The following is a 114,626-nucleotide window of genomic DNA, read 5'->3' as shown; positions in this document are numbered from 1 at the left end:
ACCGGAGGGTGGGAATCTTGACCTGCGCCGGGCGGAAGCTTGCTCCAGCACCGGGGAACAACGGGACGTCGATCCGTGCGTGGGTGTGGATTTCCTGCACGGTGTCCTTGGTGTGCTGTGCGATCTCCGCCAGGGTGGTGACCCACATGCCGTCCAGGTCCTTGACCCGCTCCATCAATTGCTCCAAGGCGACGGCACGGGACGGCCTGCCGGAGATGAACGGGTGGTTGGTCAGGACGAAGCAGCTTCCCTGTGAATGATGTGCCTGGGCCTCGAGCGTCCACATTTCCAAAGCCTTGGCCGGGCTCTCGATCACCCCGCTGCCCGTGACTCCGGGGTAGAACCCGTACTGCTCCCAGTCATCAAGCGCCCAGTCCACTGGGATCTCCACAATGTCCCGGGAGTCGCCCTCGGCGACGGCCATGCGGTAGGGGGCATCGCCGTCGAGCAGGCTTGAATCGTAAAGGAAGCCCCGGTCCGCCAGCAGTGCTGGGGACTGCCAGTTCAGCTCCCACCACGGTGCCCGGTAACCAACCGGCCGGATTCCTGCCACGTTGGCCAGTGCTTCGAGGCCGCGGTCCAAATAGCTCGCTTCAGTCGCGGCGTCGATCCCCTGCATGGGCTCGTGAAGGTATCCGTGGTGCGCGATCTCATGCCCGCCATCGGCGATCCTGCGTACTACGTCCGGGTAGCTCTCCGCCGTGAAGCCGGGAATGAAGAACGTTGCCTTGATGTCCTGTCGGTCCAAGAGTTGAAGTAAGCGCGGCACGGCGATTTTGGGGCCGTATGACTGGTGGCTCATGAGGGACATCCGGCGGGTGCTGGAAGGATCATGGGCGATGGTGCAGGACTCGGCGTCGACGTCGAAAGTGAAGGACGCTGCGGCCCGGTAGCCCTCGGGCCATGTGATCGGGTGGAGCGAATCAGCGAAAGCGGGCTGGATCATGCTGTAGTCCTTTCGGGAACTGCGGGAGTGACTGGCTGTGTCACTGACACGTGGTTTGAGTCCGCCAGAAGGTACTTCTTGTGGGCCCGTGGCCCGAGGAGTGCGTAGCTCACCGCGCTGGTCAGTCCGCCCGCCAGCCAGGAGAGGTCCCAGCCGCCCAGGGCTACGGCGATGGGACCCTGCATGGCGGGTACCAGGCCGTACATGAACAACCAGGTGGAGAAGATGCCCACCAGCAGCGAGACGATTCCGGCCCAGTTGATGACGGGCAAACGGTGTGTTCCTACGGGATCGAAGAGGCGGTCAACCTTGGCCGGCCAACGCTTCTCAAGCCAGAAGTAGTGCACCAGCATGACCCCGCCCCAAGCGGCCACCCAGGCGACTAGGCCGATCAGCCAGGCATCGAGAACCGCTGCGAAGTCCTCCTGGAAGATGAAGAACACCACGGCGATGAGTGAGAAGACGCCGACGAACAGGTTCAGCTTGCGGCGGCTGATCTTGATATCCAGGGCCTGCGTGGCCACGGAGAAGGTGTAGATGTTCAGGATGTTGGTGGCGATGGGACCATGCAGGACCATGAGGAGGACCGGGAGGGCCAGGACGCCGAAGTTCTGGACAATGAGTTTTCCGGGGTCGATTTCGCCGCTGTTGGTGGCCAGGCTTGCTCCGAGGACGCCGAGCCACACCACAGGGATGAACTGGCCGAGGACCGAAGCGAGATAAACCCTGCGCTTGGGAACCGACGTGCTGACGAAACGGGAATAGTCCGCAGCGTAGGTGAACCAGGTGATGCCCCAGCCGATGCCAATCGCCGTCATCACTGCGCTCATGGCGGCGATGCGCTCGGAACCTTCAAGGATGTTGCCGGCCGGGCCTGCATAGCCCCAGTCGATCTTCATGCCGAACCACGCCACGCATGACATGACGGCCAGGATGATGATGGTGGGCGGAACCGTCCACTTTTCGAAGGCTGCAATAGCCTTGTAGCCGAACCAGGCGATGGCTACCTGGGCCGCCATGATGGCCGTGGCGACGCCGATCTTCCAGGCGTAGTTCTTGGCCTCCGGGTCAACCCAGCCAAGGGTGCCGAAGAGCGCCATGACCAGATCCAGGATGATCCAGGTGTTGACGGCGCACCAGCCGATCACCAGCAGGGCTTGGATGGCGGCGGGGAGGTAGTTGCCCCGGCGGCCGAACGCTGCGCGGGCCAACACCATTCCGGTGGCGCCGGTCTTCTGGCCAAGGAGGACAAAGCAGCCGAACAGCAGCATGCCGATCAGGTTTCCCAGGACCAGGACGATCACGGTGTCAGCGAAGCCAAGGCCAAGGTGGATGCCGAGGGCGCCGAGCACCCAGTTGATAGGTGCGAGGTTGGCGCCTGCCCAGATCCAGAACTGTCCGGAAACTTTGCGGGTGCGGTCTGATTCCGGAATGGGTTGAAGCCAGGCTTCGCTGTCGTGGCCCGGCGCCGTTGCCGGTCCTGACAGCGTTGAGCCCGGCTGGGAAGAGCCTGTTTGCGCTGAACTCGAACGCGAAGAAGAGAGGTTGTCTTGCATGGGGAGAGCCTCCGTGTATGAAAGGGACCCTTTCAGCGTATGTGCCCCGGATCACAGCAACAAGATACGATGTGTCTAAGCAAATAGATCGCAACCGTACGGAGTGTCATGTCCATAGCCCTGGGCTCGGCTTTGAAGTCTCAGAGCCTCAAATCCGCAGAACCCCGCTTCCTCAACAACGTCCCTGAGGCGTTGAGCCGTGCCGTCCGTTGGGTCCACTCCAGTGAAGTCCTGGACATCGCTCCGCTCCTCAGCGGCGGTGAGCTGTTACTCAGTGGCGGCCAAGCCCTGGCCGGCGTCACAGCCGAACGGCAAGCCGACTACGTCCGTGAGCTGGCAGCCCGGGGCATTGCTGCCTTGGCCCTCGAAACTGGTCCAGCCCTGCCCGAAGTTCCTGCACGCATGCTGGAGATCGCCGAGGCGGCAGGATTGCCCGTGATCGAGCTGCGCCACGTGGTTCCGTTTGTGGCAGTCATGCAGGAGATCAATTCGCTCCTGGTCAGCGAATCCGTGGAGCACCTTCAGCGCGGCGACCAAGCCAGCCACGCCATGGCAGCCGAGCTTGCCCACGGCGGCGGGCTCGATCAACTCCTGGCGGTGCTGTCCGAAAAAACGGGGGCAAGTGCGCGGCTGCTCTCACCATCGGGCGTCACCCTCAGTTCTGCAGGCTCGTTCGAAGTCGCCGGCAGCGTCACCATCGTGGACGTACCGGTCCGCGGCGTCCTTGCCGCGCGGCTTGAACTGCACATGCCCGACGACGGCGACGGCGGCCTCGCGCGGGTGGCCGGCGAACGTTCCGTGGACATTCTGGGCTTGGCACTGTTGCAGCGTATGCCGCCGGGGCTGAAGGAATTGGCGGGCATCGAACTCATGCGTGCCATTAATTCGGGAGGCCAACACTGGCAACTTCAGCAACTGGGTCCGGCATCGGGGTTCCCTGCTCAGGGCGCGGTGGCCGCAGTGGTGATTCGATCAACCGGCGCCGGGCATTTGCGTCCGGCGGTGGACGCGTTGCTCCGGCTCTCTGTGCCGCATAGTGCGAGCTACGCCGATAACGCTGAGCTGATTGCACTCGCTGCTTTGGGGGAGGGGGCCGCCACCAGGCGTGCGCTGGTGGAAGCCTTGCGAGGGCTGGAAGTACCCACCGGATCCTTGGTGGCTGTGGGGCCGTTGGGCAACGGGATTGCTGAGGCGCCCTGGTCCTTGGCGGAGGCCCGCCGGGCCTTTGATCTGGCCTCGCCAGGCAAAGGCGTTGTGGATGCCGACACCTTGGCCGTGGAGCTCCTGGCTCAGGAAACACTTGACCCGGCCACACGTGAAGGGTTCGTCCAGCGGCAGCTGGGTGCCGTCGTCGAGCATGATCGTCTGAAGAAGTCCCAACTCATGAGGACGCTGAGCGTGTGGCTGGATACGGGCTGCAACACGGCCCAGGCCGCCCGCGAGCTGCACTTGGAAAGGCAGTCCCTGCATCACCGGCTGCAACGGATCTTCGAGCTGTGCGGCGGTGACCCACGCGGGAACGGCCGGCTGGCTGCGCTGCATCTGGCAACCCGGCTGGCTCGGGTGTAACCCCGGTCTAACGCGAAATCGCGGGTCCGCTGCGAATTCGCCCGTCAGCAACAGCGAATTCACAGCCGACCCGCGATCTCGGCGGGGCAAGCGCTACTTCAACACGATCGTCCTGTTCCCATTCAGGATGATCCGCCCCTCACAGTGCCAGCGAACGGCGTTGCTGAGGGCCTTGCATTCGGTGTCCCGACCGGCGGCTACGAGATCGTCCGGTCCGAACGTGTGGTCCACTTCCACTACCTGCTGGGCGATGATGGGTCCTTCATCCAACTCGCCGTTGACGTAGTGGGCGGTGGCACCCACAGTTTTCACACCACGCGCGTACGCCTGGTGGTAGGGCTTGGCACCCTTGAAGCTCGGCAGGAACGAGTGGTGGATGTTGATGGCGCGGCCATCGAGCTTCCGGGCGAGGTCGTCGCTGAGGACCTGCATGTAGCGGGCCAGGACAATGAGTTCCACGTCCAGTTCATCGATGATCTCCAGCAACCGCCCCTCGGCCGCGGGCTTGGTGGCAGCCGTGACGGGGACGTGGAAGAACGGGATCCCGTGCCACTCCGCCAAGCCCTGATGGTCGGTGTGGTTGGACACTACGCCCACTACGTCGATGGGCAGCTCGCCGATCCGTGCCCGGAACAAGAGGTCGTTCAGGCAGTGCCCGAACTTGGAGACCATGATCAGCACGCGTCGCTTGTATCCCTGACGCTCAAGCTGCCAGTTCATGCTGTACTTATCGCCCACAGGGGCAAAAGCGTTCCGCAGCTGATCAACAGTGGAGTCATCGCCGTCGGACGCGAAATGCACGCGCATGAAGAAGTGGCCCTCTGCGCGGTCGCCGAACTGCTTGTTGTCGATGATGTCGCAGCCGTGGTCCAGCAGGAATCCGGACACGGCATGCACGATCCCGGGACCTTCGGGGCAGTCCAGGGTGAGAACGTGTTCCACCGTGGTCTCCGCGGAGGAGGCGGCAGTGGTTTCGGTTTGGATGGCAGTCATGGCTAGCACTCCACTACGTTGACGGCGAGGCCCCCACGGGAGGTCTCTTTGTACTTGGATTTCATGTCCGCGCCTGTCTCGCGCATGGTTTTGATGGCCTTGTCCAGGGACACTTTGTGGCTGCCATCGCCGTGCAAGGCAAGGCGGGCCGCGTTGATGGCTTTGACGCTGGCGATCGCATTGCGTTCGATGCAGGGGATCTGCACCAGCCCGCCCACGGGATCGCAGGTAAGGCCCAGGTTGTGTTCGATGCCCACTTCGGCGGCATTTTCCACTTGCTCGGGCGTCCCGCCAAGGACTTCGCAGAGGCCGGCCGCCGCCATGGAGCAGGCGGAACCCACTTCACCCTGACAGCCCACCTCGGCACCGGAGATGGACGCGTTGATTTTGAACAGGATTCCGACGGCGGCCGCCGCCAGCAGGAACCGCACGACACCGTCGTCGTTGGCTCCTGGAACAAACTTGGTGTAATAGTGCAACACTGCCGGGACAATGCCGGCAGCGCCATTGGTGGGCGCGGTGACGATCCTGCCGCCCGCAGCGTTTTCCTCATTCACTGCCAAGGCGAAGAGGTTGACCCATTCCATGGCGAGGAGCGGGTCCGCTGAGGCACTACCGTTCAGGTCCGCGTCGGTTTCGGAAAGCTTTTTGAACAACGACGGCGCCCGTCGCCTGACGCTCAAACCTCCCGGCAGGATTCCCTCGGCAGAGCAGCCGTTGTCAACGCACTCCTGCATGACAGCCCAAATGCCCAGCAGCCGTTCGCGGAGTTCCTCTTCGGAACGCCACACGAGTTCATTGGCCAACATGACGTCCGAGATGGACATGCCTTCGCGCTCGCAGATCGCCAGGAGTTGGTCCGCCGTGGTGAAGGGGTAGGGGAGAACGGTGTCATCGGCTACCACTTTGTCGGTGCCGGTTGCGTCCCCGTCCACCACGAAGCCGCCACCGATGGAGTAGTAGCTGCGTTCCCGGAGCACGCCGCCCGTGTGGTCCAACGCGCGGAACGTCATGCCGTTGGGGTGTGCAGGCAGCGACTTGCGGCGGTGCAGGACCACGTCCTCGTCCCAGTTGAAGTCCACCCGGTGGTTGCCGCCCAGACGCAGTTCCGCCTCGAGTGCCGCCGCCGCGACCTGGTCGTCGGCCGTATGGGTGTTCACGGTTTCGGGGGAGTGGCCTTGCAGCCCCAGCACCACGGCTTTGTCTGAGCCGTGGCCCCGGCCGGTGGCGCCCAGGGAGCCGAAAAGCTCAGCCTGGACGCGCACCGTGGCCGGAAGCTGGCCGGACGATTCGAGACCGTCCGTGAACTGCTTTGCCGCGCGCATGGGGCCAACCGTGTGTGAAGACGACGGCCCGATGCCAACAGAAAACAGGTCAAGCACACTCAGTGCCATCAGGGGACCTCAGGGGAGGCGTATTCCCTCATGGCGTCCAGCAGCCAGCGGCCCAGGAAGTCGGCAAACGAGGCCCGGGGAAAGATCCGGTAGGAGTCCTCGGAAGTCTTCCACAGCATCACCGGGATGTGTGCAAGTTCCGTGGAAACGGCCGTGCCCGGCTTGAAGACACGCGGGTGCAAGTCCAGCGCGCAGGTCTTTTCCAACACTGCCCGGGCGTGGCTGCCGGAGAGCTCGAACGTGGTTCGGTTGGCGGACAGGTCCACCACCTGGCCGGCGTCGTTGCCCAGTGCGGTGGTCAGATCGCTGACCAGGGATCCGCCCAGTGAATCGTGGGCTTCCTCCGGTGCAACCACCAGGAACTCGGTGGGGCCGAGCCACAGGGTGTTGACGGAATCCGTCCCCGTCACTTCACCGCAAGCGGCAGGCAAGCCGCCGGTCACGGACGCAACGCGGGCGCCGGCGTTGGACGTCCGGTCAACCCGGATGCCCACCATGGCCTGGTACGGGATCTCGGTGAGTGTCACTATGCCCGGAACTGAGCCGGACGTGAACGCCTCAGCCAGGTGCTGGGCCGGGCTGCGCCGTGCCCCACGAACACTGTTCACGGTTTCTGCGGGGGTTGCTGTTTCAGCCATCTTTGCGGGTCCCTTCAGCATCGAAAAGTACGGTTTCGCCAACAACCACGTTCACCAATTGGTCTCCCAGCGAGGCCACCAAGGTCTCGCCGATGCGGTTGCGGCCGTTCTGGATAAGTGCCAGGCCGAAGGAACGGCCCAGCGCGGCGCTGCGGTAGCTGGAGGTCACGAAGCCCTCCATGGGGACGGGTCCGTTGGCCGGGTTGACGGGGATGCCCTTCTCCACCAGCTGCGTGCCTTCCGGCAACCGCAGCGAGTGGTCTACGGGAAGAACGCTCACCAGGTGCTTGCGGTCTTCGCGGCTTGCGTCCTGCCGGAGGTAGGAGCGCTTGCCGATGAAGTCCTTGGCCTTGGAAACGATCCAGTCCATGCCCGCGTCCTGCGGGGTGACCGTACCGTCGGTGTCCTGCCCCACGATCGGGTAGCCCTTCTCGGCGCGGAGCACGTGCATGGTCTCCGTACCGTAGGGGGTGATGTTGAACTCGGCACCCGCGGCAGCAACAGCTTCCCAGGTGTTGAGTCCGTACCAGGACGGGATGTTGATTTCGTAGGCGAGTTCGCCGGAGAAGGAGATGCGGCAAACGCGTGCCTGGACTCCGGACGCCAACGTGGTTTCGCGGAAGGTCATGAACGGGAAGTTTTCTGCCTCCAAGCCACCGTTTTCGGCCAGCTGCGGAGCAACCTTGGCGATTACTGCACGGGACTTCGGGCCAACTACGGCGATGGTGCTCCACTGTTCCGTAACGGACGTGCAGACCACGTCAAGCTCCGGCCACTCCGTTTGGTGCCACTCCTCCAGCCAGTCCAGTACCTTGGCTGCGCCGCCGGTGGTGGTGGTCATGAAGTAGCGGTCATCATCCAGGCGCAGGGTCACGCCGTCGTCGAAGATCATGCCGTCCAGGGTGCACATCACGCCGTAGCGTGCGGATCCCGGTGCGAGCTTCTTGAACGCGTTGGTGTAGACGCGGTTCAGGAATTCACCCGCGTCCTTGCCGCGGATCTCGATCTTGCCCAGCGTGGTGGCGTCCATGAAGCCCACGGAATCGCGGACGGCGGCGCATTCACGCAGGACTGCCGTGTCCATGTCCTCACTGCCCTGCGGGTAGTACCAGGGGCGCTTCCACTGTCCAACATCTTCGAACAGTGCGCCTTGGGCCACGTGCCACGGGTGGATGGAGGTGACTCGTGCGGGGTCGAACAACTCGCCGCGCTGGCGGCCTGCCAGGGCTGCGAAGGCGACAGGGGTGAACGGTGCACGGTACGCCGTGGTTCCGATCTCGCCGACGCCGGGGATGCTCTCTGCGCCACCGAACTTCAGTGCTGCGGCGATGACACCGATCGCGTTGACGCCGGACGTCTTGCCCTGATCGTTGGCCGTGCTGATGGAGGTGTACCGCTTCACGTGCTCCACGGACCGCATGCCCGCACCGGTGGAGCGGAGGACATCGGCCACGGACTGGTCGCGCTGGAAGTCCACAAAGTGGTGGTGCCACTCGCCGGGCTCGCCGGTCTGGCCGGGAACCAGCCAGAGCTGACGGCTCGGTGCACTTGCCACGGGAGCCTGCAGTTCCATCGGGGTTGTTGCGGATTCGAACCCGGCAGCGATGGATGCTGCTGCTCCGGCCGAGATACCTTCTGCCAGGCAGTCCTGGAGTTCGTAGCTGCCCCGGCCTGCGCCCACCACCTGCTGGTCCCTTACGGGAGCGGTGGGGATGAACGCTGCGAGCTCGTCATCCCAACGCAGTTTGCCTTGACGCTGGCTGTGGAGGTGAACCACCGGGCTCCAACCGCCAGAAACTGCAAGAAGATCGGCAGCCAGCTCTTCGACGCCCGAGGTGAGTTCGCCGTCGTCGTTAATACTGCGGACGGTGACCCCGTTCAGGCGGCCATTCTCGTCCGCGGACGTGTCAGCGACTGCACTGCCGATGAGGACCCGGGTACCGGACTCGACGGCGGCGGCGGCCTTCGCGCTGATCTGCGGACGGGCATCGACGACGGCGGCAACCGCCACGCCTGCCGCCTTCAGATCCGCGGCAAGAGCGTAAGCGGAATCGTTGGTGGTGCTGATGACCACGCGCGATCCGGCGGCCACGGCGTAACGGTTCAGGTAAGTGCGGGCTGCCGAGGCGAGCATGATGCCCGGGCGGTCGTTGTTTTCGAAGACCAGCGGACGCTCGTGGGCGCCCGGAGCCAGGACAACCTGCTTGGCACGGATGTGCCAAATACGCTGGCGGGAGACACCCGAGGCTGCCGGGACGCTCAGGTGGTCCGTGCGGTTCTGGGCTGCAATGAAGTAGTTGGAGTCGTAGGAGCCGAATGCGGTGGTGCGGTTCAGCACCGTGCATTCAGCGGCAGAAACCAGCTCGGCCTCCACGTCCGCAACCCACTCCAGGGCCGGCTTGCCCTCGATTTCTTCCGCCAGATCCGGGGCTGTGGAACCGGAGAGCAGTGAGCCGCCGAGCTCGGGCTGGTCGTCGATGAGGATGACGCGGGCGCCGGTGCGGACAGCTTCGCGGGCCGCTGCCAGGCCGGCGATGCCGCCGCCGACAACCAGTACATCCGTGTGGACGTACTTCTTGTCGTACTCGGCCTTGTCCTCGTTCGGGTCAAGCTTGCCCAGACCGGACAGGAGCTCAACGTTCATGCCGTCCACCAAGGAAACTGCGGTGGCGGGAAGCATGGACTCGGCAACGTGGCCCGGGAAGCGGGGAGCGATCTTGACCAAGGCGTTGGACTCTTCTACGCCGGCTGCCATGATGCCGCGGGGGCGGTCCTCATAAAGGGAGTTGCCGGCGTTGATGTGGCCATTGGCCAGCAGTGCCGAAGCGATGGTGTCCCCCGGGTGGCCGGTGAATTCCTGGCCGTCCACGGTGAAGCGCCAGGAGATGCTGCGATCGATGCGTCCGCCGGTGGCGAGGCGTGCGTTCTTGCTGGTCACTTCTAGACTCCTTCCGAAGAGATGGGGGTGGTAGCTGTGGGGGAGGCGGCGCCGGGGGAGAGGCCCGGTTCGCCGGCTTGGCCGAACTCACCGGCCTGGGTGAACTCGCCCGGCTGTTCCGGTGCTTTCTTTGGACTCGTCACCTTGATGTCCGGCCGGGGCTGGCCCATGCCGTAGATGGAGTGAATCTCGTAGCTCACGGTGTCGCGGAGCATGTTGAACCACTGGCGGCAGCCTGTGCTGTGGACCCAGCGTTCTGCGAAAGTTCCCTTGGTGTTCTCGCGGTAGAACAGGTATTCAGCCCATTCGCGGTCCGTGAGGTCGTTGGGGCTCTCCGGGTAGGCGACGTGTGCTTGGCCGCCGTAGTGGAATTCGGTTTCGTCGCGTGGCCCGCAGTTGGGGCATGAAATGAGGAGCATGTCTTTTCCTGTCCTGGCTAGTGGGCTACGGCTGCGGCGCCGTGTTCGTCGATCAAGGCGCCGGTCTCGAAGCGTTCCAGCGCGAAGGGCTTGTTCAGCTGGTGCGGAGCGCCGGTGGCGATGGTGTGCGCGAAAGTCAGGCCCGCCGCCGGAGTGCCCTTGAAGCCGCCGGTTCCCCAGCCACAGTTGACGAACATGTTCTCCACCGGGGAGAGGCCAACAATCGGGGAAGCATCCAAGGTGGTGTCCACAATGCCGCCCCAGGTCCGGAGCACGTGGGCCCTGGCGAAGATCGGGAAGAGCTCCACGGCTGCTGCCATCTGCTCCTCGATCACGTGGAACGAGCCGCGCTGGCCGTAGCCGTTGTAGGAGTCCACACCGGCGCCCATCACCAGTTCGCCCTTGTGGGCTTGGGACACGTACACGTGGACGTGGTTGGACATGACCACGGTGGGGTGGACCGGCTCGTGGAGTTCAGACACCAGCGCCTGGAGCGGGTGGCTCTGGATCGGCAGGCGGAAGCCCGCCATTTCCGCCAGGACCGAGCTGTGGCCTGCGGCGCAGAGGCCCACCTTTTCGGTGTTGATGGTGCCGCGCGTGGTCTGGACACCGGTGACCTTGTTGCCGTCCTTGATGAAGCCGGTAACTTCGCAGTTCTGGATGATGTCCACACCGAGTTCATCGCACTTGCGGGCAAAGGCCCACGCCACATGGTCGTGCTTGGCGATGCCTGCACGCGGCTGGTACGTGGCACCCATGACGGGGTAGCGGATGTTGTCGCTGATGTTCAGGATGGGGCAGAGTTCCTTGACCTGCTGCGGGTCCAGCCATTCGGCGTCTACACCGTTGAGGCGGTTGGCACCCACCCGGCGAACGCTTTCGCGAACATCGCCCAAGGTGTGGGCCAGGTTCATGACACCGCGCTGGCTGAAGAGGAAGTCGTACTCCAGCTCTTCCGGGAGGATTTCCCAGAGCTTGAGGGCGTGCTCGTAGATGGCTGCGCTCTCGTCCCAAAGGTAATTGGAACGGATGATGGTGGTGTTGCGGGCCATGTTGCCACCGGCCAGCCAGCCCTTTTCAAGGATGGCGATATTCGTCATCCCGTGGTTCTTCGCCAGGAAGTATGCGGTGGCCAGGCCATGCCCGCCGCCGCCCACAATCACGGCGTCGTAGCTTTTCTTCGGGTCCGGGTTGCGCCAGAGGAAGTCCGGGTGTTCGGGGAGGTGGTCTGCACTCACTTGGCTGCTCCAATCAGTTCTGCTTCGGTTACGGCGCCATTGCCGTTGTGGTTTAGGTGCGGGTAGAGGGGGAACTTGTTCGCCAGGGCGGTCACGCGGTTGCGGAGTTCGACGGCGGTGGTCTCGTCCAGGGTGACGTCACCTTCGGCGGTGGCTGCTTCGGCGCCTGCCTGGGTGCCTGCTTGGGTGCCGCTGTTCGCTGCGGCGATCAACGCCGTCGCAATGATGTCCGAAACTTCGGTGAAGTCCTCGGCGCCGAAGCCGCGGGCGGCTAGGGCTGGGGTGCCGATGCGCAGGCCGGACGACACCATGGGTGGGCGGGGGTCGAACGGGACGGCGTTGCGGTTGACGGTGATGCCGATCCGGTGCAGCGTGTCCTCGGCCTGCTGGCCGTTGAGGACCGAGTGGCGGAGGTCGGCGAGGACAAGATGGACATCGGTTCCGCCGCTGACAACGGAGATGCCGGCTGCGGCAACGTCGTCCTGCAGGAGGCGCTGGGCCAGGATCTTGGAACCCTCAAGGACGCGGAGCTGGCGTTCCTGAAACTCGGGCTCGGAGGCCATCTTGAAGGCAACGGCCTTGGCTGCGATGACGTGTTCCAGCGGACCACCCTGCTGGCCGGGGAAGACTGCCGAGTTAACCTTCTTGGCGATGTCGGCGTCGTTGGTCAGGATCACGCCACCGCGCGGACCGCCGAGGGTCTTGTGGGTGGTGCTGGTGACAATGTGGGCGTGCGGCACGGGGCTGGGGTGCAGGCCTGCTGCGACGAGGCCGGCAAAGTGGGCCATGTCCACCATGAGGTAGGCGCCCACCAGGTCAGCGATGCGGCGGAACTCAGCGAAGTCCAGCTGGCGGGAATACGCCGACCAGCCGGCGACGATCAGCTGCGGCTTGCTCTCCAGAGCCAGGCGCTCCACTTCAGCCATATCTACGGTGTGGGTGTCCTCGCGGACTCCGTACGGAACAACCTTGTACAACTTGCCGGAGAAGTTGATGCGCATGCCGTGGGTCAGGTGGCCGCCGTGGGCGAGGTTCAGGCCCATGATGGTGTCGCCCGGGGTGATCAGTGCGTGCATGGCCGAGGCGTTGGCCTGGGCGCCGGAGTGGGGCTGGACGTTGGCGAACTCTGCGCCGAACAGGGCTTTCAAGCGGTCAATGGCGAGCTGTTCAATCACATCAACGTGTTCGCAGCCGCCGTAGTAGCGCTTGCCGGGATAGCCCTCGGCGTATTTGTTGGTCAGCACCGAGCCCTGGGCTTCCATGACGGCCGTAGGAGCGAAGTTCTCAGAGGCGATCATTTCCAGCGTGGACTGCTGGCGGATGAGTTCCTGGGCGATCGCCTGATCGACCTCCGGGTCCGCCTGTGCAAGCGGGCGGATCAGCGGTTCAACCATGGTGTTCTCCTTCAAAAGCTTGTCTAGTGGCCGACTGTTAGGCAACTGATATATTAGAACTATTGCCATAGTATGTTGAAGATCACATGGTCGTCAACAGGTCCGGGAAACTCATCCGTGGGACCGTGGTTGTGACAACGGGAGAGAGCAATGAGCGCAGCACTGGAAGCACTGGAGTCAGCTCCGCAGGGCACGTCCCTAGCAGAGAACGCCTACCTGCTGCTGCGCGACAGGCTCATCATGCTGGACGTCAAACCCGGCGACCCCATCAACGACGGACAAATCGCCGCCGAACTGGGAATCGGGCGCACTCCTGTCCGTGAAGCCATCAAGCGCCTCGAAAGCGACCACCTCGTGGTGTCCTACCCCCGGCGCGGCACGTTCGCCACCGGCGTGGACATCACCCAGCTCGCCGAGGTCTCCGAAATCCGCGAACTGCTGGAACCGCTCGCCTCCAGGAAAGCTGCCCGGATGGCCAGCCCCGCCATGCGTTCCGAGCTCCGCGCCGTCGCCGCCGCGATCCGGGATCTTGAAGGTCAGGACAATTCCTCCCAGGACCTCATGCGCTACGACATCCAGGTCCACAGGCTGATCTACAAAGCTTCGGCCAATGCCCACCTGGAAGACGTCCTCATTCGCTACGACAACCTCGCCACCCGCATCTGGTGCCACATGCTCGAGAAGATGCCCTCCGTTTCCGGCCACATCTCCGAGCACGTCGACCTCCTCACGGCCATTGCCGACGGCGACGAAGACCGTGCCGCAGAGCTCGCCCTGCACCACGTAGTCAGCTTCGAAGAGACCATCCGCAAGGTCCTCTAGCTTTCCCGCCCTGCCGTGCTCCCGCCTTCCGGCGGCGGGCTCATCCTCTGCGCGCTAGGTCGTCACTCCCTTAGACGCGCGCTGCCGGATAACCCCACCCCCTCCCGATCCTCTCTCACGTCCCGCGGGTTTTTTGCCGTCGCTCTCTCACATCCCGCGGTTTTGAGCTGATCGCTCTCTCACATCCCGCGGTTTTGAGCTGATCGCTCTCTCACGTCCCGCGGGTTTTTTTTGCGGTCGTCAAGTTTTTGAGACAGGTCTCGTTGTTGTTTTTGGTTAGGCGGCCAGGGGTTGCTGGGCGCGGGTTTGGTAGTTGGTGTGGGCTTTGGCTGGTGGTATGCCGCCGGCTCGGCGGTTGGGCCGGCGGCGGTTGTACCAGCCCTCGATGTATTCCATGACACCGGTTCGGGCGGCGAGTCGGGAGCCGTAGCGTTGGTGGTGGTAGAACTCGGTTTTGAGGTGGGAGAAGAAGTTCTCCGCGACGGCGTTGTCCCAGCAGACCCCGACTTTCCCCATGGACTGCGTCACCGAGTTATCGCCGCACCATTTCTGGAATTCATCCGAGGTGTATTGGGTGCCCCGGTCCGAATGGAACACCACCGAGGCCCCGGTCAGGTGGCCGTGGTTGCGGGCCATTTGCAGCGCCGCGGTGCACAGGCTCGCGCGCATGTGCCCGGCCATGGACCAGCCGATGACCATGCCGGAGAAAAGATCGATCACCGTAGCCAGGTAGAGCCAGCCCTCACCCGTGCGCAGGTAGGTGATGTCACCGACCAGGCGGGTTCCGGGCACTGTTGAGGTGAAGTCCCGCTTGCCCTCTGCATCGAGCATGTGGTTCTCGATGTGGGCTGTTTTGGCCTGCGGATCCTGGACGGTAGTTGCCTTCCAGGCCTGGGTGCGGACGGCCCGCAGCCCGTGCTCACGCATGATCGCCCCGACAGTGGGGGCCGAGACCCGCACTCCCTTCTCGTTCAAAAGCAGGGTCAGTTGGTCCCGGCCGGCACGGCCCTTCTCCTCCTTATACAGCTCGGTAACCGCGGCGGCGAGATCCTGATGCCGTACTGCCCGCGGGGATGGCCCGGCCGGGTTGCGCCATCGGTAGAACGAGGCCCTGGAAACCTTCAACGCCCGGCATAGCCAGGCCACGGAATGGTTGGCCTTCTCCGCTTCGATGAACTCGTAGAAGTCCTCTACTTTTGCTTCGCGGCAAAGAAGGCGCTGACTTTTCCCAAGAACTCGACCTCGGCCTTCAATCTCTCGTTCTCAGCCAAGGCCTTCCGGTGTTCATCCCAGGACACCGGGCCCGGGTCCACAGGCTCTAGAGCAGGACCGTCCTGATGTTTTCCCCGGTGCCGATGAAGCCAGTTCCCCAACGTGCTCTCCTTCACCCCGAGCTCGTCAGCGACTTGCTTCACTGAACGATCCGAGGACAACACCAGCTGCACAGCTTCCTCACGGAAAGCCGCATCATATTTTCTTCTAGGACCAGTCATTCTGAAGTCGATCTCCCATCAACCTGTCTCAGAAAACCATACGGCCGCATTTGGCGTCGCTCTCTCACGTCCAGCGGTTTTGAGGGGGTCGTTCTCTCACGTCTTGCGGGTTTTTTGGCGTCGTTCTCTCACGTCCCACTGGGAGTTGCTGGATGCAATCTCCAGTGGGCCTATGGGGCCGACTTGCCCGAGGTCGCAAGCCTCGCCGCCCGGCCCGCGGGAACGTGCACAGCGGCCAGGAACAAAAAGGCTCGACGTCGATGTGGACTTGAGTGCGGACGACGCCTCCTCTTCGCCCTAATGAGAGAGCGATCGGGTTTTGGGGGTGGGATGTGAGAGAGCGATCGGGTTTGGGGGGTGGGATGTGAGAGAGCGATTGGGTTTTGGGGGTGGGATGTGAGAGAGCGATCGAGTTTGGGGGGGTGGGATGTGAGAGAACGATCGGGTTTTGGGGGTGGGATGTGAGAGAGCGTCGTTAGGGGCAACTGCGTTGGGTTAGATGCAACAAACGCCTTTTGCGCCATCAGCCCACTCCAGTCAGCGGTTTAGTCCGGCAGACCTGATTGAGCTGATGCGCATCCGTCACAACTAACCCTTGACCGTGGCGCCGCTCACACATATTCTGGTGCAACAGCGTTGCGCTGAATGCAACCCAAATCAATTTTGGTGGACACATGAGCAATGAATCATCTGTGGCAGCCGCTCCAGGCAGCCCCTCCCACATCTCCCACGCACCAGGTTCCCAACCGGAAGTCAGCAAGGACACTCGACGGCGAGTGGTCACCGCAAGCTTCATCGGGAACTTTGTTGAGTGGTTCGACTACGCCGTGTACGGATACCTGGCCGGCGTCATCTCTACTGTTTTCTTCCCCGAGTCAGACCGCCAGACGGCCCTGCTCGCAACCTTCGGCGTGTTTGCCATCAGCTTCTTCGTCCGGCCCTTGGGTGGTTTCATCTGGGGCCACATCGGGGACAAGCTGGGCCGCAAGCAAGCGCTGAGCCTGTCAATCGTCCTGATGTCCGTGGCGACGTTCTGCATCGCACTCATCCCCGGCTACGCCACGATCGGCGTGATGGCGCCCATCCTGCTCCTCCTGGTAAGAGTCGTCCAAGGCTTCTCCGCAGCCGGCGAGTACGCCGGGGCGTCTGCCTTCCTGGTGGAGTATGCGCCGGCGAATCGGCGCGGACTGTATGCCGCCGTCGTGCCCGCCAGTACTGCAGCGGGTCTGCTGCTGGGGTCCTTGCTGGCAGCCCTGCTGAGTTCAGTCCTGACCGCGGAGCAGCTCAACGAATGGGGTTGGCGATTGCCGTTCCTGTTGGCTGCGCCCATGGGATTGATCGGCCGGTATATCCGGACCAAGCTCGAGGACACGCCGGCTTTCCGGGAGCTCGCTGCCAAGGACAATGCGGTCAAAGCCCCTGCCTTCGCCATGTTCAGGACGTACCGGAAGCAACTCATCATTGCCACCGGCGCGGTGTTGCTGAACGCTGTGGGCTTCTACGTGATCCTCAGCTATATGCCCACTTACCTGTCGGAAGAGCTGGGCTTTGGCGCAACGGAATCGTTCCTGGCCACCACCATCGCCCTGGCCAGTTACATCGGCTTCATCTTCCTAACCGGCATGGCGTCGGACAGGTTCGGCCGCAAGCGGATGCTCATCACGGCATCAGTGCTTTTCATGCTGCTAACGGTGCCGGCTTTCATGCTCCTGGATACCCGCAATTTCCTGGTGATCGTGCTGGTGCAGATACTCCTGGGCGGAATGCTGACCCTCAACGACGGAACCTTGCCGAGCTTCCTGGCCGAGCTCTTTCCCACGAAGGTCCGGTACACCGGATTCGCCGTCAGCTTCAATCTCTCCAATGCCCTGTTCGGCGGCACCGCGCCGTTCATGGCCACCCTTCTTATCGGCATGACCCACAACCAGCTGGCCCCCGGTTGGTACCTCGTGGCTGCCGCTCTGGTTTCCCTCATCGCAGTCCTGTTCGCCACCGAGACTTTCAAAAAGCCTCTGCTGCAGGACTAGTACAACCCACCCATTGAAAGGAACAACCATGACCATCACCCAGAACGAGGCCGTCAACGATGTGGCCAAGCTCGAGCGCACCAAGGTCCTCAACAACGGCGAAAAAGTATCGCTGACCTTCTCCGACGCCGAGTTCGAGCGTCGCCTCTCCGGCCTCCGCCGCATCATGGCCGAGAAAGACCTCGACGCCGTCATCCTCACCAGCTACCACTCCATCAAGTACTACTCCGACTTCCTCTTCACCTACTTTGGCCGCTCCTACGGCATGGTGGTCACCAAGGATGACACGGTCACCATCACGGCAAATATCGACGCCGGGATGCCTTGGCGCCGCAGCTACGGCGAGAACCTTGTGTACACGGACTGGCGCCGGGACAACTACATCCACGCCATCCAGGAAGTCCTGCGGACCCGCGGCATCAACCCGCGCCGCATCGGCGTCGAAGATGACTCGCTGCCGCTGGACAACCGCAACAAGATCCAGGCCGCGTTCTCCGGAGCGACGCTAGTTGACGTTGCGCAGGCAGCGATGCGTCAGCGCATGATCAAGTCCACCGAGGAGATCGCGGTCATCAAGCACGGTGCGCGCATTGGTGACTTGGGTGGCGAGGCCATCCGCAACGCCATCACCGCCGGGATCACCGAGTACGAGGTGGCTCTGATCGGTACCGAGGCCATGGTTCACGAGATTGCCCGGACCTTCCCGGACTCTGAAATCCGAGACACCTGGGTGTGGTTCCAGTCCGGCATCAACACAGATGGTGCACATAACTGGGCCACCACCCGCAAGATCCAGGAACACGACATCCTGTCCCTGAACTGTTTCCCCATGACCAGCGGCTACTACACGGCACTGGAGCGCACCCTGTTCTACGGCGAACCGGACGCCCGCTCTCTGGAACTGTGGAACATCAACGTTGAGGTCCACAAGCGTGGTCTGGAGCTCATCAAGCCCGGTGCTGTGTGCAAGGACATCGCGGCAGAGCTCAACGAGATCTACGTCAGCCACGGCTTGTTGGCCAACCGGACCTTTGGCTACGGCCACTCCTTCGGTGTGTTGAGCCACTACTACGGACGCGAGGCAGGCCTTGAACTCCGCGAGGACATTGACACCGTCCTGGAGCCGGGCATGGTGGTGTCCATGGAGCCGATGATCACGGTGATGGACGGCCAGCCGGGTGCTGGCGGCTACCGCGAGCACGACATCCTGGTGGTGGGCGAAGACGGCGCGGAGAACATCACTAAGTTCCCGTTCGGCCCCGAGTACAACATCATCGGAGCCTAGTGACCCGGCCGGTGGACACAGCGTGGTGTCCACCGGCCGAATCCGGTGGGGCGTCCGCCGTCGAAATATCTCCAGCGAAATATAGTGAACCCATGACTCCCACCGAATCCAGCGACACTCTTGAGAACAGCAACAGCACTGGTGACAGCAAAAACACCTCGGTGATCGTCAACGCCATCGCCGTCTTGAGGAGCTTCACTGCTGACGAGCCGCTCCTGGGAGTCACCGAAATCGCCGGCCGCATTGGCCTGCATAAGAGCACCGTCTCCCGGATCCTCGCGACGCTGGAACAGGAGAATCTTGTAGAGCGCGACGTCGATTCGCGCAGGTTCCGCTTGGGGCTGGGCATGATCGCCATGGCGGGCCCCCTCCTGGCGGAACTCGAAGAGCGTCGCGTTGCCTACCCTGTGCTGCGCGAACTTACTGAGCGGACGGGGGAGACCAGCGCGCTGATGGTGTGGAACGGCAACGAGTCCATGTGTGTGGAACAGATCCCCAGCCGTCACCAGGTCAAGCATCTCGCTCCGTTGGGTGCCCGCTACAACGAGGCCCTGAGTTCATCCGTGCAGGTCTTCCTTGCTTCGGAGAACGAGGACCGGGTGCGCCAGTTGCTGCGCAGCGGATCGATCACGCTGACCGGCGTGGACGAGGACGCGGTGGAGGCTTATTTGCTTCGCCTGAAGGAATCGATGGAGCGTGGGTGGGCAGTGAACTTCGGTGAGACATCCATCGAAGAAGTGGGCGTGGCCTCACCCGTGTACGACCACCGCGGCAACATGGTGGCCTCCGTCCTGATCCCGGCCCCGAAGTTCCGTGTTTCGCAGGACACCCTCAACAGTCTCGGCGAAGCCTGCGCCGCAGCAGCGGCTAAGGTGACCACGCGGTTGGGTGGCCGCGCCCCGCGATAGGCCGGGGGCACATAGCTTGCCCAAAGGATGAATCTGCTGGCCAGCGGGTGGAGATTGACTGCAGGGAGCACTGATTGGCGATGTAGCGTCCCGGTGCGTAGATAGTCTGGCTGGCATGGAACGAACACTGAAAGTTGTCCGGCATTGGGGCGCCCCCGCGGCGGCTGCCATCTTCTTTGTGCTGTGGTGTGTGGGAGAAGCGGGCCGCATGGGACCGTGGCCGGGCCTGTATTGGCCTGGTGCCATTCCTCTGCTCATGATGACGGCCGTGATCGGTCTCGCGAAGCGGAAACCTTACTTTTCGCTCGGACTAACCGGCGTCCTGCTGCTGGGACAGCTGGTGCACATCGTGCCGGCGATGGCCGCCAACCACTGGGCCATCTATTTGGGATCGTTCATCGCGCTGGGCCTCATTATGTGGACGGGGTCCAAAACCCAGAGAATCGTAGCTGCCAGTTCCAATCTGCTTTTCATCCTCGTTATGACTTACATGATGATTTCTGCGCGCTACGGTGACGGAGTTGGATGGTTCAAGCCATTGTACGTAGGGGATAGCGTTGCACTCAGGGACTATGTGCCGGTGCTGTTTCCCCTGCTCCTGGTGGTAGCGGCTGCGTGCGGAACGCTTGGCCTCCTGGTATCCCTTTATGAAGATCGCCAGTTGCTGTCCAAGGCGCAGATTGTTACCGAAGCAAGCCTGAAAGAAACGGAAATCGAACTGGTCATTGAGCAGGAACGTACTCGGATCGCCCGCGATCTGCATGATGTACTGGCTCATTCGTTGGCAGTCATTACGGCCCAGGCTGACGGCACGCGGTATCTGAGCAAAGGCCAGCCGAAGCCTGTCCTGGACGCGTTGGAGAACATCGCCGTATCCGCCAGGCACGCACTGGTTGATGCGCAACGCGTCATCGAAGGCGTGAGGGACGATGGCATGGTTGCCCCACAACCTCTGATCAGCGACGTCGGACCGCTGATGGAGCGCATGCGTCAGGGCAGCCTTGAGATTGAGCACAGTGAGAGTGGTGTACCCGTTGAACTAGGAGCTGGTCAGCAGCTGGCAGTGTTCAGGATCGTCCAGGAATGCCTCACGAATGCCCTGAAACATGGTGGGCGGGGAACCGCTGTGCGCGTGCATTTCGATTGGAGCGGCCCAGGGCTGACACTGCATGCTTCCTCCGCGCTGCCGGCGTCCGTTCCGTTGGGGGAAACGGACGCCGGACATGCCAAGGAACGCTACGGACGAGGCATTCCTGGAATGCGGGAGCGTGCGCATCTGGCAGGTGGTTGGCTGACAGCGGGCCCGGATGGCGAGCAGTTTCGGGTAACTGCTTTTCTCCCATATGGAACCGGGAGCCTGCAAGTCACCTCCCAACCATCGGAGGCATTGACGGACCTAGGCGAGCGGGCGTCAGCAGCCGGAGCCGCTGCTAATGACTGAGGCTTCTGCGCCCATTTCCGTAGCGTTGGTGGACGATCAACCGTTGTTCCGAGCGGGCATCCGGATGCTTGTTGAAAGTCAGTCGGACATGCTGCTTGCGTGGGAGGCGGAGGATGGCATCCAAGCTGTTGCGCTCGCGGCAGAGCAGCCGCCGGACGTCGTGCTGATGGATCTTCGGATGCCTGTCATGGATGGTGTGACTGCCACCAAGCACATTTGGGACGCGGCCTCGCGTGGCGGTTTGGTCAAGCCGAAGATCATCGCCTTGACCACATTCAATCGCGACCAGGCTGTGGTGGAAGCCGTGCAGGCGGGAGCAAGCGGGTATCTGCTCAAAAGTGCCGAGCCGGAGTTCCTGTTGGCGGCAGTCAGGACTGTTCACTCGGGGTACTCGGTCATCGCGCCCGGATCGGTGCACGACCTGTTTCAGCACGCGGCCCGGGCGGTCCCGGCCGAGGGTCCGGATCTTTCGGTTCTGGAACCGTTGTCTGCTCGGGAACGGGACGTCTTTCTGCTGGCGCCAAGGGTTTGAGCAACAGTGCAATGGCTGAGAGCTTGTTCGTGTCCGAGGCTACCGTCAAGACGCATCTGCGCAGCGTCCTAACAAAGCTGGGTGTCGGGACGCGTCTTCAACTCGTGTCCTTCGCGTACGAGCACCGGCTGCTCGGATAGTTGGGTGGCCGCGCCCCGCGGTAGCCGGGACCTGTCGTCGAGACCCAAAAACTCTCGCCGAGTTGGCATTTGATGACAATCCGGGGCGCCAACATTGTCATTAAGTGGCATCTCGGCGGAAGCCGGGAGGGCACAAAAAACGGCGGCCGTCCCGCTTAAGGGGACTGCCGCCGTCGTTATTCTGCAAGACGTGCGGAAGGGGCTACATCTTCCGTCGCGCTGTGGTTGTTTCGTCCATGGCGTCCCTACCGAGCCAGGCTCCCAGACCGATCATGGCAACGCCGAGGATCAGGTGCAGCCAGTTGTCAGCGGTGTTGAAGGGGACAAAGTTGGCGCCTGTTTCCTGGTTGATGACCAGGCCATAGATCCAAAGAACGATGTACACGGCGCCGCCGCCCAAGAGGAACAGGCGGGCCATGCGTGCGTTCCTTGCCATGGCCAAGCCGGCCACGCCAAACAGCAGATGAACGATGTTGTGGAGTACGGACACTTGGAAGACTCCAAGCAGCATGGCGCCGGATTCATGTCCCGCAAAGGTCATGGCGCCGAAATTGGTGGTGATCCCGGGGATGAAGCCCAGGACGCCAACCAGCAGAAATACAATGCCAACGCCCATGGCGGTGTTGCGTAGCGTCAACCCCATCATGTGGTGGTGTTCGGCGGGGTGCGAAGCGGTGGTCATCAAGTCCTCCCTTTCACGCTGTTACCCGGCTCTTCTCATGGAGAGCCGACCTGCGGCAAGGGCTGTGGCAAAAACCTTGCCGACGCCGCCATAATACTCCTGAAATGCCTCCGATAGCAGGGGATGTGCCCAGTTCAGCGGCGGTTAGCATGGAATTATGAGCCAAGCTCCCAACGGACGCGTGCACACGATTTTCCACGACACCCGCGATCTCACTCCTTTCCGCGAGGGCTACGTCCGCACCTCCGTGCGGGGGCTCGCTGACGGCGTGAATGATGTGCTCTCCGGTGTCCTGAGCGGCCGCGATCATGCACGGTTGACTGTAGCCGGCAACGTCCCGCGGCTGAGGATGTTGTCCTCCAAGACGGCGAAGGCCATGCACGAGGCCGTTTTCACCTCCACGGAGCCGGATCGGCTTCTGGCCTTCGGCCGTATGTATCCCGGATGGGCGGGCCTGTGTCATGTGATGGCCGGTTTGCTCGCGTACAAACATGGCGGGTTTTTGAGGGCGTCCGAGCTTCTGCAACGCGGTTTAACAACAAGGATCGACGACGACGCCAGCCAGTTCTCGGCAATGTACCTTGGGCAGGTGGTCACCAAGGTTGAGGTGGCCGAACGGATTGAGGTTCCGGTCCTGTTCAGTGAGGAGTCCGTGTTTTTGGCGCTGTCCCATTGCCTTCGGGAAATGGGGATGACCGAGGCGGCGTTGGAAGCAGTGGTGACGTTGCCGCCGTCGTTGCCTTCGGCGTTGGCGCGCTGCACAGCGGCGTACTCGTTGGAACGGCACCGTGATGTGGTCCTGTGGACTGAGGGTTTGCTGAACACGGACGACCTCTCGGCGGCGCTTTTGCTGATCCGGGCGCGGTCGCAACGGGCCAGGGGTGACTTCGAGTCGGCTCAGGTGGCCCTCAAAGAAGTGCTCCGGCGTCGTAAGACCAATTTGGCGCTGAAGAATGATGCGTTGACTGACAGGGCCCTGCTCGCTCTTGACCAGGGCCGGCGGACGTTGACTCCGTGGTCCAAACGGCCGGCCCCGCCTGCGGAGCTGGAGACTTTGGAAGTGATCCGGAAGGATGCCGAGATGCGGCGTCTATGGGAGAACGACTTCAGGCAGCTGGGCGGCGAATAACAACCATTGTGCCTTCCCTGGGAAAGGCGTAATCTCTTAATCAATCAAACGGTTGATCAATTATTCAGTTGATCAAAGAGTTGATGATGAGAGGTTGATGCGGCAGTGGAGCAAGAAGCTCTGGACAGGGCCTTCATGGCTTTGGCGGATCCGGTGAGGCGGGCCATGGTGGCACGCCTGTCCCGGGGAGACGCCACCGTCAACGAGCTCGCTGAACCGTTCGCCATCACCAAGCAGGCGGTTTCCAAACATATACAAGTCCTGGAGCACGCAGGATTGGTAACCCGCTCACGCGACGCCCAGCGCAGGCCTGTCCACTTGGATGCTGCCGCCTTGGAGCGGCTGACCGCATGGATTGACCAGTACCGGCTGATCGCCGAGTCGCGCTTCCGGCAGCTGGACGAGCTGCTGGGTGCCGGTGACTCTCACCAACAACAAGAAAACAAACCAGCAAAGAAGAAAGAGGAACTGAAATGAGCAATCCAACAACAATCACCGCTGACCCTGGCGTCCCGTTCGTTGACACGGTCCGTGAATTCGATGCCCCGGTCAGTGCGGTCTTCAAAGCCCACGTTGATCCGGATCTCTTGGCTAAGTGGCTGGGCCCGCGCAGTACTCAAACGAAAATTACCGAGTACAACGCCACCACTGGCGGCAGCTGGCGCTACGAGAGCGGCGACGATAACGGAATGGCCGGATTCCGCGGCGTTTTCCACACGGTCGAACCCGACGCTTTGATCATCCAGACCGTCGAGTTCGAGGGCGCGCCCAACCAAGTGGTCATCAGCACCACCACTTTCGAAGATATCGATGGCAGGACGCGGATGTCCGCGCACGAGGTCTACCCCTCGGTTGAAGCACGGGACATGGCTTTGGCTACCGGGATGGACTACGGCGTGATCGAAGGATACGAGCGCCTGGATGAGCTGCTTGCGGCCTAGCGGCGTGCCGGCTATATCTGCGGTAGAAGCGGAAGGAGTTGCTCGGACAACAGCACTGTCCCCAGCCCGATCATGATGATTCCGCTGATCAGGGTCACAACGCGGGCGGCGCCGGGCCGGGAAGCCAGCAGTGTCCTGGAGGTCAATGCGACGGCGGTGTACACCATCCCGGCCAGGATCACGAAGGTCAGGCCCAGCAAGCCGGACTGGACCGGAACCGGCAGTGCCGCCTCGGGGCTGACGAACTGTGGCACCAGCGCCACGAAGAAGAGCAGGCCTTTGGGATTTATACCGCTGGTGCCCATGCCCTGAAGGAAGGTGCGGAGCTGGTTTCCGGACTGCACGACGCCGCCTTCCGCACTGAAGCTCGCGCCTCGCCACGAGCGGATGGTAGCCACGCCGAGCCACAGCAAGTAGGCAGCTCCCGCGATGGTCAGCCACCCCAGTAGTCCTGGGACTCCCGCCAAGAGGGCTGCCAACCCTGCCGTCATTAGCGCGGTGTGGACGACGTATCCGCTGCACAGGCCGGCGACGGCGGGGACGAAGCTGCGTTGCTTGAGGCCGGCCGAAATCGAGTAAGCCCAGTCGACGCCGGGCGTGCACGCCAAGCTGACGGCGACGATCATGAAGGCCATAAACAGCTGCGGGTTCACGTTTTCTCTCCAGGGCTAGGTGGTAGGAAAACTCTAGGGAAAAACCGACCATAAGTGTTCCTCTTTTTAGCCCACTGCCCGTCGTTCCCGGTAAGATTATTGCGTGATTGACGGGATCGATAGAAGTATTTTGCGCCACCTCCAAGATGACGGCCGGATGACTGCCACAGCCCTTGCTTCGAAGGTGGGTTTGACGGTGGCTCCCTGCCACCGGCGGCTCCGCGATTTGGAATCCTCAGGGGTGATCCGCGGCTACCGTGCAGACATCGACCCTGCCGCAGTGGGCCTGGGTTTCGAAGCGATTGTTTTTGTGACCCTCAAGCAGGTGGAACGCACCATCATGGCGGAGTTTGAAGAGCGCGTCACCGCCAGTCCCAACATCGTGGAGGCGCAGCGGCTCTTCGGGTCGCCTGACTATCTGCTGAAGGTCATTGCCGCGGACCTCCCCGCGTATCAGCGGTTCTACGACGACGAACTGGCGGCCCTTCCCGCGGTTGAACGGCTGACCTCAACGCTGGTGATGAAGAACCTGAAAACCAACATCGGACCCCCGGTCTAAGGCCCTACTCCGCGAGCAAGCCAGTGGTCCGGTAGGGGATCACTTCCCGGAGGAACATGCTGGTTGACGTGCGCACTATGCCAGGGCACAGGCGAATCTCTTCCGATACCCGGTAGAGATCGTCCGGACTCTTGGCAACCACCCTGATGATGAGGTCGGTGTCGCCGGCCGGGGCGTGGCATTCCAGGACTTCCGGGATCTCCCGCAGTGCAGCGATGGCCTCATTCAGGTGACTTTGATCGAGTTCGGCGCTGACGGCGGCAGCCACGCCACGCCCCAAAGCCGAGGGCAGGACGCGGCTGCTGTTGGGGCGGAGGGCGCCGGACGCCGTCATTCGTTCCAGGCGCGACTGAACCGTTCCGCGAGCGAGGTGCAGCTTCTGGGCCAGCACCATGATGGGCACGCGTGGATCCTCGTCCAAAGCAGCGAGGATCCGGCGGTCCGTGGCGTCGAGTTCCTGCAATGTGACCACTCCCTGACTAAGTTTTCACGTAAGACTGGTCAGATCGACTAATCGTTCTGATGTCCGTTGCACCAACTGTATGTCTTCTGCTCAAATGATGACAACGAAGCAGGACGAGGCTACCGCCAAAACCCGCAGGCACCAGGACCCCGGAACACCACCCGGAGCCCTGCACAGGTTTCCCGCAAGGAAGCAGCCGCTGATTGACTCTTGTTCACAGCATTGTCATTCTGCACCCGCCCCTTCACCCGGGCGTCACAGCAAGAGCCCCTGAGCTACCGGATCGTTGCGGTAGCTGAGGGGCTCTTGTGGTTGGCTTGGATCATGACTTCCGCTGGCCGCTTCGCCCCGAGCCCCTCCGGCGAACTGCACGTCGGCAACCTTCGCACCGCAATTCTCGCCTGGCTATTCGCCAAGTCCAGCGGCCGGGATTTCCTGCTGCGCGTCGAGGATCTGGACCGCGCCCGCTCCGGTGCCGAGGCTGAGCAGCTCCGCGACCTGCAGGCCGTCGGCGTCAGGTGGGACGCCGCCGTCGTGCGCCAGACCGAGCGCGCGGAACTGTACGAAGCCGCGATTGCGCGCCTCACGGCTGACGGCCGCACCTACGAGTGCTTCTGCACGCGGCGGGAGATCCAGGAAGCTCCGTCCGCACCGCACGCCCCGCAGGGCGCTTATCCGGGGACGTGCCGGCGACTTTCGCACGCCGAACGCGAGATCCGGCATGCGACGCGTCCGGCATCCATCCGCCTGCGGTCCGACGTTACAGAGTGGGCTGTTGAGGACCAGTTGCACGGCACCTACCTGGGAGTGGTGGATGACTTTGTGCTTCGCCGGAACGACGGCGTCACCGCCTACAACCTCGCGGTAGTTGTTGACGATGCTGCCCAAGGAATTGACCAGGTGGTGCGCGGCGATGACCTCCTCCCGTCCACCCCGCGGCAGGCCTACCTGGCGACGCTGCTGGGGCTGCAGGTCCCTGAATACGCCCACGTTCCGCTGGTGGTGAATCACGACGGCGTCAGGCTGGCAAAGCGCGACGGTGCCGTGACGCTGGGCGACCTCGCCGCCGTCGGAATTCCCGTCCAACGCGTGCGTGACCTGATCCTTGGGTCCCTGGATTTGCCTGCCGGAAGCGTCCAGGATGCGCTCCAGCACTTCACCCCGCAAAATGTGCCAAAAACGCCTTGGGTGTGGAAAACTCCCCAGGCCTGAATCGGCCGCCGCGTAGGCTGTCTGAATGCAGTCACAGCTGATCGCCCCAGGTTTCGAACCCGTCGCCGAGCTCTTTGGCCGTTTTCTCGAGCAGGATCCTGACTATTCTGCGCAAGTGGCGGCGTACCATCGCGGCGTCAAGGTGCTGGACCTCAGCGGCGGCCCGCACATCCGCCCTGATTCCGTCACGGGCGTCTTCTCGTGTTCCAAAGGCATGGCCGGCCTGGTCATCGCGTTGCTCGTCCAGGACGGCCAGTTGGATCTTGAAGCCGAAGTGGTCAAGTACTGGCCCGAGTTCGGCGCTGAGGGCAAGTCCTCAGTGACGGTGGCGCAGCTACTTTCGCATCAGGCCGGGCTCCTTGGAGTGGAAGGTGGCCTGACCCTCCACGAGGTCAACAACTCAGAGCTCGCAGCCGCCAAGCTCGCACAGCTGCCGCCCCTGTGGAAGCCCGGCGCGGCATTCGGATATCACGCGCTGACCATTGGCATCTTCATGGAAGAGCTGTGCTGGCGCATCACCGGTTCCACGCTGCAGCAGGTTTTCGAGCAGCGCATCCGCGCAGTCACGGGCGCGCATTTCTACCTTGGCCTCCCGGAGTCCCAGGAAGCCCGCTTTGCACCTTTCCGTTGGGCGGCCGACCCGTCGTGGCCATGGGTGGACCCGGCCAGTCACTTCGGCCTGGCTGCCAACTCGGCAGTCGGTGACATCCTGGACCTGCCCAACATCCGTGAAGTCAGGGCGGCGGGGCTGAGCTCGGCGGCCGGCGTGGCCAGCGCGGAAGGCATGGCGAGGATCTATGCTGCGGCGCTGACCGGGCTGGAAGGCGAAGCCGCCACGCCACCTCTCCTGACAGAGGAAACCATCCGGACAGTCTCCGCTGAACAGGTCTTCGGGATCGACCGCGTGTTTGGCGAGACGGGCTGCTTCGGCACCGTTTTCATGAAATCCCATACGCGGATGCCGTTCGGCAGCTACCGTGCGTTCGGGCACGACGGCGCCAGCGCATCTTTGGGGTTCGCGGACCCTGTGTATGAACTCGGCTTTGGGTACGTGCCGCAGACGGCCGAGCCCGGGGGAGTGGGCTGCCGCAACTTCCTCCTGAGCTCGGCGGTGCGGGAAGTGATTGCCGGGATCGCGGCTTAGTGGACTTGCGAGGCTTAGTTGACTTGCGCGGCCGGGACTCCGGCCGTCATTCCTGCCCATAAAGTGTCCGTGGTGGCAATGACCACGTCTTCCACTGAATTTCCGTCCAACTGCCCGCCAGCCGCGAGAAGGGCTGTGCCATGGAGGCTGACGAAGCACACCATAGCCAGTGTCTCGGGGTTGCCGGGAGCCAGGACGCCGGCCTCCTGCGCTTCAGCGATCATGGCCTGGGCGAGGTGTATGCCTTGGGCGCCGGTGCTTCGAAGTTCATCGCTGGAATCGGGGTGGTGCTTGGTGGAGTACATCACCGTCAGCAGTGCGGGGTGCTCAACGGCGAAGTCGACGTACGCCTTCCCAACGCTGACGAAACGTCCCCGGAGGTTTTCATAGGACTGGGCGGCATCCCGAATGCGGCGGTTCATCGACTCAAAGCCGGCCATGGCCACGGCGTCGATCAGGGCCTGCTTGTCGCGGAAGTGTTTGGCCGGGGCTCCGTGGCTGACGTTCACGTCGCGGGCCAGCTGCCGCAGGGAGAGTCCGTCCACGCCAGCTTCTTCGATGGTTTCCATGGCACGCTCCAAAAGTGCTTCCCGGAGTTTGCCGTGGTGGTAGGGCTGGTCAGTCATGGGTCAAGTCTAGGCCAATGTAGTCATTGACAACAATGTAGACACTGCCTACCATGTAGACAGCGACTACATTAGTCTTCGACTCAACCGACGGGATCCAGCCATGACCATGACCTACGCAGGTACCACCGCACTCATCACCGGTGCCAGCTCCGGACTCGGCGCCGAATTCGCCGGGCAATTTGCTGCCCGGGGTTCCAACCTCGTCCTGGTGGCCAGGCGCGCAGACCGTCTTGAGGAGTTGGCCCAGGACCTGCGCTCCCGGCACGGTGTCACCGTTACTGTGCTCCCCATGGACCTCGGCCGGGCAGGAGTTGGACGCGAGCTCCTCGGCGAACTGTCCGGCCGCGGAATCACCGTGGACACGTTGATCAACAACGCGGGTTTCGGTACCCATGGTCCGTTGGTGGAGGAGGACCCGGACACCATTGCGTCCGAGATCTCCTTGAATGTGGCCGCCCTCGTGGACATTACCCGTGCCTTCCTGCCCGGACTGCTCGCCTCGGGGAAGGGTGCCCTGTTGAATGTTGCAAGCACGGCCGCTTTCCAGCCCATTCCCGGCATGGCCGTTTACGGCGCCACCAAGGCCTTCGTCCTGAGCTTCACCGAAGCCGTTGCCCACGAAACCAAGAGCTCCGGACTCAACGTTCTGGCCCTTTGCCCCGGAGCGACGCGCACCGAGTTCTTCGACGTGCTGGGCGGCGAGTCGGCGGCGGTTGGCAAGATGCAGACCTCGGCCCAAGTTGTGGGAACTGCGCTCAAGGCCCTCGATCGCAAGGACACGCCCGGCAGCGTGGTTTCGGGCTTGGCTAACCGCGTTGCGGCAGGTTTCGCTCAGCGTTTGCCCAGGGCCATCACCGTTGCCATTGCAGCCCGCGCAGTTCAAGACTGGTAGAGCGGGCAGAGCCGGTAGGCCGGGTAGCTCGGTGTTTCGGGGCCCGAACAGCGGATAGCCTGAAGGGAAGGACCGATCCCCGTCGGTCCCTCTTCAAGCCGGAGGCCAGCATGACCGAACCACGCTTTACCGTAGAGACAGCCCAGGTTTTGGCCGAGGTGGCTCACAACCGGCAGAAGGACAAACTCAAACGGCCGTATCGGGAGCACGTTCTGGCCGTGGGCGACGCGCTCGCCGACTTCGATGAAGATATCCAGATCGCCGGATACCTTCATGACATCGCCGAAGACACCCCTATCACCCGGCAGGCCCTGCTCGAAATGGGGGTGTCCGAGCGTGCGGTAGACATCATCGAACGTGTCACCCGCCGCTTCCACGAGGACCCGGATGATTACGACGCCGGTATCCGTTTCGTAGCGGAGGACCACGACGCAACGTTGGTGAAGATCGCGGACAACGCCCACAACTCCCTGCCCGAGAGGGTCAAAGCGCTTGCGGAAAAGTGGCCGGACAAGCCTCCGGTAACCCGCTACGCCGATGCCCGCCCTGTGCTGTACACGGCCGTTCCTCGCGAAGAGGTCCGGATGATTCTGGAGCGCATCAACCCGTACTTGCTGCGGGAACTGGACGAGATCGTCCCCGAGTAACCCCAATCCACCCGTTGTGGGGCCTACTCTGCATGCTTTCGAGTCGATATTGCGTGCAGAGCGGGCCTCGCAACGCACCGGAATGCCCTAGCCAGCGGCGGATTCGAGCCGACGGAGTGCTGCCGCCCTGCCTTTGTGCCCACGCCGTTCGTCGTACCCAATGGACAGGCCCAGCACCAGCATCATTGCCAGCATGCAGATGGGCACGGATGCACCGGCCGCGGCCAGGGCAATACTGGACGCCAGACCCAGGACCACCAGCGCGGAACTCCAGATGAGGTCGCGATCCGGACCCAGCATGATGCAGTAAAGGGTGGTGAGTGAGGCCTTGAAGAGGATCACCGGGATGGCGATGGAGGCCACGGCAGCAGCCGCCGGGATGTGTGTCTCGTGATCAATGAAGTACGCAGCGACGTGGAGTCCCGCGCCTGTAGCCGCAATGGCTGCGAAGACCGGCATGTGCCCATAGCCAAACACCCATGAGCGATGCCGCTGGACGTGAAGTGCAGGGCCTGAGGGCAGGATGAAGTAGATCCACCACATGGCGAAGGCCAGCCCGGTTCCACTCAAGCCCACCAAGGCGGCGTCCATGGACCAACTGTGTGTGGCAACGATTGCCCGCAGGGTTTCAATAGCGCCAATCAAACATTCACCCAGGGCGATGATGGCAAGCAGGCCGTATCTTTCAGCAATGTGGTGAGCATGCCAGGGCGTACGGATCTTGCGTTCTGCGAAGTACGGGGTCGCCATCTCCAGGACAAACAAAGGGGCCGCCAGGAGGAACGTGGTGAGCACATCCGTCTCAATCACCAAGGCGATGACCCAGCCAACTTGCACGATTGCCAGGTACTTCGCGTAACGGAGGCATGTCTCGCGGCGTTCCGGGTCTTGGCGGGCAGCGCGCAGCCACTGGAAGATCAAAGCTACGCGCATGATGATGTAACCGATGAGGATGGCCACGTTGTTGACATGATCCCCTTCCACAATCGAGTGGAACATCGGCTCAATGCCCATGGCCAGGATGAGGACGCCAACCATCTGAATCATGGTGACCACCCTGAACACCCAGTCATCGGTGTCGTAGGCGCTGGCGAACCACGTGAAGTTGATCCAAGCCCAGATCACCGCGAACATAGCGAAGCTAAAGCCCAAAAGGCCCGCCCCGAAATGCGCTTCGGCCACCGCGTGCGCGAACTGGCTGCCGGCAACACCGAAGGCAATAACAAAGGTCAGGTCGAAGAACAGCTCAAGCGGGGTGGCGGTGCGGTGTTTTTCGTGGGGATCGCGGCCGCCCATGCGGGAGAGCGCATGGCGAAGGGGATTCGAGGACATGGCTCAAAGATTACCGCCACCCATGGGCCCCTCGCCGAGATCGCTGGAATGCGTCCAGATCGCCGGATAGACCCGGCGATCTCACACCATTCCGGCGGCCCGGCAGCGTTCCGGCGATCTCGCCGGCAGAAACCTACACCCGCCCCAGCACGTCGATGTCTTCCAGGAAGTCCTGATGCACCTCGGGGCTCACGGTGGTCCGGGTATCCGCAATCGCGTCGAGGTAGTCCTGCGTCTCGGGTCCCTTGCGCCCGGTGGACCCGGCCCCGGACGCAAGGCCGGCTGAACCGCCCGAGGCAGCATCGTCGTCGTACACTGCTTTTTCCAAAGCCCGCTGGGAGGCGCTGCGCGCAGCGAACTCGATGTCCGCCGGTGAGAAGCCTTCGGTTCGGTCCACCAGCTGGGCAATATCGACTGAGTCCACCACGGCTGCGGGGATGAACCGCTGCCACATGGCCTCGCGGGCATGGACGTCCGGGAGCCCGATGGGAATGACGTAATCGAACCGACCGTGGCGCAGGAACGCGGTGTCCAGGGCGCGGATGAAGTTGGTAGCGCACACCAGCAGCCGGCCGGGTTGTTCGCGGAAAGCCGGGATGATTTTGAGGAGTTCGTTGGTGACGCCCTGCAATGGCGACGGCGGATCGCCGGCGCGCTGCGACGCGATCTCCTCCACTTCGTCGATGAACACCACGGCGTGTTCCAGTTCGGCAATTTCCAGGAACGTCTCGCGCAGAGCACCGGCCAGGCCCTTGGGATCGGAGGCGAGGCGAGACGGGAACACCTCCACAAACGGCCACTCAAGCCGGGACGCAATGGCTTTTGCGAACGTGGTTTTGCCGGTGCCTGGAGGACCGAAAAGTACCACGGCCCGGGGCGGAACAACGCCGTATTCATCGGCCAGATCAGCCTCAGCCAATGGCAGAACCAGTCGGCGTTCAAGGAGTTCCTTCTCGCGGCGCATGCCGGCCACGTTCTCCCAGAGATCCCGGGCAAGGATGCGCCCGCCCAAGAGCCCCAATGCCCCGAGTTCCTGCCGCTGCACGGGGATGGTCCGCTCGAAGTAGCGCAGGTTCTTCTTCACCACAAAGCCGCGGCCCAGGAATGCTTCCACCCGCGTTTCCGTTTCCGGCATCAGCGCGGAGAGTTTGTTGAGCCCGTGCGGGGCCATGCGGTTCTCGACGGCGGACAGCAGCGAGGTGCCGATCCCGCGTCCGCGGAACTCCGTCAGCGTTGCCAGGAAAACGATCCAGCCTTGGTCGTGGGCGGCGCGTCCGACGGCGGCTCCCACCACCTGCTCACCCTGCACCGCCACCACGGCATGGTCCTTTTCACAGGACGCCAGAACCTCGGACAGTGCGTATACGGGTTCCACGCCGTCGGCTTTGAGTGACTCCCAGAGGTGCAGGATGCCGTCCAAATCGGACGAGTGGAAGTCCCTGATGCGCCAGTTGCTCATGGCTGTATCTCCTGAGTCTGCTAAGTGAGTCGCCGTTGATCTCTTGGAGTTGAGCATAGGCGAATCACCGCTGCCGGAGGTTGCGGGCCCGTTGCGTTACGAAGCAACGCGCGACGGCGGCCTGTCGGCGCGCGCGTTCGCTCCGGCGTCGTACCTCCCACCTAAGATGACTGAACCGGCCGCAGCCGCAGGCCCTGCATGCCGCCGTCGACCGCCAGTGAGGTTCCCGACGTCGATCCGGACAGCGGGCTCGCCAGGTAAGCGACGGCACCGGCCACCTCAGCAGGGTCCACCATCCGGCCATGCGGTTGGCGGGCATTGAGGGCGGCGCGCTCGCCGGCGGGGTCAGCGGCTGAATCGAGCAACCGGCCAACCCACGGGGTGTCTACTGTGCCGGGGTTCACGCAGTTCACGCGGATGCCCTCCCGAACGTGATCCGCGGCCATGGCGAGCGTCAGCGCCAAGACGGCGCCCTTCGACGCCGAGTACAGGGCACGCTGCGGGAGTCCGGCCGTCGCGGCGATGGAACAGGTGTTCACGATCGCAGCCGCCGGGGATTTGCGCAGGTACGGGAGTGCTGCCCGGCTGACGCGCGCTATGCCCACCACGTTGACGTTAAGGACTCGCAGCCATTCGTCGTCATCGTTGGCCGAGATGTCACCTTGCGCGCCGATGCCGGCGTTGTTGATCACGATGTCCAGGCGGCCGAACTGCTGTACAACGCGCTCGACGGCGGCACGCACCGAGCCGTCGTCGGCGACGTTGCACTGCACTCCACAGTGCGGGCTGGTTTCGGGGGCCAGGTCCAGGACCGCCACCTGCGCGCCCCCTGCCGCCAGGCGGTCCGCGATGGCTGCCCCGATGCCCGAGGCGCCGCCGGTTACGAGTGCTGTGAGGCCTTCGAAGTCGTTGCCCACCGAGGTTGCCACGGCGTTAGGCGTAGATGTGGGCGGTCGCACCGGACTGCGCGCCGGCCTGCGCACGGAAATACTCCTGGCGCTGGCGTCCAAGTCCTTCAATTTCCAGTTCCACCGCGTCGCCGGGCTGGATGAAGGGGAAACGGCCGGACAGTGCCACACCCTCCGGCGTGCCCGTGATGATCACGTCGCCCGGCTCCAGGACCATGTACTGGCTGAGGTGGTGCACGATCGTTGCGGGGTGGAAGATCATGTCCGAGGTACTGGAATCCTGGCGGGCCTCACCGTTGACCAGGGTCTGCAGGCGGAGGTTGCCGGCATCGATGTCCGAGGCTGGAACCAGCCACGGGCCCAGGGGAGTGGAGCCGGGAAGGGATTTGCCTTTGGTCCACTGTCCTGCGGCGCCGGGGATTTGGTAGTCGCGCTCCGAGAGGTCGTTGGCCACGGCGTAGCCGGCGATGCATGCCTCGGCGTCAGATAGGGAGGAAAGGTATGACGCTTCCTTGCCGATCACGATTGCCAGTTCCACTTCCCAGTCGTACTTTTCCGACGACGGTGGGATGGGGGCGGCGTCGAACGGCCCGGCGATGGTATTGGTGGGCTTGAGGAAAACTACGGGAACCTCGGGCGGCGTAGCACCGGATTCGGCAGCATGAGCAGTGTAATTGAGGCCGATGGCGACGACGGCGCCCGGGCGGGCAATGGGTGCACCGATGCGCAGGCCCTCCGCTGAGATCTGGGGAAGTTCCCCTTTCTCCAGGGCTTCGCGGGTGCGTTCGATGCCGTCCGAGGCGAGGAAACCGCCGTCGATGTCTTGGGTCAGGGCCGTTAGGCTGAAGTACTTTTCAACACCGGCGGCGTCCTGGGCGATGACGGCCGGTTGTTCGTTTCCGGCCGTACCCAGCCTGGCGAATTTCAAGGTCATGGCTTCCTCCGTGCGTTCGGGACTAACATCCGAACTCTAGTGTGGTGTTGTTACCCATAATACGGAAATGTGACCCATTGACAAGGTATACATCCGATGTTTAGTGTCGGGTAAAGATAGAGCAACGCACCTCAGGAGCCGTATGAGCACCATCACCGCAGTGGAAACGTTCGATGTCCGCTTCCCAACATCCTTGGAACTGGACGGTTCCGATGCCATGAATCCGGACCCGGACTATTCAGCGGCGTACCTCATCATCCGCACGGATGCCGGGGATGGGCACGAGGGCCACGGGTTTGTGTTCACGATTGGGCGCGGGAACGAGGTTGAAACGGCGGCGCTTGATGCCCTCCGCGGGCACATCCTCGGCCGGTCCGTTGAGGAACTGCTCGCTGACATGGGCGCCACCTGGAAACTGTTGGCCCATGATTCCCAACTCAGGTGGCTGGGGCCGGAGAAGGGCGTTATGCACATGGCTATCGGTGCGGTGGTCAATGCTCTGTGGGACCTGAAAGCCAAACGTGCAGGTCTGCCCCTGTGGGAGTTGCTCGCAGGTATGACGCCCGAAGAACTCGTAGCGCTCGTGGACTTCCGGTACCTCACGGACGCGCTCACTCCGGACGAAGCCCTGAGCATACTTCGCGCCGCCGAACCCGGACGCGAAGCCCGCAAAGCGGCACTTCGCGCTGAGGGTTACCCCGCATACACCACGACGCCGGGTTGGCTGGGTTACAGCGACGAGAAACTGACGCGGCTGGCCAAGGAAGCCGTGGCTGACGGATTCGCCCAGATCAAGTTGAAGGTGGGCGCCTGCTTGGAGGACGACATCCGCCGCGTGAGGACTGCGCGCGCTGCTGTGGGCCCCGACATCAAGATCGCAGTGGACGCCAACCAGCGCTGGGACGTCCAGGAAGCCATCGACTGGATGGCCCACCTCGCTCCCTACGACATCGCCTGGATTGAGGAGCCCACCAGCCCGGACGACATCCTGGGCCACGCTGCAATCTCCCGTGGAGTTACGCCCATCCCCGTCGCCACCGGTGAACATGTCCAGAACCGCGTGGTGTTCAAACAGATGCTTCAGGCAGGTTCACTTCAAGTCCTGCAGATTGACGCCGCCAGGGTAGCGGGCGTGAACGAGAACATCGCGATACTACTTCTTGCTGCCAAGTTCGGTGTGCCGGTATGTCCGCACGCCGGCGGGGTTGGCCTTTGCGAAGCCGTGCAGCACCTGTCCATGTTCGACTTCGTAGCTGTCTCCGGTACCAGGGAGAACAGGACCATCGAGTTCGTGGACCACCTCCATGAACACTTCATCACTCCCGTGGTGGTCCACGACGGCGCCTACTGGCCGCCCGCTGGGCCGGGTGCAGGAAACGAAATGCTCCGTGAAACACTGGCCACCTACAGTTTTCCGAACGGCCCCATCTGGAAGGAATCCCGTTGATTCAGCACGCACCTTGGTTTGAAGAGGCACGCTTTGGGATGTTCGTGCACTGGGGCATCTACGCCCTGCCTGCCCGGCACGAGTGGGTGATGAACCAGGAAGAAATCACCGTGGAGGAGTACTCGAAGTATTTCCAACGCTTCGACCCGGACCTCTACGATCCCAGGGAATGGGCCCGCGCCGCCCGGAATGCGGGGATGAAGTACGTGGTCCTCACCACCAAGCACCATGACGGCTTCTGCCTGTGGGACTCAGCCTTGACTGATTACAAAGCCACCAACACGCCCGCCGGCCGTGACCTGATCACACCGTATGTGGAAGCACTCAAGGCCGAGGGGCTGAAGGTCGGCTTCTACCACTCGCTCGTTGACTGGCACCACCCCGACTTCACCGTTGACGGGGTACACCCGCAACGCAACGCTGCCGACGTCGAAAGCTTGAACGCCGGACGCGACATGGCCCGTTACCGCGAGTACCTGCACGGTCAGGTGCGTGAGCTCCTGAGCAACTACGGAACCATCGACTACCTGTTCTTCGACTTCTCCTACACAGGTGGACATGAAGAGGAATTCTGGGGCGGCAAGGGGCGAAAGGATTGGGATTCTGAGGCGTTGCTCGCCATGGTGCGGGAGCTGCAACCCGGCATTATTGTCAACGACCGGCTGGAAATCCCGGGAGACTTCGTCACGCCGGAACAGTACCAGCCCGCCGGCCCCATGATGCTCGACGGCGAACCGGTCACCTGGGAGGCATGCCAGACACTGAACGGAAGCTGGGGCTACGACAGGGACAACCTGAACTATAAATCCGTGGACCTGCTCATCCGCATGCTGGTAGACGGTGTTTCCAAGGGCGGCAACTTGCTGCTCAACGTCGGCCCTACCGGAAGGGGAAACCTCGATCCTCGGGCCCTGGCATCCTTGGAAGGCATTGGCGGCTGGATGAAGCTGCACTCGCGCGCCATCTACGGGGCGGGGGCCTCGCAGTTCACGGCCCCGGCAGATACGCGATACACGCAGCGCGGTGACAGGCTTTACGTCCACCTGTTCGCTTGGCCGTTCGAGTACGTCCACCTCCCGGACCTTGCCGGGAAGGTCGAGTACGCGCAGTTGCTGAACGACGCGTCCGAGGTGTTCCTCAAAGAAGTAAACCCCGGACAGCAGGCCATGAACATGACCCAGGGAGGCCAACCGCCAGGGACGTTAACCATCAAGCTGCCAGTGCAGCGGCCGGACGTCGCCGTACCTGTGGTGGAACTCTTCCTGAAACCGTCGGCTGCAGAGCCGGAGGCCGTGAATGGTTGAGAGCATCGCCCTCCACACACGGCTCAAACCAGGGACGGAAGAGGCGTACGCTGACGCCCACTCGCACATTCCCCCTGAGCTGGTGGCGGCACTCAAGGAAGCCGGAGTGCGGAACTGGCGTATCTGGCGCAGCGGGCTCGACCTCTTCCACGTAGTGGACGTCGACAACTATCAAGAAATGCGGCATGCGCTCGCCCACCACCCGGCCAATGTGCCATGGCAGGCCCGAATGGCTGAACTCTTAGAGGTCCACGACGATTACTCCGGGGCGGATACGGGTATCCAAAGGGTATGGGAACTGCCATGAACTCACTCGATCTGCGAAAACTGGGCAAACTGGGCTTCGGCGGGGCGGGCATCGGTAACCTCTACCGGGCCATCCCCGACGGAGAAGCGCTCGCAACCATCCTGGCAGCCTGGGAAAGCGGGATCCGCTACTTCGATACCGCGCCCCACTACGGCTTGGGCCTGTCCGAGCAAAGACTGGGCGCCGTTCTCCGGGACAAGCCCCGCGAGGAATTCATCATCTCCACCAAAGTAGGCCGGCTCCTGGAACCCAACCCCACAGGTGGTCAGGACTCCGAAGGCTTCGACGTCCCCGCCACCATGCGACGCGTGTGGGACTTCTCCGAGAAGGGCATCCGGCGCAGCATCGAGGACTCCCTGGAGCGGCTCGGTTTGAACCAGGTGGACATCGCCTACCTCCACGATCCCGATGTCCACGATCTCCAGGACGGAATCTCACAGGGCCTTCCTGCTCTGGAGAAGCTGCGCTCCGAGGGATTGGTCCGGGCCATTGGCGTGGGCACCAACTCCGCCGAGGCCGCCCAGGAATGCGTCGAAGCCGCCGATCTGGACCTTTTGATGCTCGCCGGACGGTACACGCTGCTTGAGCAGCCCGACGTCCCGCTGCTTGAACGCTGTGCCGAGCGCAGCACCGGCGTCGTCAGCGTTGGCGCCTACAACTCCGGGCTCCTGGCCCGGCCCGACGTCCCCGAAGACGCACACTACAACTATGACCAGGCCCCGACGGAGGTGCTGGAACGGGCGCGTGCGCTCGCGGCCGTCTGCCGCGATTTCGGCGTGGAACTCCCGACGGCGGCCCTCCAGTTTCCGCTGCGGCACCCGGCAGTGGTGAACGTGACAGCCGGGGCGACTTCTCCTGAACAAGTCTCCATCAACGCTGCCCGTATGGAGGCGACCGTGCCGGAGGAGCTGTGGGAGGCTTTGGAGGGCGTTGGGCGGTGATTGATTCGCACCTGCATTTGTGGACCCTGGACACCTTCGTCACCGGCGGTGCGCGCCACTATCCGTGGCTGGGCCCGCAGCATGGTGAACTCTTCCGCAGCTTCGGCGAAGATGAGGCGCGCCAGACGTTGGACGCTGCCGGAGTCAGGGGAGCCGTGCTGGTGCAGGCCGACGATTCCGTTGCCGATACCGAAAGCATGTTGGCCGTCGCCGCGAGGAATCCCTGGGTGTTCGGAGTGGTGGGCTGGATCAGGTTGGACGCGCCGGCTGACGCCGCTGAGCAGTTGCACCGATTCACGGCTCAAGCGGTTTTCAGGGGAGTGCGGCATCTGGTGCATGACGATCCCCGGGATGATTTCCTGGATCTTCCGCCTGTTCGGGAGTCGCTGGCGCTGGTGGCGCGGCGCGGCCTCACCTTGGACATCCCCGATGCTTTTCCGCGGCACCTGGGTTCTGCGGTTCGGCTCGCCCGTGAGATGCCGGAACTGACCGTTGTGCTGGATCATTTGGGTAAGCCGCCGCTGGCTGATCCTTCGCTCATGGACCTATGGCGCGCAGACTTCCTGGCGCTGGGACGGGAGCCGAACACAGTGGCCAAACTTTCCGGCTTACATTTGCCCGGAGTCGACTACACCGCGGATGCGTTGCGGCCGCTGTTTGAAACAGCATTGGAGGCATTCGGGCCGGGGCGTTTGATGATTGGCGGTGACTGGCCAGTGAGTACTGTGGGTGCACCGTACGGCCGGACGCTGGATGTCCTGCTGGAACTGGTGTCTTCCTTGAGTCCCTCGGAGCAGGACCTTGTGCTGGAGGAGACGGCGGTGCGGACCTACGGCTTGGCAGTCACCCCTTTGCCGGACAATTAGAGCGCCTGCCGCAACCAGTTCTCTACGCCGCTGATATGCACGGTGACCAGGGCTCGCACCAGTTCAGCGTCGCCGCGTTCCAAGGCGTCAGCAATTGCGTGGTGCTCCGCCAGGGTGTGCGCCACAGCTTTTTCCTGCGTCAGTCCACGCCAGATCCGGGCCCGCACGGTGCTGCTGGACAGTGCTTCCAAGAGGCTCCCGAGGTAGTCGTTTCCCGCGGCCTCGGTAATGATGCTGTGAAATTGCAGGTCATGCGCGACGAGTTCCTCGACGTCCGTGTTCTCGTCGATGCCGTCCATGGTGCTTCGCAGGGCTTGCAGCTCGGCCGGCGTGATTTTAGCGGCCGCCAGGTGTGCGGTTGCGGGCTCCAGGATTCGTCGGACCTCAAAGAGTTCCAGGATGGACCGGTCCTGGTGCAGGTCAACGACGAACCCTACGGCCTCGTTGAGCAGCTTCGCGTCGAGGCTTGTCACGTAGGTGCCATCGCCGCGGCGAACATCCAGCACACGGATCAGCTCCAGGGCCTTCACAGCCTCACGCAATGAACTCCTTGAAAGGCCGAGCCGTTCGCTCAGTTCTTTTTCCGGCGGGAGTCGGTCGCCGGCCTTGAGTTCGCCGCGGATCAGCATGTCTTTGATCTTGCTGATCGCCTCGTCTGTGACAGCCATGGACCAATAGTAGCCACGAATGATCGGATGTCTGTGTCCGCCCCCTTCTCAGTTGGGTGCGTTAACGTACGACGGCGGCACCTGGGTTCCGATTGGTACGGAACCCGGGTGCCGCCGTCGTGAACTAGCGGTAGTTGCCTGTTACTTGTCGCCGCCGGGCAGGGGGCGGTTGGCGATGACGGGGGCGCTGCCGGTGTAGCCGTCGCGGGTGGCGGCAAGCTCATGGATTTGCTTGCGGCACAGGAACCAGCCCCAGACCATGAGTCCGCAGGCAATCGCGGTGACCAGCATGGTCAATGGGGACTCGATGAAGACCATGATCAGCACAGCTGCCAGGAAGATCAAGGACAACCAGCCGGTGTAGGGGGCACCAAACATCCGGAAGGACGGGCGCTTGAGCCACCCCTTGTCGGCCCATCGTTTGAGCTGCATCTGGCACAGGACGATAGTGGCCCACGTGACGATGATGCCCACGGATGCGACGTTGAGGACGATCTCGAAAGCATCGGACGGGACCAGGTAGTTCAGAGGAACGCCGAGCAGGGAAACGCCGGCCGTGATGGCGATGCCACCGTACGGGACGCCAGCCTTATTCATGCGCTGGGCGAACTTCGGGGCCGAACCGGCCACGGACATGGAGCGGAGGATGCGGCCCGTGGAGTAGAGCCCGGCGTTCAGTGAGGACAAGGCCGCGGTGAGCACCACGAGGTTCATGATGACGTCCACGCCCTCAACACCAATGGAGCCGAAGAACGTCACGAAGGGGCTGACGCCCTTCTCGTATGCGGTGAACGGGAGCAACAGGGCCAGGAGGATGACGGAACCAACGTAGAAGAGGGCGATGCGGATGACCACGGAGTTGATGGCCTTGGGCATGATCTTTTCCGGGTTGGCAGTTTCGCCGGCTGCAGTGCCGATAAGCTCAATCGATGCGTAGGCGAACAGCACACCCTGCATGAGGATGATCATGGGAAGGACGCCGTTGGGGAAGACGCCGCCGTTGTCTGCGATGAGGCTGAAGCCGACTTCCTGGCCTTCCACGGGTGTGCCGAAGATGACGAAGTAGGTGCCCACCAGGAGGAAGGCCACCAGTGCTGCCACCTTGATCAGCGCGAACCAGAACTCCATTTCGCCGAAGACCTTCACGGACACCAGGTTGAGGCAAAGGACTACCACCAGGGCAATCAGCGCCCAGGCCCATTGCGGAACAGCGCCAATCCAGGCGACGTATTTTCCGAAGAAGTTCATGTACAGCGCCGCGGCGGTGATGTCCACGATGGTGGTGGTGGCCCAGTTGATCCAGTAGAACCACCCTGAAACGAAGGCGGCCTTCTCGCCGTAGAACTCACGGGCGTAGGAAACGAAGGAACCCGACGACGGGCGGTGCAGAACCAGTTCACCGAGTGCGCGGAGGATCAGGAAAGCGAAGAAACCACAGATTGCGTACGCGATGACAAGGGAAGGGCCAGCTGCGTTGAGTCGGCCGCCGGCACCCAGGAACAGCCCGGTGCCGATCGCGCCGCCGATCGCGATCATCTGGATCTGGCGGGGCTTGAGGTCCTTGTGGTAGCCGGAGTCCTCCTGGTGGAGGGCTTTCTCGCTGGCGTGCGCTTGGGCCGGGACCGTGTGGTCCGTGATGGGGTTGGTCATTGGAATCCTTAGGGGTGTCCTGTTGGGGGTGTCCTGGGCGCGCCCGGAGAGGGATTCGGGCACGCAGAACAAAGCCTCGTGGGGGTATGCCTCATGGGGCGGGACGGCTGGTCGGAGCGCTTACAGGCCAGTTTCGGCCTATTTGCTGAGATTTGCCAGACGCTCGGGGCTCAGCAGTTCCTCCAGCTGGGCAGCGGTCAGGAGACCGTGCTCCAACACGAGTTCTGCAACGCCCTTGCCCGTTGCCAACGCTTCCTGGGCGATAGCGGTGGCGGAGGCGTAGCCGATATGGGGGTTCAATGCCGTGACGAGACCGATCGACTGCTCCACGGTAAGCCGTAGCCGTTCGGTGTTTGCAGTGATGCCCCGGACGCAGCGCGCCGTAAGGGTGCGGCACGCTGCTTCCAGGTGGGAGATGCTCTTGTGCAGGCTGTGCACAATGATCGGTTCGAAGGCGTTCAGCTGGAGCTGGCCGGCCTCCGCGGCCATGGTGACTGTGACATCGTTGCCGATGACCTCATACGCCACCTGGCTGACCACTTCCGGGATCACCGGATTGATCTTGCCGGGCATGATCGACGAACCGGACTGCACGGCCGGAAGGTTGATCTCGCCCAAACCCGCACGCGGTCCGGAAGACAGCAAGCGGAGGTCGTTACAAATCTTGGAGAGTTTCACGGCCACGCGCTTCAGCACGCCGGACAGGTGGACGAACGCACCCACGTCCTGCGTGGCCTCAATGAGGTCAGCAGCAGTAATGAGGGGAAGGCCAGTGATGTCGGCCAGATGGCGGCACGCGGCATCCGCGTAACCGGCCGGGGCATTCAACCCCGTGCCGATTGCCGTGGCACCGAGGTTGATCTCGTGGATCAGCATGTGGGATTCGTCCAGGCGCGCCCGGTCCTCGCCGATGGTCACGGCGTACCCGCCGAACTCCTGGCCAAGTGTCATGGGAACCGCGTCCTGCAACTGCGTGCGACCCATCTTCACCACGGTCCGGAACTCCCGGCCCTTCTCGGCGAAGGCCAACTCGAGTTCCTCGAGGGCCTCCAGGAGTTCCTTCACGGAGAAGATCGTGGCGAGGTTCACGGCCGTCGGGTAAACGTCGTTGGTGGACTGGCTCAGGTTCACGTGGTCATTGGGGTGAAGCTTGGAGTACTCGCCCTTGGGGTGGCCCAGGATCTCTAACGCCCGGTTGGCGATGACCTCATTGGCGTTCATGTTGGAACTGGTTCCCGCACCGCCCTGGATCACGTCCACCATGAACTGCTCGTGCAGCATGCCGTCAAGGATGTCCTGGCATGCCTGCTCGATGGCGCCTGCCTTCTCGGCATCCAGCAGGCCAAGCTCATGGTTGGTGCGTGCGGCTGCCTGCTTTACGGCCGCCAGGCCCCTAACCAGGTGCTTGTTGGTGGAGAGGGGTTGCCCGGTGATGGGGAAGTTCTCGATAGCGCGGAGGGTGTGCACGCCCCAGTAGGCATCCGCGGGGACATTGCGGTCGCCCAAAAGGTCGTGTTCGGAACGGAGGGGGATCGCCTGATCGACGGTGGTCATAGCTGTCCTTGGTTTAGTTGCTGAAAATTTGGGCTGCGCGGAGCTCGCCGACCGGAAGGCCGCCGCCCAGCACAGGGGGGCTTTGAAGCGTGTCCAGGCTGCCGCCGTCGACGCCCAACCGGCGAAGAACCTCGACGGTGACGGGCATGCGGGCGCGATCGCCGCCGTCGGAAATCTTCACTGCGACGCCGGTGCCGTCCGGGAGGCCAACCAGCTGGAGGCCTTCAAAACCATCCTTCGCGAGCAAGCCGGGAACGGCCCGCATGAGGGCTGTAACGTCACGGCTCTCACCAGCCACCATCTCCGGGAACCGGCGCATGGCGTGGGCAACCTTGCCCTCGTCTGTGCTTTCATCGGCAGCGGCGAGGCGGCCGTAAGCGCGCGCCATGCCGTGCAGCGAGTGCGCGAAGAGCGGGGTACCACAGCCGTCCGTGCTGACCGCAGCGGCTTCTTCGCCAGTGAGCTCTGTGATGGTGTCGCGGACCAGGACCTGCAAGGGGTGCCCGGGGTGCAAGTAGCCCTCCACAGGCCAGCCGTTGATGACGCAGACGGCGGTCATGGAGGCGTGCTTGCCGGAGCAGTTCTGCGCGAGCTGGGTGGGGCCGTTGCCGGCGCGGAGCCACTCTTCACGTTCAGGGACACCGAAGGGGAGGTCCTGGCTGTTACCCAAGGCCGCCTCGGTGAGGCCGTGCAGCTTCAGGATCTCAACGGCGCCGTCGCGGTGCATCTGCGCGCCGGAGTGGCTGGCCGCCGTAAGGGCCAAGAGGTGCTGGGGGATGTCCAACCCGGCCTTGAGCAAGGCAACAGCCTGTAATGGCTTCAGGCTGGAACGCGGGTACATGGGGGCGGCCGGCTCGCCAGCCTCGACGGCGGTGCTGCCGCCCGCTGTGAGGGCGATCAACGAGCCGTAGTGGATGCTCTCCACCAAGCCGTCACGTGTTACCTCTACGAGCGGGACGTGGTGGGGCGGCTTTATGTTCAGTGCCGCGGCCTGGTGGGCCGGTGCTGCAGGGGCGGGCATAGTGTCCTTCGGATGTGTCATTTGCTGAGGATCGTGTCCAGTGCCACGCTGACGGCCTGCAGATGAGCGGCCATCGCGTTGCTCGCGGCTTCGGAGTCGCCGGCTTCGATTGCGTTGAGTACTGCGACGTGTTCCTCGTCCGAGCGGTGTTGCCGGTCTGCGACGAGGTTCAAGGTTTCGGACTGGTGGGCCAGGGCTTCACGAATGTCCGAGACGACGCTGGCAAACACACGGTTCCCGCTGGCGCGGGCAACGGCTGAATGGAAGCTGGCGTCCAGGTTCACCCACGCTTCGGGATCGTTCTCGGTGAGCATCTCCTGGACGATTTCCTTGAGGTGTTCCAGTTCTTCCTCGGTCCTTCTTTGAGCCGCCAGTCCCGCTGCCGGGATCTCGATGTGAGGACGTGCTTCGTTAAGATCCCGCGCACTGTACTGACCCAAGGTAAGGTCGTTAGCAACCTTGTTGGCCACAATGAACGTGCCCTTGCCGGTCTTGGTCACCGTGAGGCCCAAGGTGTTGCAGGACCTCAAAGCTTCCCTGATGACTGAGCGGCTCACGCCGTACTGGCCTGCCAACGTTGCCTCGGAACTCAGCTTGGTGCCGATATCGAACTGGCCGCCCTCAATGGCGCGGCGGAGTGCCGCAAAGACCGCCTCGGCTGCGGAGATGCGTGAGATGGGCGTATGCCCACCCTGAGGTCCTTGCTGTCCGGCTGTCCGGCTGTCTGACAGGTTCACGCTCTGAATATGGCACGGGTCACAAGGGCGTGTCAACGCTGAAAGAGTCGCTTCACGGTTTGGGGACTTTCTTGTGGACCCCGGCGTCCCCTCGGGGCAACGTGGGATACGTTCTATCTGCGCGTTCGTTTACCATCGGACATTGCCCGTCTCGCTGTTGCGAATGGCAATTTCGAATCCCAGAGCTTGGAAGACGTCCATGAATTTCGATGTCTCCACGGTGGCTTTGCCGGACTCCACATCGATCACGAAGGTTCGCGACACGTTCGCCCGGCGGGCGAGTTCCTTCTGTGACCAGCCACGCTCGTCGCGAAGCTCACGCACCAGCGGACCAGCCTCTCGAACCGTACGCAATTCCACTCCTGTCGCCGTACGGCAACTTTGGAGGATGTCGCCGTACGCCGACTTTAGCTTTTGTTGCCGTATGGCGACAGTGCATCTTCTGCCTCCTTGAAAAGCCCTGGTCCAAATTGACGGACGCCGGGCTGGCAGCAGAGGTTATGACGTGGGCTTGACACAATGAACCATGATCTTCACCAAAAAGTCCCTCACCGAGAACGGGTTCACCGGCTTCCGGCCGATCGACGAACTCGATCTTATGAGGATTCCGCAGGGCCCGGGCATTTTCGTGATCCTCCGCCCCGCGGACTTCGAGCCCTTATTCCTCGGTAAGAGCACTGCAGGCACGTTCAAGAAGAAAGACCCCAATCTCAAGCGTGACGAACTGGAAGCCGAATGGGTGCCCGACGCTTCTGTGCTCTACATCGGCAAAGCCAGCGCCGGGAGCCAAGGTAATCGCGGGCTCCGCAAGCAGATCCAAGAGTTTCTGGACTACGGCCGTGGACGGCCAACCGTCGTTTGGGACGCACGGCTCATCTGGCAACTCCGCGACGCCTTGGACCTGATCATCGCGTGGAAGGAACTCCCGGCTTCCGAGGTCAATGCAGCCGAGGCCGCCTTCCACGCAGGCTTCGTGGCCGCTCATGGGCGCCTGCCGTTCGCCAACCTGGTTCAGGCTCGCCCCAAGAAGTGAAACCCTGCCACCCGCCAACAGCACCACGACGGCGGAACTTGAGATCCGCCGTCGGCCTCCCGCTCGCAGGCCTTACGGCGCATAATGGCAACCATGACGGGCAGTCATCATCCCGCTGCAGGCAAACCGCATGGACCTCGCATCACAGTTGAGGTGCCTGTCCTTCGGGTGGGCGCAGGAGCGTCGGACTACGACGGGCTGAACCGGTTCGTTGAGGCCCTCCGCAAACCGCAGGGCCTGCATATGACGTTGCTCCATGTTGGCATCCTGGATGAACTGGGCCGCGACATTGCTGCCTGGACCAAAGGGTTGTCAGCTCCAGAGAAGACGCTTCCGGAGATCGCCAGTTGGTTGACGGAGTTGCCGGTATTGCAGGGCTTTCTGGGGAAGTCGGACAAACTGATCCCTTTGGGCGGGGGCCGTCTGATGGGGCTCGAAGTCGAAGTGCCTCAAGAAGTGCACGACTATCAGGCACTTTTGGTGCAAGGGCTACACGTACTTTTCGACGACCTGGGCCTGGACAACATCGACGACTTCATCCTCAGCTCGCCCGCCCTTGGTTACAAGTCGCCGCGGTGGTTGCCCCACATCGCTGTTGGCAAAGCCCGCTCACGCCACGAGCCGGAGGTGGAGATAGCTCCCGTGGCTATTGAGTTGGGCGACTCGCAGATCCGGAATCGGAAGGCGCTGCCTTTGCCGTAACGCTGCGAGGCCCATGCCGTGACGTGGGGGCAGTTCTACAGCCGGTAAAATAGCGCGTGTCTCCCGTTTCCGACCTGAGGACTTCAATGCAGCCCCGCACCTTGTTCCGTACCGTTGCTTTTGCCGAGGCCGTGACATGGACGTTGCTGTTGATCGGGCTGTTCCTTAAGTACGTCACGCGCACCACTGAGGTTGGGGTGAGCATTGCCGGAGGCATCCACGGCTTCGTTTTCCTTTGCTACGCTGCGACGGCGGCATTCACGTGGATCAACCAAAAGTGGTCTACCCGAACGGGTCTGCTCGCGATCGGTTCAGCCGTTATCCCCTACGCCACCATCCCAACGGAGAAGTCGCTGGATCGTCGCGGCCTTCTCGACGGCGGCTGGCGCTTGGCCGCTGGCGGCGACGCACCCCGAGGCGGATTTGAGAAAGCCCAGGCCTGGGTTCTCCGGAACCCGATTCTCGCCGTAGTTGTTACTCTCGTCGCCGTGGGGGCCGTCTTTAGCTTCCTGCTGTTCATGGGTCCTCCAGGTACCTGGTTCTCCTAGAGCTTGGCAGGCTAGAAGCATCAGTTCTTAGGAACTGATGCTTCTCTTCACTTAAGGCGAAGGATCCCTGAATTCCTGGGCCGCAACCACCCACTTTGAATCGTGGGTGGTACGCGGCGTCGTCCGTTTACTTGGAAACTGCCCCGGGGCAGCCCCAGGAGTTGGGGTTTTCCTGGCAGGTGTCGGCGACGAGTGCTCTTTCTGTTTTCCAGACGTGGATGGTTTTGGTGGGTGTGGTGATGTCCAGGGTGCCGTTGATGGGTAGTGGTGGGCCGTTGTTGACGGAGTAGGTTCCGGTGAAGCTGGTGGTGACTGCTGCTTGGTAGTTGCCGGTTTCTGTGTAGATGTGGCTGGTGCGGGTCTGGTTGTTGAGCCATTCGGTTTCGGGGATGGAGTAGCCGGCGGCTGGTGTGGGGCCGAGGGTGGTGCCGTCGCCGAAGGTGTAGGTGTAGTTGGTGGGTGTGGCGGTGAGGTGGACTGTTTGGCCGAGGATGGTGAGGTCGAAGGTTTGGTCGTTGGTGGTGGTGTAGAAGTTGGTGGGGCCGCCTTTGAGGGTGTGGGGGAAGGGTTGGGCTTGGAGGTTTCCGGGGTTGACGGGTAGTTGGCGGAAATCGGCAAGGATCCGGGCGGCGATATCTTCCATGACATTTTCGGGCTCGGCGTCATACAAACATGCGGGCTTGCCGTCGACTGGCTGCCAATCAGTGAAGGTCGGATTGGTGATCCCCTTGGGAGCCTTCAACCAAATAACAGGCGAGCCCTTCTCGCCGCCGGATGTAGTAGGCGGGCATTCAAGAGTTAGGCAGCCCATTTCGCGGGAGCCCGGACCGCCAACGCGGCAGCGGAAGTCCGCCTTGTATTGGTATGGATCCTCCCCGGCGGCGTCTGATCCCATGTTTGTGGATGGCACGCCAGTAACTGGATCGATGATGAACTTGGAGCCGACCTCAATTGAGCGATCAGTGAAGCCGGTTCCCGGGCTTGGTGTGTTCGCCGCCCAAGAAGGCGCCGAAGAAAGCGTTGCCGAAACAAGTAGAACGGTGACAGCCACGAAACGGGCAGAGATGGATCTCATCGAATCACGCCGAGATCCGCTGTAGACCAAGAATCATTGGCGAACTTGCCAAAGAAGGCCGCTGCATCATTTATTGCAGCCGTCGGCTCCCTGCCATTAGACCCATCCGGGTTCATATACAGGATCTGGTCTTGCAGCACTTGGACCTTTGCAGGTTGCGATGGTGCCGACGGCTCCCAAAGGACTTCGATTACAGGCGTCTGATATTTTCCGCCGACCAGCCACCGGCCCTCCGTGTAGTTTGTTGCGACGTTGGACAGGAGGTCTGTGCAAAGCACGCAACTTTCATTGGACAACTCTTTTGCCTTGGCTGTGTCGCCGGTTTCGTACGCGTAGCTAAGCAACTGGAACCAGTACCCAATGAACGCTTCCAGCCCGGCCTTCGAGTTCTCCTTCGCCAGCTCTGGCATCACGGGAACGGGCACGTTCTGCGCCTTTCCGTGGGCGTCTGCAGGCTTGTATACGGGGGAGGCCGTCGCAGTAGCCGAAGCCGCCGGAGCCGAAACGCTCAAGCTGGGCGACGCCGTCGTCGAGATGCTCCCTGAGGGTGAGGCGCCTGGTGCGGAGCCGCCCTGGCAACCGCTCAAAAGCACCACAGCGGCGAGTCCCACGACCCACGTTCGGACGTGAGTAAAGGGAAAAGTGGCAAACGAAAGGCGTGACATGACAGGCTCCCCAGCAGCTGTTTGGCGGTGTGCCGGTCAGTCTAGGCCGGGGACGGGCATCCATTCATGTCAGAAAACGCGGCCTGTGGATAACGTCCCTGAGGGCCCGCCTAGCCTCGCAGTTTCTCCATGTCCCGTCGGTCCTTCTTGGTGGGCCGGCCGGCGCCGCGGTCGCGCTGGGGGAGGCCGAGCTTGGGGGCTACGGGACGCGGGGGAGTGTGGTCGGTGAAGCAGTGGGAAGCGGCTTCGGCGCCGACGCGTTTGGCGATAAGTCGCCGCACCTCAAGGATGCGTTCCCAGCCTGACTCCCGGACCCGAATGGTGTCTCCAATGATCACGCTCTGCGACGCCTTGACCGGGTTCCCGTTGATCCGGATGTGCCCTGCGCGGCAGGCAGCCGTGGCAGCGGAACGGGTCTTGTACGCGCGGATCGCCCACAGCCAGGCGTCGACTCGGACGTTGGCCGGGGACGAGGACGGGATGCTCATCATTGAATTGTCGCCGATAACCGGGGTGTGTGCACGGCAGACCCAGTTTCGAGGCGTCAAAGGGGCCCGAGCGAGCCGGTGTGGAACGGACCCAATGAATGTGACTTGCAGCAATTCTGCATTTCCTGTATTCCTGCCGTAATCCCACGAAGCGTCATTCTGGCGCAATTTCCAATGCACTAAGAACTCCGATCAAAGTAAATTTAGGAAACCCTCGGGAATCGTCAATGGGCGAATAATGTGTGTTAGCTTGTGATTCGTAATGATGAGACCCAGTGCCCGAGTTCAATCTGCAAAGGACCTGCTCGCGCGGGAATAGCGTGATGTCACAACGAATCGGTTCAACGGAGGACCCGGCGGCGTCGAGCGCTGCTACCCACACTGTCCTATCTCCTCGGACGTTTGCCTCCCTGGCCGGGACCATGTTTGCAGTCGATCTCCTGAGCGCCGGAAATGGAGCTATTGACCTGGCCTTCGTGGCCCCTTTCGGTGCCCTCATGGTGGCCGGCATAGGTTTGGGCGATCTCGTGACGGCGCTCTTCATGGCCTTCTTCGCGGGAATCATCGATGTTTTTGCTGTGAAATTGGCTCGCGCCGAAGGGCGGAATGATGCCAGCAGGTTATTGCCCAAATTATTTGCCGCGCTGTTGATCGTTGCTGCCGTCTGGACTGCAGCCGGGATGGTGGTCACCCGGGTTGTTCCCCTGATCTTTGCCGTTGTAGGCTCCGAGCCTGCTGTGGCTGCCATAGCCACCGATTACTTGACCGTACGCATGATGGGCATTCCCTTCACGTTGGCTCTGGCCGCCGTCTCGGTCACCCTCCGCATCGTGGGGAGACAACGCGCTTCCATTGTCCTCATTGCCACCGTGTTCGTGTTGAATGCGGCGTTCAATGCCGCCTTGGTTTACGGTCCGCTGAATGTGCTGGCAGCCAACCCGGTGATTGCTGTAGCCATTGCTACGGTGATCGCTCAGGTTTTCACTGCTGCCTGCGGGGTTGTTGTCCTCGCACGGCATTTCTCCCGAGGTCACGGGGAAAGCGGAGCCGCGGCTGATCAACCCCGGATCATCCTGCTGACCCGCGAGATGTTTGTAACAAGCCTTGGAGTCGGGTTGCGGCAAATGAACAACTACGCCGCTGCCGTGGTGCCCTTCATGCTCATCAGCCGTTTGGACGTGGCCACCGTTGCTGCGGCAGCGGTGGCCACGAGGATCTGGACCCTCTACTGCCGGGTTCCGCAAGCGACCCTCAGCGCTGTTGGCGTTTTTGTTGGGTACTCCCGGGGCCGAAGCCAGCCGGACGCCCACGCTGTGGTGCAACGTTCGGGTAAGTATGTTGTCTGGCCCAGTTTCATCGCGGCGGCCGGTGTGGCAGCGGCCGTTCCCGTCTTTGCCAGGGTCTTTGGCGGCGATGAGATTGACGTTGGATTGGTGTGGATGCTGACTGCTGCCTATCTCCTCGCAGTGCCTGCCTATGTCGTGGAGAATTTGTGCGGGGAGATCTTGACGGTGGAACAGCGGGCATCGTGGCTCTCCCTACCATCAACCGTGGTTACGTATCTGGTAACCATCCCGATTGCCATCATCGGGATCCTGATGTGGGAATCGGCGATGGTCGCCGTTGCCTCCGCAGCCGTGGCGTCGCTTCTTCTTGCCCTGCGGTACAGCATGCGGACAAGGCAGCTCGGCTATCGGATAATCGGGAGGTTCTGAGTGGCGCGTCTGACCATCTGGTCGGGATCCCGCCGTCGGAAACCGCCGCTGGCAGCCCGCCGAGAGCCAACTACCGCACCGTCACCTCAACCACCTGCGCCATGTTGTTCCCGATGCCCTGGTAGTTCCACACCTGTTCAGTGGGCTGGAGCGCGCCCGACGAATCCATGGCCCGGCACCGCAGAACATGGTCCCCGGGGCTCGCGACCCACACCATGGACCACCGCCGCCACGCGAAATCACCCAGCGGCGGATCCACATGCGCGGGCATCCACTCGCCGTCGATCCCCACCTCCACGCGATCCACCTCACCGTGCCCGGACCAGGCACGCCCGTGGAGCATCACGGGACCGGCGTCCACGACGCGTCGCCGCGTGTAGAAGTCCGGGATTCCCGGCGGCACCATCAGGGAGCGGACGCGAATGTGGGACACGGGTATGCCGGGCCCGTCTGGACCTTGGAGGTAGTGGTACGCGACCGCCTGCTGGAAACCCATGAACCGCGACGTCACAGCTTCGATCGACGTCAACCACTTCACACTGGCCATGCCGTACCAACCCGGCACCAGCAACCTGAGCGGAAAGCCGTGCTGAATGGGCAGCGGGTTGCCGTTCATGGCGTAGACCAGCATGACTTCGGGATGCATGGCTTCCGCCACCGAGAGGCTGCGCGCGTAAGGCTCTTCGACGCCCCCTTGTATGCCGTTGTCGGCACCGGTAAAGACAAGTTCGACGGCGTCACTCGCCAGGCCTGCTTCCTCCAGCAAGGGTGCCAACGGGGTTCCGGTCCACTCTGCCGTGCCCACCGCGCCGAGAACCCAGGGTTGGCTGACGGGACGTGGCTGCAGAAGCGACCGTCCGTTTCCTGCGCATTCAAGGGTGACGGGCATGGTGACGGCGGGCCGGGCTTTGATGTCCTCGAGACTCAGCTCGAGGCTCCGGTCAACGGCGCCACCCAGCCGAAGCCGCCATGTCTCAGCGGAAACATGGGGGATGTCGAAGTGGATCAGCAGGTAATGCAGCCCGGCCGGCGTGATGTCGTCGTGCAGGGCCTCAAGCGGCATGGAGTGGTTCCGCCCGGAAAGTTGTAGTTCTTCGTGAGTCAGCGGACCTTGGGTTGGCTGGCCTGGGTTGGCTGCTTTCGTTGCTTTTTGTTTGACGTGGTGTTTGGACATGGGGCGGCGGCGTTCTACTGGAAGCTAAACGCTGCGGAGTGCCGCAGCACTTAGGTCAAGGATCACGCCGCGGCCGAACCCGCGTCAATAGCCTGTTGTGAGGCCTGCTTTGCGCGCTAACGCGTGCCGGGAGCGTGCAAAGCGGGCCTCACAACGGAAGGGGGCTACCGGCGTCGAAGTTCCGGGTACTCAAGGTGGGGCGCAACAGTGCCGGCGTCCCGCTCCAGGAAATTCACGGCCGGGGCCACGATGTCGTCGATCTCATCCAAAACGGACTCGCTCAGCACCACATCTGCGGCCTTCAAGTAATCGGTGAGGTGATCCTCGGTCCGCGGTCCGATGACCACGCTGGTGACCGCCGGATGGTTCAGGGCGAAGGCGACGGCGAGCTGTATCAGGGTCAACTCATGGCGTGCCGCAAGCTGCGCGAGCGCATCCGCGGCGTGCAGCTTGCCCTGGTTAAAGGGTGCGTTCACATCGAAACGGCCCGGAACCGCTGCCGATCGCGAACTCTCCGGCTGGCCCCCGCCGACGCGATAACCGCCCGCCAGCCAGCCGCCGTCGAGCGGTCCGTAACTCAAAACCCCGACGCCGTACTGCTGGGTGATGGGGAAAACGTCCCGTTCGTTGGCGCGCACCAGAAGGGAGTAAGGAACCTGGTCCACCACGGGCGGGGTCAGGTGGTTGGTGTTCGCGATCCACTGGGCCTCAACAAGTTGGGCGGGGCTGAACACGGACGTGCCGTAATAGAGGATCTTGCCCTGGCGGATGAGGTCGTTGAGGGCAGTGATGGTCTCAAGGAGATCGGTGTTGTAGTCCGGACGGTGCGCCTGGTAGAGATCGATCCTGTCCGTGTTCAGCCGCCGCAAGCTGTCCTCCACAGCCCGGACGATCCACCGTCGTGAGTTGCCGGCGTGTGCCGGGTTGGAGCCCATCTGGCCGTGGAACTTCGTGGCCAGGAAAACGTCGTCGCGCCGGCTGTGGATGGCCTGGCCAACCACGGTCTCGGCCTCGCCCTGTGAGTAGATGTCGGCGGTGTCAACGCTGGTGATACCGGCGTCGAGGGCGGCCTTGATGATGCGGATGCTCTCGGCCGGACCCGTGGGTGCGGCGCCGGTGCCGAAATTCAGGGTGCCCAGCGTGAGGGGGCTGATCAGGGCGCCAGTGCGTCCAAGCGTTCGTAGCTCGTTGAGGCTCATGTCGGCTTCCTGTGGTGGAACGGTGCGGATGTTCAATCGAGGCTACACACGGCTCCCGGAGGCATAAACGCAAATGGTAGAAGTTCTTCGTTTTTCTTCTTGCGAGGTAATGGAGGAGGCCTTACTTCGCGACATTTCTTGACACGCGGCAACACAAATGTCTTTCGAATCAACAAATATTGCCGTTACCGGAAGCAGGTGAATCATGGGTAGGGAACTCAGGCATCGCACGATAGGGGACACCGGAATGACACAGACCACAGTGGAAGAAACGGCGGCCATCAAGGCAGCATTCGCGCAATTCCCGTCCGGAGTTGCGGCGTTCAGCGCCATGGTGGACTTCACGCCGGAAGCCTTGGTTGCATCGTCCTTCACGGTGGGTGTATCGCTGGAGCCGCCATTGGTGATGTTCGCCGTGCAGAACTCCTCCACCACTTGGCCGAAGCTCCGTCAAGCGCAGCGGCTTGGCGTTTCGGTGCTCGCCGAGGGCCAGGAAGCGGCCGCCCTCCAGCTGGCTTCCAAGACGCGCGACCGTTTTGCCGGATTGGACACCAGCGTGAGCGACTCAGGTGCAGTTCTGATCGACGGCGCGGTGCTGGGTTTCGAATGCGAAATTGTGTCTGAGACGCCCGCGGGGGATCACGCGATCGTCGTTCTGGAGGTCAAGGCCACCACCATCAATCTCGAATCCAAACCATTGATCTACCACGGTGCTGCGTTTAGGCAGTTGGCAGCCTAGGCATCTAGGAGTTGCGGCTGGCGCCGCTGAGCGAACCTTTTCGGATCGGGCTCGGAGACTTTCCATTCTTGGAAGTGTCCGGGCCCGGCTTCTTTGCCCCATTGCCTGAGGCCGGGCTCTTGGTGTCGCGGCTCTGTGCGGGACCCTGCTCCGGCTTCTTGGGTGGAAAGTCGGGACGCTTGGGAGGCGGGGTTTTGCCGTTGGACGACGGCGTCGGCTCGTCAAGGTCGCGGACGGTGACCTTGATGGCCGGTGGCTGTTGCGCTTTGGCGCGTGCGGCGGCCCGCTCGTCTGCTTCTGCCACTGCGTCTGCCCAGTCCTTCGCGAGGACAGGTGGTTCCTTGGCGGCTGCGACGACAATCGGGTGGTGGGCGGTCTGGTGTTCCACCACTGATTTAACCTCAGCCGGTTTGGGCAGGTTGCGGGGGTCTACTTTTGCCTTCCACGCGCCTTCCTTGAGCGCAGAAGACGCACCCGAGAGGCGTCGTCGGGCACCGCCCAGGAGGTCTCGCTTGGGCGCTGCAGGTGGGGCCCCGGCTCCGGGCGCGGAAGCAGCTCCAACCCCGGCCGACGCGAAAGCGGGCTCCGGCGCAGCGGGAGGCACCAAATGGTGGTGTGCCTCAGCGGGATCAGGTACGCGTTCAGGGTGCTGGGGGAGGTGAACTATGGGAGTGTTGGCCTTCTTGGGAAAGATCCCCACCATGGCCAAAAGGATGATGGACAGTAGCCGTCCGATTCCGGCGATCACCAGGGTGATGATGACGATCAACATCAGACCCAGGAACATCAGGACCGCCAGTCCGAGTGTCCCCAAATACGTCAGGTTGATGGCGAGTGTTGTCGGATCCTCCACGTTAGCCTCCCCTGGCCGTCGTTTTGTGATGCGCCCAATGCCCACCCAGCTTGCATATATAGCCTAAGGTCCAGCACCGACGGAATCACGCCCCGCCCCACCCTCTGGCGGGGTTGTTTCGAAGCTGTTATAAGGCGTGGGAAAATATGTTGCCCAGCTCTCATTTTTGGTCTCAGATTGGCGCTCCATGACCCCTGATTCAACCCGTCTCCGCAACGGTGCCTGCCCGTGCCTCTCCGGCGAACAATACGAGGAATGTTGTGGGCGCTTTCATCGCAGCGCGGCGGATGCGCCAACGGCTGAGCAACTCATGCGGTCCCGCTATTCGGCGTTCGTCATCCTGGATCCCGGCTACCTCCTGCGCACCTGGCACTTGTCCACCCGCCCCGCGTCGATGGACCTTGATCCGGACATGGAATGGCGCAGGCTGGACATTGTCTCGGCCACGGGCGGTGGCCCCCTGGACACGACGGGAACAGTGGAGTTCGCTGCGCACTACAGGCTCGACGGCGAACGCGGGGTCCAGCGCGAGCTAAGCCGCTTCGTCCGGGAGGACAAGCGTTGGTTCTATGTGGATGGGGACGTGCGCTAGTCGCGTTCCCATCCCAGTTGCCTCGATATTGCCGTGCGCCGATCACGGTGGTTCCGCGGCCTGGCCCGCCAAAGTCACGGTGTCCCCCGCACTAACTGGGAAGGAACGCGGCGGGAACGCCCTACCGGTAGTTCCGGTGCAGGTTCTCCTTGGTTGAAGCGCCAGGGGAGGCATCGCCGATCCAGGGCCCGGTGCCTTCGGACTGATCCAGGACGCCGGCCTCCAACCAGGCGTAGTCACCGGCCAGGACCTTCCGCGAAAGGTCGTGATCGCCGTCGTCAGTATTCCTCCACAGCTGATCGAAGTATTCGTCCACGCGGACGCGCGCCTGCTCGCAGTACGCCTCGGCCAGCTCAAAAGCGGTAGCGCCCTGTTCAGGATGGGTCCGGAGCAGCATCTCCGCCCGCGAACAGCACGCAGCCATGGCGAACAGCTCAGCGCCGATGTCCACGATCCTGCCCAGGAACGCCTGCTTGTGCTCAAGCTTCGCCTGCCAACGCCCCATGCCGTAGAACGTCTGGCGGGCCAGCCGCCGCGAGGACCTCTCCACAAAGCGCAGCTGCTTGCCAAGGCGTCCAAATTCCGCATAGGACCGCGGATCCATTCCGGCGCCAGCCACCAGTTTCGGGAGCCACTTAGCGTAAAAGCCGGAAGCCCCGACGGCGGCCCTCGCCTTATCCTGCAGGCTCGCGTCCGCTGAGGCGAGGTCTCCCGCGGCGGCAAGGTGGGCATCCACGGCTTCCCGGGCGATGAGGAGTTTCATGATCTCGCTGGAGCCCTCGAAGATCCGGTTGATGCGGAGGTCCCGGAGGAGTTGCTCGGCTGGGACTGCCCGTTCGCCGCGGGCTTCCAGGGAGTCGGCCGTTTCGAAGCCGCGTCCACCGCGGATCTGAACGAGTTCGTCGGCAATCCGGCAGCTCAGTTCCGTGGACCACAGCTTGGCCAGCGCGGCCTCGATGCGAACGTCCTTCTGGCCCGCGTCGGCCATCTCAGCGGAAAGCTCGAACACAGCCTCCAGCGCGAAGGTGGTGGCGGCGATGAACGCGATCTTCTTGCCCACGGCTTCGTGTTTGCCCACCGGACGGCCCCACTGCGTCCTCGCGTTGGACCATTCGCGGGAGATCTTCAGGCTCCACTTTCCGGCGGCCACGCACAGACCCGGGATGGAGAGCCGCCCCGTGTTGAGGGTGGTGAGGGCGATTTTGAGTCCTTGGCCTTCACGCCCCAGCCGGTTGGCTGCAGGGACGCGGACTTGGTGGAAGCGGGTCACACCATTCTCTATTCCGCGCAGGCCCATGAACGTGTTGCGGTTTTCCACGGTGATGCCGGGGGAGTCCATTTCCACCACAAAGGCGGAGATCCCGCCCTTGTGTTCCGTCCCGTCAGCGTCGGTATGGGCTGGAACCCTTGCCATGACCACCACCAGTTCGGCGATCACGCCGTTGGTGGTCCACAGTTTCACGCCGTCCAAAAGGTAAGAGTCGCCGTCGTCGGACAGTACGGCAGTGGCGCCCATGCGCGCGGGGTCGCTGCCGACGTCGGGCTCTGTGAGGAGGAACGCGGTAATGGCGCCGGCGGCGCAACGCGGCAGGTATTCCTGCTTCTGCTCGGGCGTGCCGAACTCCTTCACCGGTTCCGGAACTCCGATGGATTGGTGGGCTGAAATCAGTGCGCCCAGGCTCGGATGGACCGATCCCAGCAGGGCAAGGGCGCGGCCGTAGTAGACCAAGGACAGGCCCAGGCCGCCATATTCGCGCGGGACTTTCATGCCGAAAACGCCTAAGTCCGCGAGCCCTTTCAGGTATTCGTCGGGAATTTTTGCGTCCCGCTCGATCGTGCGGCCGGACATCGTTTTGGCGAAGGGCACCAAGCGGGCCATGAATTCTTCGCCCCGCTGGACGTCTTCTGTTTTTGCCTGCGGCCAGGGGTGTATCAGGCTCAGGTCGAAGCTGCCCAGGTACAGGCCCTTGGCGAAGCTGGGACGGTTCCATTCTGTTTCGCGCGCGGCTTCGGCGACGGCGCGGGCTTCTTCTGCGGTGGCGTTGACGCTTGCGGCGGCGAGACTGTTGTCAGTGGCGGACGTCATGGGATAACTCCTCTAGCCGGTGGTGCCGGATGGAGCCAGGGTCCGCCGTGGGTGCGAACCCTTCAGCTGTCCCTCAATGCTACCCGCGAGTAGCTACCTGTGCTAGGGGAAACCTGCGGCTGGAATTCGGCCGGAATTTCCACTTGTCCGGCGTGGTGAACCACCCGGTCCCACGCAAAGTTAATGCCATGGACCAGACCACCCAGAACGGCCTTAATGGCGTACCAGGCGATGCCCATTGCTCCGATAAGAATGATTGTTGCCAGTGCTGCGGCGGCAATGAAGGCCACCAGAATTGCAGCGAAAACCAGTGTTCCAATGAATACGTACGTGGCGGTATCAAGCGCAGAGAAGTCGAAATTCATGGTTCCCCCCGGGGCGACGGTGCGTGGGTTGACGCGGCGTGGCTGCGTCGATGCTCTGACACTAGGGGCGTCCATGGTTTCCGGCCAGTGCGGAAACGCCTCGCGGCGGCGTTGATATGGGATCGAAACCATACCAGGCGGTAGGTTACGGAATGGTTGCGACGGCGGTGCTTCCGGCAAGGCTCGACGGCGCCGCTTCCGGCGGTCGGTCGCCCCGGCGACGCTCTGCGTTAACCTTGTACGGGGCAGTTTTCGCTGCCAGCCAGGTTTCGCAGCAGCTGAAGGAGAGTAGTTGTCCCGTTCAGCCATGTCCTCCGCCGACGCCATCGGCGCCCGGCTCCGTGATCTCGAGCAGCTGACCAAAGGGCCTGCCTGGGCCCTGACGCGGTCGGCTCCGTGGGTGATCGCCGTGCTGCAGGCATCCTTTACCCGCACCCGGCCGCAGCTTCCGCTCGAAGAGTTCCATGCCGACGTCGATGCTTTCCTTGAGCAGCTCCGCCGCCAAGACCCGGCGTTGGGCGGCCAACAGAACGGCAAGCTTTTCGGCGACGAGTGGACTAGGAAACAATTCCTGACCCGGCGTAGCCAATCAGGTCAGATCGTTTACGAAGTCACCGAACCGGCCGCCCGTGTGCTGGCTTTCCTGGACAGCCTCTCCAGCGAGCGTTCCACGCTGAACGGTTCTCGGCTCGGCACATTGTTGGGCGACGTTGAGAAGCTCGCCAACGAGACCAACCCGGACCAGAGCGCGCGCTTGGAAGCCCTCGAAGAGGAAATCCAGGAGCGGCAGCAGTTGGTGGAGGACATCAGCTCCGGTGAGTTCGATGGACTTCTGGATGACGAAGAAGCTGTGGAAGCTGCCGGCAACATCCTGGACCTCGCAGCCAGCCTGCCGGCGGATTACAAGAAAATGCGCGACCGGATCGAAGAACTGGTGGGTGAGCTCCGGAACCAGATTATTGAGGAATCCCTGAGCAAGGGCGCCACCATGGCCCAGGTTTTGGAGGCCGACAAGCGCTTGCGGCAAAGCCCTGAGGGACGAACCTTCCGCTCGTTCACCGCATTCTTGGAGGACCCGCAGCAGCAACTGCGGTTCCGCTCGGCGATCGGTGAGGTGCTGAGCCGTCAATTTGCGGACGACCTATCCCATGAGGACCGCGAAACGCTGAAAAACCTGGTGGCCGAGTTGCGATATCAGCACAGCCAGATCCAGCGAATCTACGGCAAGCTCTCCGAAAGCCTGAACACCTACATTCAGAGCGACGACGTCAGGCAGTCCGTCAGCCTGCGCAAGGTGCTTGCCGAAGCCGAGCAAGCCATCCGGTCCATGCCGTACGAGCGAGACCGTCCCGGTCTGGTCCGCGGGCCCGTGCTGTTTAACGCCGGGTTCGAGTCGTTGGCCATGGTCAAACTTTTCGACCCCGACGAATTTGCAACACCCCCGCGCCTTGCCGACCCCATCGCCTTCAGCGACTCCGACCGCGTACGGTCGGCGCGCACCGGAAAGGCCAAGCCTGCTGTCGTCCGGGCAGCCATGGCCGGTGCCGCCACCCTGGGCGACGCCTGGGAAAACCTGCCCGCCGAAGAACGCCACATCAACACCGTGCGCACCCTGCTGTCCATGGCGCTTCAGACGGGCGCAGCCTTTGACAGGGCCACCTGGGAACACATCGACTTCGAACAAATCGACGGCAGCATCCGCACGGCGTACCTGCCTGTCGTCAAGCTGAATGAGGATTCTGATGACTGAAGAAATCACGACGACGGACGTCACCGCAGCGGACAGCGTCACCGAAGCGGTGGCTGAAGTCGGTGTCGAGCCCGAGCAGGTTGTCGAGCCTGAGCTGGATGCGGAGGCTGAGCCGGTTCCGGAAATCAGCCACTCGGACCCCTTCCGGATCACTCCGCGGGACACTTTTGTGGATGGCGCTGCTCTCTTCCCCGGCGATACCGGAGTGTTGCCGATGAAGGTTCGGCATGCGCTGGTGAAACTGCTCAAGGGCCCGTACATTGACGGTGGCCGCGACGAGAAACTGTGGACCACGCTGCTGGACAACCAACTGATCCTCCGCAGCCGCCTCTCCGAGCTGTTCCTCACCCTGCAGCTCGATCACGACCGCAAAATCGCAGTCCTCCGACCCGTTGACCCGGAAGTGATCGGCGCCAGCTCCCGCTCCAGCATCCTGCGCCAGCAGCGTGCCCTGAGCCGCGTGGAAACCATTGTGTTGCTGCGACTGCGACTCCTGCTGGACCGCCATGTCACAGCCCAAACGGACCCCACCATCACCCGCGAAGAGATCTCAGACCTCGTGGCCAACTACACGCCGTCTGGCCAACAGGACGCCCTCCGCGACTCCGACGTGGTCACCCGGACCATCACCAAACTCCTGGCCCGCCAACTCATCCTCCCCACCCCGCTGGACGACACCTACACCATCAGCAACGCCCTCCCACTGGCCCTGCCCTTCGAAAACATCGGCGACATCCCAGCCCAAATCGAGGCCCTGATAGCAGTAGCAGCCGACGAATCAGGCACGGAGCCCCTCCTGGATCTCGATCCCGATTCCAACCCAACCAGCCCTTCAGATGACGAGTTGGACGACGGGGATGGTGACGGGCCTGCGATGGTGCGTACCGCCGCGGACAGTGACCCGTCAACAGAAGAGGCAGCCAAGTGACCATCGCAAGCATGCTCCCTCTCGGCGAGCTCACGAACCCAGGCCAGATGCGCCTCGCGTTGGTACAGGTGGTTAACTGGGGCACCTTCCATGGCGCCCACACCATGCACGTGGACCGCAAGGGCACCCTCCTGACGGGTAATTCGGGCGTCGGCAAGTCGACTCTTTTTGATGCGATGCTCCGTGTTTTCGATGCCCGCCCGCGCTCGAACGAGGCCGCCGCCCAGCGTTCCGGTGGCGCTGTAGAGGATAAGAGGACCACATTCACTTACATGCGCGGCAAGGTTGGTGATAAGGCGGTCGGCGACAGCTCGGCGAGTGCCTTCCAGCGCCCTGGTGCCACGTGGTCCGCCGTCGCGCTGACGTTTGATAACGCAGCCGGCACGAAGGTGACGGTGTCGGCGCTGTTCGACCTTCCGAAAAACGGCACGGAGTCCAGTGTCGGGCGCTTCTATGTCATTGACAGCAAACCGCTGGACCTCGAGGCAATCGAGGGCATTGCGCAGAAGCGGTTCACCAAGGGCGCGTTGGAGTCGATTTTCCCGGATGGGCAGGTCTTCGATGTGCACAAGGCCTTCGCCGAGCGCTTCCGCAGGCTTCTGGGCATCAACTCTGACCAGGCCCTTCCGCTGCTTCGCGTGATCCAGGCCGGCAAGGGCTTGGGCGGCAGCGTGAATACGTTCTTCCGCGATCAGGTGCTTGATGCTCCTGCAACGTTGGCTGCAGCCGATGATGTGGTGGAGGAATTCAGCAACCTGATGTCCATTCGGCAACGGTTGGAGGACGTCCGGCAGCAGCGGGACCAGTTGGCTCCGGTACCGGGGTTGAACAAGGAGTACGCGCAGGCATTGCTGGACGCGAACCGTCTCCGTGAGTTGGCTGGCGAAGAGTTCGAGGCTTACAAGCAGCAGCTTGCAGTCACGGTCCATGCCAAGACGTTGGCCCGGTTCAAGGAGTTGGCTCAGTCCAAGGCTCAGGAACTGGCTGCCGAGCGCACGGTGCGGGATGATTTGGCCAAGGAACTCCGCGACCTTGAGCTGGACTACAACAACCGCGGCGGCAACGCCATTTCGGCGATTGAGCAGTCGTTGGAGAACGCCAGGGTTGGCCTGAAGCTGCGTCAGCAGGTTGAGGATTCGGCGAAGAAGGCTTTGGCCGATGCCGGACTGAACCTTGAATGGTCCGCCGAGGGCTGGGACCAAGCCCACGAGCAGGCAGCTGCCCGCTCGGCCGAGTTGAAGGACGATTCGGAGGCACTCAAAGAGCTTCGCTTTGAGGCTTTTGACGGCCACGCCACTAAGAAGCGTGAGCTTGCCGCAGCTCAGCAGGAGCTGATTTCCTTGCGCACGCGCAAGTCCCTGCTGCCGCCGTCGAGCATTGAAAACCGGGCAGCCATCGCAGCGGCAACCGGGGTCCCCGAAGAGCGGATGCCGTTTGGTGGCGAGCTGATCGATCTCGCCGACGGTCAGGATCAATGGCGTCCCGCCGCCGAGCGCGCGCTTCGTAACCTGGCCACCACATTGCTGGTACCGGGTGAGCATTTCGCGGCGGTGACCCGATATTTGAATGACAACACCGTCCGCGGTGCCCTCCGTGCCGTTGATGTGTCCAAGCCGCTCGCCGGTGGCGCGCTGGCTGTTGAGGAAGTGTCCGACGGCGACCTCTTGACTAAGTTGAGCATTCTCACCTCGGGTGCCAATGCTGACGCGGGAGAGTGGATCCGGGAGCGGATCGCCCTGGACTTCGCCTACCCGTGTGTCGAGGACCCGGACGAGCTTGCCTCGATGGACAAGGGCCTGAGCCTGGGCGGCGTGGTCAAACGCAACCGCCACACCGTGGAGAAGGACGACCGTTTCACGAGCCGCCAGGATTACGTCCTCGGTTTCGACAACGCTTCCAAGCTCGAACTTGTGGCAGCACGTGTGGGCGAGCTGGAAAACGAGCTTGTGAAGGCCGCGGAACTTGCGCAGAGCCGCGAAGATTCGCATCAGGGTATGGCGCGGCAGCTCGAAGCCCTGCGTCGCGTCGCTGAAGACGAACGGTCATGGGAACAGGTTTCCGCAGCCGTGGCCGCGGACGAGCTTGCCAGGATCGAACAGCGGCTGACAGATGCGTTGGCCGCGCAAGCGGACCTGGAACCGCTGCGGGCCAGCATCGAAACCGTCAGGGAAAAGCACCAGTCCTCCACAGGTACCGCTGCCGTTATGCAGAGCGAATACAAGGCGCTGGATCACAAGATGACCACGGCGGACGGCCTGCTCGATGCCGCGAGGCTGAAGCTGGAGCAGGCACCGCCGTCGGCCTCTACTGTCACCGCTTTGGAGCCGTACTTCCAGGGCGTCACCGACCTCTCTGAACTGTACGAACTCGACAACCTGGCCAACAGCGTCCGCAACAAGCTGCTGGACGAACTGCATGCGGCGGAATCGCGCGGGCAGGCGACCGCCGAGCGGTTGACCCGCATGTTCGAAGCGTTCGTGCGGGACTGGGGAAGTGCCATCAGCGCCGATCATGGCACGTCGATCGGCGCCGCCGGGGACTTCGAATCCCGGTACCACGCGATCGTCAGTGATGGCTTGCCCGCCCAGGAGGCCGAGTTCCGGCTGTTCTTCAACCAGCGCACGCATGAGTCGTTCAGCACGCTCCTGCACCTGCTGGATGAGGAACGCCGCAGCATCACCAGCCGTATCCTCCCCCTCAACGGCATCCTGTCCCAGGTGAACTTCCATGAGGGCAGCTTCCTGGAACTGGACATCAAGCAGACGCTCCCGGCCACGGCCAAACAGTTCAAGGATGCGATCCAGAACGCCCTGAAGGCGAAGCACACCAGGCCCTCGCGCGGAGCTGCCGCTGGTCCGGCCGAAACGGACGACGACGCCGAGCTCACCGCGCGCTATAAGTCGTTGGAGACCCTGGTCAAGCGGCTCGGATCGCAGACGCCGGAGGATCGGCGTTGGCGGGCTGAGGTGCTGGACGTCCGCGGGCACCTGTTTATTCAGTGCAAGGAGCACAGGGAAGTTGCTTCCAAAGCCGCCGCGGGCAAGGCCGGCAAGAAGAAGACCGAAGTCTTCATGCATGCCGATACCGGTTCCATGTCCGGCGGTGAGCGCCAGCGATTCACGGCGTTCATCATGGCTGCTGCGCTGAGCTACCAGTTGGGCATCGCCGAACAGGGCTTCACCACCTACGGCACCGTGATGATGGACGAAGCGTTCGTGCTGGCTTCCGAGGAATTCGCAGGCGCGGGCATCAAGGCGCTCCACGAGTTCGGATTCCAGCTGTTGCTGGCAGCGCCGGAAAACGTCATTGATCTCTCCCGGCACCTGGGTTCCGTCACCGAAATCCTCCGCGACAAGCGCACCAACCGCTCGGGAGTGCTCACGGCTCCGGTGATCGCCGGACCCGGCGAACCGGGAGCGTGGCGTTCCGAGGCGAACCCGGTGGATATCGTCCTGCGGTGACGTCAGCTCTCCCCGGCGCACCCAAGTAGATAGCAGTTAAGGCCGTTTTGACGCCTCAAAACGGCACCTGCTGCTACCTACTTGGGGAATGATTCGCGGCTACTTCGCGCGGACGCGGTCAAGGAACTGTTCGGTTCTGGACTCCAGTCCCGCGATTTGTCGAACGACGACGGCGGCAGGGTCCGGGTTGATCTCATTGACGGGCGGTTCCTTGCGCACGTTGGCGCTACAACCGAACTCAGCGCAGATCAGTGTCCCCACCGTGTTCCCGTCCTTACCGGATTGTCCGGCTTTTTTGGCCACCCACAGATAAACGTCATCCTTCGAAAATACGTCCCGGCACAGTTCGCAGAGGACTACACGCCTTTTTCCGGATCCGCCTTCAGGAGCGCGGAGCATGATCCCGGTGAGCTTGCCCCGGTGCGGGAGCACAAGGTATCCGCGTTGGGGCATTTTCTCGTCGCGCCAACCCAGGAACTCCAGGTTGTCCCAGTCGAGGGTTTCGAAGTTCCGGGGGAGATTCAGCTTGGCAGCCTCTGAGCGGCTGGCATTGATGAACGACGAACGGATTTGTTGGGCGGTAATTTTCTGCATGGCAAAGCTTCTTCTTTCGGAAATGGTCGACGTCCGCGTGCCTTAGTGGGCGCGCGGGAAATGGCAGGGGTCGTCGGTCATCTGAGAGAGCGGGCGCAGCAAAAAGACCCGGAAAACGGGTGCCCGGCTGAGAGCCTAGGAAGATACCGACGTGCGGGGGAGTGCCAAGCAGGCCAAAGCGGCCACCTCGCCAACCGTGGCTGCAGCAACTGAAACAGTGCGCACGCTCATCCCCTCGATCGATTCCATAAGAAGCGGTAGTCCGCTGCCGCCAATACTTTCAAACCTTCTGCCAGGTGTCCACTGCGAGAGGGTCTGCGGCCGTATGGTTTTCTGAGACAGGTTGATGGGAGATCGACTTCAGAATGACTGGTCCTAGAAGAAAATATGATGCGGCTTTCCGTGAGGAAGCTGTGCAGCTGGTGTTGTCCTCGGATCGTTCAGTGAAGCAAGTCGCTGACGAGCTCGGGGTGAAGGAGAGCACGTTGGGGAACTGGCTTCATCGGCACCGGGGAAAACATCAGGACGGTCCTGCTCTAGAGCCTGTGGACCCGGGCCCGGTGTCCTGGGATGAACACCGGAAGGCCTTGGCTGAGAACGAGAGATTGAAGGCCGAGGTCGAGTTCTTGGGAAAAGTCAGCGCCTTCTTTGCCGCGAAGCAAAAGTAGAGGGCTTCTACGAGTTCATCGAAGCGGAGAAGGCCAACCATTCCGTGGCCTGGCTATGCCGGGCGTTGAAGGTTTCCAGGGCCTCGTTCTACCGATGGCGCAACCCGGCCGGGCCATCCCCGCGGGCAGTACGGCATCAGGATCTCGCCGCCGCGGTTACCGAGCTGTATAAGGAGGAGAAGGGCCGTGCCGGCCGGGACCAACTGACCCTGCTTTTGAACGAGAAGGGAGTGCGGGTCTCGGCCCCCACTGTCGGGGCGATCATGCGTGAGCACGGGCTGCGGGCCGTCCGCACCCAGGCCTGGAAGGCAACTACCGTCCAGGATCCGCAGGCCAAAACAGCCCACATCGAGAACCACATGCTCGATGCAGAGGGCAAGCGGGACTTCACCTCAACAGTGCCCGGAACCCGCCTGGTCGGTGACATCACCTACCTGCGCACGGGTGAGGGCTGGCTCTACCTGGCTACGGTGATCGATCTTTTCTCCGGCATGGTCATCGGCTGGTCCATGGCCGGGCACATGCGCGCGAGCCTGTGCACCGCGGCGCTGCAAATGGCCCGCAACCACGGCCACCTGACCGGGGCCTCGGTGGTGTTCCATTCGGACCGGGGCACCCAATACACCTCGGATGAATTCCAGAAATGGTGCGGCGATAACTCGGTGACGCAGTCCATGGGGAAAGTCGGGGTCTGCTGGGACAACGCCGTCGCGGAGAACTTCTTCTCCCACCTCAAAACCGAGTTCTACCACCACCAACGCTACGGCTCCCGACTCGCCGCCCGAACCGGTGTCATGGAATACATCGAGGGCTGGTACAACCGCCGCCGGCCCAACCGCCGAGCCGGCGGCATACCACCAGCCAAAGCCCACACCAACTACCAAACCCGCGCCCAGCAACCCCTGGCCGCCTAACCAAAAACAACAACGAGACCTGTCTCAAAAACTTGACGACCGCAGTCTGGCTGAAGGGTGCGGGATGTGAGAGAGGGTGTGATCTGCGACGCATTTAACCAGTTGAGCGGATTACGTGACGCAAACGTTTCGTAATTATCCAGAGGCTAGGCTAGCCTTACTTAGGTTCGCATCACTTACTTAAGGAGTCCCGTGGCTTCCCTTCTCCCACGCCGCGCCCTGCTCAAGACAGCAGGAACCGCGACGGCCGCTCTGGCCGCCGTCGCTCTTACCCTCACCGGCTGCTCCACTGGTCCGGCAACGTCCACTCCGGCAACTGAGCAGGCAGCATCCTCAGCTTTCCCCGTGACCATCAAAAACGTCTTCGGCGAGACCACCATCAAGGAACAGCCCAAGCGCGTAGTCACCGTTTCGTGGGTCAATGATGACGTCGCGATCGCCTTGGGTGTTGTCCCGGTTGGTGTTCCGAAGAATGAGTGGGGCAATAACGACAAGGGCTCCACCCCTTGGAAGGACGCAGCACTGGAGAAGCTCGGCGCCGGCTTTGGCACCGACAAGGCCCCGGTCCAGTTCTCCGAGGCGGATGGCATCAACTTCACCGAGATCGCCAAGCTCAATCCGGACGTCATCCTGGCCGCCTACTCCGGCCTGGAAGAAGCTGACTACAAGAAGCTCAGCGAAATCGCTCCCGTGGTGGCCCAGCCCGAGCTCGCCTACGGCACGCCTTGGCAGGAAAGCACCACCCTGATCGGCAAGGCACTGGGCAAGGAATCCGAAGCCAAGAAGCTGGTAGAAGACACCGAATCCACCGTCAAGGAGAAGGTCGCCAAGTTCCCGCAGATTAAGGACAAGACCTTCATCTACGGCAACCTCGAGCCTGCCAAGGGTGACGGCGCCAACGTATACACCGCAATCGACAACCGCCCCCGCTTCCTCTCCGAAATCGGCATGAAGCTCGCCCCCGTGGTTACTGAGAACACCAAGAGCAACACGGAATTCTTCATCCCGTGGTCTGCTGAAAAGGCCAATGAGCTCGAATCCGACGTTTTCGTCACCTGGGTTCCGGACGCGACCACTGCCGACGCCATCAAGGCTGACCCGCTGCTGGGCCAGATCCCTGCCATCAAGAAGGGTGCCCTGGTTGCTGATTCGGACCAGACCTTGACGCTCTCCATCTCCGCTTCATCGCCGCTGAGCCTGCCGTGGGCATTGGACACGTTCCTCCCGCAGCTGGGTAAAGCAGCAGACGCAGCAGGCAAGTAACTGCAATGAAACTGAGTACGACGACGACACTCCGGGGGCGGGGCGGTGGCACTTTGGTGTCGGCCGGCCCGGGAGGCATCACCCCCGATCCCGCGGAAACCGGCAGGGGAGCCGGCACCCGTGGGACAGCGGACAAGCGCACTGCACTCACGCGCACCGCTTGGCTGCTGGTGGCCGTCGTCGTACTCGCAGCAGTATCCGCCGCATCCTTGGCGATCGGCGCACGCGGAGTTCCCCTCTCCACGGTGTGGGAAGCCCTCACTAACTTCAATGCGGCGGACGGCAACCACGCCGTGGTCATCGCCCGGATCCCCCGCACGGTCCTGGGTCTCCTGGCCGGTGCCGCGCTGGGCCTGGCAGGCGCGGCCATGCAGGGCGTGGCCCGCAACCCGTTGGCAGATCCAGGCATCCTGGGCCTCAACGCCGGAGCGGCGCTGGCGGTGGTCATCGGGATTTACGTCTTTGGCGTTGGCTCCCTGACCGGATACATCTGGTTCGCCTTCATTGGGGCCGCAGCGGCCGCCGTCGTGGTGTACGCCATTGCTTCCCGCGGACGGGACGGTGCCACCCCGGTCAAACTCGCGCTTGCGGGCGCTGCCCTCAGCGCCGGTCTTTTCTCCCTGCTGAATGTGATCCTGGTATCGAGCCAGGACACGTTTGACCGTTTCCGCTTCTGGCAAGTGGGCAGCATCGGCGGCCGCGACTGGTCCGTGCTTCTGCCCGCACTCCCGTTCCTGGCAACCGGCGCCGTGATCATCCTGGCCGGCGGCCGCGTCCTTAACAGCTTGGCGCTGGGCGACGACATTGCCCGCGGGCTGGGCCAGAACGTCGGCCTCTCCCGTGGGATCACCGGCTTGGGGATCGTCCTACTGTGTGGCTCGGCCACCGCGTTGGCGGGTCCCATTGGCTTCCTTGGCTTGGTCATTCCGCACGCTGTCCGTTTCCTAACCGGCCCCGACTACCGCTGGATTCTGCCGTTCTCCATGGTCTCAGCTCCCATTCTGCTGATTAGCGCGGACATTATTGGCCGCGTGATCCTCCTTCCGGGCGAGGTCCCCGCTGGAATTATGACGGCCCTGGTAGGAGCACCGGTGTTCATCTGGCTCATCCGCCGCGGCAAGGGGGCAGGACTGTGAGCACTACCAAAACGGTCCCCCAGGTGGCGCCTCATTCTGTGCAACTTCGGCGGACACTGAGCCCCACTTTCTGGCTAGGCTTCGCCGTCCTGGCCATGTTTGCCGTGTACGTGCTCCTGGGCAGTTACACCGTGACCATCCCGGATTTCTTCACTATCGTCATCAACCACCTGACCGGCGGCGAGAAAATCCCCGGGGCGAGCTTCATCGTGATGGAGCACAAACTGCCCCGGGCAGTCGTTGGAACCATGATCGGCGTTGCCTTCGGCCTGGCCGCTGCACTGTTCCAAACCATGCTCCGGAACCCCTTGGCGAGCCCGGACATCATTGGCATCAGCTACGGTGCCAGTGCTGCGGCAGTGACGGCGATCGTGATATTTGGTGCCTCGGGTGCCGTGGTTTCCGGGGCCGCGTTAGGCGGTGCCTTGGGTGTTGCCGCCATTATTTACATGATTTCCCGCGGAACAGGTTCCGGTGCAGGCGGAGGTAGCCGCGGCAACGCTGCCGGCAACCGTCTCATCCTGGCGGGCGTTGGCATCGCCGCTGCCCTGCACGCAGTGGTCAACTTCCTCATGACCCGCGCCGATATCCGCACCGCAGCGGATGCCCTGATCTGGCTCAACGGTTCCCTCAATTCGGCCACGTGGGACCGTGCAGGCGTGCTGTTGGTCTCCCTGCTGGTCCTGATACCAGCCGTTATTGCCCTCGCGGGGCCTTTGCGCATCCTCGAATTGGGGGATGACACCGCCGCGGGACTCGGTATCAAGGTCAACGCAGCCAGGCTGGGACTGGTCCTGACCGCCGTCGGACTTGCCGCCGTCGCAACTGCCGCCGCCGGTCCGGTAGCCTTCGTCGCTTTCCTCGCCGGACCCATCGCCCGGCGCATCGTCCGCAAACCCAGCCTCCCGGCGTCGGCCCTCACCGGTGCGCTGATCGTGCTCCTGGCCGACTTCTTCGCCTCCAACATTGCACCCGTCATCCTTGACGGGACCGTCCTCCCGGTCGGCGTCGTCACCGGCGCCCTCGGTGCCCCCTTCCTGTTGTGGCTGCTGGTCACGTCGAACCGAAAGGAGGCCTGAGATGGCCGTCCTTAATGCCCAGGACCTTACGCTGCAATACGAGCAGCGCAAAGTGGTGGAAGGCCTGTCCACCGAAATCCCCGAGGGTAAAGTGACCATGATCGTGGGCGCCAACGCCTGCGGAAAGTCCACTTTGCTCCGCGGCCTTTCGCGCCTGCTAAAGCCGGCCGGTGGTGCCGTCACGCTGGACGGCAAGAATATCCACAGCCGCCCCGCTAAGGAACTTGCCCGGACCCTCGGCCTGCTGCCCCAGCACCCCACCGCCCCGGACGGCATTACCGTCCGCGACCTGGTGGGCCGGGGCCGGTACCCGCACCAAGGCTTCTTCCGGAGTTGGAGCGAGTCCGACGACGCCGCGGTGCAGCGTGCGCTGGACGCCACGGACACGCTGGAGCTTGCTGAGCGGGACATCGATGAACTCTCCGGCGGGCAGCGTCAGCGCGTGTGGATCGCCATGGCCCTGGCCCAGGAAACCGACGTTCTGCTGCTGGACGAGCCCACCACCTACCTGGACCTGGCGCACCAGGTTGAGGTCCTGGACCTGATCACCGACCTCAACCGCAGCCGCGGCACCACCGTGGCGATCGTGCTGCACGATCTCAACCTTGCTGCACGCTACGCGGACCACGTCATCGCCATGAAAGGCGGGTGCATCGTGGCCGAAGGCGCCGCCACTGCAGTGGTCACGGAGGAACTTGTGTTCAACGTTTTCGGCTTGGAATCCCGGGTGGTCCCGGACCCCATTTCAGGCACACCGCTGATCGTCCCCATCGGACGCCACCACGCACGTACCGCTTCAACCAACGAACTGGAGATCGCATCATGAGTGCACAACCGACCCAGGCCAAAGCAAGCGCCGCAGTGGAACCCATGACCCTCGCCTTCGATGTCACTGTGACCGCGGTGCAGGAGCTCAGCCCCAACTTCCGCAGGATTACTTTCGGCGGATACTGCCTGCGCGACTTTGGAGTGGCCGGTGACACCCTGGACCTCCGCGTGAAGCTGATGATTCCTTCCATCGACGACGCTGGCCGGATCATCCCCTTGCCCACCTTCACCATGGAGGAGGCCGGCTGGTACCAGGAGTGGCTTGCCATGGACCCGGCCGTCCGCGGCAGCATGCGCACCTACACCGTGCGCTCCGAACGCCTGGACGCCGTGTACCCGGAAATCGACGTTGACTTCGTGATGCACTTCGACGATGCCGGTAATGGTGGACCTGCAGCCAATTGGGCAGCTGCCGCCAAGCCCGGCGATGCCCTCACCATCATTGGGCCCAACAACCGGGCCGCCCAGTGCACCACCGCCGGAGCTTACGGCGGCATCGAGTGGCGGCCGGGCCTGGCGCAGCGCATTCTCCTCGCGGGCGACGAAACTGCCGTTCCCGCCATCAGCGCCATTCTGGAGAGCCTGCCTGCGGACATGACCGGGCACGCATTCCTGGAAGTACCCTCGGCTGCTGATTTCCAGGACATCTCCACCGCTGCAGACATCCAGATCACCTGGCTGGCACGTGGGGCTGCCATTGGCCGCTCCCGCCCGCACGGTGAGCTGCTCAAAGAGGCTGTTGCCAAGGCCGTTCCCGTTCCTGGCTGGGTTGGACTCAAGGGCGCAGGATCAGCGGCGGGTCCCGAGCCCGAGGACGTCAATGTGGATCAGGACATCCTGTGGGAAACCCCGCAACGCATGGACGCAGCAGCCATCGAGGCCACCAAGAACCCCACGCTGCCTGCCGGTGCCTTGCCCTTCTACGCCTGGATCGCCGGTGAGGCATTCGTGATCAAGGAGATGCGCCGCTACTTGGTGCGGGACGTGGGTATCGACCGCAAGCAGGTTGCCTTCATGGGCTACTGGCGACGAGGCAAAGCCGAGGGCTAGCCCCTGGTGCGGGCCGGGCCGCCCGCAGCGGCGGTTTTGCCGTCGCTTAGACACGGCCCATAGGTGACGTTGCGGTCGCTGGGCGACCTTCACATCACGATGGGCCGCGATGCGCTCCTACCCAAAACCGCCGCCGCGGCCGTGAGCGCGCCACCTACCGATGCTCTCTCACTTCCCGACGGTTTTTGGGCGTTGCTCTCTCACATCCCGTTCGTTGTGTTCATTTGGGGTTGGCTCTGGTGTAACCGGGGGCGGGTAGCGTCGCTGCCGTGCGGGAGGAACTCGGGGACGGGAACAGCGTTCGACGGCGGTATGTCGCCATCGGGGACTCCTTCACCGAAGGCGTGGGGGACCTCAGCCCGGTGTTGCCCAACGGGGTGCGCGGCTGGGCAGACAGGGTGGCCGAGAAGTTGGCCAAGGACCAGCCCGGCTGGGAATACGCCAACTTGGCCGTGCGCAGCAAGAGGCTCCGGCACATCATCGATGAACAACTTGAGCCAGCCCTCGCCATGGAACCGACGCTCGTTACGGTCTATGCAGGGGGTAACGACATCCTCGATTTCGGTACAGACATGGATGCTCTCCTCAATGACTACGAGATGCTGGTCGCGCGCCTCAGCGAAAGCGGGGCGACGCTGGTCCTGTTCACTGGCTTCGATGTTAAAGTCTCGGCGGTCTTGGAGCCTTTCAAGAAGCGAAACACCCTGTACAACCAACGGGTCCGGGAAATTGCGGCCAAGTACGGTGCGGTGCTGGTGGATTATTGGTGCTTCGATGCCTTCAAGGACAAACGGATGTGGGCTCCTGACCGCCTGCACATGTCTAAAGCCGGGCACAAGTACTTAGCCGCGCAGGTCCTCAATCACTTGAATGTGCCCCACAAGATCAGGCCAAAGGAATGGGAACCACCGTCGCGGCTGACGCTCCGGGAGTGGGAACGAGCCCAACGCCGCTGGGTCAACGATTGGGTGGTTCCGTTGTTCGGGCGGAAACTGCGGGGCGTGACTTTGGGTGATTCCACACAGGCCCGGTGGCCGGAGCCCGTCAAGGTTCCCCGCAAGGGCGGTCTTAGGAAGCTGGTTGAAAGCAGGGCGCAGGATGTGAGAGAGCGTGCGGCTGGGGAGGGTGAGATGTGAGAGAGCGTGCGGAAAGCTCTAGCTGTCCAGCAGATTCTCGTAACCCTCGGCCACACTGGTAGCCGTGAATTCAATGATCTCGAACTCCGCCACGCCATTGCTGTAGAACGGGTCCTTGGCCAGCGAAGCATCCAACGTGGCCCGGTCCACTTTGGACAGCAGCACGCCTCCCGTGGCAGGGACGCGACGTCCGGACGCAAGGAAGATGCCGCCGTCGAACGCGTCCTTAAGCCAGGCCATGTGGCCCGGGCGGTGGAAGTCGACAATTTCGTCGGGAACTTTATAGGTCAATGAGACGACAAACATGCCGCCAGCCTATCGCCTGAGCAGGGGCCGCGACCTAGGAATCAGCGAATTCTCATAAGATGGAGGCATGACTCAACCCCGCTGGCTGAATGCCGACGAACGCCGTGCTTGGCTGGCCCTGCTGAGCATCAACACCTTGCTCCCCTCGGCGTTGGACACCCAGCTTCAGTCGGCAGGCAAACTGTCCTTGTTCGACTACAACGTGCTCGCGATGCTCTCCGAGACCGAGGGCCGGTACCTGCCTATGAGTGAGCTCGCTGCGCGGACCAGTGCTTCCCTGTCACGGCTTTCGCACGTCGTCACCAAGCTGCAGAAACGAGGCTGGGTGGAACGGCAGGCGCACCCCGGCGACGCCCGTGTGACCGTTGCTCACCTGACGGACGCCGGTATGTCCACCATCGTGTCCCTCGCCCCGGGGCATGTTGAATCGGTGCGGACGCTGATGCTCGATTCGCTCAGCCCCGACGACGTCGCGGATCTTGCCCGCATCGGTGAGAAAATCGTTGCCCGCTTGGACAACAACCACTGGATCCTCCGTGACTCGTAAACCCCTCAACGGGTGCTTTGTGGCCTCGGGCGCCGAAGTGGCAGACTGACGGCATGGATTTTTCTGCTCGTTATGTTGCCCTGGGGGACTCGTTTACTGAGGGCGTCGGAGACGACGATCCCACCCGCCCCAACGGTGTTCGCGGCTGGGCCGACGTCGTCGCCGGGCAGCTGGCACACAGCAACGCCGACTTCGGCTACGCCAACCTGGCGATCCGCGGCCGGAAGCTGCGCCAGATCATGGCCGAGCAGGTTGACGCAGCCGTAGCCATGAACCCCACCTTGGTAACGCTGTACGCGGGGGCCAACGACATCCTGCGGCCGAAGATCGATATTGACTCACTTTTGGACGAGTACGACGCCGGCATTGCCAAGTTGAGCGCGTCCGGCGCCACCGTGGTCCTCTTCACGGGCTTTGACGCCAAGGGATCCAAAGTTTTCAGCGCCATGCGCGGGCGGACTGCCATCTACAACGAGCTGGTGCGGGAAATCGCGGACAACCACGGTGCGTTGCTGGTGGACTACTGGCGTTTTGATGAGTACAACGATTGGCGCCTCTGGGGTGAGGACAGGATGCACATGTCCTCGGCCGGACACGTCAACATGGCCAAACGGGTCCTGGATGTCCTGGAACACGAGCATGCGGTGGAGGTGCCGGAACTTGCCCCGATCCGCCTGGCCAACCGCGTGGAAACCCTCAAGGCCAATGCGCGCTGGGTGAAGGAATCGGCTGCACCGTGGGTATCACGGAGGCTCCGTGGAGTTTCCTCCGGTGATGGACTCAGCCCCAAGTACGCGGAACTGATCAAGCCCCTTTAGGCGCGGAAGCCTGGTGTTGCCAGCAACGACCCGTCGCGCTGGACCGCCAGGACATCCACGCCCCACTGCTCCACCGCGTGATCCAACGCCCGGGTGCCGCCAGCAACAATCGCTGTTGCCAGCACGTCCGCTGTGACGATCTCCGTCGCCGCGACCGATACCTGGATGAATTCCGGGCGATCCGAGCCGGCTGTCCAGATATGCTCTCCGCGCTCGGCGGACCCCGAAGTAGCAAGGGCCCGGTTGGCCGCCAGCGGGTAGGCGCCAAGCAGTGACTGACGATCCCCGGGGTCCACGATGCCGGCCAACCAGGGACCCGCTGCCGCCTTGGTTTCCGGTGATCCGCTGACCAGTACGTCCCCGCCGGCATTTATGCACCAGTCCTGAAGCCCCAAGGCCCGGAGGGACAGCGCGGCTTCCCGGACTGCGTGCGCTTTGACGATTCCCGAAAGATCGATCCTGCCGTCCGGGCGCTCTGCCGTGAAAGCCCCATCAGTGGCCAATCGCCACTCCGAGGCCTCTGTGTACAGGTCGCGGAGAGACTCGGATGCATAAGCCAGAGCCAGCTCGCCGCTGTTGATTCTGTTTGCTTCGGACCCGGACCGGTAGAGGCTGAACGTCAGGTCGAGGCTGGCAAAGATCCCTTCCAGGACCTCGACGGCGGACTCCAGCTCGTCCACGGCGGTATCAGGTGCGGAGGTGCTCGCCACCGTCAGGCTCACCACGGTGCCCATGCTGTGGAAGGTCCGCGCACGGAGCTGCGGGCGGCTAGAAGTTTGCTGCATCGAGGGCCGCCTGGAGGGAGGTGAGGTAGGCGTCGCTGGTGATGGTTGCGCCGCCTACCGTTTGGACATTGGCCGATTGTGCCTGGAGGACTTCAGACCGCAATACGGGGGCCGCGCGACTGCTGATCTGGGCGGACTTTCGTTCCGCGTCGGTCAGCTGCAGTGGGGTGATCTCGGTGATTTTGCCGGCTTGGATGGTGACCCGGACCTGCACGGAACCGTAGCGGGTCTGGACGGTGGAGCCGTCGTACGTTGCCGCCGTCGTGCCTCCCGTCCCTGTGTCGCTGCTGCCTGAGTTGCCGGTGCTGCCGGTGTCAGAAGAGCCGGTGCTGCCGTTGGACCCGCTGCTGCCTGTCCCGGAACCTCCGCTCGCGGCGGATCCGGCGCCGCCGCTGGTTGTGTTGCTGCTGAGGCTGGTGGTGATCGCCGTGCCCGTCTCGGCCACATGCGAACCCGATTGCCACCCCGCCAGCAGGATGCCTGCCGATGCAACGACTGTTGCCAAAGCTGCCCGTATTCTCACCAGTCGAACCTTTCGTAGTGGAGTTGCTGTGCGGGGACGCCTGCAAGTTTGACGTCCCGGATGACGGACGCAGCCCAGGGGGACGGCCCGCAGACATAAACATCGGCGTCCGCGATGCCCTGAACGTAGGAATGGAGTCCAAAACCGGCCTGGACTGCGTCCTGGGGAAGCCAGGCGTGATCGCCCTGCGAACGTGGGCCCAGAACGTGGAACAGGGTGACGCCCCGGGCTTTGCAGAGGGCCATGATCTCCTGGCCCAGGAACAACTCCGAGTCTTGGTGGCCACGGAGCAGAACGGTTGCTTCGCCGGGCTGGAACGGTGTTGTTTCGAGCAACGAGCGCAGGGGAGTAATCCCAATGCCGGCACCGATCATCACCACCTTGTTCCGGGTCCTGGCGGCCGTGCTGAACATGCCGTAGGGTCCTTCGATTGCCACTTTGGTGCCGGGCCTGATGTGCGCAAGCTTGGCCGTGCCTTTGCCAAGCGTGCGTACGGTGATGCGGAGTTTGCCGGGCTGATTGCCCCTCCCTGGAATGGGCTCTGCCGACAGGCTGAACGGATGGGGCTGCCACCAGTGCCCGGGGGCCAGGAACCTCCAGAAGAAGAACCGGCCGCCGGCCCCGGACAAGCGCTCCAGATTTCTTCCGGTCATTTCGATGCTGAAGACATCCGCCGAAACACGGACCACCCTGCTCACCGTGAGCTGGTGCTTGAAACTGGCGGCAATGGGTTGGTAGATCCGGAACCAAAGCAGTGCCGCGCCGGTTCCCACACAGAGCAACAACCAGTACCAGCGCTGCCACGTGCCCTCCGCAAACAGGCCGCCCACACTGAATTGGTGCGGGATGGCAGTCCCCACTGCGGCGTAGGTGAGCAGGTGGACTGCGTACCAGAATTCGTAGGGGAACTTGCGGCGGACCGCCACCAGGGACGTCACCACCACGGCAAAGAACAGGGCCATGGAGACGAAAGCCAGCCACATATCCGGAACATTCACCCACAACGAGATTGATTCACTGACAGGATCCAGTCCTTCTGCGGCGCCGTACCCGATAGCCAGCAGCACGCCGTGGGCAAGCAGAAGATAGAGCGCCGGCTTGCCCAACCATTTGTGGACTTCCAGGGCGCGGTCATGGCCGATGGTGCTGTCAATGAACGGGATCCGGGCTGCCAGAAGCAGCATCAGCAAAACCACATCCATGCCGATCAGTCCTGCAATGATTCCCAGCGCCGTCATGGTTCCGGCGAACGAGGAGAACCCGCTGATACCGCCATCGGCCAGCCACAGCGCCACCGCCGCCACGGGTGACAACCACGCAAGGAAACCCAGGACGTCGGTCCGGGCCAGCCGCCGTCGTGCCTGTGTGTGGAAACGTTCGACGGCGGCGGGCCGCTTGCGTTTCGTCCCTTCCGGGGCGCTATTCGCCGGTGCGTCGGAGGTGAGTAGCGAAGTCATGAATCAAGACTCGCCACGATTCCTTTCATTCTGCTGTGAAAGGGCTGACGGGGGCTTATGATTCCTGATTGGTCTTAATTTGGCCTGACCCGTAGAATAGTTAGGCGCTAGGTAGTGCGGATCGTGTGCAATTGCTCCGGTTGGTGGTGAAGGTCAGTCTGACTGACGTCCCGTTGGCCGGTAGTTAGGGGCTCAAGTTGCGTGCATTCCTGTATTCGCCCGGTATCCCAGGTTCTGATCCAGTGGTTTCCACTGCCCGGACCTGAGGCCAACCCTCTTCGCCGCAGTTGCTGCGGAAACTACCGAAATGGTTTGGAACGGATGCGGACGCTGCCTGTCGCACGGTAACGCAGGAACATCTGCACGCCGTTACATTCAATCTTTGGAGGAGAGTCATGGCAGCACACTGCCAAGTGACCGGAGCCGAGCCGGGCTTTGGACACAGCATTTCGCACTCGCACCGTCGCAACAAGCGTCGGTTCGACCCGAACATTCAGAAGAAGCGCTACTGGGTTCCGTCCCTGCGCCGTAATGTCACGCTGACCCTGTCAGCCCGTGGCATCAAGACCATCGACGTACGCGGCATCGACTCAGTCGTTGCTGACATCCTGGCACGAGGAGTAAAGCTCTAATGGCAAAGGACAAGGACGTACGTCCGATCATCAAGCTGAAGTCCACTGCGGGCACCGGTTACACCTACGTAACCCGCAAGAACCGTCGTAACGATCCTGACCGCCTGGTCTTGAAGAAGTACGACCCCAAGATCCGCCAGCACGTCGAATTCCGAGAGGAGCGCTAAACACATGGCAAAGAAGTCCAAGATTGCTCGCAACGAGCAGCGCAAGGTCATTGTTGAGCGTTACGCTGCCAAGCGTCTCGAACTGAAGAAGACCCTGGTTGACCCCAACGCGACTGACGAAGCACGCGAAGCTGCACGCCTCGGCCTGCAGAAGCTGCCCCGCAACGCCTCCCCGATCCGTCTGCGTAACCGCGACCAGATCGACGGCCGTCCCCGTGGCACGCTCCAGAAGTTCGGTATCTCCCGTGTTCGCTTCCGCGACATGGCTCACCGTGGTGAGCTCCCGGGCATCACCAAGTCTTCCTGGTAATCACGAAGCTCTGAAAGGGTCGGCAACCGTTATGGTTGCCGGCCCTTTTGCGTTTAAGCGTGCCTTCTGGTGCTGGGGCCCTCTGTCGTTGGCGCGGGCGTGGCGCGGTGGGTGGTTGGTGGGGAGTCTGGTTGGTGGGGTTGGCGCTGTGTCTGGTTGGTGGGGTTGGCGCTGTGTCTGGTTGGTGGGGTTGGCGCTGTGTCTGGTTGGTGGGGTTGGCGCTGTGTCTGGTTGGTGGGGTTGGCGCTGTGTCTGGTTGGTGGGGTGTCTGGTTGGGTCGGTGGTGGCGGTCATCCTCTGCGCGCTCGGTCGTTCCTCCCTTGGACGCGTGCTGCCGGATGACCGCCGCCACCTTCCGACGCTCTCTCACTTCCCGCGGGTTTTTGTGGATCGCTCTCTCACTTATTTGCCGTTTTTGGGCGTCGCGCTCTCACGTCCCGCGGGTTTGGGGGCGTCGCTCTCGCATTGCTCGGGTTTGGGGGGCGTCGCTCTCTCTGGTTTTGCGGGTTGGGTGGGTGTTCGACGGCGGGTGGTTGTGGTGTGTTCGGGGTCTTGCCTGTGGTGGGATGGCTGGGTTGTGTGACGTGTTTCACTGAGGATGCTTTTCTTGGTTTTTTGCTGGTTTGGGGTCTTGGTGAGCGTGTTGGGCCCGTGTTTGCGGGGTTTTGTGGTCGCTGGGGGTTGATTTGTGCCGGGACCCGTGGGCGTGTAATGTCTTCTGAGTCGCCGCGAGTGAGACAGCTTGGAGCTGAGAACCGCGGAGGCCAACCCCTTTGATAACAGCCTGAAAATTGGCACGCTTTTGAGTGTGCACGGGGAGGGTGGGGCCGAGGCCTGGATCGGGAATCGCGGAAACGTTGATTTGCAAAGATCTGGCTGATCGGGTAAGTTTGAAAAGTTGCTCCGGAGCGATCCCGGGCCCCTGTGGGGGTTTGGGTGGTGCCGGTTAGTGTCTGTTGTTTGAGAACTCAATAGTGTGCCAAGTTTGTTGATACCGATTGTTTTTTGATTGGTTGAAATTATGGCTGGATCATTGCGCACCCCCGTGTGTGGTGGTCTGGTTTTCAGCTGGTTTCGAATTTTGTGCAGCCGCGTTTACCGTTATTTCCGGTGGGTGTGGTTGTGTCTGTTTGATTTGTTTTTTTCAACGGAGAGTTTGATCCTGGCTCAGGATGAACGCTGGCGGCGTGCTTAACACATGCAAGTCGAACGATGATCCCAGCTTGCTGGGGGATTAGTGGCGAACGGGTGAGTAACACGTGAGTAACCTGCCCTTGACTCTGGGATAAGCCTGGGAAACTGGGTCTAATACCGGATACGACCATTCCACGCATGTGGTGGTGGTGGAAAGCTTTTGTGGTTTTGGATGGACTCGCGGCCTATCAGCTTGTTGGTGGGGTAATGGCCTACCAAGGCGACGACGGGTAGCCGGCCTGAGAGGGTGACCGGCCACACTGGGACTGAGACACGGCCCAGACTCCTACGGGAGGCAGCAGTGGGGAATATTGCACAATGGGCGCAAGCCTGATGCAGCGACGCCGCGTGAGGGATGACGGCCTTCGGGTTGTAAACCTCTTTCAGTAGGGAAGAAGCGTAAGTGACGGTACCTGCAGAAGAAGCGCCGGCTAACTACGTGCCAGCAGCCGCGGTAATACGTAGGGCGCAAGCGTTATCCGGAATTATTGGGCGTAAAGAGCTCGTAGGCGGTTTGTCGCGTCTGCTGTGAAAGACCGGGGCTCAACTCCGGTTCTGCAGTGGGTACGGGCAGACTAGAGTGCAGTAGGGGAGACTGGAATTCCTGGTGTAGCGGTGAAATGCGCAGATATCAGGAGGAACACCGATGGCGAAGGCAGGTCTCTGGGCTGTAACTGACGCTGAGGAGCGAAAGCATGGGGAGCGAACAGGATTAGATACCCTGGTAGTCCATGCCGTAAACGTTGGGCACTAGGTGTGGGGGACATTCCACGTTTTCCGCGCCGTAGCTAACGCATTAAGTGCCCCGCCTGGGGAGTACGGCCGCAAGGCTAAAACTCAAAGGAATTGACGGGGGCCCGCACAAGCGGCGGAGCATGCGGATTAATTCGATGCAACGCGAAGAACCTTACCAAGGCTTGACATGAACCGGAAAGACCTGGAAACAGGTGCCCCGCTTGCGGTCGGTTTACAGGTGGTGCATGGTTGTCGTCAGCTCGTGTCGTGAGATGTTGGGTTAAGTCCCGCAACGAGCGCAACCCTCGTTCTATGTTGCCAGCGCGTGATGGCGGGGACTCATAGGAGACTGCCGGGGTCAACTCGGAGGAAGGTGGGGACGACGTCAAATCATCATGCCCCTTATGTCTTGGGCTTCACGCATGCTACAATGGCCGGTACAAAGGGTTGCGATACTGTGAGGTGGAGCTAATCCCAAAAAGCCGGTCTCAGTTCGGATTGGGGTCTGCAACTCGACCCCATGAAGTCGGAGTCGCTAGTAATCGCAGATCAGCAACGCTGCGGTGAATACGTTCCCGGGCCTTGTACACACCGCCCGTCAAGTCACGAAAGTTGGTAACACCCGAAGCCGGTGGCCTAACCCTTGTGGGGGGAGCCGTCGAAGGTGGGACCGGCGATTGGGACTAAGTCGTAACAAGGTAGCCGTACCGGAAGGTGCGGCTGGATCACCTCCTTTCTAAGGAGCTGCTAACAACTGGTTGCTGTGCCTGCATGGGTGTGGTGGTGGTTGTCAGTGTTGCCCATTGCGCAGGCGTCTGTTCTGCGGTGGGTGCTCATGGGTGGAATATCAACGAATCAAATTTTTTTGGCATGGCCTTGACTGGTTGTGTCCTGGTGCTAGTACGGCGGTCTGTGTCCCTTTTGGGGGTGTGGGTTGTGTGGAACGTGGCTGGGGCGTGGTTGGTGTGGGGTTGTGTTTGGCGCACTGTTGGGTCCTGAGGCAACAGGACCTTTTTGCAGCAATGCATAGGGGGCACTTCTGGTGTTTCTTTTGTTCCTGCTTCCGGTACGGCCGCTCGTGTGCATGGCTCCCCTTTTTTGGTGGGGGTTGTGGTGGGTGGTGGTCTGGTTGACGGGGTTGTTGTTTGAGAACTACATAGTGGACGCGAGCATCTAGAACATGCATGTGGCTGATCGTCTTTATCCCTTTTTGGGTGGGGTGGTTGGTGTGTGTGTTCTTACAGCAATTTCTTATGAATGAACCTGGCCCTTTGTGGTCGTGGTTCTCTCGAGTAAGTTTTTGATCTTGTGTGGTCAAGTTTTTAAGGGCACACGGTGGATGCCTTGGCATTAGGAGCCGAAGAAGGACGTAGGAATCTGCGATAAGCCTGGGGGAGTTGATAACCGAGCGTTGATCCCAGGATGTCCGAATGGGGAAACCCCGCACAACGCTGTCATGGTGATTGTGTGACCCGCATCTGAACACATAGGGTGCGTGGGGGGAACGCGGGGAAGTGAAACATCTCAGTACCCGCAGGAAGAGAAAACAATAGTGATTCCGTTAGTAGTGGCGAGCGAACGCGGATCAGGCTAAACCGTTTCATGTGTGATAGCCGGCGGGCGTTGCATGGGCGGGGTTGTGGGACTTTCCGTTCTGGTTCTGCCGGACCAGTGAGGTGAGGTGCAGGCATAGGTGAACGGTCTTGAAAGGCCGGCCAGAGAGGGTGTGAGCCCCGTAACCGTAATGTTGTGCACGGCCTGGGGAGTATCCCAAGTAGCACGGGGCCCGAGAAATCCCGTGCGAATCTGTCAGGACCACCTGATAAGCCTAAATACTTCCTAATGACCGATAGCGGACCAGTACCGTGAGGGAAAGGTGAAAAGTACCCCGGGAGGGGAGTGAAACAGTACCTGAAACCGTGTGCTTACAATCCGTCGGAGCAGTCTTGTTACTGTGACGGCGTGCCTTTTGAAGAATGAGCCTGCGAGTTAGTGTTACGTCGCGAGGTTAACCCGTGTGGGGTAGCCGTAGCGAAAGCGAGTCTGAATAGGGCGAGTGTAGTGGCGTGATCTAGACCCGAAGCGGAGTGATCTACCCATGGCCAGGTTGAAGCGACGGTAAGACGTCGTGGAGGACCGAACCCACTTCAGTTGAAAATGGAGGGGATGAGCTGTGGGTAGGGGTGAAAGGCCAATCAAACTCCGTGATAGCTGGTTCTCCCCGAAATGCATTTAGGTGCAGCGTTGCGTGTTTCTTGCCGGAGGTAGAGCTACTGGATGGCCGATGGGCCCTACAAGGTTACTGACGTCAGCCAAACTCCGAATGCCGGTAAGTCAGAGCGCAGCAGTGAGACTGTGGGGGATAAGCTTCATAGTCGAGAGGGAAACAGCCCAGACCACCAACTAAGGCCCCTAAGCGTGTGCTAAGTGGGAAAGGATGTGGAGTTGCGAAGACAACCAGGAGGTTGGCTTAGAAGCAGCCATCCTTGAAAGAGTGCGTAATAGCTCACTGGTCAAGTGATTCCGCGCCGACAATGTAGCGGGGCTCAAGTACACCGCCGAAGTTGTGGATTTCACATATTGCCCTAGCCTTCGTGGTTCAGGGGTGTGGAGTGGTAGGGGAGCGTCGTGTGGGCAGTGAAGTCGCGGTGGAAACCAGCGGTGGAGCCTACACGAGTGAGAATGCAGGCATGAGTAGCGAAAGACGGGTGAGAAACCCGTCCGCCGAATGATCAAGGGTTCCAGGGTCAAGCTAATCTGCCCTGGGTAAGTCGGGACCTAAGGCGAGGCCGACAGGCGTAGTCGATGGACAACGGGTTGATATTCCCGTACCGGCGAAAAACCGTCCATGCCAAGCGGGGGATACTAACCGCCCGGAGCCTGCCCTATCACCCTTGTGGTGTGTGGGTTTTGGCCGAGCGCGGGATCTGATCCCGGGAGGTAAGCGTATTAACAGGTGTGACGCAGGAAGGTAGCCGGGCCGGGCGATGGTTGCCCCGGTCTAAGGATGTAGGGTCAGGGATAGGCAAATCCGTTCCTGTGTGTTTCGAGCACGATCCTGAGATCTGATGGGACCCCCGTTCGGGGGGATCCGGTGATCCTATGCTGCCAAGAAAAGCATCGACGCGAGGTTTTAGCCGCCCGTACCCCAAACCGACACAGGTGATCAGGTAGAGAATACCAAGGCGATCGAGAGAATTATGGTTAAGGAACTCGGCAAAATGCCCCCGTAACTTCGGGAGAAGGGGGGCCTGCCCCGTGATGGAGACTTGCTCTCCGTGAGCGGGTGTGGGCCGCAGAGACCAGGGGGAAGCGACTGTTTACTAAAAACACAGGTCCGTGCGAAGTCGCAAGACGATGTATACGGACTGACTCCTGCCCGGTGCTGGAAGGTTAAGAGGACCGGTTAGCCCTTACGGGCGAAGCTGAGAATTTAAGCCCCAGTAAACGGCGGTGGTAACTATAACCATCCTAAGGTAGCGAAATTCCTTGTCGGGTAAGTTCCGACCTGCACGAATGGAGTAACGACTTCCCCGCTGTCTCAACCATAAACTCGGCGAAATTGCAGTACGAGTAAAGATGCTCGTTACGCGCAGCAGGACGGAAAGACCCCGAGACCTTTACTATAGTTTGGTATTGGTGTTCGGAGTGGCTTGTGTAGGATAGGTGGGAGACGTTGAAACCCGGACGCCAGTTCGGGTGGAGTCATCGTTGAAATACCACTCTGGTCACTTTGGACATCTAACTTCGGCCCGTGATCCGGGTCAGGGACAGTGCCTGATGGGTAGTTTAACTGGGGCGGTTGCCTCCTAAAAAGTAACGGAGGCGCCCAAAGGTTCCCTCAGCCTGGTTGGCAATCAGGTGTCGAGTGTAAGTGCACAAGGGAGCTTGACTGTGAGAGAGACATCTCAAGCAGGGACGAAAGTCGGGACTAGTGATCCGGCGGTACATTGTGGAATGGCCGTCGCTCAACGGATAAAAGGTACCTCGGGGATAACAGGCTGATCTTGCCCAAGAGTCCATATCGACGGCATGGTTTGGCACCTCGATGTCGGCTCGTCGCATCCTGGGGCTGGAGTAGGTCCCAAGGGTTGGGCTGTTCGCCCATTAAAGCGGTACGCGAGCTGGGTTTAGAACGTCGTGAGACAGTTCGGTCCCTATCCGCTGCGCGCGCAGGAAATTTGAGAAGGGCTGTCCTTAGTACGAGAGGACCGGGACGGACGAACCTCTGGTGTGTCAGTTGTACTGCCAAGTGCATCGCTGATTAGCTACGTTCGGATGGGATAACCGCTGAAAGCATCTAAGCGGGAAGCTCGCTTCAAGATGAGATTTCCATACACATTATGTGTGAGAGGCCCCCAGCCAGACCACTGGGTTGATAGGCCGGATGTGGAAGCGAGGACTAAAGACTCGTGAAGCTGACCGGTACTAATAGGCCAACAACTTACACCACACAACACACACTGCACGCGTCCACTATGTGGTTCCCGAACAACAACCGTTCGAACCAGGAACCAACAACTAAATACACAACACCACAGTTGTAACCACAGTCTTCCCACCCGGGAAAGCAGCCCCCACAAGGGCCCGCACACCCGGGACGGGTAACAGAGTTACGGCGGTCATAGCGTGGGGGAAACGCCCGGTCCCATTCCGAACCCGGAAGCTAAGACCCACAGCGCCGATGGTACTGCACCCGGGAGGGTGTGGGAGAGTAGGACACCGCCGGACAACCATTCACGGAGGAGCCCCGACCACAAGGTCGGGGCTCCCCGCATTTAACCCAAACCACAACAAGCCAAGCCCCAACACAGGGGCCACACTTGTTTAACCGCTGGTTTCGGGCCGGTCTCGACGCTGAGACCCCGGTCTATGTGGAGAGTACCCGCACGTGCCTCAGAAAGCTCTGGTTAGGGGCGTATGACCACCAGACCCTCGGGGAACGTGCCGTCGCTTTAGTGCCTGCCGGAGTTCATCCCTGGTCCCCATGCGGTGGGTCCCTTATCCCACGCCCGATGCGTTGCGACGGTATGGTCTTGGGCCGAAACTTGGATGGAAACGTCGAATGCTTGGTAGAAGCTCGGCGGCCCGACAACTTGGGAGGAGATAACTTCCGCACTCAGCCGAAAGCCATTGCCAGCTCCGCCAATGAATCGACGTATATGTCGGCCAGCTCGATTTCCGGACGCTGTGCGTGGAGGTATCCCCACGGGCCGCGACGAACAAAGGCAGTCCGCATGCCCGCCTCGCCGGCAGGAAGGACATCGTTATCGAGGCGATCGCCGACGTACAGGATTTGCCCGGCATCAACCTTGGCGGTGTCGACAATTCGGGAAAAGAACTCCGCTGAAGGCTTCATAACGCCCCAGGCCGCGGAGGAAGCGATGAAGTCTGCATTGAAGCCGGCATCGCGCAGTTGGACTTCGACGCCAGCTGGCTGGTTTCCCGCTATGCCGATCAATAGGCCGGCCTGCGAGGCCGTGCGTAGACAACCAAGCGCATCGGGGTAGAGGTCAGCTCGCTCCATAGGAGGGGGCGCGGCCGGACGTTCGACCCCCAGTAGGTCCCATACGCGTCGGTGGTCCTCGTCTCGGGCGATGAGCGCGCCAAGGAGGCCCATCAGCGTGAATGGAGTTATTCCGGCGCGCTCTGCCTGGATCGTCCACGCATGAGTTTCATCAACTAAAGTTTCACCGACGTCGAACACCACCGCGCGGATTCCAGCCGGGAGACGAAATGCTGTCATGGACAAATCCTTTCACTTTGCCTTCACACAGCTGTTCGTTCGAGGAAGTTCCTTTCGGCTGGAACCGGCAGCAGCTGAGCCGTTCAACCGCGAGCCAGGAATGGGCTGGACCCGGCAAACGGCTTTCGTTGCAGGTCTTCAGTCCTTGCACTTTCGGGGTTCTAGTGCAGGCACGTGGCGACCAAGGCGATTCTTTTGTGCGGCAGGAGCCCTTTGACGGAGTTGCAGAGTAGCAAGCCCGGACGGCTTGCCAACGAGGATGCAGTGCAAATGGTTGCCGTCCCTCATGCGTACCCAGGCCGTTGGCCCTACAGCCAGCCTGAAGGGATGGCTGGGTAGCTCGACGCGGATGCTATTACACGGCGCATACACGCTGAGGTGACAGGCGAACGGACTGCTTCCTGGGCATGCAAATGAAGAACGTTAGAAGCCCGTATGCATGCCATCCGGGGTGGATTTGCGTTGGGGGTGTGGGGCGTGTATTGTTTTCTGAGTCGCCGGGTGCGAAACGGAAAGCCGGAAGGTGTGTACGGTTCGGTAAGCGGCCAAAAATAACTCTTCTTTTCCAATGGCCCTGTTGGGTGTGCTGCTTTTGTGGTGTGCTGTGGGTGATGTTTTGGAGGGTCTGTTGTTTGAGAACTCAATAGTGTGCCAAGTTTGTTGATACCGATTGTTTTTTGATTGGTTGAAATTATGGCTGGATCATTGCGCACCCCCGTGTGTGGTGGTCTGGTTTTCAGCTGGTTTCGAATTTTGTGCAGCCGCGTTTACCGTTATTTCCGGTGGGTGTGGTTGTGTCTGTTTGATTTGTTTTTTTCAACGGAGAGTTTGATCCTGGCTCAGGATGAACGCTGGCGGCGTGCTTAACACATGCAAGTCGAACGATGATCCCAGCTTGCTGGGGGATTAGTGGCGAACGGGTGAGTAACACGTGAGTAACCTGCCCTTGACTCTGGGATAAGCCTGGGAAACTGGGTCTAATACCGGATACGACCATTCCACGCATGTGGTGGTGGTGGAAAGCTTTTGTGGTTTTGGATGGACTCGCGGCCTATCAGCTTGTTGGTGGGGTAATGGCCTACCAAGGCGACGACGGGTAGCCGGCCTGAGAGGGTGACCGGCCACACTGGGACTGAGACACGGCCCAGACTCCTACGGGAGGCAGCAGTGGGGAATATTGCACAATGGGCGCAAGCCTGATGCAGCGACGCCGCGTGAGGGATGACGGCCTTCGGGTTGTAAACCTCTTTCAGTAGGGAAGAAGCGTAAGTGACGGTACCTGCAGAAGAAGCGCCGGCTAACTACGTGCCAGCAGCCGCGGTAATACGTAGGGCGCAAGCGTTATCCGGAATTATTGGGCGTAAAGAGCTCGTAGGCGGTTTGTCGCGTCTGCTGTGAAAGACCGGGGCTCAACTCCGGTTCTGCAGTGGGTACGGGCAGACTAGAGTGCAGTAGGGGAGACTGGAATTCCTGGTGTAGCGGTGAAATGCGCAGATATCAGGAGGAACACCGATGGCGAAGGCAGGTCTCTGGGCTGTAACTGACGCTGAGGAGCGAAAGCATGGGGAGCGAACAGGATTAGATACCCTGGTAGTCCATGCCGTAAACGTTGGGCACTAGGTGTGGGGGACATTCCACGTTTTCCGCGCCGTAGCTAACGCATTAAGTGCCCCGCCTGGGGAGTACGGCCGCAAGGCTAAAACTCAAAGGAATTGACGGGGGCCCGCACAAGCGGCGGAGCATGCGGATTAATTCGATGCAACGCGAAGAACCTTACCAAGGCTTGACATGAACCGGAAAGACCTGGAAACAGGTGCCCCGCTTGCGGTCGGTTTACAGGTGGTGCATGGTTGTCGTCAGCTCGTGTCGTGAGATGTTGGGTTAAGTCCCGCAACGAGCGCAACCCTCGTTCTATGTTGCCAGCGCGTGATGGCGGGGACTCATAGGAGACTGCCGGGGTCAACTCGGAGGAAGGTGGGGACGACGTCAAATCATCATGCCCCTTATGTCTTGGGCTTCACGCATGCTACAATGGCCGGTACAAAGGGTTGCGATACTGTGAGGTGGAGCTAATCCCAAAAAGCCGGTCTCAGTTCGGATTGGGGTCTGCAACTCGACCCCATGAAGTCGGAGTCGCTAGTAATCGCAGATCAGCAACGCTGCGGTGAATACGTTCCCGGGCCTTGTACACACCGCCCGTCAAGTCACGAAAGTTGGTAACACCCGAAGCCGGTGGCCTAACCCTTGTGGGGGGAGCCGTCGAAGGTGGGACCGGCGATTGGGACTAAGTCGTAACAAGGTAGCCGTACCGGAAGGTGCGGCTGGATCACCTCCTTTCTAAGGAGCTGCTAACAACTGGTTGCTGTGCCTGCATGGGTGTGGTGGTGGTTGTCAGTGTTGCCCATTGCGCAGGCGTCTGTTCTGCGGTGGGTGCTCATGGGTGGAATATCAACGAATCAAATTTTTTTGGCATGGCCTTGACTGGTTGTGTCCTGGTGCTAGTACGGCGGTCTGTGTCCCTTTTGGGGGTGTGGGTTGTGTGGAACGTGGCTGGGGCGTGGTTGGTGTGGGGTTGTGTTTGGCGCACTGTTGGGTCCTGAGGCAACAGGACCTTTTTGCAGCAATGCATAGGGGGCACTTCTGGTGTTTCTTTTGTTCCTGCTTCCGGTACGGCCGCTCGTGTGCATGGCTCCCCTTTTTTGGTGGGGGTTGTGGTGGGTGGTGGTCTGGTTGACGGGGTTGTTGTTTGAGAACTACATAGTGGACGCGAGCATCTAGAACATGCATGTGGCTGATCGTCTATCCCTTTTTGGGTGGGGTGGTTGGTGTGTGTGTTCTTACAGCAATTTCTTATGAATGAACCTGGCCCTTGTGGTCGTGGTTCTCTCGAATAGATGATGCATGACCGGATGAGAGTCCGGTCTTTGTGTGGTCAAGTTTTTAAGGGCACACGGTGGATGCCTTGGCATTAGGAGCCGAAGAAGGACGTAGGAATCTGCGATAAGCCTGGGGGAGTTGATAACCGAGCGTTGATCCCAGGATGTCCGAATGGGGAAACCCCGCACAACGCTGTCATGGTGATTGTGTGACCCGCATCTGAACACATAGGGTGCGTGGGGGGAACGCGGGGAAGTGAAACATCTCAGTACCCGCAGGAAGAGAAAACAATAGTGATTCCGTTAGTAGTGGCGAGCGAACGCGGATCAGGCTAAACCGTTTCATGTGTGATAGCCGGCGGGCGTTGCATGGGCGGGGTTGTGGGACTTTCCGTTCTGGTTCTGCCGGACCAGTGAGGTGAGGTGCAGGCATAGGTGAACGGTCTTGAAAGGCCGGCCAGAGAGGGTGTGAGCCCCGTAACCGTAATGTTGTGCACGGCCTGGGGAGTATCCCAAGTAGCACGGGGCCCGAGAAATCCCGTGCGAATCTGTCAGGACCACCTGATAAGCCTAAATACTTCCTAATGACCGATAGCGGACCAGTACCGTGAGGGAAAGGTGAAAAGTACCCCGGGAGGGGAGTGAAACAGTACCTGAAACCGTGTGCTTACAATCCGTCGGAGCAGTCTTGTTACTGTGACGGCGTGCCTTTTGAAGAATGAGCCTGCGAGTTAGTGTTACGTCGCGAGGTTAACCCGTGTGGGGTAGCCGTAGCGAAAGCGAGTCTGAATAGGGCGAGTGTAGTGGCGTGATCTAGACCCGAAGCGGAGTGATCTACCCATGGCCAGGTTGAAGCGACGGTAAGACGTCGTGGAGGACCGAACCCACTTCAGTTGAAAATGGAGGGGATGAGCTGTGGGTAGGGGTGAAAGGCCAATCAAACTCCGTGATAGCTGGTTCTCCCCGAAATGCATTTAGGTGCAGCGTTGCGTGTTTCTTGCCGGAGGTAGAGCTACTGGATGGCCGATGGGCCCTACAAGGTTACTGACGTCAGCCAAACTCCGAATGCCGGTAAGTCAGAGCGCAGCAGTGAGACTGTGGGGGATAAGCTTCATAGTCGAGAGGGAAACAGCCCAGACCACCAACTAAGGCCCCTAAGCGTGTGCTAAGTGGGAAAGGATGTGGAGTTGCGAAGACAACCAGGAGGTTGGCTTAGAAGCAGCCATCCTTGAAAGAGTGCGTAATAGCTCACTGGTCAAGTGATTCCGCGCCGACAATGTAGCGGGGCTCAAGTACACCGCCGAAGTTGTGGATTTCACATATTGCCCTAGCCTTCGTGGTTCAGGGGTGTGGAGTGGTAGGGGAGCGTCGTGTGGGCAGTGAAGTCGCGGTGGAAACCAGCGGTGGAGCCTACACGAGTGAGAATGCAGGCATGAGTAGCGAAAGACGGGTGAGAAACCCGTCCGCCGAATGATCAAGGGTTCCAGGGTCAAGCTAATCTGCCCTGGGTAAGTCGGGACCTAAGGCGAGGCCGACAGGCGTAGTCGATGGACAACGGGTTGATATTCCCGTACCGGCGAAAAACCGTCCATGCCAAGCGGGGGATACTAACCGCCCGGAGCCTGCCCTATCACCCTTGTGGTGTGTGGGTTTTGGCCGAGCGCGGGATCTGATCCCGGGAGGTAAGCGTATTAACAGGTGTGACGCAGGAAGGTAGCCGGGCCGGGCGATGGTTGCCCCGGTCTAAGGATGTAGGGTCAGGGATAGGCAAATCCGTTCCTGTGTGTTTCGAGCACGATCCTGAGATCTGATGGGACCCCCGTTCGGGGGGATCCGGTGATCCTATGCTGCCAAGAAAAGCATCGACGCGAGGTTTTAGCCGCCCGTACCCCAAACCGACACAGGTGATCAGGTAGAGAATACCAAGGCGATCGAGAGAATTATGGTTAAGGAACTCGGCAAAATGCCCCCGTAACTTCGGGAGAAGGGGGGCCTGCCCCGTGATGGAGACTTGCTCTCCGTGAGCGGGTGTGGGCCGCAGAGACCAGGGGGAAGCGACTGTTTACTAAAAACACAGGTCCGTGCGAAGTCGCAAGACGATGTATACGGACTGACTCCTGCCCGGTGCTGGAAGGTTAAGAGGACCGGTTAGCCCTTACGGGCGAAGCTGAGAATTTAAGCCCCAGTAAACGGCGGTGGTAACTATAACCATCCTAAGGTAGCGAAATTCCTTGTCGGGTAAGTTCCGACCTGCACGAATGGAGTAACGACTTCCCCGCTGTCTCAACCATAAACTCGGCGAAATTGCAGTACGAGTAAAGATGCTCGTTACGCGCAGCAGGACGGAAAGACCCCGAGACCTTTACTATAGTTTGGTATTGGTGTTCGGAGTGGCTTGTGTAGGATAGGTGGGAGACGTTGAAACCCGGACGCCAGTTCGGGTGGAGTCATCGTTGAAATACCACTCTGGTCACTTTGGACATCTAACTTCGGCCCGTGATCCGGGTCAGGGACAGTGCCTGATGGGTAGTTTAACTGGGGCGGTTGCCTCCTAAAAAGTAACGGAGGCGCCCAAAGGTTCCCTCAGCCTGGTTGGCAATCAGGTGTCGAGTGTAAGTGCACAAGGGAGCTTGACTGTGAGAGAGACATCTCAAGCAGGGACGAAAGTCGGGACTAGTGATCCGGCGGTACATTGTGGAATGGCCGTCGCTCAACGGATAAAAGGTACCTCGGGGATAACAGGCTGATCTTGCCCAAGAGTCCATATCGACGGCATGGTTTGGCACCTCGATGTCGGCTCGTCGCATCCTGGGGCTGGAGTAGGTCCCAAGGGTTGGGCTGTTCGCCCATTAAAGCGGTACGCGAGCTGGGTTTAGAACGTCGTGAGACAGTTCGGTCCCTATCCGCTGCGCGCGCAGGAAATTTGAGAAGGGCTGTCCTTAGTACGAGAGGACCGGGACGGACGAACCTCTGGTGTGTCAGTTGTACTGCCAAGTGCATCGCTGATTAGCTACGTTCGGATGGGATAACCGCTGAAAGCATCTAAGCGGGAAGCTCGCTTCAAGATGAGATTTCCATACACATTATGTGTGAGAGGCCCCCAGCCAGACCACTGGGTTGATAGGCCGGATGTGGAAGCGAGGACTAAAGACTCGTGAAGCTGACCGGTACTAATAGGCCAACAACTTACACCACACAACACACACTGCACGCGTCCACTATGTGGTTCCCGAACAACAACCGTTCACGGAACCAACAACTGAATACACAACACCACAGTTGTAACCACAGTCTTCCCACCCGGGAAAGCAGCCCCCACAAGGGCCCGCACACCCGGGACGGGTAACAGAGTTACGGCGGTCATAGCGTGGGGGAAACGCCCGGTCCCATTCCGAACCCGGAAGCTAAGACCCACAGCGCCGATGGTACTGCACCCGGGAGGGTGTGGGAGAGTAGGACACCGCCGGACAACCATTGAGAAGAGCCCCAGCCACCGGCTGGGGCCCTTCGCATTTAACAACCAAAACCACCCACGAACACGGCCGGGTACGCAGCCGCGACTGGCGGTTGAAGGAACCCAGTCGCAGCTGACATGCGACGGGTCAGCGCCAGAACGCGCTGAGCGGACTGGCCAAGGCTTTGCCCTGATTGAAGCCGGTTTGGGCAGCTGCCGGCCGGAGCGAGAGATCCATCGCGTTGACGCCAAACAGGTGCTCAGCCTCGCTGTCCGGGAAGACCGTTTCAACCCGGCTGCCGCTGCGGCGGAGTTCATCTACTTGTGCGGATAAGTGCATGCCCCATTCCAGGGGAGTCCGTGTCCTCCCTCCAAAGGGTGAGAGCACCAGCACGCGGCTGTACCCGGCCGCGAGGTCGGCGTTATCGGCATTGGACCGGTAGCCGCCGTCGATATAGTGATTGCTGCCGATGCCGTAAGCGAACCCACTGGCACAGCTGGCGGCCACAGCGTCAACCAACTCCACTCCGCTACGGCGGTCGAACACCACCGGTTCACCGGTGCGGGCGTCAACCGCTGTGAGGAGCACTAATCGTTCCGGCCACTCCTGATGGAGTAGTCGGGCAGCAACGGTTTGTCGCCAGCGTGCACTGGGGCCTTCCATCGCCTCGGCCATGTCCAGAGCCGCGGCACCCATGCGGCGTCTCATATCGGCCATGTCCGTGGAGTCATCCAGGATTTTTCCGGTTCGTTCCATATGGTCGGTCACAGCGCGGGCTCCGTTCCTCCCGCCGGCGTGATTGGCAGGCGCGGAGTCGGCGCCAGGGTTGACTCCGGGCATCGCCGCGGGCTTCCGCGGGGCCGCGGCAAGGACGGCATCAAAGAGCTCGGGTGGAGTTGCCCCCACCAACTGGGCCGCCGCCGTCGAACCGGCGGACGTGCCAACGGTGAGGTCCGCAGCGGTTACGTCCAACCCGGCGTCGAAAAGTCCAGCGACGACGCCGATCAGCCATGCGTTGCCTGTGGACCCGCCGCCACCTAGGATCAGCGCCCGCTCGCCAGTGGGCACTCTTTGTGAGGCGTCAATAGCCGGGTGGGGCTGGTGAGACACCAGCTGATCGGAATCCTGCCGATAGGACGGTGCAGGGACGTGTAAAGAAGAAGGAGTTGTGTTCATGGGAGGCGCCTTTCGCGAATTGCCTGTTCGGCGCTCCCAGTGGCGACTAACTCAGTCGCGGGATCATGGACAGGGGAGCGCCCAGTGTGGATACTGCGTTCATGGGTCTCACCTCCTGTCGAAAAGCACGATCACGGGAAAGCTATCACTCCGCTGAATCGTGCGCAATCGCCGCGGGCGACCGCCGGTAGAGTCCAGGGATGAGTCTCACGCGAAACCTGGACATTGCATCAGCGGGCGGAGACGCCGCTCAGTTCCTCCTGCGTCCGCTGGAAATTTCTGACGCGTCCTCCCTGGCCGCTGCCTACCGGCGGAACCGTGAGCACCTGGCACCCTGGGAACCAGCCCGGGATGACGAGTTCTTCAGTACCGCGGGTCAGACGGCGGTATTAAAGGGCAAGCTGGACCTCTATGAACAAGGCACGGAGGTGCCTTGGTTTTTGACCGCTGGACAGAAAATATTGGGGATGATCACCCTCTCCGGTATTGTCCGCGGGCCCTTCTTGAATGCCAACCTCGGCTACTGGGTGGATGAGTTGTGCACCGGCAAGGGCGTAGCGTCCGGTGCGGTAGCCGCCGTCGTGAGTATGGCTGCTGACGAACTCGGCCTCCATCGCATTCAGGCCGCTACGCTGGCCCACAACGCAGCCTCCCAAGCGGTGCTGAAACGGTCCGGCTTCGAGCGAATTGGGGTGGCACCGTCCTACCTCCAAATCGCCGGTGAGTGGCAGGACCATGTGTTGTTCCAACGCATTTTGTTCTAGTTGCGGAGGCCAGCGGAGTGCCTGCTTGCGCCTGACGCCAAAGCCGTAGGGTACGCCAAGGGCTTAAAGCACCCCTAAAAACCCCGAAATTCCGGTGATTTTGGTCAAAAAGGCGCGGAAACACGCGGAATTTGCTGGCCATGCCAGCCCAAGCTGGTAAGTTTTCGAACAGTGGCTTGCTCGCATTCCGCTTGAAAGCTCAAAAACGTATGAGTCCAGGAGGACGTAAATGGCTAAGAACCGTAGTGAACTCGTTGCAGAGGTAGCAGGCAAGGCTGGCACCAGCCAGGCAGCAGTCAACTCCGTGCTCGATGCACTGTTCGAAGTTTTCGAGACTTCTGTCGCCGCTGGCGAAAAGATCACCATCCCGGGCTGGCTCGCAGTTGAGCGCACCGACCGTGCAGCTCGCACCGGCCGCAACCCGCAGACCGGCGAAACCATCCAGATCGCAGCCGGCCACAGCGTCAAGCTGACCGCTGGCTCCAAGCTGAAGGCAGCTGTCGCCAAGAAGAAGTAATTACTCTTCGGCGAAAGCCTTGAAGGGACGGCAACCGCGAGGTTGCCGTCCCTTCTGCTTTGAGTTAATCCACATAGCGCCTTCCCGATTCGCAGCCCGGCGGCAGGTAGCGGACAATGGATAAGTGCCATCAGCAAGAAGCTCCGCTACTGCCCCTTCGCCTGCTCCCAAACCGGGAGCGCGGGGAGGCACTGCTGCCGCGGGCATTTCCTTGCCGTGGCAACTGGCCGGTCTGGCGGTGCTGTTCCTGGCACTCGCAGCGGCCCTCATCTTCTCCGGCGCCTCAGCTGCGCGGCAGGTTTCCGATCCCGGTGAATTGGTCCGGTGGGGCCTCCCCATCGCAAAAGCCGTCCACAACGTGTCAGTAGCAACGGTAGTTGGCGGCCTGATCTTTGCTGTGGGCATCCTGCCTAAGAACATCGGCGGATCCCGGTCCCGTGAAAAGGACCTTGACGCCCCCGAACATCCGGCCTTCGCTCGGGCCTTGGCCGTTGCGGCGGCAGCAGGCGCAGCCTGGACATTATCCGCAGTGGCGGTCCTCGTCCTGACGTACGCAGATGTCGCAGGACAGGGGCTCTCCGGGGACGCGGAGTTCACACGTTCCTTGGTCTACTTCATGACAGACATCGAGACCGGCAAGGCCTGGCTCGCGGTCACCATCATTGCCGCCGTTGTCACCACTGCGTTGTTCGGCGTGAGGTCGCTGACAGGCCTGGCGTTCACGCTCCTGTTGGCCCTGATCGGCCTGATTCCTACCGCCCTGATTGGCCACTCCTCCAGCTCCAGCGACCATGAAGGCGCCATTAACTCCCTGGGCCTCCACCTGGTGGGTGTGTCCACCTGGGTTGGCGGCATCATCATGCTGGCGGTCCTCTCCGGCATTCTCACGGGTTCCCGGAGCAAGGGAACGCCGGACATCACCGAGCAAACGCTGCGTCGCTTCTCGTCGCTGGCCGGTTTCGCCTTCGTCCTGGTGTTCGCTTCCGGGGTGATCAACGCCGCCATCCGTGTGACTAACCCTGCTGACCTTTTCGGCTCCGCCTATGGCCAGCTCATTGTCGCCAAGTCCCTAGCCACGCTGGTGCTGGGTGGTATCGGCTTCATGCACCGCCAGTGGGTTATCCCGCAGCTTGGGAAGAGCGGTTCCATGTCTGCTCGCCGGGTGCTATGGCAGCTGGTTTTGGTGGAGCTGCTGGTGATGGGCGCGACGTCGGGACTCGCCGTTGCGCTCGGACGCTCAGCGCCGCCGCAGCCAACCACGTATGCACCCGACGCTTCGCCGTCGTTCATCCTTTCCGGCTACGAGCTCCCACCTGAGCTCACACCGGAACGCTGGTTGACTGAGTGGCGCTTTGACTGGCTGTGGGTGGGCGTCGCCCTGTTCGGTGCCGTTTCCTACATCCTTGGCATCGTCAAGGTGCGTAAGCGTGGCGACAAGTGGTCCTGGTTCCGAACGGTGAACTGGCTCATCGGGCTGGTGGTGCTCATGTACATCACGTCCGGTCCGCCCGCCGTTTACGGACGCGTGCTTTTCTCTGCCCACATGGTGGATCACATGGCCCTCACCATGGTGGCTCCCATTTTTCTGGTCCTCGGTTCCCCTGTAACCCTTGCCTTGCGGGCCTTGCCGGCCCGGGGTGAAGGAGCTCACGGGTCCCGCGGCCTGCGCGAATGGTTGCTGTTGTTTGTGCACTCAAAGTTCTCGCAGGTGGTGACGCACCCACTGTTCGCTGCCGCCAACTTCGCCGGCTCGATCGTCCTGTTCTACTACTCGGACCTGTTCAGCCTTGCGATGCGTGAGCACGTGGGACATGAGCTCATGAACGTGCACTTCCTGCTGACCGGCTACATTTTTGTGCTGACCATGATCGGGAGCGATCCTCTTCCTCGTCGTGCCCCGTACCCCATGCGCCTGCTTCTCCTTCTGGCCACCATGGGCTTCCACGCATTCTTCGGTGTGGCCATTATGGGTGGCACCGGGCTGCTGGCCGCCGATTACTTTGGAAACCTGGGCAGGGCTTGGGGCCCGTCGGCCATTGGGGACCAGCAAATCGGTGGCGCAGTGGCCTGGGGCATCGGGGAGGTGCCCACCTTGCTGGTGGCAATTGGCGTCGCTGTGATGTGGTCCCGTTCGGACGAGCGGGAGACCCGGAGGGTGGATCGGGCGGCCGACAGGAATAACGACGCCGATCTCAGTGCTTACAACGATATGTTTGCCCGGCTCGCTGATCGCGATGCCAAGATGACTACTCGAACTACCCAGGCAGCCAGGACCCCTCAGGTGTCCAGGACCCCTCAGGTGTCCAGGACCCCTCAGGTGTCCATGGAGGCCCAAGAATCCACGCCGGCGCGGTCGGAACGCGGCAACGCCGAACACGCCACCACAGACTCTGCCGGGCAGACCGAACCGAATACCAAGCTGGAAGGACGCTGATGAGCGAAACCGTACGTACCCAACACCGGGTCCGGGCCTCCGAACTGGAGGGCCGCGGCTGGCTCAACACGGGCGGGAAATCGCTGGACCTCGAGTCCTTGCGCGGCAAGATCGTGCTGCTGGATTTCTGGACCTTCTGCTGCATCAACTGCCTGCACGTGCTGGACGAACTGCGCCCCCTTGAGGAAAAGTACTCGGACGTCCTGGTGACGGTCGGTGTGCATTCGCCCAAGTTCGAACACGAAGCGGATCCCGTCGCACTGGCATCCGCCGTTGAACGCTACGAAATTCACCACCCGGTTCTGGATGACCCCGAGCTGGCAACGTGGAAGGCCTACACCGCTCGCGCATGGCCCACACTTGTGGTCATTGACCCCGAGGGCTACATCGTGGCCCACCTCTCCGGTGAGGGTCACGCAGGCGGCCTCGCTGTTCTCCTGGAGGAACTCGTAGCCGAGCACGAGGCCAAGGGGACCCTCCACCGCGGTAACGGTCCCTACGTGGCCCCGGAGCCGACGTCGGGCACTTTGCGCTTCCCCGGAAAGGCGACTCAGCTCGCCAACGGCAACTACCTCGTGGTGGACTCCGGCCACCACCGGCTGGTGGAACTACGCCCCGATCTTGAAACCGTGGAGCGCATCATTGGCTCCGGCACTAAGGGATTCCTGGACGGGCAATCGGAGATCGCACAGTTCAACGAACCCCAGGGCGTGACCGTCCTGCCGTCGGAATTGGCGTGGAAGCTCGGCTACGACGCAGTGGTTGCGGACACTGTCAACCATCGCCTGCGTGGCGTCACGTTGAGCTCAGGCTACGTGCAGACCCTCGCCGGCAACGGTGTTCAGCGCCTGCTCGACGCCGGTCCCGCCCGGGTGACGGACACCGGTGCCGGAACGTGGTCTGAACACCACGACGGCGGCCCTGCTGACTTCGCTGCCGACGCAATCGATGTTGGGGCGTTGGGCTTGGGCACCGAGGTCTCACTGTCCTCACCGTGGGACGTGGTTTGGAGCGAAAAGCTGCAGCGCGTAGTCATCGCCATGGCGGGAACTCACCAGATCTTCGCCTTCGACCCCCTGGCCAACGAGGTTTCCATCCTCGCCGGTTCCGGGCTTGAAGGCCTGCTTGACGGCAAAGCGGAGGAAGCCTGGTTCGCCCAGTCGTCCGGTTTGGCCATTGATGGTGACAACAACATCTGGGTTGCCGACTCGGAGACGTCGTCCTTGCGCCGCCTGGTGGTGGGTGATTCCGGTGTGACCGTGGAAACCGCCGTAGGCAAGGGCCTGTTCGACTTCGGGTTCCGCGACGGCGGTGCCGATGATGCACGTCTGCAGCACCCGCTGGGCGTGACTGTCCTACCGGACAATTCCGTGGCCATCGCAGACACCTACAACGGTGCCGTGCGTCGCTACGATCCCGCCACCAAGTCCGTTTCCACCTTGGCGAGGGGCCTAGCGGAGCCGAGCGACGTCGTCGTGGTCCAGGTGGAAGGCAGCGATCCTCTCCTTGTTGTAGTGGAGTCAAACAAGCACCAACTGGTCCTGGTTCCCATTCCCAAGGAAGCCCTGCAGGTAGATGAGGGAGCATCGCAAACGCACCGTCCCAAGAGCCCGGTGACCCCCGGTAACCTTGAGCTCGCGGTACGTTTCAAGGCTCCCACCGGCCAGAAGCTGGACGACCGCTGGGGCGACCCCACGCAGCTGAAGATTTCCTCTACCCCGCCTGAACTGCTGGTCTCCGGCGGTGGGACCTCGGTGGGCTTGCTGCGAACCTTGGAACTTTCTGCCGATGTTCCTGAGGGCATCCTTCACATCACGGCCCGCGCGGCTGCATGCGATGGTCCCGAGACTGAGGACGGCGAAATTCCGGACCACGCTGCCTGCCACCTCTACCAGCAGGACTGGGGCATTCCCGTGGTGCTGCAGGCCGACGGTGAATCCGAGCTGGTGCTGGACCTGCGCGGCATGGACTAAGCGGTACCCATCGAGAATGGCCCGGGTTTGACCTCTCAGGAGGTTGCCCGGGCCATTCTTATGCCGTCGGACCGTCCAAAACTGGGTCGCTCCGGAGCCTCGGACTATCCACATAGCCGGATTCGGCCCTGCCGGCCCCTTAGCTGGAGCTGCAGGCTGGAGGGATGGAACCCGAGGAAGCCTTGCGACGATTGGGTGGCGCTGCCATGACCCGGCAGGTGCAGGCTCAGGGCGCCAGCGAAGCGGCGATTCGATCCGCTGTGCGGAAGGGAAGCGTTCAGCGCGTCGAACGTGGAGTGTTGAGTCTTCCGGGCGCAGATACGGCATTGGTTGCCGCAGTCAAAGCGAGGTCGCTGCTCACCTGTGCTTCAGCTGCGAGCCGCTATGGCCTATGGTTGCTGCACGAACCCGCTGAGCCCCATTACTGGCAAAGCAACGGCCGGCGCACGGCTAAGTGCATCAGCCACCGCCTGTCCCTGTCTCAACCTAGACCTAACGAGCCGTACGTCGCTCTGCCGGATGTTCTTCTGCACGCACTTCTCTGTCTGCCACCGTTGGAATCGCTGGTGATGGTAGAGAGCGCCTATATCCGCGGCGACATCGGGCTCGGGTATCTGCGACGCCATCTACTGGGCAACCGGGGTGGTCAAGCCCGTGAAGTTCTGGCAAGAGTGGACCGGGGTGCAGGGTCCTTGTTGGAAACCCTGGCACGGGTGCTTTTCCGTGATGCAGGCATCCGCACCGAGACGCAGGTCTGGATCGACGGCGTAGGAACCGTGGACTTTCTTCTTGAAGGCTTCCTCATAGTTGAACTCGATGGCATTGCTTTCCATCTGGAGCCACGTCAGTTCAAGAAAGACCGCCGGCGGGATAACGAAGCAACCAGGCAAGGAATGCTGGTGCTGAGGTTCTTCTATGACGATGTGGTGTACGCGCCGGAGAAGATGCTCCGGCATGTGCGCGAAGTTCTTCTTCGTGGGCCAGCTCGGTTGTGGTCGAAGTAGCCCATTTCTGGGCGCTCTCATGCCTCGGTGGGCAGTGATTGCGGGACCTAGGGGGTAGAAACTGGGCCATTCCGGCGAGGCCAGCCCGGCGGCGAGGCCAGCCCGGGGCAAGGCCAGCCCGGCGGGACCGGACCCAAGGAAGGAGAGGGCGCCGAAGAGTCAGAATGTCAGCATCGGGGTGACTGTCACAGTGTCTGCGCCTACGTCCAACTGGGTGGTGAAGCTGAAGTCGTGCTCCACGTTGAGGTCGTTGACGAACCCGGTGAAGAGGTTGATCTCCCGGGCGGTCAGTGTGGCCTTGCCGTTGAGGGGAGCCACCACCCATTTTCCACCGAACGGCTCAATGGTGATCTTGGGGTACTCGGTGATGGCCCACTTGATGGTTCCGTCCACCACACGGGCATTGCTGGCGTGGTAGAACGGGCAATCGGGTTGCAGTCGCTGCTGCTCGGTGGCTTGGGCGGCACAGGTGTCCAGGAATTCCCGGACCTTACCCGCGACGGCCTCATTCATGGCCTTGGTGGAACGGGTCTGCAGGTTCAGGGGCGCCTGGCCGCCGTCGCGTGTTGTGACAAGGGCCGAGGCTGCCGGGGCTTCGAAATAGGTGCCGTTCAGGCTTGCCTCGTACTTGCCGGGGAAGAACACGGCAAAGTTGTTGCGCCCGTTGGGCATGTTCACGGGTACGCCGTTGAGGGTGGCCTCGCTGGCGTTGACCACGGTGACTTCTATGGTGGGAAGCGTGGTGGGAACGAAGGCCCACTTAGCGAAGAACAGCCACTGGGTCCCGGTGCGTTCCATCAGGAATTCCGTGTGAAGCCGGCTTCCGTCAAGGGTGTAGTCCACTGGCACAGCGACGCGGTTGCTGCCCCGGGTTTCAGGGTTTCCAACCTTGATATCGGACATCTTGGAGGCGGCCGTTTGGAGCGCTGTACCGTCCAGCATGGCGGGGTTCGCGCTGGGGACTTTGGCACGGAGCAAGCCGAGCGCTGCTTCTCCTTCGCCGTGCTGCAAAGCTGCTAAATACTCCTTGACGGGCTGTTGCGGACTGGCAACAGAGGAGCTCACCAGGTTGATGCACACTATGGCTCCGGCGGCAGCAAGCATCAGACCGAGCAGCCATCCGGCTGCGGTCTTGACCAATGCTTGACTCAACTGCACGCCCTTTACGTTACCTGCCGCGGCAGCCAACGCCGTGCAGGAAGGCTTCGGAACGACTTATATCCACCGTCTGGAGAAGGCTCGACGCCGGGTGGCAGCTGGCGTTGCAGCCGCCCGGCGTCGTGGTTCCGGCCGTCAAACAGGACTAGCGGCGACGCCGCGAGGAGGTGCCGAAGACCCCGCGCATGAGGTCGCGGCCAAGCTGCGTCCCCATGGATCGGACCATGCTCTTGAGTCCACCACCTAAGGCTCCACTGAGGGCGCCGGCGATGTCACCGAACATACCGTCCTGCTGTGAGGACTGTGGTGCCGGAGCGGGAGGAGCCGGCGGTGCGGGGAAAGGCTCAGGCGACGAGGACCGTGAGCTGGGACGGCCCAGGATTTCCTCTTCGATCCGGCGCGCTTCGGCGTCGATGTCCGCCTGCGAGGCCCCAGAACCCCCCGAACCTCCCGAAGAGGGCACTGGTGGCAAGCCCGGTGCGGCATCCCCGGTAGCGGCCGCGGCCTTGCCATTGAGCTTCTCGTAAGCGGAGAGGTTGTCCACAGCGGTGCCGTATTTCCCCAGCAAAGAGGAAGCGGCCACCGTGCTCTTGATAAGTTCGTCAGTGCTGGGGCCCATCACGGATTCCGGAGCGCGGAGCCGGGTCAAAGCCACGGGGGTGGGTGCGCCTTTTTCGTTCATGACGGTGATGACGGCCTCGCCGATGCCTGCGGAGGTAAGTGTCTCTTCGAGATCGTAGTCGCTGACCGGGAACGTGGAGACGGTGGCCTTCAATGCCTTGGCATCCTCGGGTGTGAAGGCGCGGAGGGCGTGCTGGACGCGGTTGGCTAGCTGGCCTAGGACGTCCGCAGGAACATCCTTGGGTGTTTGGGTGACGAAGAAGATGCCCACCCCCTTGGAACGGATGAGCCGAACGGTAGTGGTGATGGCTTCAAGGAAGGCCTTGGATGCACCGTTGAACAGCAGGTGCGCTTCATCCAGAAAGAAGACCAGCTTGGGCTTGTCCAGGTCGCCGGCCTCGGGCAGGTCTTCGAAGAGGTCCGCGAGGAGCCACATGAGGAACGTGGAGAACAACAACGGCTTGGTCTGCAAGGTGGGCAGTTCAAGGCAGCTGATCACACCGCGGCCGTCCGGTGCAGTGCGGAGGAGCTCTGCGGTGTCGAACTCCGGCTCCCCAAAGAACTTCTCCATGCCTTGCGCTTCCAAACCCACCAGTTCGCGAAGAATCACACCGGCCGTGGCCTTGGACAGCCCGCCTAGGTTTGCGAGTTCGGCTTTCCCCTCGTCCGAGGTGAGGAACTGGATGACGGCCCGGAGGTCCTTGAGGTCCACCAGTTCCAGGTTGTTCTTGTCCGCAAAGTGGAAGATCAGCTGGAGGCTGGATTCCTGAGTGTCGTTGAGGTCCATGATGCGGGAAAGCAGGATGGGCCCAAACGACGTAATGGTGGCGCGGACTGGAATGCCGTAACCATCCCCACCGAGCGAGAGGAACTCAACCGGAAAGTTCTTCGCAGACCATTCCTGCCCCAGCGCAGACGTACGGGCGGTCAACTTCTCACTGCCCGTTGCCGGCGTGGCCAATCCTGACAGATCACCTTTGATGTCCGCGAGGAAAACCGGAACGCCCGCCGTGGACAATTGCTCGGCAATCATGTGCAGCGTGACCGTCTTGCCGGTGCCCGTGGCGCCGGCCACCAGCCCATGCCGGTTCATCATGGCGAGCGGGAGCCGGACCTGGGCTTCCTTGTGGATTTCACCGTCCACGATCGCGGCGCCCAGCTCGATCGTGGCACCTTCCAGGGTGTACCCCTGTTGGATGGTGGCGAGTTTTTCGGCAGTCGTTTTGTTGGCCATGCGGATAGCTTAGCCCTGCTCGGCAAGATCCTTGCTGAAGGCCAAATGCTTGATTTCCTCGGGGTCTGCGGCGAGATCGAACAGTGCTTTGTAGCCGGTGGCGAGGTAGAGGTTTTTGGCCTCCGGCTGTCGCGGCCCGGTGGTGAGGTAGAGCTTTCGGTAGCCCCGGCGTCGAGCCTCATTTTCCAGTTCGGTCAGCACCAGCCGTGCCAAACCGCGACGGCGATGGGCTGAGTGCGTCCAGATCCGTTTCAGTTCGGCGGTGTGGGAGTCGTAGCGGCGGAACGCGCCGCCAGCCACGGACTCGCCGTTTTCCTGAATGATGATCAGGGCGCCGTGCGGGGCGGCGAACTCTTCTGCCGGGTAGCGGTTCAGTTCCTCGGCCGCTCCTTCGCTGCTGAACAGGTCCCCGTAGCGGGTGTTGTATTCGACGGCGAGCTCGTCCAGGAGCGGGCGTACCCGGGGGTCGCGCATGGGCAGGCTGAGGACGGTCAGGCCTGACGTCGGCAGGGTGGGCGTGGTGGTCATGTCAGGCCTTTCGTAGGTGGATCCCAAGTAGGTAGCAGCTGTGTCAAAACGCGCTCAACTGCGACTCAGTTGGGTGGGTGGCGGCAACCGTGGAGAGGATGCGGCGTGCCAGGGCGTCGTTTTCCCTGAAGGGTGCTGCGTTGGTGTTGGGACGGGCAAACGCCCCCGCACCCCAACCGGACGTCCACGGTCCCACCGCGAACAAACCCTCCTGTGGAGTTCCAACAGGGGACAGGACCTGGTGATTCCCGGAGACCAGGAGCTTGCCTGTGGAGTGGGCGCCCTCGGAGGTGAGGAGCCTTTGCTCAGTACCCCATCCGGAGTGGTGCAGGTCAGCCAAGGCGGGATTCGCTGAACGTTCTACGGACGCGGAAGGCAGCCGAGCCTCAATGTATGCAGAAGCATCCACCACCACGGGCGACTGGAACGTCCCGGCAACGAACCTGCCAACGGATTCGTCGGCGCGGACCCACATGCCGGGGCCCAGGAACTTCAAGAGCCCGGCCCTGTGTAGCGCGAGCATTTCGCGGAGCCGGTGCGCGGGCGGGCCCGAGTCCACGAAACTGAAGAAGCCGTGCCACCAACCGTGGATGGTCTGCTGGGAGCGCGCGTTGAGCCGGTCTTGCGGAACCAAACGCCCCAAGTCCATGTACACGTACAACAGCGCCGTGAACAGTGCGAGGGTTTCGGAGTGATCCGGGCTGGTCCTGAGGTTCAGGTCGTTCTGGATGTAGGCGGCCACGGAGCGCTGGACGGTTTCATGATCGGCGAAAGCGCAGCCGCTCAGGGGGTGGTCCAGCTTTTCGAGGTCCAGGCGCAGTGCAGGGTCAGGCACGGAGTAGGCCGCCAGCTCTTCCCTGGCAGCGCTGTACCAATCAACGGCGTCGAGGCGCGACTCAAAGTCGGCCCACGTTCCCAGCACCCGCGAGGGATAGCCTGTGAACAGCTCGCGGTAGTACGCATAACCGGCGTCCTTGGCGATCAACGGCCACAGGTGGGTGCGGAAATCGAGTTCCTGATGCGTGGCCAGCAAAGCGTCAATGGCCTCGTCGGTGAAGTATCGCGGACGGGATACCGGCTCCCCGCGCAGAGCGGAGGAGATCTTGGAGTGGTACGGCACACCGCGTCGTGACCCTGCCCAGACCCGCGGCTCGGCACCGGAGGGCACATAGTCCAGCTCGCCGTCGGGCCTTTCTTCAAAGCGGCCGCCACGGCCCTCAAACAACAGCACCAGCAGGTCCACGAAGGCGAGTCCCATGCCGGAGACGATCACGTCCTGCCCGGCTTCAATCGTGGAGTAGTCCACGTCCGTGGTGTACGACGGCGGCGCATGGAACCCGCCGTGCCGGGCAGCGAACTCGCTGTGGCGGGCAGATTCGGGATCCGTCAGGGAATCGGTGTGGCCCAGCGCGTAAACCACGACGTCGGCAACCACCTCGTCGCCGGAAGCCAGCCGCACACGGTGCGCACCGTCGTGGTGCGGGCCGGAAGCAGCCTGGCCGTCCGAGAAGCGCTCGACGCCGGTGGCTGTGTCGCGGTGGACGGTCACCGTGACCTCGGGGCCAAGATTGCTCACGGCCCGGCGGAAGAACCACTCAAGGTACTTGCTCTGCAGTTGCCGGGTAGGAAAGGACGAAGGGGTTAGCAAGCGGAGCTGGTCCAGCAGGTGCGGCTCCAGCGCCGGAACATCGCGGATGGTGCCATCCAGCACGCCTGCCGCCCAGGTGGAAAGCCCGGGCCCGTCAACGGAAGGCCCATCGCAGGCCACCGAGGCATCGGTGAACATGGTGACATCCGCAGCCGTGGAGTTCAGCAGCAGCCCGGGATCCTGGTCATAGCGCCAGATCCTCCCGGAACCCGGTTCATGGGGGTCGATCACATGGATGTGCAGGGGACGGTCGAACAGTTCGGGACGGTTTGCAGCTAGCCGTTCCAGGACACCGGCAGTGCGTGGGCCGCCGCCGATGAAGGCGATGGCGGGTACTCGTGACGGCATGGGATCTCCTGAAAAACAGTGGTTGGTGATGCCCAATCTAAGGACCAGGCAGGCTGCGGGTCGAGGCGCCGGTAACCGCCGTTCACCACACGTCACGCAGCGTTATGGCGCGCAAAATCAGGACGCATATGGCGCTTCATGACGAGGATTGTGACGCTGTGCGAACCCCGGCGAAGCCGCGCGAAGTCCAGTGAAGAAGTGCAAATTCCCGCCTTGCTGCCGGGTTTCGCGCGGCCCTAGATTGGCAGCCATCCGATAGACAACAACCGATCTGAAATGAGGTGGCGCATGAGTGCAATCGCACCGCCTGCCACGGCGGAAACTGCACCGCCCACCCCGGATTACTCCGACTACCAGCTGGTACCCGCCCGGCATCCCTGGCGTTGGGTGGGCACCGTGCTGGTGGCTGCCGGCGTCGCAGCCATCGCGTGGTCGCTGGTCACCAACCCGCGCTGGGAGTGGGGAGTGGTGGCCGAATGGTTCACCGCGCAGTCCGTGGTCAATGGACTGATCGAAACCCTCAAGCTCACGGCCATTTCCGGCGTCCTGGGTTTCGTCCTCGGATTCATTCTGGCCCTCATGCGCTTGTCCGCCTCACCGCTGCTGGTCTCGGTGTCATGGACGTTCTCCTGGATTTTCCGCTCCACTCCACTGTTGGTCCAGCTCCTGCTCTGGTACAACCTGGGCTACCTCTACGAGAAGATCAGCCTGGGCATCCCCTTCACGGACGTCCGCTTCTTCGAGGCCCAGACCACCACGCTCATCAGCCAGTTCGCCGCAGCTGTCCTGGGACTCACGCTGAACCAGGCGGCCTACTCTGCCGAAATCATCCGTGGTGGCATCCTCTCCGTGGACCAGGGCCAGCTCGAAGCTGCCTCAGCCTTGGGCATCCCGGCGTGGAAGCGTTCCACCAGGATCGTGCTTCCCCAGGCGATGCGCGCCATCCTGCCCAACGCGTTCAACGAGATCATCGGCCTGGTCAAGGGAACGTCGATCGTTTACGTACTGGCCTACTCGGAGCTCTTCTACACGGTGCAGGTCATCTACAACCGGACCCAGCAAGTGCTTCCGCTGCTGCTGGTGGCCACGCTCTGGTACGTGGTGATCACCTCGGTGCTGAGCGTTTTCCAGTACTACATCGAACGCCACTTCTCCAAGGGCGCCCTGCGGACCCTTCCGCTCACTCCCTTGCAGAAGGCCCGTAAGTTCTTCACCACCCACGTTGCTGCCTCTCCCACGAAGGACGCCCGATGAGCATTATTGCTGCACGCAAAGAATCCGCAACGGCGGCAAAGGTCGCAGAGGAAAAGCAGGCTGCCGCTTCGGCCGCTTCTGCTGAAGGCACGACGGCGGCCCAGCCCGCCACGGTGAACAGGGCAGCAACCCGCGGGCAGGTGGACATCACGAATGTCCGGAAGTCCTTTGGCGCCACCGAGGTTCTCAAGGGTGTTTCCTTATCCGTCCCGCCGGGTGGTGTGGCCGTGATTGTTGGCCCGTCAGGCTCCGGCAAGTCCACCCTGCTGCGCACCATCAACCACTTGGAAAAAGTCGACGGCGGTTACATCACCATCGACGGCGAACTGGTGGGCTACGAGGTCCGCGGCAACAAGCTCCACGAGCTGCGTGAAAAGGACATCCTCAAGCAGCGCACCCACATTGGCATGGTGTTCCAGAGTTTCAACCTGTTTCCGCACCTCACGGCGCTGGAGAACGTGATCGAGGCGCCGATTGTGGCCCAGAAGCGTTCCAAGGCCGAGGCCCGGAAGCGCGGCTTGGAACTCCTGGACCGCGTGGGTCTGAAGGATCGCGCTGATGCGTACCCCCGCCAGCTTTCCGGCGGCCAGCAGCAGCGAGTCGCGATTGCCCGGGCTCTTGCATTGGACCCCAAGATTCTCCTGTTTGATGAGCCCACGTCCGCGCTGGACCCTGAGCTCGTCAACGAGGTTCTGGACGTTATCCGCGAACTCGCCAAGTCCGGCACCACGCTGATTGTGGTGACCCATGAGATGGGTTTCGCCCGGGATGTGGCGGACACCGTGGTGTTCATGGACCAGGGCCAGATTGTGGAGTCCGGCACACCGCAGGACATCTTCGCCAACCCCCGCGAGGAACGCACCCGCAGCTTCTTCTCCAAAGTCATCGAACCAGCTTTCAACATCTAGGACACCCCTATGCTTCGCACCACCAGCTCCACCAAGAAACACAAGATCCTGGCACTCGCTGTACTTCCCGCCGTCGTGCTTCCCGTGCTGGCCGGGTGCTCCGATCCTGGAGCGTCGGCAGCCCAGCCGGAGTCCGAAGCTGCCAAGAACGGGATTGTTTACAACACGTCCGTGGATCAGAACCGGATCCGCGGCGAGAAAGACGCGGCCGCAGCCGCCACTGTTCCTGCGGCCATCGCCAAGGACGGCAAGCTGACGGTAGCCACCACCGCGGGTTCCATCCCGCTGTCCTTCCATGCCACGGACGACAAGACTCCGATCGGCGTTGAGGTGGACATTGCCCAACTTGTGGCGGACAAGCTCGGGCTGGAACTGGACCTTCAAGTGACGTCCTGGGAGAACTGGCCGCTCAAGACACAGTCCGGTGATTTTGAAGCCGTTTTCTCCAACGTGGGCATCAACGCAGCTCGAGTGAAGCTGTTTGATTTCTCCACCTACCGGGCGGCGTACATGGGCTTCGAAGCGAAGAAGAGCTCCACGTACGACATCAAGGGCTCGGATGACATTTCCGGACTGAAGATCTCCGTGGGCTCCGGCACCAACCAGGAGAAGATCCTGTTGGCCTGGAACAAGGAGCTCGAAGCCAAGGGCAAGGCACCGGCCACCTTGCAGTACTACTCCTCCGACGCCGACACCATCCTGGCGCTGTCCTCGGGCCGCACCGACCTGAACCTGGCACCGTACCCGTCGGTGACCTACCGCGAGAACACCCGTGATGACCTCAAAGTTGTGGGCAAGGTCAACGCCGGCTGGCCCGCGGAAACACTCGTTGCCGCCACCACCCTCAAGGGCAACGGTCTGGCTCCGGCCATCACGGACGCCCTGAACTCCACCGTCAAGGACGGCTCCTACGGCAAGGTCCTGGAGCGCTGGGGCCTCTCCGAGGAAGCCATCCCCGAATCCAAGACAGTCACCGAAGCTACTTTTGGTACGGGCAAATGAAGTTCCAAGTCCTGGACATCATTCCCCACCTGAAGAACCCGGTGACGGGGGAGATCGTCTCAACCGCTGACCGCTTGAACCAGGTTGTTGAGTCGGCGAAACGGGCCGAGGAACTGGGTTTCGACAGTTTCTCCGTGGGGGAACGCCACGCCGGTGAGTTTGTCTCGTCCTCCCCGACGACGGTCCTCGCCGCGATCGCCGCCGTCACCAACCGCATCCGCCTCCAAACGGGCGTCACAGTGCTCTCCGTACTGGACCCCGTACGTGTGGCGGAGGACTATGCCACCATCGACCAATTGAGCCGTGGCCGCTTGGAACTGGTGATCGGCAAAGGCAACGAGGTTCTTCAGTACCCGTTGTTTGGCCTGTCCCTGGATGACCAGTGGGACCTGCTCGCTGAGAAGTACGCGCTGCTGCGCACGCTGTGGCGCAAGGAAAGCGTCACCTGGTCCGGCCGCTTCAGGCCCGCGCTCACCGAGCCAACGACGACGACGCCACGCCCCTTCGCGGGGTCGCCCCGGATTTGGCACGGCTCGGCTACAACCCTGACGTCCGCTGCGCTCGCCGCCAAGTGGGGAGACCCGTTGTTCACGGCCAACGCGATCCAGCCCCGCGAGAACTACAAGGTCCTGATCGACCACTACCGCGAAGAGTACGAGCGTCACGGCCATGATCCCCGGCACCAGTACCTTGGCTCGGGGAGCGGCGCCGGCGGTGTCTTCATCGCGGACACCACGCAGGAAGCCATCCGCCAGTACGGCCCGGTCTATGAAGGACTCACCGCCAGCCGTAACGTCCCCGGCAACAACTCACCCTTCCGCGACATCCAGCACGCCGTGGCAGAGGGGCCCGCCCTGGTAGGCAGCCCGGAGCAGGTCATCGACAAGATCCTCAGCTACCACTCGTTGTACGCCCACGATCTCCAGTCGATCTCCTTGCCCACTACACTGCCCTTCGAGCAGCAGCTGGAGATCCTGGAACGTTTCGCCCTGGAGGTCATCCCGGCCGTCCGTGCCGCGGCACCCACCACGCTGTGGGAGGCCGAAGATCCGTTCGGTGGCCGACCCGAATTTGCCGGGGCCACCGAGCCGGACGCAGCAGCAACCGTCACAGCCGACCATGCCTTCAACAGGAGCGATAACGCACATGTCTACGCATACTGAAACAGCACTCGAATCCTTTGACGAGGAATGGCAGGAGTGGCACGCCGCCCACGAACGCCAGCGCGCCCACCCGCACGGCTTCCTCGCGGTCACCCACCTGCACTGGCTCGGCAGCGAGGCGACCCGCCTGGAAGGCGCGCCGGGAACCTGGAGTGCGGATGACGACGTCGTGCGCGTTGTCCTGGAACCGGGCGAAAGCCTGCAGCTGGACGGCGTGGAACTCAGCACCGGAGAGCCGCTGGAATTCGGTCCCATCGAGGAACGCGGCGGGATCAACCTGGTCTCCGGCGGCACCGTGATTGAGGTGGCCAAGCGGGGCGGCGAGTACATCGTCCGGCCGCGAAACCCGGACAATCAACTCTTGCAGGACTACCAGGGGACGCCCGCCTACACACCCAACGCGGCATATGCCGTGGCTGGAACTTTTGTCCCGTTTGAAGCGCCGCGCCCCACCACGGTGGGTGCCGCCGTCGAAGGTATCCAGCACGTCTACGAAGCCCCGGGCGAGATCCGTTTCAAGCTGGCCGGTGAGGAATTGGCGCTGACGGCATTCAACGGGCACGCACCGGGCTCGTTGTCCGTGCTGTTCACCGACCAGACCTCCGGCAAAACCACCTACGCAGCCAACCGCTCGCTGTCCGTGGTTCCCGCCCCTGATGGCTCCGTGCAGCTCGACTTCAACCGGGCCGTGAACCTGCCGTGCGCCTACACAGACCTCGCCACCTGCCCTTTGCCGCCAGCTGAAAACCGGCTCCCGGTGGCGATCGAAGCCGGCGAAAAGATCCCCTACGAACGTCAGGACCAGAAGTGAGTACCTTCGAAGAACGCAAGGCCGGGTTCCTGGCCATTGAACTCGACGGCGCCGGGTACCAGAACCTCGCCACCGCCGTCCTCGCAGCCGAGTCCGCTGGTTTCCATGCGGCAACCTTCAAGGACACGCCGGAAGCCGGACGGACCAACGCCCTGCAGCGCGCCGCCTTTGCCGGGCCGGTCACCCGGACCATCGCTGTGGTCCCTGAGGTGGACACCGTCTACACGGAGCCTTTCCACGTTTCTACGCAACTGGCCAGCCTGGACTACGTGTCCGGCGGCCGGGCTGGCTGGATCGCTACCGCAGCGGTGTCACCCGAGGCCGCAGCCGCCGTCGGACGTTCGTTTGTTGAGGGCGACGCGCTGGCGCAAGAGGCTGCCGCGTCCATCGAGGTGAGCCGCCGTTTGTGGGATTCCTGGGAGGATGACGCCGTGATCCGCGACGTCGCCACCGGGCGGTACATCGACGTGGACAAGCTGCACTACGCGGACTTCGAAACGCCCGCTGACTTTGCCGGCACCGCCTATTCGGTGAAGGGACCATCCATCATTCCAAGGCCCCTCCAAGGGCAGCTGCCGGTGCTCGCCGCGGTGTCGCTGGTGGGCGAGGGCCTGGTTCCGGTAGACGCCGTGGACGCCGTGCTCGTTTCCGCTCCGACCCCGGAGCTGCTGGCTGCCGAGGTCCGCGACGCGAGGGCCCGGCTTGGTTCTTCGGTGGCGATTATTGCCGAGCTCGACGTCCTTCTTGACTCGCGTGGACAGGCTGCGGCTTCCCGCGTCGTGACGTCCCACGACAGCGGCATCGCGCGGTTTGTCGGCACGGCAGCGGTCCTCACCGAGCTCCTCGCCCCACTGCTCCAGGAAGCCGACGGCGTTCGGCTCCATCCGGCCGTCCTTGACGTGGAGCTGGAGGAACTGTCCAGGCTGGTCCTCCCGGAGCTGCGTCGCCGCGGCTTGTTGCGGGCACCGATCCAGGACGGCACCTTCCGCGACGTCCTCGGACTGGCTCCGGCAGAGAACCGCTATTCGACCACTGCCGCGGCTCCTGTTGCCGCCGGAAAGTAGGGGAACACCATGACACGCGACATTTTCCAGCCAAGCGGGCAGATCCAGTTCGGGATCTTCTTCCAAGGCGTCAACTCCGGGACCATCTGGAAGGCGCCCCAAGCGGGTTCGCAGACGGACTTCGAATCCTTCCGCCACATCGCCCAAACTGCCGAGCGCGGTAAGTTTGCCGCCTTCTTCCTGGGCGAAGGGCTGCGCCTGCGCGAACACCTCGGCCGCCCCCATGCCCTCGATGTGGTGGGCCGGCCTGACGCTCAGACCATGCTTGCCGCGCTCGCCGCAGTGACCAAGAACATCGGCCTTGTGGCGACGCAGAACACCACGTACAACGACCCCGCTGACCTGGCACACCGCTTGCAGTCCTTGGACCTGATCTCCGGGGGCCGGGCCGCGTGGAACATCGTCACCACGGACAATGCTTGGACCGGTGCGAACTTCCGCCGCGGTGGCTATCTGGACCACGCCGACCGCTACAAGCATGCCGAAGCGTTCGTGGAGACCGCCAAGAGGATCTGGGACTCGTGGGAAACCCCCACCGGACCCGCCCGGCCAGTCCTTCACGAAGGCCAGCACTACACCGTTGATGTGACCCCGCGCCTGCCGCGCAGCGCCCAGTACCGCCCCGTGCTCTTCCAAGCCGGCGATTCCCCGGACGGGCGTGACTTCGCAGCCCGCCAAGCCGACGTGATCTTCTCCGCCCATCCCAAGTTCGATGACGCCGTGGAGTTCCGCCGGGACATCGTGGCACGTTCCATCGCCGCGGGCCGCGGTGCCAACGCCGTGCAGATCATGCCTGCCAGTGAATTCATCCTGGGTGCCACCGATCAGGAAGCGCAGGAGAAGAAGGCATGGGTACGGAGCCTGCAGATCGGACCGCAGCAGGCCATCGCCTACCTGGAACAGTTCTGGGGGCGGGAGCTCTCCTCCTACGATCCCGATGGTTCACTGCCCGAGATTGACCCCGTGGTGGAGGAAACCTCTGAGACGCGCGGCAGCGGCTTCCACGGCGCCAAGGCCCGTCAGCTTGCGGATCAGTGGAGGGCCGAAGCCAAAGACAAGGGCCTGTCCATCCGCCAGTTCGTCACCTCCAAGACGGCACGCATCGACGCCACGTTCACCGGCTCCTACACCACGGTGGCGGACCACCTCGCCGAGTATGCCCGGGTTGGGGCGGTGGATGGCTTCAACATCTCACCATGGCTCATTCCCACAGGCTTGGACGAGATCGTGAACCACTTGGTGCCAGAACTCCAGGAACGCGGCGTCTACCCCACGGAATACCGCGGCACCACGCTCCGGGAAAACCTGGGCCTGGAGACGCCGGTGCGGTCCGAAGAGCCGGCGCACGCCTGATGAAGGCTGAACACCTGCTGAATAACGTGCTGCGGCGGCTCGGCTTCCAGCCGCGCCCCGGAGCAACAGCGCCCGACGACGGCGGCGTGAGTGCCGCCGTCGTCGACGTTTCGCGCGGGACAGTCAGCTTGCAACTGACGGTGGGCAGCCAGCCACTATAGTTTCTCCCCAGAATCTAAAGGAGTTCGCGGAACACGTTCCATCCGTTTCCAATAGGCCCGTAAGGGCCGTAGAGGCCTGTAGTGGCGGCGCCGGTGGAGTA

Annotated in this window: 97 protein-coding genes, 6 rRNA genes and 1 pseudogene (2 of these 104 cut by a window edge); 60 read left to right on the top strand and 44 right to left on the bottom strand. The window is 62.1% G+C overall.

What is annotated here, in order from left to right; translation table 11 throughout:
• Both LDN70_RS19325 and LDN70_RS19320 read right to left on the bottom strand, forming a co-directional pair.
• Positions 1 to 946: the 5' portion of a polysaccharide deacetylase family protein gene (locus tag LDN70_RS19325; protein WP_166842474.1), read on the bottom strand. 2 nt of this gene lie to the left of the window's left edge; only the first 946 of its 948 coding nucleotides appear in the window; the start codon lies at positions 944 to 946; its stop codon straddles the left edge of the window (only 1 of its three bases is visible, at position 1).
• A complete protein-coding gene (locus LDN70_RS19320) occupies positions 943 to 2,502 on the bottom strand; it encodes a purine-cytosine permease family protein (RefSeq protein WP_223941146.1) in 1,560 nt (519 codons plus the stop codon). Before LDN70_RS19320 ends, LDN70_RS19325 begins: the two co-directional genes overlap by 4 nt.
• A 108-nt stretch (positions 2,503 to 2,610) precedes the next feature.
• Here LDN70_RS19320 and LDN70_RS19315 point away from each other — a divergent pair, with 108 nt between their 5' ends.
• A complete protein-coding gene (locus LDN70_RS19315; RefSeq protein ID WP_142937608.1) occupies positions 2,611 to 4,071 on the top strand; it encodes a PucR family transcriptional regulator in 1,461 nt (486 codons plus the stop codon).
• 93 nt (positions 4,072 to 4,164) lie between these two features.
• On the opposite strand, the gene purU is transcribed toward LDN70_RS19315, so the two are convergent.
• From purU to glyA, 7 genes are read right to left on the bottom strand one after another with little or no spacing between them, the layout of a single operon-like run.
• Positions 4,165 to 5,064, bottom strand: a complete 900-nt coding sequence (gene purU, locus LDN70_RS19310) for a formyltetrahydrofolate deformylase (RefSeq protein ID WP_142937609.1) — start codon at positions 5,062 to 5,064, stop codon at positions 4,165 to 4,167.
• A gap of 2 nt (positions 5,065 to 5,066) precedes the next feature.
• Positions 5,067 to 6,458: an L-serine ammonia-lyase gene (locus LDN70_RS19305; protein WP_142937610.1), complete on the bottom strand. Its 1,392-nt coding sequence runs from the start codon at positions 6,456 to 6,458 to the stop codon at positions 5,067 to 5,069.
• A complete protein-coding gene (locus LDN70_RS19300) occupies positions 6,458 to 7,096 on the bottom strand; it encodes a sarcosine oxidase subunit gamma (RefSeq protein ID WP_166842471.1) in 639 nt (212 codons plus the stop codon). The genes LDN70_RS19305 and LDN70_RS19300 overlap by 1 nt, the downstream gene beginning before the upstream one ends.
• Positions 7,089 to 10,034 carry an FAD-dependent oxidoreductase gene (locus tag LDN70_RS19295; protein ID WP_223941145.1) on the bottom strand — a complete coding sequence of 982 codons (2,946 nt, stop codon included), beginning with the start codon at positions 10,032 to 10,034 and terminating at the stop codon, positions 7,089 to 7,091. The genes LDN70_RS19300 and LDN70_RS19295 overlap by 8 nt, the downstream gene beginning before the upstream one ends.
• A 2-nt stretch (positions 10,035 to 10,036) precedes the next feature.
• Positions 10,037 to 10,453: a sarcosine oxidase subunit delta gene (locus tag LDN70_RS19290; protein WP_142937613.1), complete on the bottom strand. Its 417-nt coding sequence runs from the start codon at positions 10,451 to 10,453 to the stop codon at positions 10,037 to 10,039.
• A 17-nt stretch (positions 10,454 to 10,470) separates the two neighbouring features.
• Positions 10,471 to 11,691 carry a sarcosine oxidase subunit beta family protein gene (locus tag LDN70_RS19285; RefSeq protein WP_142937614.1) on the bottom strand — a complete coding sequence of 407 codons (1,221 nt, stop codon included), beginning with the start codon at positions 11,689 to 11,691 and terminating at the stop codon, positions 10,471 to 10,473.
• Entirely contained in the window at positions 11,688 to 13,085 is a 1,398-nt protein-coding gene (gene glyA / locus LDN70_RS19280) for a serine hydroxymethyltransferase (protein WP_223941144.1), read from the bottom strand. The genes LDN70_RS19285 and glyA overlap by 4 nt, the downstream gene beginning before the upstream one ends.
• A gap of 150 nt (positions 13,086 to 13,235) precedes the next feature.
• Here glyA and LDN70_RS19275 point away from each other — a divergent pair, with 150 nt between their 5' ends.
• The gene (locus LDN70_RS19275; protein WP_011776428.1) at positions 13,236 to 13,907 is read left to right on the top strand and encodes a GntR family transcriptional regulator; all 672 of its coding nucleotides are present in this window, start codon (positions 13,236 to 13,238) and stop codon (positions 13,905 to 13,907) included.
• 276 nt (positions 13,908 to 14,183) lie between these two features.
• Here LDN70_RS19275 and LDN70_RS19270 read toward each other — a convergent pair.
• Positions 14,184 to 15,400 (bottom strand): IS3 family transposase gene (locus LDN70_RS19270; RefSeq protein WP_142937384.1). Its coding sequence is split into 2 segments (ribosomal slippage): positions 14,184 to 15,136 and positions 15,136 to 15,400, totalling 1,218 coding nucleotides; the frame shifts between segments, so codons are not numbered across the junction.
• Between the two features lie 674 nt (positions 15,401 to 16,074).
• On the opposite strand from LDN70_RS19270, the gene LDN70_RS19265 reads away from it, so the two are divergent.
• The 5 genes and pseudogenes from LDN70_RS19265 (at position 16,075) to LDN70_RS19245 (ending at position 21,733) form a co-directional block, all read left to right on the top strand.
• A complete protein-coding gene (locus tag LDN70_RS19265) occupies positions 16,075 to 17,427 on the top strand; it encodes an MFS transporter (protein WP_223941143.1) in 1,353 nt (450 codons plus the stop codon).
• 28 nt (positions 17,428 to 17,455) lie between these two features.
• Positions 17,456 to 18,712, top strand: coding sequence for an aminopeptidase P family protein (locus tag LDN70_RS19260; protein WP_223941142.1), 1,257 nt, complete (start codon positions 17,456 to 17,458; stop codon positions 18,710 to 18,712).
• 92 nt (positions 18,713 to 18,804) lie between these two features.
• On the top strand, positions 18,805 to 19,620 hold the full coding sequence (locus tag LDN70_RS19255; RefSeq protein WP_142937629.1) for an IclR family transcriptional regulator: 816 nt from the start codon (positions 18,805 to 18,807) through the stop codon (positions 19,618 to 19,620).
• Between the two features lie 115 nt (positions 19,621 to 19,735).
• On the top strand, positions 19,736 to 21,061 hold the full coding sequence (locus LDN70_RS19250) for a sensor histidine kinase (RefSeq protein WP_223941141.1): 1,326 nt from the start codon (positions 19,736 to 19,738) through the stop codon (positions 21,059 to 21,061).
• Positions 21,054 to 21,733 (top strand): annotated as a pseudogene (locus LDN70_RS19245) (response regulator). Before LDN70_RS19250 ends, LDN70_RS19245 begins: the two are co-directional and overlap by 8 nt.
• A gap of 202 nt (positions 21,734 to 21,935) precedes the next feature.
• Here LDN70_RS19245 and LDN70_RS19240 read toward each other — a convergent pair.
• The gene (locus tag LDN70_RS19240; protein WP_142937630.1) at positions 21,936 to 22,415 is read right to left on the bottom strand and encodes a DUF4383 domain-containing protein; all 480 of its coding nucleotides are present in this window, start codon (positions 22,413 to 22,415) and stop codon (positions 21,936 to 21,938) included.
• A gap of 157 nt (positions 22,416 to 22,572) precedes the next feature.
• Between LDN70_RS19240 and LDN70_RS19235 the strand changes: the two genes are divergently transcribed.
• The 3 genes from LDN70_RS19235 (at position 22,573) to LDN70_RS19225 (ending at position 24,485) form a co-directional block, all read left to right on the top strand.
• Positions 22,573 to 23,544, top strand: a complete 972-nt coding sequence (locus tag LDN70_RS19235) for a hypothetical protein (protein ID WP_223941140.1) — start codon at positions 22,573 to 22,575, stop codon at positions 23,542 to 23,544.
• 135 nt (positions 23,545 to 23,679) lie between these two features.
• Positions 23,680 to 24,021: an ArsR/SmtB family transcription factor gene (locus LDN70_RS19230; RefSeq protein ID WP_187697089.1), complete on the top strand. Its 342-nt coding sequence runs from the start codon at positions 23,680 to 23,682 to the stop codon at positions 24,019 to 24,021.
• On the top strand, positions 24,018 to 24,485 hold the full coding sequence (locus LDN70_RS19225; RefSeq protein ID WP_011776421.1) for an SRPBCC family protein: 468 nt from the start codon (positions 24,018 to 24,020) through the stop codon (positions 24,483 to 24,485). Before LDN70_RS19230 ends, LDN70_RS19225 begins: the two co-directional genes overlap by 4 nt.
• 11 nt (positions 24,486 to 24,496) lie before the next feature.
• Here LDN70_RS19225 and LDN70_RS19220 read toward each other — a convergent pair whose 3' ends face one another.
• Positions 24,497 to 25,138 (bottom strand): LysE family translocator, encoded by a 642-nt coding sequence (locus LDN70_RS19220; RefSeq protein ID WP_223941139.1) that lies wholly within the window; start codon positions 25,136 to 25,138, stop codon positions 24,497 to 24,499.
• 103 nt (positions 25,139 to 25,241) lie between these two features.
• Between LDN70_RS19220 and LDN70_RS19215 the strand changes: the two genes are divergently transcribed.
• On the top strand, positions 25,242 to 25,697 hold the full coding sequence (locus LDN70_RS19215; RefSeq protein WP_011776419.1) for an Lrp/AsnC family transcriptional regulator: 456 nt from the start codon (positions 25,242 to 25,244) through the stop codon (positions 25,695 to 25,697).
• Positions 25,698 to 25,701: 4 nt separating this feature from the next.
• Here the strand turns inward: LDN70_RS19215 and LDN70_RS19210 are convergent, their stop codons facing one another.
• Positions 25,702 to 26,160, bottom strand: coding sequence for an Lrp/AsnC family transcriptional regulator (locus LDN70_RS19210; RefSeq protein ID WP_024818488.1), 459 nt, complete (start codon positions 26,158 to 26,160; stop codon positions 25,702 to 25,704).
• Positions 26,161 to 26,484: 324 nt separating this feature from the next.
• Between LDN70_RS19210 and gluQRS the strand changes: the two genes are divergently transcribed.
• Together gluQRS and LDN70_RS19200 are read left to right on the top strand one after the other, a co-directional pair.
• Complete coding sequence (gluQRS, locus tag LDN70_RS19205) at positions 26,485 to 27,372, top strand: tRNA glutamyl-Q(34) synthetase GluQRS (RefSeq protein ID WP_223941138.1); 888 nt, start codon at positions 26,485 to 26,487, stop codon at positions 27,370 to 27,372.
• Between the two features lie 25 nt (positions 27,373 to 27,397).
• On the top strand, positions 27,398 to 28,516 hold the full coding sequence (locus tag LDN70_RS19200; RefSeq protein WP_223941137.1) for a serine hydrolase domain-containing protein: 1,119 nt from the start codon (positions 27,398 to 27,400) through the stop codon (positions 28,514 to 28,516).
• Between the two features lie 14 nt (positions 28,517 to 28,530).
• Here the strand turns inward: LDN70_RS19200 and LDN70_RS19195 are convergent, their stop codons facing one another.
• Positions 28,531 to 29,142, bottom strand: a complete 612-nt coding sequence (locus tag LDN70_RS19195) for a TetR/AcrR family transcriptional regulator (protein WP_142937636.1) — start codon at positions 29,140 to 29,142, stop codon at positions 28,531 to 28,533.
• Positions 29,143 to 29,245: 103 nt separating this feature from the next.
• On the opposite strand from LDN70_RS19195, the gene LDN70_RS19190 reads away from it, so the two are divergent.
• Together LDN70_RS19190 and LDN70_RS19185 are read left to right on the top strand one after the other, a co-directional pair.
• Positions 29,246 to 30,037 (top strand): SDR family NAD(P)-dependent oxidoreductase, encoded by a 792-nt coding sequence (locus LDN70_RS19190; RefSeq protein ID WP_223941136.1) that lies wholly within the window; start codon positions 29,246 to 29,248, stop codon positions 30,035 to 30,037.
• A gap of 110 nt (positions 30,038 to 30,147) precedes the next feature.
• Positions 30,148 to 30,684, top strand: a complete 537-nt coding sequence (locus LDN70_RS19185; RefSeq protein WP_223941135.1) for an HD domain-containing protein — start codon at positions 30,148 to 30,150, stop codon at positions 30,682 to 30,684.
• An 87-nt stretch (positions 30,685 to 30,771) separates the two neighbouring features.
• On the opposite strand, the gene LDN70_RS19180 is transcribed toward LDN70_RS19185, so the two are convergent.
• The 4 genes from LDN70_RS19180 to LDN70_RS19165 form a co-directional block, all read right to left on the bottom strand.
• Positions 30,772 to 32,016, bottom strand: a complete 1,245-nt coding sequence (locus LDN70_RS19180; RefSeq protein ID WP_166842460.1) for a low temperature requirement protein A — start codon at positions 32,014 to 32,016, stop codon at positions 30,772 to 30,774.
• A 133-nt stretch (positions 32,017 to 32,149) separates the two neighbouring features.
• Complete coding sequence (locus LDN70_RS19175) at positions 32,150 to 33,475, bottom strand: ATP-binding protein (protein WP_142937640.1); 1,326 nt, start codon at positions 33,473 to 33,475, stop codon at positions 32,150 to 32,152.
• Positions 33,476 to 33,636: 161 nt separating this feature from the next.
• The gene (locus LDN70_RS19170) at positions 33,637 to 34,404 is read right to left on the bottom strand and encodes an SDR family NAD(P)-dependent oxidoreductase (RefSeq protein WP_223941134.1); all 768 of its coding nucleotides are present in this window, start codon (positions 34,402 to 34,404) and stop codon (positions 33,637 to 33,639) included.
• A 4-nt stretch (positions 34,405 to 34,408) separates the two neighbouring features.
• Positions 34,409 to 35,317, bottom strand: a complete 909-nt coding sequence (locus LDN70_RS19165) for a fumarylacetoacetate hydrolase family protein (protein WP_223941133.1) — start codon at positions 35,315 to 35,317, stop codon at positions 34,409 to 34,411.
• Between the two features lie 142 nt (positions 35,318 to 35,459).
• On the opposite strand from LDN70_RS19165, the gene LDN70_RS19160 reads away from it, so the two are divergent.
• Genes LDN70_RS19160 through LDN70_RS19140 form a run of 5 tightly spaced genes read left to right on the top strand, consistent with a single transcriptional unit; the run spans position 35,460 to position 40,182 of the window.
• Positions 35,460 to 36,764 (top strand): L-fuconate dehydratase, encoded by a 1,305-nt coding sequence (locus tag LDN70_RS19160; protein WP_223941132.1) that lies wholly within the window; start codon positions 35,460 to 35,462, stop codon positions 36,762 to 36,764.
• Positions 36,761 to 38,068: an alpha-L-fucosidase gene (locus tag LDN70_RS19155; protein WP_142937644.1), complete on the top strand. Its 1,308-nt coding sequence runs from the start codon at positions 36,761 to 36,763 to the stop codon at positions 38,066 to 38,068. The genes LDN70_RS19160 and LDN70_RS19155 overlap by 4 nt, the downstream gene beginning before the upstream one ends.
• Positions 38,061 to 38,375, top strand: a complete 315-nt coding sequence (locus LDN70_RS19150) for an L-rhamnose mutarotase (RefSeq protein WP_223941131.1) — start codon at positions 38,061 to 38,063, stop codon at positions 38,373 to 38,375. Before LDN70_RS19155 ends, LDN70_RS19150 begins: the two co-directional genes overlap by 8 nt.
• Entirely contained in the window at positions 38,372 to 39,316 is a 945-nt protein-coding gene (locus LDN70_RS19145; RefSeq protein WP_223941130.1) for an aldo/keto reductase, read from the top strand. The genes LDN70_RS19150 and LDN70_RS19145 overlap by 4 nt, the downstream gene beginning before the upstream one ends.
• Positions 39,313 to 40,182, top strand: a complete 870-nt coding sequence (locus LDN70_RS19140) for an amidohydrolase family protein (protein ID WP_223941129.1) — start codon at positions 39,313 to 39,315, stop codon at positions 40,180 to 40,182. Before LDN70_RS19145 ends, LDN70_RS19140 begins: the two co-directional genes overlap by 4 nt.
• Here LDN70_RS19140 and LDN70_RS19135 read toward each other — a convergent pair.
• From LDN70_RS19135 to LDN70_RS19110, 6 genes are all read right to left on the bottom strand, one after another.
• Positions 40,179 to 40,850, bottom strand: a complete 672-nt coding sequence (locus LDN70_RS19135; protein WP_142937648.1) for a FadR/GntR family transcriptional regulator — start codon at positions 40,848 to 40,850, stop codon at positions 40,179 to 40,181. The genes LDN70_RS19140 and LDN70_RS19135 overlap by 4 nt on opposite strands.
• A gap of 141 nt (positions 40,851 to 40,991) precedes the next feature.
• Positions 40,992 to 42,500 (bottom strand): amino acid permease, encoded by a 1,509-nt coding sequence (locus LDN70_RS19130; protein ID WP_142937649.1) that lies wholly within the window; start codon positions 42,498 to 42,500, stop codon positions 40,992 to 40,994.
• Between the two features lie 138 nt (positions 42,501 to 42,638).
• A complete protein-coding gene (aspA, locus tag LDN70_RS19125) occupies positions 42,639 to 44,054 on the bottom strand; it encodes an aspartate ammonia-lyase (RefSeq protein WP_142937650.1) in 1,416 nt (471 codons plus the stop codon).
• A 13-nt stretch (positions 44,055 to 44,067) separates the two neighbouring features.
• Positions 44,068 to 45,096, bottom strand: coding sequence for an asparaginase (locus LDN70_RS19120; protein WP_374207001.1), 1,029 nt, complete (start codon positions 45,094 to 45,096; stop codon positions 44,068 to 44,070).
• A complete protein-coding gene (locus LDN70_RS19115; RefSeq protein WP_142937651.1) occupies positions 45,093 to 45,812 on the bottom strand; it encodes a FadR/GntR family transcriptional regulator in 720 nt (239 codons plus the stop codon). The genes LDN70_RS19120 and LDN70_RS19115 overlap by 4 nt, the downstream gene beginning before the upstream one ends.
• 129 nt (positions 45,813 to 45,941) lie before the next feature.
• Positions 45,942 to 46,166 carry a helix-turn-helix domain-containing protein gene (locus LDN70_RS19110; RefSeq protein ID WP_223941128.1) on the bottom strand — a complete coding sequence of 75 codons (225 nt, stop codon included), beginning with the start codon at positions 46,164 to 46,166 and terminating at the stop codon, positions 45,942 to 45,944.
• A gap of 172 nt (positions 46,167 to 46,338) precedes the next feature.
• On the opposite strand from LDN70_RS19110, the gene LDN70_RS19105 reads away from it, so the two are divergent.
• The 3 genes from LDN70_RS19105 (at position 46,339) to LDN70_RS19095 (ending at position 48,095) form a co-directional block, all read left to right on the top strand.
• Positions 46,339 to 46,845, top strand: coding sequence for a hypothetical protein (locus LDN70_RS19105; RefSeq protein WP_142937652.1), 507 nt, complete (start codon positions 46,339 to 46,341; stop codon positions 46,843 to 46,845).
• A 93-nt stretch (positions 46,846 to 46,938) separates the two neighbouring features.
• Positions 46,939 to 47,547: a hypothetical protein gene (locus tag LDN70_RS19100; RefSeq protein ID WP_223941127.1), complete on the top strand. Its 609-nt coding sequence runs from the start codon at positions 46,939 to 46,941 to the stop codon at positions 47,545 to 47,547.
• Between the two features lie 56 nt (positions 47,548 to 47,603).
• A complete protein-coding gene (locus tag LDN70_RS19095; RefSeq protein ID WP_223941126.1) occupies positions 47,604 to 48,095 on the top strand; it encodes a DUF3817 domain-containing protein in 492 nt (163 codons plus the stop codon).
• A 127-nt stretch (positions 48,096 to 48,222) separates the two neighbouring features.
• Here the strand turns inward: LDN70_RS19095 and LDN70_RS19090 are convergent, their stop codons facing one another.
• The 3 genes from LDN70_RS19090 to LDN70_RS19080 form a co-directional block, all read right to left on the bottom strand.
• Positions 48,223 to 49,005: a PKD domain-containing protein gene (locus tag LDN70_RS19090; RefSeq protein ID WP_223941125.1), complete on the bottom strand. Its 783-nt coding sequence runs from the start codon at positions 49,003 to 49,005 to the stop codon at positions 48,223 to 48,225.
• A gap of 161 nt (positions 49,006 to 49,166) precedes the next feature.
• Positions 49,167 to 49,835, bottom strand: coding sequence for a DUF6318 family protein (locus LDN70_RS19085; protein ID WP_223941124.1), 669 nt, complete (start codon positions 49,833 to 49,835; stop codon positions 49,167 to 49,169).
• Positions 49,836 to 49,945: 110 nt separating this feature from the next.
• Positions 49,946 to 50,326, bottom strand: coding sequence for an RNA-binding S4 domain-containing protein (locus tag LDN70_RS19080; RefSeq protein ID WP_026267468.1), 381 nt, complete (start codon positions 50,324 to 50,326; stop codon positions 49,946 to 49,948).
• A gap of 320 nt (positions 50,327 to 50,646) precedes the next feature.
• Between LDN70_RS19080 and LDN70_RS19075 the strand changes: the two genes are divergently transcribed.
• On the top strand, positions 50,647 to 52,038 hold the full coding sequence (locus tag LDN70_RS19075; RefSeq protein WP_223941123.1) for an MATE family efflux transporter: 1,392 nt from the start codon (positions 50,647 to 50,649) through the stop codon (positions 52,036 to 52,038).
• A 70-nt stretch (positions 52,039 to 52,108) separates the two neighbouring features.
• Here LDN70_RS19075 and LDN70_RS19070 read toward each other — a convergent pair whose 3' ends face one another.
• Both LDN70_RS19070 and LDN70_RS19065 read right to left on the bottom strand, forming a co-directional pair.
• Positions 52,109 to 53,212, bottom strand: a complete 1,104-nt coding sequence (locus tag LDN70_RS19070) for a sulfite oxidase (protein ID WP_223941122.1) — start codon at positions 53,210 to 53,212, stop codon at positions 52,109 to 52,111.
• Positions 53,213 to 53,376: 164 nt separating this feature from the next.
• Entirely contained in the window at positions 53,377 to 54,411 is a 1,035-nt protein-coding gene (locus LDN70_RS19065) for an aldo/keto reductase (RefSeq protein WP_223941121.1), read from the bottom strand.
• 247 nt (positions 54,412 to 54,658) lie between these two features.
• On the opposite strand from LDN70_RS19065, the gene LDN70_RS19060 reads away from it, so the two are divergent.
• Entirely contained in the window at positions 54,659 to 55,150 is a 492-nt protein-coding gene (locus LDN70_RS19060) for a flavin reductase family protein (RefSeq protein WP_011776380.1), read from the top strand.
• A 4-nt stretch (positions 55,151 to 55,154) separates the two neighbouring features.
• Here LDN70_RS19060 and LDN70_RS19055 read toward each other — a convergent pair whose 3' ends face one another.
• Positions 55,155 to 56,003 (bottom strand): hypothetical protein, encoded by an 849-nt coding sequence (locus LDN70_RS19055; RefSeq protein ID WP_223941120.1) that lies wholly within the window; start codon positions 56,001 to 56,003, stop codon positions 55,155 to 55,157.
• Positions 56,004 to 56,190: 187 nt separating this feature from the next.
• Between LDN70_RS19055 and LDN70_RS19050 the strand changes: the two genes are divergently transcribed.
• Positions 56,191 to 56,595 carry a YchJ family protein gene (locus LDN70_RS19050; protein ID WP_223941119.1) on the top strand — a complete coding sequence of 135 codons (405 nt, stop codon included), beginning with the start codon at positions 56,191 to 56,193 and terminating at the stop codon, positions 56,593 to 56,595.
• Positions 56,596 to 56,716: 121 nt separating this feature from the next.
• On the opposite strand, the gene LDN70_RS19045 is transcribed toward LDN70_RS19050, so the two are convergent.
• Positions 56,717 to 58,681, bottom strand: coding sequence for an acyl-CoA dehydrogenase family protein (locus tag LDN70_RS19045; protein WP_223941118.1), 1,965 nt, complete (start codon positions 58,679 to 58,681; stop codon positions 56,717 to 56,719).
• 62 nt (positions 58,682 to 58,743) lie between these two features.
• Positions 58,744 to 59,046, bottom strand: coding sequence for a hypothetical protein (locus LDN70_RS19040; RefSeq protein WP_142937662.1), 303 nt, complete (start codon positions 59,044 to 59,046; stop codon positions 58,744 to 58,746).
• Positions 59,047 to 59,338: 292 nt separating this feature from the next.
• Here LDN70_RS19040 and LDN70_RS19035 point away from each other — a divergent pair, with 292 nt between their 5' ends.
• From LDN70_RS19035 to LDN70_RS19025, 3 genes are read left to right on the top strand one after another with little or no spacing between them, the layout of a single operon-like run.
• Positions 59,339 to 60,796, top strand: coding sequence for a DUF3375 family protein (locus tag LDN70_RS19035; RefSeq protein ID WP_223941117.1), 1,458 nt, complete (start codon positions 59,339 to 59,341; stop codon positions 60,794 to 60,796).
• Positions 60,789 to 61,724, top strand: a complete 936-nt coding sequence (locus LDN70_RS19030) for a DUF4194 domain-containing protein (protein ID WP_223941116.1) — start codon at positions 60,789 to 60,791, stop codon at positions 61,722 to 61,724. Before LDN70_RS19035 ends, LDN70_RS19030 begins: the two co-directional genes overlap by 8 nt.
• Positions 61,721 to 65,185 carry an ATP-binding protein gene (locus tag LDN70_RS19025; protein WP_223941115.1) on the top strand — a complete coding sequence of 1,155 codons (3,465 nt, stop codon included), beginning with the start codon at positions 61,721 to 61,723 and terminating at the stop codon, positions 65,183 to 65,185. Before LDN70_RS19030 ends, LDN70_RS19025 begins: the two co-directional genes overlap by 4 nt.
• Positions 65,186 to 65,284: 99 nt before the next feature.
• Here LDN70_RS19025 and LDN70_RS19020 read toward each other — a convergent pair whose 3' ends face one another.
• Entirely contained in the window at positions 65,285 to 65,779 is a 495-nt protein-coding gene (locus tag LDN70_RS19020; RefSeq protein ID WP_142937666.1) for an FBP domain-containing protein, read from the bottom strand.
• Positions 65,780 to 66,144: 365 nt separating this feature from the next.
• On the opposite strand from LDN70_RS19020, the gene LDN70_RS19015 reads away from it, so the two are divergent.
• The 7 genes from LDN70_RS19015 (at position 66,145) to LDN70_RS18985 (ending at position 73,853) form a co-directional block, all read left to right on the top strand.
• Positions 66,145 to 67,361 (top strand): IS3 family transposase gene (locus LDN70_RS19015; protein ID WP_223940807.1). Its coding sequence is split into 2 segments (ribosomal slippage): positions 66,145 to 66,409 and positions 66,409 to 67,361, totalling 1,218 coding nucleotides; the frame shifts between segments, so codons are not numbered across the junction.
• 192 nt (positions 67,362 to 67,553) lie between these two features.
• Entirely contained in the window at positions 67,554 to 68,624 is a 1,071-nt protein-coding gene (locus tag LDN70_RS19010) for an iron-siderophore ABC transporter substrate-binding protein (RefSeq protein ID WP_166843161.1), read from the top strand.
• A gap of 5 nt (positions 68,625 to 68,629) precedes the next feature.
• Positions 68,630 to 69,760 carry a FecCD family ABC transporter permease gene (locus tag LDN70_RS19005; RefSeq protein WP_223941114.1) on the top strand — a complete coding sequence of 377 codons (1,131 nt, stop codon included), beginning with the start codon at positions 68,630 to 68,632 and terminating at the stop codon, positions 69,758 to 69,760.
• 95 nt (positions 69,761 to 69,855) lie between these two features.
• The gene (locus LDN70_RS19000) at positions 69,856 to 70,839 is read left to right on the top strand and encodes a FecCD family ABC transporter permease (protein ID WP_223942688.1); all 984 of its coding nucleotides are present in this window, start codon (positions 69,856 to 69,858) and stop codon (positions 70,837 to 70,839) included.
• Between the two features lies 1 nt (position 70,840).
• A complete protein-coding gene (locus LDN70_RS18995; protein WP_142937669.1) occupies positions 70,841 to 71,665 on the top strand; it encodes an ABC transporter ATP-binding protein in 825 nt (274 codons plus the stop codon).
• Positions 71,662 to 72,717 carry a siderophore-interacting protein gene (locus LDN70_RS18990; RefSeq protein WP_223941113.1) on the top strand — a complete coding sequence of 352 codons (1,056 nt, stop codon included), beginning with the start codon at positions 71,662 to 71,664 and terminating at the stop codon, positions 72,715 to 72,717. Before LDN70_RS18995 ends, LDN70_RS18990 begins: the two co-directional genes overlap by 4 nt.
• A 269-nt stretch (positions 72,718 to 72,986) precedes the next feature.
• The gene (locus LDN70_RS18985) at positions 72,987 to 73,853 is read left to right on the top strand and encodes an SGNH/GDSL hydrolase family protein (protein WP_223941112.1); all 867 of its coding nucleotides are present in this window, start codon (positions 72,987 to 72,989) and stop codon (positions 73,851 to 73,853) included.
• Between the two features lie 18 nt (positions 73,854 to 73,871).
• On the opposite strand, the gene LDN70_RS18980 is transcribed toward LDN70_RS18985, so the two are convergent.
• Positions 73,872 to 74,159, bottom strand: coding sequence for a YciI family protein (locus tag LDN70_RS18980; RefSeq protein WP_011776364.1), 288 nt, complete (start codon positions 74,157 to 74,159; stop codon positions 73,872 to 73,874).
• Between the two features lie 67 nt (positions 74,160 to 74,226).
• On the opposite strand from LDN70_RS18980, the gene LDN70_RS18975 reads away from it, so the two are divergent.
• Positions 74,227 to 74,706: a MarR family winged helix-turn-helix transcriptional regulator gene (locus LDN70_RS18975; protein ID WP_017198795.1), complete on the top strand. Its 480-nt coding sequence runs from the start codon at positions 74,227 to 74,229 to the stop codon at positions 74,704 to 74,706.
• A 53-nt stretch (positions 74,707 to 74,759) separates the two neighbouring features.
• Positions 74,760 to 75,524 (top strand): SGNH/GDSL hydrolase family protein, encoded by a 765-nt coding sequence (locus tag LDN70_RS18970; RefSeq protein ID WP_166843157.1) that lies wholly within the window; start codon positions 74,760 to 74,762, stop codon positions 75,522 to 75,524.
• Here the strand turns inward: LDN70_RS18970 and LDN70_RS18965 are convergent.
• The 3 genes from LDN70_RS18965 to LDN70_RS18955 are packed head-to-tail and all read right to left on the bottom strand — an operon-like array spanning position 75,521 to position 78,289.
• Positions 75,521 to 76,309 (bottom strand): FAD:protein FMN transferase, encoded by a 789-nt coding sequence (locus tag LDN70_RS18965; protein ID WP_142937673.1) that lies wholly within the window; start codon positions 76,307 to 76,309, stop codon positions 75,521 to 75,523. The genes LDN70_RS18970 and LDN70_RS18965 overlap by 4 nt on opposite strands.
• Positions 76,293 to 76,832, bottom strand: a complete 540-nt coding sequence (locus LDN70_RS18960; RefSeq protein WP_223941111.1) for an FMN-binding protein — start codon at positions 76,830 to 76,832, stop codon at positions 76,293 to 76,295. The genes LDN70_RS18965 and LDN70_RS18960 overlap by 17 nt, the downstream gene beginning before the upstream one ends.
• On the bottom strand, positions 76,829 to 78,289 hold the full coding sequence (locus LDN70_RS18955) for a ferredoxin reductase family protein (RefSeq protein WP_223941110.1): 1,461 nt from the start codon (positions 78,287 to 78,289) through the stop codon (positions 76,829 to 76,831). The genes LDN70_RS18960 and LDN70_RS18955 overlap by 4 nt, the downstream gene beginning before the upstream one ends.
• 395 nt (positions 78,290 to 78,684) lie before the next feature.
• Here LDN70_RS18955 and rpmB point away from each other — a divergent pair, with 395 nt between their 5' ends.
• The 6 genes from rpmB (at position 78,685) to rrf (LDN70_RS18925) (ending at position 86,058) form a co-directional block, all read left to right on the top strand.
• A complete protein-coding gene (rpmB, locus tag LDN70_RS18950; protein ID WP_011776361.1) occupies positions 78,685 to 78,921 on the top strand; it encodes a 50S ribosomal protein L28 in 237 nt (78 codons plus the stop codon).
• Entirely contained in the window at positions 78,921 to 79,088 is a 168-nt protein-coding gene (rpmG, locus tag LDN70_RS18945) for a 50S ribosomal protein L33 (RefSeq protein ID WP_003798558.1), read from the top strand. The genes rpmB and rpmG overlap by 1 nt, the downstream gene beginning before the upstream one ends.
• A gap of 4 nt (positions 79,089 to 79,092) precedes the next feature.
• A complete protein-coding gene (rpsN, locus tag LDN70_RS18940) occupies positions 79,093 to 79,398 on the top strand; it encodes a 30S ribosomal protein S14 (RefSeq protein ID WP_011776360.1) in 306 nt (101 codons plus the stop codon).
• A gap of 1,144 nt (positions 79,399 to 80,542) precedes the next feature.
• A 16S ribosomal RNA gene (locus tag LDN70_RS18935) occupies positions 80,543 to 82,063 on the top strand.
• A gap of 576 nt (positions 82,064 to 82,639) precedes the next feature.
• Positions 82,640 to 85,780 (top strand): 23S ribosomal RNA (locus LDN70_RS18930).
• A gap of 161 nt (positions 85,781 to 85,941) precedes the next feature.
• Positions 85,942 to 86,058 (top strand): 5S ribosomal RNA (gene rrf / locus LDN70_RS18925).
• Positions 86,059 to 86,446: 388 nt separating this feature from the next.
• Here the strand turns inward: rrf (LDN70_RS18925) and LDN70_RS18920 are convergent.
• A complete protein-coding gene (locus tag LDN70_RS18920) occupies positions 86,447 to 87,073 on the bottom strand; it encodes an HAD family hydrolase (protein WP_223941109.1) in 627 nt (208 codons plus the stop codon).
• Positions 87,074 to 87,889: 816 nt separating this feature from the next.
• Here LDN70_RS18920 and LDN70_RS18915 point away from each other — a divergent pair.
• From LDN70_RS18915 to rrf (LDN70_RS18905), 3 genes are all read left to right on the top strand, one after another.
• Positions 87,890 to 89,410 (top strand): 16S ribosomal RNA (locus LDN70_RS18915).
• 593 nt (positions 89,411 to 90,003) lie between these two features.
• Positions 90,004 to 93,144, top strand: a 23S ribosomal RNA gene (locus LDN70_RS18910).
• Between the two features lie 157 nt (positions 93,145 to 93,301).
• A 5S ribosomal RNA gene (gene rrf, locus LDN70_RS18905) occupies positions 93,302 to 93,418 on the top strand.
• The 16S, 23S and 5S rRNA genes sit together here, the layout of an rRNA operon.
• A gap of 133 nt (positions 93,419 to 93,551) precedes the next feature.
• Here the strand turns inward: rrf (LDN70_RS18905) and LDN70_RS18900 are convergent.
• The gene (locus LDN70_RS18900; protein ID WP_223941108.1) at positions 93,552 to 94,580 is read right to left on the bottom strand and encodes a patatin-like phospholipase family protein; all 1,029 of its coding nucleotides are present in this window, start codon (positions 94,578 to 94,580) and stop codon (positions 93,552 to 93,554) included.
• 200 nt (positions 94,581 to 94,780) lie between these two features.
• Between LDN70_RS18900 and LDN70_RS18895 the strand changes: the two genes are divergently transcribed.
• The 5 genes from LDN70_RS18895 (at position 94,781) to LDN70_RS18875 (ending at position 101,272) form a co-directional block, all read left to right on the top strand.
• Entirely contained in the window at positions 94,781 to 95,344 is a 564-nt protein-coding gene (locus tag LDN70_RS18895; RefSeq protein WP_223941107.1) for a GNAT family N-acetyltransferase, read from the top strand.
• A gap of 229 nt (positions 95,345 to 95,573) precedes the next feature.
• Positions 95,574 to 95,861, top strand: a complete 288-nt coding sequence (locus LDN70_RS18890; protein ID WP_011776355.1) for an HU family DNA-binding protein — start codon at positions 95,574 to 95,576, stop codon at positions 95,859 to 95,861.
• 124 nt (positions 95,862 to 95,985) lie between these two features.
• Complete coding sequence (locus LDN70_RS18885) at positions 95,986 to 98,295, top strand: bifunctional copper resistance protein CopD/cytochrome c oxidase assembly protein (RefSeq protein ID WP_502773751.1); 2,310 nt, start codon at positions 95,986 to 95,988, stop codon at positions 98,293 to 98,295.
• Positions 98,295 to 100,268, top strand: coding sequence for an NHL domain-containing thioredoxin family protein (locus LDN70_RS18880; protein WP_166842141.1), 1,974 nt, complete (start codon positions 98,295 to 98,297; stop codon positions 100,266 to 100,268). The genes LDN70_RS18885 and LDN70_RS18880 overlap by 1 nt, the downstream gene beginning before the upstream one ends.
• Before the next feature lie 164 nt (positions 100,269 to 100,432).
• Positions 100,433 to 101,272, top strand: coding sequence for a type IV toxin-antitoxin system AbiEi family antitoxin domain-containing protein (locus LDN70_RS18875; RefSeq protein WP_223941106.1), 840 nt, complete (start codon positions 100,433 to 100,435; stop codon positions 101,270 to 101,272).
• Positions 101,273 to 101,431: 159 nt separating this feature from the next.
• On the opposite strand, the gene LDN70_RS18870 is transcribed toward LDN70_RS18875, so the two are convergent.
• The 4 genes from LDN70_RS18870 to LDN70_RS18855 all read right to left on the bottom strand — a co-directional run bounded on the left by LDN70_RS18870 (position 101,432) and on the right by LDN70_RS18855 (position 106,809).
• Positions 101,432 to 102,460 (bottom strand): hypothetical protein, encoded by a 1,029-nt coding sequence (locus LDN70_RS18870; RefSeq protein WP_142937684.1) that lies wholly within the window; start codon positions 102,458 to 102,460, stop codon positions 101,432 to 101,434.
• A gap of 115 nt (positions 102,461 to 102,575) precedes the next feature.
• Positions 102,576 to 104,285, bottom strand: a complete 1,710-nt coding sequence (locus tag LDN70_RS18865; protein WP_223941105.1) for a helicase HerA-like domain-containing protein — start codon at positions 104,283 to 104,285, stop codon at positions 102,576 to 102,578.
• A gap of 9 nt (positions 104,286 to 104,294) precedes the next feature.
• Complete coding sequence (locus LDN70_RS18860) at positions 104,295 to 104,813, bottom strand: GNAT family N-acetyltransferase (protein WP_166842143.1); 519 nt, start codon at positions 104,811 to 104,813, stop codon at positions 104,295 to 104,297.
• 43 nt (positions 104,814 to 104,856) lie between these two features.
• Positions 104,857 to 106,809, bottom strand: a complete 1,953-nt coding sequence (locus LDN70_RS18855) for an FAD/NAD(P)-binding protein (RefSeq protein WP_223941104.1) — start codon at positions 106,807 to 106,809, stop codon at positions 104,857 to 104,859.
• A gap of 288 nt (positions 106,810 to 107,097) precedes the next feature.
• On the opposite strand from LDN70_RS18855, the gene LDN70_RS18850 reads away from it, so the two are divergent.
• Genes LDN70_RS18850 through LDN70_RS18815 form a run of 8 tightly spaced genes read left to right on the top strand, consistent with a single transcriptional unit; the run spans position 107,098 to position 114,525 of the window.
• Complete coding sequence (locus LDN70_RS18850; RefSeq protein WP_187697092.1) at positions 107,098 to 108,063, top strand: amino acid ABC transporter permease; 966 nt, start codon at positions 107,098 to 107,100, stop codon at positions 108,061 to 108,063.
• On the top strand, positions 108,060 to 108,971 hold the full coding sequence (locus LDN70_RS18845) for an amino acid ABC transporter ATP-binding protein (protein WP_208096874.1): 912 nt from the start codon (positions 108,060 to 108,062) through the stop codon (positions 108,969 to 108,971). The genes LDN70_RS18850 and LDN70_RS18845 overlap by 4 nt, the downstream gene beginning before the upstream one ends.
• Positions 108,972 to 108,980: 9 nt before the next feature.
• Positions 108,981 to 109,973 (top strand): ABC transporter substrate-binding protein, encoded by a 993-nt coding sequence (locus tag LDN70_RS18840; RefSeq protein WP_142937689.1) that lies wholly within the window; start codon positions 108,981 to 108,983, stop codon positions 109,971 to 109,973.
• The gene (locus tag LDN70_RS18835; RefSeq protein WP_223941103.1) at positions 109,970 to 111,136 is read left to right on the top strand and encodes an LLM class flavin-dependent oxidoreductase; all 1,167 of its coding nucleotides are present in this window, start codon (positions 109,970 to 109,972) and stop codon (positions 111,134 to 111,136) included. The genes LDN70_RS18840 and LDN70_RS18835 overlap by 4 nt, the downstream gene beginning before the upstream one ends.
• Positions 111,120 to 111,947, top strand: coding sequence for a DUF1684 domain-containing protein (locus tag LDN70_RS18830; protein WP_223941102.1), 828 nt, complete (start codon positions 111,120 to 111,122; stop codon positions 111,945 to 111,947). The genes LDN70_RS18835 and LDN70_RS18830 overlap by 17 nt, the downstream gene beginning before the upstream one ends.
• Positions 111,944 to 113,011, top strand: a complete 1,068-nt coding sequence (locus tag LDN70_RS18825) for an LLM class flavin-dependent oxidoreductase (RefSeq protein WP_223941101.1) — start codon at positions 111,944 to 111,946, stop codon at positions 113,009 to 113,011. The genes LDN70_RS18830 and LDN70_RS18825 overlap by 4 nt, the downstream gene beginning before the upstream one ends.
• 9 nt (positions 113,012 to 113,020) lie before the next feature.
• Positions 113,021 to 114,364 carry an NtaA/DmoA family FMN-dependent monooxygenase gene (locus LDN70_RS18820; protein ID WP_223941100.1) on the top strand — a complete coding sequence of 448 codons (1,344 nt, stop codon included), beginning with the start codon at positions 113,021 to 113,023 and terminating at the stop codon, positions 114,362 to 114,364.
• Positions 114,364 to 114,525, top strand: coding sequence for a hypothetical protein (locus LDN70_RS18815; protein WP_165450165.1), 162 nt, complete (start codon positions 114,364 to 114,366; stop codon positions 114,523 to 114,525). Before LDN70_RS18820 ends, LDN70_RS18815 begins: the two co-directional genes overlap by 1 nt.
• 14 nt (positions 114,526 to 114,539) lie before the next feature.
• Here the strand turns inward: LDN70_RS18815 and LDN70_RS18810 are convergent, their stop codons facing one another.
• Positions 114,540 to 114,626: the final stretch of an FG-GAP repeat domain-containing protein gene (locus LDN70_RS18810; protein WP_223941099.1), read on the bottom strand. 1,119 nt of this gene lie beyond the right edge of the window; only the last 87 of its 1,206 coding nucleotides appear in the window; its start codon lies beyond the right edge, outside the window — the gene reads right to left on this strand; the stop codon is at positions 114,540 to 114,542.

Origin of the sequence: Arthrobacter sp. StoSoilB22 (assembly GCF_019977315.1) — a bacterium.
Taxonomy (GTDB): domain Bacteria; phylum Actinomycetota; class Actinomycetes; order Actinomycetales; family Micrococcaceae; genus Arthrobacter.
The sequence above is the reverse complement of the archived record's forward strand: the minus strand, read 5'-3'. Positions and strand labels throughout refer to the sequence as shown.

What these genes read in the sequence shown, in the direction of transcription:
- LDN70_RS19100 (WP_223941127.1), top strand. Translation starts at nt 46,939, where the DNA reads ATGACGGGCAGTCATCATCCCGCTGCAGGCAAACCGCATGGACCTCGC.
- gluQRS (WP_223941138.1), top strand. Translation starts at nt 26,485, where the DNA reads ATGACTTCCGCTGGCCGCTTCGCCCCGAGCCCCTCCGGCGAACTGCAC.
- LDN70_RS18975 (WP_017198795.1), top strand. Translation starts at nt 74,227, where the DNA reads ATGACTCAACCCCGCTGGCTGAATGCCGACGAACGCCGTGCTTGGCTG.
- LDN70_RS19190 (WP_223941136.1), top strand. Translation starts at nt 29,246, where the DNA reads ATGACCATGACCTACGCAGGTACCACCGCACTCATCACCGGTGCCAGC.
- LDN70_RS19075 (WP_223941123.1), top strand. Translation starts at nt 50,647, where the DNA reads ATGTCACAACGAATCGGTTCAACGGAGGACCCGGCGGCGTCGAGCGCT.
- LDN70_RS19300 (WP_166842471.1), bottom strand. Translation starts at nt 7,096, where the DNA reads ATGGCTGAAACAGCAACCCCCGCAGAAACCGTGAACAGTGTTCGTGGG.
- LDN70_RS19000 (WP_223942688.1), top strand. Translation starts at nt 69,856, where the DNA reads ATGTTTGCCGTGTACGTGCTCCTGGGCAGTTACACCGTGACCATCCCG.
- LDN70_RS18815 (WP_165450165.1), top strand. Translation starts at nt 114,364, where the DNA reads ATGAAGGCTGAACACCTGCTGAATAACGTGCTGCGGCGGCTCGGCTTC.
- LDN70_RS19320 (WP_223941146.1), bottom strand. Translation starts at nt 2,502, where the DNA reads ATGCAAGACAACCTCTCTTCTTCGCGTTCGAGTTCAGCGCAAACAGGC.
- LDN70_RS19235 (WP_223941140.1), top strand. Translation starts at nt 22,573, where the DNA reads ATGAGCCAAGCTCCCAACGGACGCGTGCACACGATTTTCCACGACACC.
- LDN70_RS18900 (WP_223941108.1), bottom strand. Translation starts at nt 94,580, where the DNA reads ATGAACACAACTCCTTCTTCTTTACACGTCCCTGCACCGTCCTATCGG.
- LDN70_RS19050 (WP_223941119.1), top strand. Translation starts at nt 56,191, where the DNA reads ATGACCCCTGATTCAACCCGTCTCCGCAACGGTGCCTGCCCGTGCCTC.
- LDN70_RS18965 (WP_142937673.1), bottom strand. Translation starts at nt 76,309, where the DNA reads ATGCAGCAAACTTCTAGCCGCCCGCAGCTCCGTGCGCGGACCTTCCAC.
- LDN70_RS19120 (WP_374207001.1), bottom strand. Translation starts at nt 45,096, where the DNA reads ATGACACATCCGAAGGACACTATGCCCGCCCCTGCAGCACCGGCCCAC.
- aspA (WP_142937650.1), bottom strand. Translation starts at nt 44,054, where the DNA reads ATGACCACCGTCGATCAGGCGATCCCCCTCCGTTCCGAACACGACCTT.
- LDN70_RS19105 (WP_142937652.1), top strand. Translation starts at nt 46,339, where the DNA reads ATGATCTTCACCAAAAAGTCCCTCACCGAGAACGGGTTCACCGGCTTC.
- LDN70_RS19195 (WP_142937636.1), bottom strand. Translation starts at nt 29,142, where the DNA reads ATGACTGACCAGCCCTACCACCACGGCAAACTCCGGGAAGCACTTTTG.
- LDN70_RS19315 (WP_142937608.1), top strand. Translation starts at nt 2,611, where the DNA reads ATGTCCATAGCCCTGGGCTCGGCTTTGAAGTCTCAGAGCCTCAAATCC.
- LDN70_RS18920 (WP_223941109.1), bottom strand. Translation starts at nt 87,073, where the DNA reads ATGACAGCATTTCGTCTCCCGGCTGGAATCCGCGCGGTGGTGTTCGAC.
- LDN70_RS18835 (WP_223941103.1), top strand. Translation starts at nt 109,970, where the DNA reads ATGAAGTTCCAAGTCCTGGACATCATTCCCCACCTGAAGAACCCGGTG.
- LDN70_RS19160 (WP_223941132.1), top strand. Translation starts at nt 35,460, where the DNA reads ATGAGCACCATCACCGCAGTGGAAACGTTCGATGTCCGCTTCCCAACA.
- LDN70_RS19260 (WP_223941142.1), top strand. Translation starts at nt 17,456, where the DNA reads ATGACCATCACCCAGAACGAGGCCGTCAACGATGTGGCCAAGCTCGAG.
- LDN70_RS19080 (WP_026267468.1), bottom strand. Translation starts at nt 50,326, where the DNA reads ATGATGAGCATCCCGTCCTCGTCCCCGGCCAACGTCCGAGTCGACGCC.
- LDN70_RS18875 (WP_223941106.1), top strand. Translation starts at nt 100,433, where the DNA reads ATGGAACCCGAGGAAGCCTTGCGACGATTGGGTGGCGCTGCCATGACC.
- LDN70_RS19005 (WP_223941114.1), top strand. Translation starts at nt 68,630, where the DNA reads ATGAAACTGAGTACGACGACGACACTCCGGGGGCGGGGCGGTGGCACT.
- rpmG (WP_003798558.1), top strand. Translation starts at nt 78,921, where the DNA reads ATGGCAAAGGACAAGGACGTACGTCCGATCATCAAGCTGAAGTCCACT.
- purU (WP_142937609.1), bottom strand. Translation starts at nt 5,064, where the DNA reads ATGACTGCCATCCAAACCGAAACCACTGCCGCCTCCTCCGCGGAGACC.
- LDN70_RS18855 (WP_223941104.1), bottom strand. Translation starts at nt 106,809, where the DNA reads ATGCCGTCACGAGTACCCGCCATCGCCTTCATCGGCGGCGGCCCACGC.
- LDN70_RS18980 (WP_011776364.1), bottom strand. Translation starts at nt 74,159, where the DNA reads ATGTTTGTCGTCTCATTGACCTATAAAGTTCCCGACGAAATTGTCGAC.
- LDN70_RS18880 (WP_166842141.1), top strand. Translation starts at nt 98,295, where the DNA reads ATGAGCGAAACCGTACGTACCCAACACCGGGTCCGGGCCTCCGAACTG.
- LDN70_RS19165 (WP_223941133.1), bottom strand. Translation starts at nt 35,317, where the DNA reads ATGACCTTGAAATTCGCCAGGCTGGGTACGGCCGGAAACGAACAACCG.
- LDN70_RS19180 (WP_166842460.1), bottom strand. Translation starts at nt 32,016, where the DNA reads ATGTCCTCGAATCCCCTTCGCCATGCGCTCTCCCGCATGGGCGGCCGC.
- LDN70_RS19265 (WP_223941143.1), top strand. Translation starts at nt 16,075, where the DNA reads ATGAGCAATGAATCATCTGTGGCAGCCGCTCCAGGCAGCCCCTCCCAC.
- LDN70_RS18895 (WP_223941107.1), top strand. Translation starts at nt 94,781, where the DNA reads ATGAGTCTCACGCGAAACCTGGACATTGCATCAGCGGGCGGAGACGCC.
- LDN70_RS19305 (WP_142937610.1), bottom strand. Translation starts at nt 6,458, where the DNA reads ATGGCACTGAGTGTGCTTGACCTGTTTTCTGTTGGCATCGGGCCGTCG.
- LDN70_RS18995 (WP_142937669.1), top strand. Translation starts at nt 70,841, where the DNA reads ATGGCCGTCCTTAATGCCCAGGACCTTACGCTGCAATACGAGCAGCGC.
- LDN70_RS19230 (WP_187697089.1), top strand. Translation starts at nt 23,680, where the DNA reads ATGGCTTTGGCGGATCCGGTGAGGCGGGCCATGGTGGCACGCCTGTCC.
- LDN70_RS19175 (WP_142937640.1), bottom strand. Translation starts at nt 33,475, where the DNA reads ATGAGCAACTGGCGCATCAGGGACTTCCACTCGTCCGATTTGGACGGC.
- LDN70_RS19060 (WP_011776380.1), top strand. Translation starts at nt 54,659, where the DNA reads ATGACACAGACCACAGTGGAAGAAACGGCGGCCATCAAGGCAGCATTC.
- LDN70_RS19145 (WP_223941130.1), top strand. Translation starts at nt 38,372, where the DNA reads ATGAACTCACTCGATCTGCGAAAACTGGGCAAACTGGGCTTCGGCGGG.
- LDN70_RS18845 (WP_208096874.1), top strand. Translation starts at nt 108,060, where the DNA reads ATGAGCATTATTGCTGCACGCAAAGAATCCGCAACGGCGGCAAAGGTC.
- LDN70_RS19185 (WP_223941135.1), top strand. Translation starts at nt 30,148, where the DNA reads ATGACCGAACCACGCTTTACCGTAGAGACAGCCCAGGTTTTGGCCGAG.
- LDN70_RS18840 (WP_142937689.1), top strand. Translation starts at nt 108,981, where the DNA reads ATGCTTCGCACCACCAGCTCCACCAAGAAACACAAGATCCTGGCACTC.
- rpmB (WP_011776361.1), top strand. Translation starts at nt 78,685, where the DNA reads ATGGCAGCACACTGCCAAGTGACCGGAGCCGAGCCGGGCTTTGGACAC.
- LDN70_RS19200 (WP_223941137.1), top strand. Translation starts at nt 27,398, where the DNA reads ATGCAGTCACAGCTGATCGCCCCAGGTTTCGAACCCGTCGCCGAGCTC.
- rpsN (WP_011776360.1), top strand. Translation starts at nt 79,093, where the DNA reads ATGGCAAAGAAGTCCAAGATTGCTCGCAACGAGCAGCGCAAGGTCATT.
- LDN70_RS19130 (WP_142937649.1), bottom strand. Translation starts at nt 42,500, where the DNA reads ATGACCAACCCCATCACGGACCACACGGTCCCGGCCCAAGCGCACGCC.
- LDN70_RS19275 (WP_011776428.1), top strand. Translation starts at nt 13,236, where the DNA reads ATGAGCGCAGCACTGGAAGCACTGGAGTCAGCTCCGCAGGGCACGTCC.
- LDN70_RS19150 (WP_223941131.1), top strand. Translation starts at nt 38,061, where the DNA reads ATGGTTGAGAGCATCGCCCTCCACACACGGCTCAAACCAGGGACGGAA.
- LDN70_RS18990 (WP_223941113.1), top strand. Translation starts at nt 71,662, where the DNA reads ATGAGTGCACAACCGACCCAGGCCAAAGCAAGCGCCGCAGTGGAACCC.
- LDN70_RS19040 (WP_142937662.1), bottom strand. Translation starts at nt 59,046, where the DNA reads ATGAATTTCGACTTCTCTGCGCTTGATACCGCCACGTACGTATTCATT.
- LDN70_RS18830 (WP_223941102.1), top strand. Translation starts at nt 111,120, where the DNA reads ATGTCTACGCATACTGAAACAGCACTCGAATCCTTTGACGAGGAATGG.
- LDN70_RS19290 (WP_142937613.1), bottom strand. Translation starts at nt 10,453, where the DNA reads ATGCTCCTCATTTCATGCCCCAACTGCGGGCCACGCGACGAAACCGAA.
- LDN70_RS19255 (WP_142937629.1), top strand. Translation starts at nt 18,805, where the DNA reads ATGACTCCCACCGAATCCAGCGACACTCTTGAGAACAGCAACAGCACT.
- LDN70_RS18820 (WP_223941100.1), top strand. Translation starts at nt 113,021, where the DNA reads ATGACACGCGACATTTTCCAGCCAAGCGGGCAGATCCAGTTCGGGATC.
- LDN70_RS19020 (WP_142937666.1), bottom strand. Translation starts at nt 65,779, where the DNA reads ATGCAGAAAATTACCGCCCAACAAATCCGTTCGTCGTTCATCAATGCC.
- LDN70_RS19045 (WP_223941118.1), bottom strand. Translation starts at nt 58,681, where the DNA reads ATGACGTCCGCCACTGACAACAGTCTCGCCGCCGCAAGCGTCAACGCC.
- LDN70_RS19240 (WP_142937630.1), bottom strand. Translation starts at nt 22,415, where the DNA reads ATGACCACCGCTTCGCACCCCGCCGAACACCACCACATGATGGGGTTG.
- LDN70_RS18955 (WP_223941110.1), bottom strand. Translation starts at nt 78,289, where the DNA reads ATGACTTCGCTACTCACCTCCGACGCACCGGCGAATAGCGCCCCGGAA.
- LDN70_RS19250 (WP_223941141.1), top strand. Translation starts at nt 19,736, where the DNA reads ATGGAACGAACACTGAAAGTTGTCCGGCATTGGGGCGCCCCCGCGGCG.
- LDN70_RS19070 (WP_223941122.1), bottom strand. Translation starts at nt 53,212, where the DNA reads ATGTCCAAACACCACGTCAAACAAAAAGCAACGAAAGCAGCCAACCCA.
- LDN70_RS18850 (WP_187697092.1), top strand. Translation starts at nt 107,098, where the DNA reads ATGAGTGCAATCGCACCGCCTGCCACGGCGGAAACTGCACCGCCCACC.
- glyA (WP_223941144.1), bottom strand. Translation starts at nt 13,085, where the DNA reads ATGGTTGAACCGCTGATCCGCCCGCTTGCACAGGCGGACCCGGAGGTC.
- LDN70_RS18865 (WP_223941105.1), bottom strand. Translation starts at nt 104,285, where the DNA reads ATGGCCAACAAAACGACTGCCGAAAAACTCGCCACCATCCAACAGGGG.
- LDN70_RS18890 (WP_011776355.1), top strand. Translation starts at nt 95,574, where the DNA reads ATGGCTAAGAACCGTAGTGAACTCGTTGCAGAGGTAGCAGGCAAGGCT.
- LDN70_RS18970 (WP_166843157.1), top strand. Translation starts at nt 74,760, where the DNA reads ATGGATTTTTCTGCTCGTTATGTTGCCCTGGGGGACTCGTTTACTGAG.
- LDN70_RS18860 (WP_166842143.1), bottom strand. Translation starts at nt 104,813, where the DNA reads ATGACCACCACGCCCACCCTGCCGACGTCAGGCCTGACCGTCCTCAGC.
- LDN70_RS19065 (WP_223941121.1), bottom strand. Translation starts at nt 54,411, where the DNA reads ATGAGCCTCAACGAGCTACGAACGCTTGGACGCACTGGCGCCCTGATC.
- LDN70_RS19085 (WP_223941124.1), bottom strand. Translation starts at nt 49,835, where the DNA reads ATGTCACGCCTTTCGTTTGCCACTTTTCCCTTTACTCACGTCCGAACG.
- LDN70_RS19225 (WP_011776421.1), top strand. Translation starts at nt 24,018, where the DNA reads ATGAGCAATCCAACAACAATCACCGCTGACCCTGGCGTCCCGTTCGTT.
- LDN70_RS19135 (WP_142937648.1), bottom strand. Translation starts at nt 40,850, where the DNA reads ATGGCTGTCACAGACGAGGCGATCAGCAAGATCAAAGACATGCTGATC.
- LDN70_RS19030 (WP_223941116.1), top strand. Translation starts at nt 60,789, where the DNA reads ATGACTGAAGAAATCACGACGACGGACGTCACCGCAGCGGACAGCGTC.